The 113,241-nt window shown below is 67.9% G+C and carries 106 protein-coding genes and 1 tRNA gene (2 of these 107 running past the window's edge); 45 read left to right on the top strand and 62 right to left on the bottom strand.

The window, feature by feature from the left end:
• The 12 genes from ACSZL9_RS01345 to dop all read right to left on the bottom strand — a co-directional run.
• Window positions 1-316, bottom strand: partial view of a GlcG/HbpS family heme-binding protein gene (locus ACSZL9_RS01345; protein ID WP_446663659.1) — the 5' portion only. The gene continues 95 nt to the left of window position 1, outside the view; 316 of the gene's 411 nt are visible here — the first part of the coding sequence; it begins with the start codon at window positions 314-316; its stop codon lies beyond the left edge, outside the window.
• A gap of 172 nt (window positions 317-488) precedes the next feature.
• Entirely contained in the window at window positions 489-908 is a 420-nt protein-coding gene (locus tag ACSZL9_RS01340; RefSeq protein ID WP_446663658.1) for an FKBP-type peptidyl-prolyl cis-trans isomerase, read from the bottom strand.
• 29 nt (window positions 909-937) lie between these two features.
• A complete protein-coding gene (locus tag ACSZL9_RS01335; RefSeq protein WP_446663657.1) occupies window positions 938-1,984 on the bottom strand; it encodes an FKBP-type peptidyl-prolyl cis-trans isomerase in 1,047 nt (348 codons plus the stop codon).
• A gap of 126 nt (window positions 1,985-2,110) precedes the next feature.
• Entirely contained in the window at window positions 2,111-3,472 is a 1,362-nt protein-coding gene (gene pafA / locus ACSZL9_RS01330; protein WP_446663656.1) for a Pup--protein ligase, read from the bottom strand.
• A 9-nt stretch (window positions 3,473-3,481) separates the two neighbouring features.
• Window positions 3,482-4,102, bottom strand: coding sequence for an IMPACT family protein (locus tag ACSZL9_RS01325; RefSeq protein WP_446663655.1), 621 nt, complete (start codon window positions 4,100-4,102; stop codon window positions 3,482-3,484).
• Window positions 4,099-4,791: a DUF5701 family protein gene (locus ACSZL9_RS01320; protein WP_446663654.1), complete on the bottom strand. Its 693-nt coding sequence runs from the start codon at window positions 4,789-4,791 to the stop codon at window positions 4,099-4,101. The genes ACSZL9_RS01325 and ACSZL9_RS01320 overlap by 4 nt, the downstream gene beginning before the upstream one ends.
• Window positions 4,792-5,121: 330 nt before the next feature.
• Window positions 5,122-6,984, bottom strand: coding sequence for an ABC transporter ATP-binding protein (locus ACSZL9_RS01315; RefSeq protein ID WP_446663653.1), 1,863 nt, complete (start codon window positions 6,982-6,984; stop codon window positions 5,122-5,124).
• A complete protein-coding gene (locus ACSZL9_RS01310) occupies window positions 6,981-8,900 on the bottom strand; it encodes an ABC transporter ATP-binding protein (RefSeq protein ID WP_446663652.1) in 1,920 nt (639 codons plus the stop codon). Before ACSZL9_RS01310 ends, ACSZL9_RS01315 begins: the two co-directional genes overlap by 4 nt.
• 310 nt (window positions 8,901-9,210) lie before the next feature.
• Complete coding sequence (prcA, locus tag ACSZL9_RS01305; RefSeq protein ID WP_446663651.1) at window positions 9,211-9,957, bottom strand: proteasome subunit alpha; 747 nt, start codon at window positions 9,955-9,957, stop codon at window positions 9,211-9,213.
• On the bottom strand, window positions 9,957-10,772 hold the full coding sequence (prcB, locus tag ACSZL9_RS01300) for a proteasome subunit beta (protein WP_446663650.1): 816 nt from the start codon (window positions 10,770-10,772) through the stop codon (window positions 9,957-9,959). Before prcB ends, prcA begins: the two co-directional genes overlap by 1 nt.
• Before the next feature lie 76 nt (window positions 10,773-10,848).
• Window positions 10,849-11,049 carry a ubiquitin-like protein Pup gene (locus tag ACSZL9_RS01295; RefSeq protein ID WP_446663649.1) on the bottom strand — a complete coding sequence of 67 codons (201 nt, stop codon included), beginning with the start codon at window positions 11,047-11,049 and terminating at the stop codon, window positions 10,849-10,851.
• Window positions 11,050-11,136: 87 nt separating this feature from the next.
• Complete coding sequence (gene dop, locus ACSZL9_RS01290; RefSeq protein ID WP_446663648.1) at window positions 11,137-12,666, bottom strand: depupylase/deamidase Dop; 1,530 nt, start codon at window positions 12,664-12,666, stop codon at window positions 11,137-11,139.
• A 142-nt stretch (window positions 12,667-12,808) separates the two neighbouring features.
• Here dop and ACSZL9_RS01285 point away from each other — a divergent pair, with 142 nt between their 5' ends.
• From ACSZL9_RS01285 to ACSZL9_RS01265, 5 genes are all read left to right on the top strand, one after another.
• Window positions 12,809-13,831, top strand: a complete 1,023-nt coding sequence (locus ACSZL9_RS01285) for a Gfo/Idh/MocA family protein (protein WP_446663647.1) — start codon at window positions 12,809-12,811, stop codon at window positions 13,829-13,831.
• The gene (locus ACSZL9_RS01280) at window positions 13,828-14,211 is read left to right on the top strand and encodes a DUF3054 domain-containing protein (RefSeq protein ID WP_446663646.1); all 384 of its coding nucleotides are present in this window, start codon (window positions 13,828-13,830) and stop codon (window positions 14,209-14,211) included. The genes ACSZL9_RS01285 and ACSZL9_RS01280 overlap by 4 nt, the downstream gene beginning before the upstream one ends.
• The gene (locus tag ACSZL9_RS01275) at window positions 14,208-15,458 is read left to right on the top strand and encodes an FAD-binding protein (RefSeq protein ID WP_446663645.1); all 1,251 of its coding nucleotides are present in this window, start codon (window positions 14,208-14,210) and stop codon (window positions 15,456-15,458) included. The genes ACSZL9_RS01280 and ACSZL9_RS01275 overlap by 4 nt, the downstream gene beginning before the upstream one ends.
• Before the next feature lie 164 nt (window positions 15,459-15,622).
• The gene (locus ACSZL9_RS01270; RefSeq protein WP_446663644.1) at window positions 15,623-17,959 is read left to right on the top strand and encodes a molybdopterin cofactor-binding domain-containing protein; all 2,337 of its coding nucleotides are present in this window, start codon (window positions 15,623-15,625) and stop codon (window positions 17,957-17,959) included.
• Between the two features lie 12 nt (window positions 17,960-17,971).
• Complete coding sequence (locus tag ACSZL9_RS01265) at window positions 17,972-18,448, top strand: (2Fe-2S)-binding protein (protein WP_446663643.1); 477 nt, start codon at window positions 17,972-17,974, stop codon at window positions 18,446-18,448.
• A 46-nt stretch (window positions 18,449-18,494) separates the two neighbouring features.
• On the opposite strand, the gene ACSZL9_RS01260 is transcribed toward ACSZL9_RS01265, so the two are convergent.
• The 5 genes from ACSZL9_RS01260 to ACSZL9_RS01240 form a co-directional block, all read right to left on the bottom strand.
• The gene (locus ACSZL9_RS01260; RefSeq protein WP_446663642.1) at window positions 18,495-19,562 is read right to left on the bottom strand and encodes an MFS transporter; all 1,068 of its coding nucleotides are present in this window, start codon (window positions 19,560-19,562) and stop codon (window positions 18,495-18,497) included.
• Window positions 19,562-20,644 carry a DNA polymerase III subunit beta family protein gene (locus ACSZL9_RS01255; RefSeq protein WP_446663641.1) on the bottom strand — a complete coding sequence of 361 codons (1,083 nt, stop codon included), beginning with the start codon at window positions 20,642-20,644 and terminating at the stop codon, window positions 19,562-19,564. Before ACSZL9_RS01255 ends, ACSZL9_RS01260 begins: the two co-directional genes overlap by 1 nt.
• A 192-nt stretch (window positions 20,645-20,836) precedes the next feature.
• Complete coding sequence (gene arc / locus ACSZL9_RS01250) at window positions 20,837-22,459, bottom strand: proteasome ATPase (protein ID WP_446663640.1); 1,623 nt, start codon at window positions 22,457-22,459, stop codon at window positions 20,837-20,839.
• 209 nt (window positions 22,460-22,668) lie between these two features.
• The gene (locus ACSZL9_RS01245; protein ID WP_446663639.1) at window positions 22,669-23,691 is read right to left on the bottom strand and encodes a tRNA (adenine-N1)-methyltransferase; all 1,023 of its coding nucleotides are present in this window, start codon (window positions 23,689-23,691) and stop codon (window positions 22,669-22,671) included.
• Between the two features lie 11 nt (window positions 23,692-23,702).
• Window positions 23,703-24,842 carry a site-2 protease family protein gene (locus tag ACSZL9_RS01240; RefSeq protein ID WP_446663638.1) on the bottom strand — a complete coding sequence of 380 codons (1,140 nt, stop codon included), beginning with the start codon at window positions 24,840-24,842 and terminating at the stop codon, window positions 23,703-23,705.
• 90 nt (window positions 24,843-24,932) lie between these two features.
• Between ACSZL9_RS01240 and ACSZL9_RS01235 the strand changes: the two genes are divergently transcribed.
• Entirely contained in the window at window positions 24,933-25,877 is a 945-nt protein-coding gene (locus tag ACSZL9_RS01235; RefSeq protein WP_446663637.1) for a RecB family exonuclease, read from the top strand.
• Between the two features lie 14 nt (window positions 25,878-25,891).
• Here the strand turns inward: ACSZL9_RS01235 and ACSZL9_RS01230 are convergent, their stop codons facing one another.
• Window positions 25,892-27,316: an MFS transporter gene (locus ACSZL9_RS01230; protein ID WP_446663636.1), complete on the bottom strand. Its 1,425-nt coding sequence runs from the start codon at window positions 27,314-27,316 to the stop codon at window positions 25,892-25,894.
• Window positions 27,317-27,427: 111 nt separating this feature from the next.
• Here ACSZL9_RS01230 and ACSZL9_RS01225 point away from each other — a divergent pair, with 111 nt between their 5' ends.
• Window positions 27,428-28,303, top strand: a complete 876-nt coding sequence (locus tag ACSZL9_RS01225; RefSeq protein ID WP_446663635.1) for a helix-turn-helix transcriptional regulator — start codon at window positions 27,428-27,430, stop codon at window positions 28,301-28,303.
• A 20-nt stretch (window positions 28,304-28,323) separates the two neighbouring features.
• Here ACSZL9_RS01225 and ACSZL9_RS01220 read toward each other — a convergent pair whose 3' ends face one another.
• Window positions 28,324-29,007 (bottom strand): HAD family hydrolase, encoded by a 684-nt coding sequence (locus ACSZL9_RS01220; protein ID WP_446663634.1) that lies wholly within the window; start codon window positions 29,005-29,007, stop codon window positions 28,324-28,326.
• Window positions 29,008-29,009: 2 nt separating this feature from the next.
• Window positions 29,010-32,828, bottom strand: a complete 3,819-nt coding sequence (metH, locus tag ACSZL9_RS01215) for a methionine synthase (RefSeq protein ID WP_446663633.1) — start codon at window positions 32,826-32,828, stop codon at window positions 29,010-29,012.
• A gap of 190 nt (window positions 32,829-33,018) precedes the next feature.
• On the opposite strand from metH, the gene ACSZL9_RS01210 reads away from it, so the two are divergent.
• Window positions 33,019-33,864, top strand: coding sequence for a PAC2 family protein (locus ACSZL9_RS01210; protein ID WP_446665093.1), 846 nt, complete (start codon window positions 33,019-33,021; stop codon window positions 33,862-33,864).
• Between the two features lie 14 nt (window positions 33,865-33,878).
• Here the strand turns inward: ACSZL9_RS01210 and mshC are convergent, their stop codons facing one another.
• From mshC to ACSZL9_RS01185, 5 genes are read right to left on the bottom strand one after another with little or no spacing between them, the layout of a single operon-like run.
• A complete protein-coding gene (gene mshC / locus ACSZL9_RS01205; RefSeq protein WP_446665092.1) occupies window positions 33,879-35,132 on the bottom strand; it encodes a cysteine--1-D-myo-inosityl 2-amino-2-deoxy-alpha-D-glucopyranoside ligase in 1,254 nt (417 codons plus the stop codon).
• A 51-nt stretch (window positions 35,133-35,183) separates the two neighbouring features.
• Window positions 35,184-36,005 carry an SCO1664 family protein gene (locus ACSZL9_RS01200; protein ID WP_446663632.1) on the bottom strand — a complete coding sequence of 274 codons (822 nt, stop codon included), beginning with the start codon at window positions 36,003-36,005 and terminating at the stop codon, window positions 35,184-35,186.
• Window positions 35,983-36,522, bottom strand: a complete 540-nt coding sequence (locus ACSZL9_RS01195) for a DUF3090 domain-containing protein (protein WP_446663631.1) — start codon at window positions 36,520-36,522, stop codon at window positions 35,983-35,985. The genes ACSZL9_RS01200 and ACSZL9_RS01195 overlap by 23 nt, the downstream gene beginning before the upstream one ends.
• Before the next feature lie 9 nt (window positions 36,523-36,531).
• Complete coding sequence (locus ACSZL9_RS01190; RefSeq protein ID WP_446663630.1) at window positions 36,532-37,242, bottom strand: histidine phosphatase family protein; 711 nt, start codon at window positions 37,240-37,242, stop codon at window positions 36,532-36,534.
• A 3-nt stretch (window positions 37,243-37,245) separates the two neighbouring features.
• Entirely contained in the window at window positions 37,246-38,310 is a 1,065-nt protein-coding gene (locus tag ACSZL9_RS01185) for an LLM class F420-dependent oxidoreductase (RefSeq protein ID WP_446663629.1), read from the bottom strand.
• 60 nt (window positions 38,311-38,370) lie between these two features.
• Between ACSZL9_RS01185 and ACSZL9_RS01180 the strand changes: the two genes are divergently transcribed.
• The gene (locus ACSZL9_RS01180) at window positions 38,371-39,312 is read left to right on the top strand and encodes an aldo/keto reductase (RefSeq protein WP_446663628.1); all 942 of its coding nucleotides are present in this window, start codon (window positions 38,371-38,373) and stop codon (window positions 39,310-39,312) included.
• A gap of 4 nt (window positions 39,313-39,316) precedes the next feature.
• Here the strand turns inward: ACSZL9_RS01180 and ACSZL9_RS01175 are convergent, their stop codons facing one another.
• Window positions 39,317-39,700: a hypothetical protein gene (locus ACSZL9_RS01175; protein ID WP_446663627.1), complete on the bottom strand. Its 384-nt coding sequence runs from the start codon at window positions 39,698-39,700 to the stop codon at window positions 39,317-39,319.
• A gap of 94 nt (window positions 39,701-39,794) precedes the next feature.
• On the opposite strand from ACSZL9_RS01175, the gene ACSZL9_RS01170 reads away from it, so the two are divergent.
• The gene (locus tag ACSZL9_RS01170) at window positions 39,795-39,980 is read left to right on the top strand and encodes a DUF5703 family protein (protein WP_446663626.1); all 186 of its coding nucleotides are present in this window, start codon (window positions 39,795-39,797) and stop codon (window positions 39,978-39,980) included.
• A 136-nt stretch (window positions 39,981-40,116) separates the two neighbouring features.
• Here the strand turns inward: ACSZL9_RS01170 and ACSZL9_RS01165 are convergent, their stop codons facing one another.
• Together ACSZL9_RS01165 and ACSZL9_RS01160 are read right to left on the bottom strand one after the other, a co-directional pair.
• On the bottom strand, window positions 40,117-41,457 hold the full coding sequence (locus ACSZL9_RS01165) for a M20/M25/M40 family metallo-hydrolase (RefSeq protein ID WP_446663625.1): 1,341 nt from the start codon (window positions 41,455-41,457) through the stop codon (window positions 40,117-40,119).
• 91 nt (window positions 41,458-41,548) lie between these two features.
• Entirely contained in the window at window positions 41,549-43,078 is a 1,530-nt protein-coding gene (locus ACSZL9_RS01160; RefSeq protein ID WP_446663624.1) for an ATP-dependent DNA ligase, read from the bottom strand.
• Between the two features lie 94 nt (window positions 43,079-43,172).
• Between ACSZL9_RS01160 and ACSZL9_RS01155 the strand changes: the two genes are divergently transcribed.
• The gene (locus ACSZL9_RS01155; protein ID WP_446663623.1) at window positions 43,173-43,757 is read left to right on the top strand and encodes a TerD family protein; all 585 of its coding nucleotides are present in this window, start codon (window positions 43,173-43,175) and stop codon (window positions 43,755-43,757) included.
• A 147-nt stretch (window positions 43,758-43,904) separates the two neighbouring features.
• A tRNA-Leu gene (locus ACSZL9_RS01150) sits at window positions 43,905-43,987 on the top strand.
• Between the two features lie 132 nt (window positions 43,988-44,119).
• Here ACSZL9_RS01150 and ilvD read toward each other — a convergent pair.
• The gene (gene ilvD, locus ACSZL9_RS01145) at window positions 44,120-45,808 is read right to left on the bottom strand and encodes a dihydroxy-acid dehydratase (RefSeq protein ID WP_446663622.1); all 1,689 of its coding nucleotides are present in this window, start codon (window positions 45,806-45,808) and stop codon (window positions 44,120-44,122) included.
• Between the two features lie 169 nt (window positions 45,809-45,977).
• On the opposite strand from ilvD, the gene ACSZL9_RS01140 reads away from it, so the two are divergent.
• Window positions 45,978-46,577, top strand: coding sequence for a biotin transporter BioY (locus ACSZL9_RS01140; RefSeq protein WP_446663621.1), 600 nt, complete (start codon window positions 45,978-45,980; stop codon window positions 46,575-46,577).
• A 61-nt stretch (window positions 46,578-46,638) separates the two neighbouring features.
• Window positions 46,639-47,262 carry a class I SAM-dependent methyltransferase gene (locus ACSZL9_RS01135; protein ID WP_446663620.1) on the top strand — a complete coding sequence of 208 codons (624 nt, stop codon included), beginning with the start codon at window positions 46,639-46,641 and terminating at the stop codon, window positions 47,260-47,262.
• On the opposite strand, the gene ACSZL9_RS01130 is transcribed toward ACSZL9_RS01135, so the two are convergent.
• Together ACSZL9_RS01130 and ACSZL9_RS01125 are read right to left on the bottom strand one after the other, a co-directional pair.
• The gene (locus ACSZL9_RS01130) at window positions 47,250-48,569 is read right to left on the bottom strand and encodes an exo-beta-N-acetylmuramidase NamZ family protein (protein ID WP_446663619.1); all 1,320 of its coding nucleotides are present in this window, start codon (window positions 48,567-48,569) and stop codon (window positions 47,250-47,252) included. The two genes, ACSZL9_RS01135 and ACSZL9_RS01130, sit on opposite strands and share 13 nt — an antisense overlap.
• A gap of 89 nt (window positions 48,570-48,658) precedes the next feature.
• Window positions 48,659-50,422 carry a glycoside hydrolase family 15 protein gene (locus tag ACSZL9_RS01125; protein ID WP_446663618.1) on the bottom strand — a complete coding sequence of 588 codons (1,764 nt, stop codon included), beginning with the start codon at window positions 50,420-50,422 and terminating at the stop codon, window positions 48,659-48,661.
• Between the two features lie 92 nt (window positions 50,423-50,514).
• Here ACSZL9_RS01125 and ACSZL9_RS01120 point away from each other — a divergent pair, with 92 nt between their 5' ends.
• The 4 genes from ACSZL9_RS01120 to ACSZL9_RS01105 all read left to right on the top strand — a co-directional run bounded on the left by ACSZL9_RS01120 (window position 50,515) and on the right by ACSZL9_RS01105 (window position 52,681).
• Window positions 50,515-50,823 carry an enoyl-CoA hydratase-related protein gene (locus tag ACSZL9_RS01120; protein ID WP_446663617.1) on the top strand — a complete coding sequence of 103 codons (309 nt, stop codon included), beginning with the start codon at window positions 50,515-50,517 and terminating at the stop codon, window positions 50,821-50,823.
• Entirely contained in the window at window positions 50,823-51,119 is a 297-nt protein-coding gene (locus ACSZL9_RS01115; protein WP_446663616.1) for a hypothetical protein, read from the top strand. Before ACSZL9_RS01120 ends, ACSZL9_RS01115 begins: the two co-directional genes overlap by 1 nt.
• A 63-nt stretch (window positions 51,120-51,182) precedes the next feature.
• The gene (locus ACSZL9_RS01110) at window positions 51,183-52,064 is read left to right on the top strand and encodes a crotonase/enoyl-CoA hydratase family protein (protein ID WP_446663615.1); all 882 of its coding nucleotides are present in this window, start codon (window positions 51,183-51,185) and stop codon (window positions 52,062-52,064) included.
• Window positions 52,065-52,081: 17 nt separating this feature from the next.
• A complete protein-coding gene (locus ACSZL9_RS01105; RefSeq protein ID WP_446663614.1) occupies window positions 52,082-52,681 on the top strand; it encodes a peroxidase-related enzyme in 600 nt (199 codons plus the stop codon).
• On the opposite strand, the gene ACSZL9_RS01100 is transcribed toward ACSZL9_RS01105, so the two are convergent.
• Entirely contained in the window at window positions 52,678-53,451 is a 774-nt protein-coding gene (locus ACSZL9_RS01100) for a helix-turn-helix domain-containing protein (protein ID WP_446663613.1), read from the bottom strand. The two genes, ACSZL9_RS01105 and ACSZL9_RS01100, sit on opposite strands and share 4 nt — an antisense overlap.
• 119 nt (window positions 53,452-53,570) lie before the next feature.
• On the opposite strand from ACSZL9_RS01100, the gene ACSZL9_RS01095 reads away from it, so the two are divergent.
• A complete protein-coding gene (locus ACSZL9_RS01095) occupies window positions 53,571-53,939 on the top strand; it encodes a DUF1330 domain-containing protein (protein WP_446663612.1) in 369 nt (122 codons plus the stop codon).
• Window positions 53,940-54,067: 128 nt separating this feature from the next.
• Window positions 54,068-54,697, top strand: coding sequence for a superoxide dismutase (locus tag ACSZL9_RS01090; RefSeq protein ID WP_446663611.1), 630 nt, complete (start codon window positions 54,068-54,070; stop codon window positions 54,695-54,697).
• A gap of 27 nt (window positions 54,698-54,724) precedes the next feature.
• On the opposite strand, the gene ACSZL9_RS01085 is transcribed toward ACSZL9_RS01090, so the two are convergent.
• Window positions 54,725-55,318, bottom strand: coding sequence for a hypothetical protein (locus ACSZL9_RS01085; protein ID WP_446663610.1), 594 nt, complete (start codon window positions 55,316-55,318; stop codon window positions 54,725-54,727).
• 145 nt (window positions 55,319-55,463) lie between these two features.
• Here ACSZL9_RS01085 and ACSZL9_RS01080 point away from each other — a divergent pair, with 145 nt between their 5' ends.
• Complete coding sequence (locus ACSZL9_RS01080; protein WP_446663609.1) at window positions 55,464-57,899, top strand: tetratricopeptide repeat protein; 2,436 nt, start codon at window positions 55,464-55,466, stop codon at window positions 57,897-57,899.
• A gap of 29 nt (window positions 57,900-57,928) precedes the next feature.
• Here ACSZL9_RS01080 and ACSZL9_RS01075 read toward each other — a convergent pair whose 3' ends face one another.
• Both ACSZL9_RS01075 and ACSZL9_RS01070 read right to left on the bottom strand, forming a co-directional pair.
• Window positions 57,929-59,056, bottom strand: coding sequence for an aminotransferase class V-fold PLP-dependent enzyme (locus tag ACSZL9_RS01075; RefSeq protein ID WP_446663608.1), 1,128 nt, complete (start codon window positions 59,054-59,056; stop codon window positions 57,929-57,931).
• 58 nt (window positions 59,057-59,114) lie between these two features.
• A complete protein-coding gene (locus tag ACSZL9_RS01070) occupies window positions 59,115-59,957 on the bottom strand; it encodes a uracil-DNA glycosylase (protein WP_446663607.1) in 843 nt (280 codons plus the stop codon).
• Window positions 59,958-60,004: 47 nt separating this feature from the next.
• Here ACSZL9_RS01070 and ACSZL9_RS01065 point away from each other — a divergent pair, with 47 nt between their 5' ends.
• Both ACSZL9_RS01065 and ACSZL9_RS01060 read left to right on the top strand, forming a co-directional pair.
• Complete coding sequence (locus tag ACSZL9_RS01065; protein ID WP_446663606.1) at window positions 60,005-60,808, top strand: PIG-L family deacetylase; 804 nt, start codon at window positions 60,005-60,007, stop codon at window positions 60,806-60,808.
• Window positions 60,805-61,272 (top strand): MaoC/PaaZ C-terminal domain-containing protein, encoded by a 468-nt coding sequence (locus tag ACSZL9_RS01060; RefSeq protein ID WP_446663605.1) that lies wholly within the window; start codon window positions 60,805-60,807, stop codon window positions 61,270-61,272. The genes ACSZL9_RS01065 and ACSZL9_RS01060 overlap by 4 nt, the downstream gene beginning before the upstream one ends.
• A 14-nt stretch (window positions 61,273-61,286) precedes the next feature.
• On the opposite strand, the gene ACSZL9_RS01055 is transcribed toward ACSZL9_RS01060, so the two are convergent.
• The 5 genes from ACSZL9_RS01055 to ACSZL9_RS01035 form a co-directional block, all read right to left on the bottom strand.
• Window positions 61,287-62,045, bottom strand: a complete 759-nt coding sequence (locus ACSZL9_RS01055) for a class I SAM-dependent methyltransferase (RefSeq protein WP_446663604.1) — start codon at window positions 62,043-62,045, stop codon at window positions 61,287-61,289.
• A 31-nt stretch (window positions 62,046-62,076) separates the two neighbouring features.
• Complete coding sequence (locus tag ACSZL9_RS01050) at window positions 62,077-63,453, bottom strand: DNA polymerase IV (RefSeq protein ID WP_446663603.1); 1,377 nt, start codon at window positions 63,451-63,453, stop codon at window positions 62,077-62,079.
• A 111-nt stretch (window positions 63,454-63,564) separates the two neighbouring features.
• Window positions 63,565-64,611 carry a glucose 1-dehydrogenase gene (locus tag ACSZL9_RS01045; RefSeq protein ID WP_446663602.1) on the bottom strand — a complete coding sequence of 349 codons (1,047 nt, stop codon included), beginning with the start codon at window positions 64,609-64,611 and terminating at the stop codon, window positions 63,565-63,567.
• A gap of 62 nt (window positions 64,612-64,673) precedes the next feature.
• A complete protein-coding gene (locus tag ACSZL9_RS01040) occupies window positions 64,674-66,761 on the bottom strand; it encodes a RecQ family ATP-dependent DNA helicase (RefSeq protein WP_446663601.1) in 2,088 nt (695 codons plus the stop codon).
• Window positions 66,762-66,872: 111 nt separating this feature from the next.
• A complete protein-coding gene (locus ACSZL9_RS01035) occupies window positions 66,873-67,616 on the bottom strand; it encodes a lysophospholipid acyltransferase family protein (RefSeq protein WP_446663600.1) in 744 nt (247 codons plus the stop codon).
• A 100-nt stretch (window positions 67,617-67,716) separates the two neighbouring features.
• Between ACSZL9_RS01035 and ACSZL9_RS01030 the strand changes: the two genes are divergently transcribed.
• Together ACSZL9_RS01030 and ACSZL9_RS01025 are read left to right on the top strand one after the other, a co-directional pair.
• Window positions 67,717-68,742: an LLM class flavin-dependent oxidoreductase gene (locus tag ACSZL9_RS01030; protein ID WP_446663599.1), complete on the top strand. Its 1,026-nt coding sequence runs from the start codon at window positions 67,717-67,719 to the stop codon at window positions 68,740-68,742.
• 18 nt (window positions 68,743-68,760) lie between these two features.
• Window positions 68,761-69,300, top strand: coding sequence for a YbhB/YbcL family Raf kinase inhibitor-like protein (locus ACSZL9_RS01025; protein WP_446663598.1), 540 nt, complete (start codon window positions 68,761-68,763; stop codon window positions 69,298-69,300).
• 9 nt (window positions 69,301-69,309) lie between these two features.
• On the opposite strand, the gene ACSZL9_RS01020 is transcribed toward ACSZL9_RS01025, so the two are convergent.
• The 4 genes from ACSZL9_RS01020 to ACSZL9_RS01005 all read right to left on the bottom strand — a co-directional run bounded on the left by ACSZL9_RS01020 (window position 69,310) and on the right by ACSZL9_RS01005 (window position 72,468).
• Window positions 69,310-69,939 (bottom strand): hypothetical protein, encoded by a 630-nt coding sequence (locus ACSZL9_RS01020; protein WP_446663597.1) that lies wholly within the window; start codon window positions 69,937-69,939, stop codon window positions 69,310-69,312.
• A 63-nt stretch (window positions 69,940-70,002) separates the two neighbouring features.
• On the bottom strand, window positions 70,003-70,842 hold the full coding sequence (locus ACSZL9_RS01015) for a TrmH family RNA methyltransferase (protein WP_446663596.1): 840 nt from the start codon (window positions 70,840-70,842) through the stop codon (window positions 70,003-70,005).
• Between the two features lie 19 nt (window positions 70,843-70,861).
• The gene (locus ACSZL9_RS01010) at window positions 70,862-71,629 is read right to left on the bottom strand and encodes a sulfite exporter TauE/SafE family protein (RefSeq protein WP_446663595.1); all 768 of its coding nucleotides are present in this window, start codon (window positions 71,627-71,629) and stop codon (window positions 70,862-70,864) included.
• 26 nt (window positions 71,630-71,655) lie between these two features.
• Window positions 71,656-72,468, bottom strand: coding sequence for an ABC transporter ATP-binding protein (locus ACSZL9_RS01005; RefSeq protein ID WP_446663594.1), 813 nt, complete (start codon window positions 72,466-72,468; stop codon window positions 71,656-71,658).
• 84 nt (window positions 72,469-72,552) lie between these two features.
• Here ACSZL9_RS01005 and ACSZL9_RS01000 point away from each other — a divergent pair, with 84 nt between their 5' ends.
• Complete coding sequence (locus tag ACSZL9_RS01000; protein WP_446663593.1) at window positions 72,553-73,305, top strand: hypothetical protein; 753 nt, start codon at window positions 72,553-72,555, stop codon at window positions 73,303-73,305.
• A 42-nt stretch (window positions 73,306-73,347) separates the two neighbouring features.
• Here the strand turns inward: ACSZL9_RS01000 and glgA are convergent, their stop codons facing one another.
• Window positions 73,348-74,544: a glycogen synthase gene (glgA, locus tag ACSZL9_RS00995; RefSeq protein WP_446663592.1), complete on the bottom strand. Its 1,197-nt coding sequence runs from the start codon at window positions 74,542-74,544 to the stop codon at window positions 73,348-73,350.
• A 42-nt stretch (window positions 74,545-74,586) separates the two neighbouring features.
• Here glgA and glgC point away from each other — a divergent pair, with 42 nt between their 5' ends.
• The 5 genes from glgC to ACSZL9_RS00970 all read left to right on the top strand — a co-directional run bounded on the left by glgC (window position 74,587) and on the right by ACSZL9_RS00970 (window position 81,508).
• Window positions 74,587-75,837, top strand: coding sequence for a glucose-1-phosphate adenylyltransferase (gene glgC, locus ACSZL9_RS00990; protein WP_446663591.1), 1,251 nt, complete (start codon window positions 74,587-74,589; stop codon window positions 75,835-75,837).
• Between the two features lie 29 nt (window positions 75,838-75,866).
• The gene (serB, locus tag ACSZL9_RS00985; protein WP_446663590.1) at window positions 75,867-77,093 is read left to right on the top strand and encodes a phosphoserine phosphatase SerB; all 1,227 of its coding nucleotides are present in this window, start codon (window positions 75,867-75,869) and stop codon (window positions 77,091-77,093) included.
• Complete coding sequence (locus ACSZL9_RS00980) at window positions 77,086-77,970, top strand: cyanophycinase (protein WP_446663589.1); 885 nt, start codon at window positions 77,086-77,088, stop codon at window positions 77,968-77,970. The genes serB and ACSZL9_RS00980 overlap by 8 nt, the downstream gene beginning before the upstream one ends.
• A gap of 37 nt (window positions 77,971-78,007) precedes the next feature.
• The gene (gene cphA / locus ACSZL9_RS00975) at window positions 78,008-80,851 is read left to right on the top strand and encodes a cyanophycin synthetase (protein ID WP_446663588.1); all 2,844 of its coding nucleotides are present in this window, start codon (window positions 78,008-78,010) and stop codon (window positions 80,849-80,851) included.
• A 180-nt stretch (window positions 80,852-81,031) separates the two neighbouring features.
• Window positions 81,032-81,508, top strand: coding sequence for an HIT family protein (locus tag ACSZL9_RS00970; protein WP_446663587.1), 477 nt, complete (start codon window positions 81,032-81,034; stop codon window positions 81,506-81,508).
• A 246-nt stretch (window positions 81,509-81,754) separates the two neighbouring features.
• On the opposite strand, the gene ACSZL9_RS00965 is transcribed toward ACSZL9_RS00970, so the two are convergent.
• From ACSZL9_RS00965 to fabG, 4 genes are read right to left on the bottom strand one after another with little or no spacing between them, the layout of a single operon-like run.
• Window positions 81,755-82,213, bottom strand: coding sequence for a hypothetical protein (locus ACSZL9_RS00965; protein WP_446663586.1), 459 nt, complete (start codon window positions 82,211-82,213; stop codon window positions 81,755-81,757).
• Between the two features lie 22 nt (window positions 82,214-82,235).
• Window positions 82,236-84,428 carry a tetratricopeptide repeat protein gene (locus tag ACSZL9_RS00960; RefSeq protein WP_446663585.1) on the bottom strand — a complete coding sequence of 731 codons (2,193 nt, stop codon included), beginning with the start codon at window positions 84,426-84,428 and terminating at the stop codon, window positions 82,236-82,238.
• A 31-nt stretch (window positions 84,429-84,459) separates the two neighbouring features.
• A complete protein-coding gene (gene fabI, locus ACSZL9_RS00955) occupies window positions 84,460-85,227 on the bottom strand; it encodes an enoyl-ACP reductase FabI (protein WP_446663584.1) in 768 nt (255 codons plus the stop codon).
• 59 nt (window positions 85,228-85,286) lie between these two features.
• The gene (fabG, locus tag ACSZL9_RS00950; RefSeq protein WP_446663583.1) at window positions 85,287-85,997 is read right to left on the bottom strand and encodes a 3-oxoacyl-ACP reductase FabG; all 711 of its coding nucleotides are present in this window, start codon (window positions 85,995-85,997) and stop codon (window positions 85,287-85,289) included.
• A 168-nt stretch (window positions 85,998-86,165) separates the two neighbouring features.
• Between fabG and ACSZL9_RS00945 the strand changes: the two genes are divergently transcribed.
• Window positions 86,166-86,438, top strand: coding sequence for a DUF3099 domain-containing protein (locus ACSZL9_RS00945; RefSeq protein ID WP_446663582.1), 273 nt, complete (start codon window positions 86,166-86,168; stop codon window positions 86,436-86,438).
• Window positions 86,435-86,668, top strand: a complete 234-nt coding sequence (locus tag ACSZL9_RS00940; protein WP_446663581.1) for a hypothetical protein — start codon at window positions 86,435-86,437, stop codon at window positions 86,666-86,668. The genes ACSZL9_RS00945 and ACSZL9_RS00940 overlap by 4 nt, the downstream gene beginning before the upstream one ends.
• 48 nt (window positions 86,669-86,716) lie before the next feature.
• Here the strand turns inward: ACSZL9_RS00940 and moaA are convergent, their stop codons facing one another.
• On the bottom strand, window positions 86,717-87,733 hold the full coding sequence (gene moaA / locus ACSZL9_RS00935; protein WP_446663580.1) for a GTP 3',8-cyclase MoaA: 1,017 nt from the start codon (window positions 87,731-87,733) through the stop codon (window positions 86,717-86,719).
• Between the two features lie 33 nt (window positions 87,734-87,766).
• On the opposite strand from moaA, the gene ACSZL9_RS00930 reads away from it, so the two are divergent.
• Entirely contained in the window at window positions 87,767-88,567 is an 801-nt protein-coding gene (locus ACSZL9_RS00930; protein ID WP_446663579.1) for an SURF1 family cytochrome oxidase biogenesis protein, read from the top strand.
• Window positions 88,568-88,614: 47 nt separating this feature from the next.
• Here ACSZL9_RS00930 and ACSZL9_RS00925 read toward each other — a convergent pair whose 3' ends face one another.
• Entirely contained in the window at window positions 88,615-89,373 is a 759-nt protein-coding gene (locus tag ACSZL9_RS00925) for an enoyl-CoA hydratase family protein (protein WP_446663578.1), read from the bottom strand.
• 56 nt (window positions 89,374-89,429) lie between these two features.
• A complete protein-coding gene (locus ACSZL9_RS00920; RefSeq protein WP_446663577.1) occupies window positions 89,430-91,307 on the bottom strand; it encodes an ABC transporter ATP-binding protein in 1,878 nt (625 codons plus the stop codon).
• Between the two features lie 228 nt (window positions 91,308-91,535).
• Here ACSZL9_RS00920 and ACSZL9_RS00915 point away from each other — a divergent pair, with 228 nt between their 5' ends.
• On the top strand, window positions 91,536-92,357 hold the full coding sequence (locus tag ACSZL9_RS00915) for a hypothetical protein (RefSeq protein ID WP_446663576.1): 822 nt from the start codon (window positions 91,536-91,538) through the stop codon (window positions 92,355-92,357).
• A 39-nt stretch (window positions 92,358-92,396) separates the two neighbouring features.
• Here the strand turns inward: ACSZL9_RS00915 and ACSZL9_RS00910 are convergent, their stop codons facing one another.
• The gene (locus tag ACSZL9_RS00910) at window positions 92,397-93,995 is read right to left on the bottom strand and encodes an ABC-F family ATP-binding cassette domain-containing protein (RefSeq protein WP_446663575.1); all 1,599 of its coding nucleotides are present in this window, start codon (window positions 93,993-93,995) and stop codon (window positions 92,397-92,399) included.
• Window positions 93,996-94,179: 184 nt separating this feature from the next.
• Here ACSZL9_RS00910 and ypfJ point away from each other — a divergent pair, with 184 nt between their 5' ends.
• Window positions 94,180-95,157: a KPN_02809 family neutral zinc metallopeptidase gene (gene ypfJ, locus ACSZL9_RS00905; protein WP_446663574.1), complete on the top strand. Its 978-nt coding sequence runs from the start codon at window positions 94,180-94,182 to the stop codon at window positions 95,155-95,157.
• 155 nt (window positions 95,158-95,312) lie between these two features.
• On the top strand, window positions 95,313-95,885 hold the full coding sequence (locus ACSZL9_RS00900) for an AMIN-like domain-containing (lipo)protein (RefSeq protein ID WP_446663573.1): 573 nt from the start codon (window positions 95,313-95,315) through the stop codon (window positions 95,883-95,885).
• Window positions 95,886-95,985: 100 nt separating this feature from the next.
• On the opposite strand, the gene ACSZL9_RS00895 is transcribed toward ACSZL9_RS00900, so the two are convergent.
• The 8 genes from ACSZL9_RS00895 to ACSZL9_RS00860 all read right to left on the bottom strand — a co-directional run bounded on the left by ACSZL9_RS00895 (window position 95,986) and on the right by ACSZL9_RS00860 (window position 102,689).
• Entirely contained in the window at window positions 95,986-96,312 is a 327-nt protein-coding gene (locus ACSZL9_RS00895) for a metal-sulfur cluster assembly factor (RefSeq protein ID WP_446663572.1), read from the bottom strand.
• A 2-nt stretch (window positions 96,313-96,314) separates the two neighbouring features.
• Entirely contained in the window at window positions 96,315-96,785 is a 471-nt protein-coding gene (gene sufU / locus ACSZL9_RS00890) for a Fe-S cluster assembly sulfur transfer protein SufU (RefSeq protein WP_446663571.1), read from the bottom strand.
• Window positions 96,785-98,158 (bottom strand): aminotransferase class V-fold PLP-dependent enzyme, encoded by a 1,374-nt coding sequence (locus tag ACSZL9_RS00885; RefSeq protein ID WP_446663570.1) that lies wholly within the window; start codon window positions 98,156-98,158, stop codon window positions 96,785-96,787. The genes sufU and ACSZL9_RS00885 overlap by 1 nt, the downstream gene beginning before the upstream one ends.
• Before the next feature lie 64 nt (window positions 98,159-98,222).
• Window positions 98,223-98,984: a Fe-S cluster assembly ATPase SufC gene (gene sufC, locus ACSZL9_RS00880; RefSeq protein ID WP_446663569.1), complete on the bottom strand. Its 762-nt coding sequence runs from the start codon at window positions 98,982-98,984 to the stop codon at window positions 98,223-98,225.
• A 20-nt stretch (window positions 98,985-99,004) separates the two neighbouring features.
• On the bottom strand, window positions 99,005-99,349 hold the full coding sequence (locus ACSZL9_RS00875; RefSeq protein ID WP_446663568.1) for a non-heme iron oxygenase ferredoxin subunit: 345 nt from the start codon (window positions 99,347-99,349) through the stop codon (window positions 99,005-99,007).
• Entirely contained in the window at window positions 99,346-100,521 is a 1,176-nt protein-coding gene (gene sufD, locus ACSZL9_RS00870) for a Fe-S cluster assembly protein SufD (RefSeq protein WP_446663567.1), read from the bottom strand. Before sufD ends, ACSZL9_RS00875 begins: the two co-directional genes overlap by 4 nt.
• A gap of 60 nt (window positions 100,522-100,581) precedes the next feature.
• Window positions 100,582-102,000 (bottom strand): Fe-S cluster assembly protein SufB, encoded by a 1,419-nt coding sequence (gene sufB / locus ACSZL9_RS00865; RefSeq protein ID WP_446663566.1) that lies wholly within the window; start codon window positions 101,998-102,000, stop codon window positions 100,582-100,584.
• Window positions 102,000-102,689, bottom strand: a complete 690-nt coding sequence (locus ACSZL9_RS00860; RefSeq protein ID WP_446663565.1) for a helix-turn-helix transcriptional regulator — start codon at window positions 102,687-102,689, stop codon at window positions 102,000-102,002. Before ACSZL9_RS00860 ends, sufB begins: the two co-directional genes overlap by 1 nt.
• A gap of 204 nt (window positions 102,690-102,893) precedes the next feature.
• On the opposite strand from ACSZL9_RS00860, the gene ACSZL9_RS00855 reads away from it, so the two are divergent.
• Genes ACSZL9_RS00855 through ACSZL9_RS00845 form a run of 3 tightly spaced genes read left to right on the top strand, consistent with a single transcriptional unit; the run spans window position 102,894 to window position 105,282 of the window.
• Window positions 102,894-103,577 carry an ABC transporter ATP-binding protein gene (locus ACSZL9_RS00855; protein ID WP_446665091.1) on the top strand — a complete coding sequence of 228 codons (684 nt, stop codon included), beginning with the start codon at window positions 102,894-102,896 and terminating at the stop codon, window positions 103,575-103,577.
• Window positions 103,574-104,317: an ABC transporter permease gene (locus ACSZL9_RS00850; protein ID WP_446663564.1), complete on the top strand. Its 744-nt coding sequence runs from the start codon at window positions 103,574-103,576 to the stop codon at window positions 104,315-104,317. The genes ACSZL9_RS00855 and ACSZL9_RS00850 overlap by 4 nt, the downstream gene beginning before the upstream one ends.
• On the top strand, window positions 104,314-105,282 hold the full coding sequence (locus tag ACSZL9_RS00845) for a COX15/CtaA family protein (protein WP_446663563.1): 969 nt from the start codon (window positions 104,314-104,316) through the stop codon (window positions 105,280-105,282). Before ACSZL9_RS00850 ends, ACSZL9_RS00845 begins: the two co-directional genes overlap by 4 nt.
• 45 nt (window positions 105,283-105,327) lie before the next feature.
• On the opposite strand, the gene ACSZL9_RS00840 is transcribed toward ACSZL9_RS00845, so the two are convergent.
• The gene (locus ACSZL9_RS00840; RefSeq protein WP_446665090.1) at window positions 105,328-106,296 is read right to left on the bottom strand and encodes a heme o synthase; all 969 of its coding nucleotides are present in this window, start codon (window positions 106,294-106,296) and stop codon (window positions 105,328-105,330) included.
• 168 nt (window positions 106,297-106,464) lie between these two features.
• Here ACSZL9_RS00840 and tkt point away from each other — a divergent pair, with 168 nt between their 5' ends.
• From tkt to ACSZL9_RS00815, 5 genes are all read left to right on the top strand, one after another.
• A complete protein-coding gene (tkt, locus tag ACSZL9_RS00835; protein WP_446663562.1) occupies window positions 106,465-108,630 on the top strand; it encodes a transketolase in 2,166 nt (721 codons plus the stop codon).
• Window positions 108,631-108,632: 2 nt separating this feature from the next.
• Window positions 108,633-109,751 carry a transaldolase gene (gene tal, locus ACSZL9_RS00830; RefSeq protein WP_446663561.1) on the top strand — a complete coding sequence of 373 codons (1,119 nt, stop codon included), beginning with the start codon at window positions 108,633-108,635 and terminating at the stop codon, window positions 109,749-109,751.
• Window positions 109,748-111,364 carry a glucose-6-phosphate isomerase gene (locus ACSZL9_RS00825; protein WP_446663560.1) on the top strand — a complete coding sequence of 539 codons (1,617 nt, stop codon included), beginning with the start codon at window positions 109,748-109,750 and terminating at the stop codon, window positions 111,362-111,364. Before tal ends, ACSZL9_RS00825 begins: the two co-directional genes overlap by 4 nt.
• Before the next feature lie 64 nt (window positions 111,365-111,428).
• Window positions 111,429-112,973, top strand: a complete 1,545-nt coding sequence (zwf, locus tag ACSZL9_RS00820; protein ID WP_446663559.1) for a glucose-6-phosphate dehydrogenase — start codon at window positions 111,429-111,431, stop codon at window positions 112,971-112,973.
• A protein-coding gene (locus ACSZL9_RS00815) for a glucose-6-phosphate dehydrogenase assembly protein OpcA (protein ID WP_446663558.1) crosses the window boundary here: on the top strand, window positions 112,970-113,241 show its 5' portion. 667 nt of this gene lie beyond the right edge of the window; only the first 272 of its 939 coding nucleotides appear in the window; it begins with the start codon at window positions 112,970-112,972; its stop codon lies off the right edge, out of view. Before zwf ends, ACSZL9_RS00815 begins: the two co-directional genes overlap by 4 nt.

Raw genomic sequence — 113,241 nt, 5'->3', positions numbered from 1 at the left:
CCAGCGGGATCCCTCCGGCGAAGATCATCACCCGGCCGTTGTTCGACTGATCGATGCCGTAGAACTGGCTGCCGGGCTGGGCCTGCTTGGCCAGCTCGGCGGTGGGCAGATCGAACATGCGGGCGGTGAACGCCTTGTTGATCGCGATGTCGACGCTGCCGATCCACGCGGCGTCCATGCGGGCGTGCGCGATCAGGTTGCCGCCGACGTCGACCACGGCGATGTTCATCGGCTGCCCGATCTCGGTCGCCTTCTTCTCTCCGGCGTCGATCACTCGGCGCGCGTCGGCCAGCGATGTGTTGTGTTCATGGTTCATGGCTGAACTCCTGGTGCAACCTGGAAGGAACCGACGAAGTCCGGTTCGGACAAAGCCGGGTCCAACCGAACCTAGCGCTGCACCTGCGCCGGGCGCGATGCTGCGCACTCCGGCCTGTCAGCCGGTCCGTTCACCGGGCTCCACCGACCGCCCAGCCGCAAACGCCGGTGTGTCAGCCCAGGCCGAAGGCGCGTCCGGCGCCGGGCTTGTTGGTCGAAACCAGGTCCACGACGAAGATCAGCGTCTCGTTCGGGCCGATGGCACCGCCAGCGCCCTGCTCGCCGTATGCCAGGTGCGGCGGGATGGTCAGCTTGCGGCGGCCGCCGACCTTCATGCCGAGGATGCCCTGGTCCCAGCCAGGGATGACCTGTCCGACGCCGACCTGGAAGTCCAGCGGCGCACCGCGGTTCCAGGAGGCATCGAACTCCTCGCCGGTGGACCAGGCGACGCCGACGTAGTGCGCCTTGATCTGGTCGCCGGCCTGCGCCTCGGCGCCGTCGCCGACGCTGATGTCCTCGCTGACCAACTGGGTCGGCGGCTCCGAGCCCGGGAAGTCGATCTCCGGCTTGGTGGTGTTGGGGTCGAACGGCATGCTTCCTCGCTTCGTGTCTGGGGGTGCTGTTACTTGGCGCCGACGATGTCGACGACGAACACCAGTGTGTCGGTGCCCTTGATGCCACCCTGCGCATTCCCCTTCTTGCCGTAGCCGTCCGCGGGCGGGATGACGATCTCCACGCGGTCACCGACCTTCTTGCCAACCAGGGCCTTGTCCCAGCCCTTGATGACCTTGCCCTCACCGATCGGGAAGCTCGCCGGGACACCGTAGCGGCCCTCGTTGCCGGTCGAGTCGAAGACCTTCCCGGCCTTGCCCTTCTTCCAGATCACACCGGTGTAGAGGGCGGTGAGCGTCTGGCCCTTCTTCACGGTCGGACCGTCGCCGTTGATCAGGTTGGCCGACTGCAGCTTCTTCGGTGGCGCGGAGTTGGGCATCGTGATGGTGGCCGGCTTGGTGTTGCCGTTCCACTTCACCTTCGGCATGCCCGCCTTCGGCGCCACGGTGGTGCCGGTGGCGGAGTTGGGACGTGCGTCGTTGATCTTCAGGTAGAAGACGATGCTGTCTTTGCGGGTGACGCCGAGCTCCGAGTTGCCCTCGGCGCCGAAGGCTTCCTTCGGCGGCACGGCGATCGTCTCGGTGGTGCCGACCTTCTTACCCTTGATCGCCTTCACCAGGCCGGGGAACTGAGTCGGGTCCTTCAGATACATCGGACCTGCTGCGTTGGCGAACGTGTCGGCGAGCGTCTTGCCGGTGCGGCCGTCGACCGCGACGTAGCTCACGTCGGCCAGATCGGTGTCCTTGACCGTCGCACCGGAACCCTCGGACTTCACGTCGACCGTCGTCTTGTTGACCTGGAAAGGCTTCTTGTCCAACGAGATCGACGGGCTCTTGCCCTTCTTCGTGCTGACCTTCACCGCGCTGATCGGTGAGACGTCCTTGGCCGCGACGGTGTATGGCGGCTGCGACGTCGACTTGGACGCCTTAGCCGACTTCGAGGTCGACTTGCCGGCCTTCGACGAACTCGAGCCGTTGGAGGTGCTGCTGCCACACCCGGCGAGCAACAGGACAGGCAGCGTGCCGGCGGCGAGCAGGCGGAGCGGGATTCGGCGCACGTCGAAGAACCTCTTAGCGAAATGTCGGGATCAGCTGGACTGAATCTTGTCGAGCGGGCGCCACGATAACGACTCCCGCTGTGGGCAGCGCACCAGTGGGGTGCCCGATGTGCTCGTGGGGGATCTTCACATGCCCTTGATGAGCCTGTCGACGCGCTGGTCGCTGTTGGTGAAGGGATCCTTGACCAACACCGTCCGCTGCGCCTGATCGTTCAGCTTCAGGTGCACCCAGTCGACGGTGAAGTCGCGCCGGGCCGCCTGTGCTGCGCGGATGAAGTCGCCCCGCAGCTTGGCCCGAGTCGTCTGCGGCGGGTAGGTCTTGGCCTCGAAGATTTCGACGTCCGAGCAGACCCGAGCAGCCTTGCCGCGGCGCTGCAACAGGTAGAACAGTCCGCGCTCCCGGTTGATGTCGTGATAGGTCAGATCGAGCTGCAGCATCCGCGGATCGTCAAGCGCCAGACCGTGTTTCGCAGAGTATTGATCAAGCAGCTTGTGCTTGATGGCCCAGTCGATCTCGGTGTCGACCATGCCGAGATTCTGTGTCTCGACCGCGGTGAGTGTCCGCTCCCAGAGGTCCATGATCCGCTTGGTCAGGTCGTCGGTGAGGTTGTGCTCGTCGACATACGACCTGGCCCGCTCGAAGTATTCGGTCTGCATCTGCAGCGCGGACACCTCGCGGCCGTTGGCCAGCCGCACCACCGCGCGACCGGTGATGTCGTGGCTGATCTCGCGGATCGCCCGGATCGGGTTCTCCAGGCTGAGGTCGCGCATCGAGACGCCGTCCTCGATCATCCGCAGCACCAGGTGCGCCGACCCCAGCTTGAGCATGGTGGTCGTCTCGCTCATGTTGCTGTCGCCGACGATCACGTGCAGCCGGCGGAAGCGCTCGGCGTCGGCGTGCGGCTCGTCGCGGGTGTTGATGATCGGCCGGGATCGGGTGGTGGCGCTGCTGACGCCCTCCCAGATGTGGTCGGCACGCTGGCTGACGCAGTAGGTCGGCTTGTGGCCGAGCATCGCGATCTTGCCCGCGCCGCAGGTGATCTGGCGGCTGACCAGGAAGGGGATCAGGATGTCGGAGATCTGCTGGAACTCCCCCGCGCGGCGGATCAGGTAGTTCTCGTGGCAGCCGTAGGAGTTGCCCGCCGAGTCGGTGTTGTTCTTGAAGACGAAGATCTTGCCCTCGACGCCCTCGTCGGTCAGTCGGGCCTGTGCCTCCTCGACCAGGCCCTCGATGATCCGCTCCCCCGCCTTGTCGTGGATGACGGCCTCACGCACGTCGTCGCACTCGGGAGTCGCGTATTCGGGGTGGCTGCCGACGTCGAGGTAGAGCCGGGAGCCGTTGCCGAGGAAGACGTTGGACGAACGGCCCCAGGACACGACCTTGCGGAAGAGGTAGCGCGCGACCTCGTCCGGCGTCAGCCGACGCTGCCCGTCGAAGGTGCAGGTCACGCCGTATTCGTTCTCGATGCCGAAGATCCGCCGCTCCATACCTCGACCCTAACCGTCGATGTCCCGCCAGTGGGGACCGTTCCGTATGGCGTCGCCCGTGCCGCCGGTCAACTCCGCGATCAGTGCGTCCAGCGCGTCCGGGTCGGTGGTCGTCAGATGCAGCGTCGCGACCTCGGTGTAATCGGTCCCGGTGACGTCGACGCCGCGGGCCCGCAGCTCGGCCTCCACCCGGCCGGCGTCGGCATGCGGCACCGGCAGATCCATCGCTTCCCGCTCCTCCCGGATGACGAAACGGGCCGCCTCCAGGGCAGCGTCGACCGCACCGCCGTACGCCCTCGTCAGACCTCCCGTGCCCAGCAGGGTGCCGCCGAACCAACGCGTCACGACGGCCACCACGTCGGACAGACCCGCGCCGGTCAGCGCAGCCAGGATGGGTGCGCCGGCGGTGCCGGACGGCTCGCCGTCATCGTTGCTGCGCTGCAGCTGTGCCCGCGGACCGATGACGAAGGCGCTGCAGTGGTGCCGGGCGTCCCGGTGCGTGCCGCGGATCTCCGCCACGACGGCACGGGCCGCCTCCTCGCTGTCCACCCGGCGTATGTCGGCCAGGAAGCGCGAACGACTGATCTCGATCTCGCCGGTGCACTGCGCGGCGATGGTTCGGTAGCTCATGACTCTCCGAGCGCGGATCGACGTGTCGCAGAAGCGAATCCGAGCCAGGTGTGCCGGTTGCCGGCCCAACACCAGCCGACCTTCGGCGCGTTGCGACGTTCCCGTCCGTCTCGTCCGGTGCCGTTGCTGATCCAGATGGCCGGTGTCCGGGCATCGAGCCTGCCGCTCGGTTTGCGCAACCTGCTGCCGATCGTCATGAAGCAGTGGTTGCGCTCCAGCACATCGGGTTGCTGCAGCAGCCAGCAGATTCCTTCGGTGAGCGTCAACAGGGTGCGCCGGTGGTCACGCAGCCACGGCAGCGCTTCGTCCGGAGACCAGTTCGCCAGTTCGTCGCCGCGGTCGATGCCAGTGACCGCATAAACAGCGCCTTCCGGTGGGGTGCAGCCCTCGATCGGGGTGAACTCGTCCACGTCGGACATGTCGACCACGACGAACCCGGGCTTGCCGTCACGCCACAACAAGGGCGCGAGGCGTGACGCCGGTGCAACCGACGGCGAGAGCACAAGCAGGCTTCCGTCGGGAGTGCGAGCGGCTGCCGTCTGCAACTGTTCGTGTGTCACCCCGAAGAGTTCGGACACGCCGAGCTGCGCGAGACGGTCCACCTGCGCATCCGGAGACGGCATCGGCCACGGCTTGGTAGCGAGATGGGTGGTGGCGATGGGGGCGGTGGCAGGCAGCGGATCGGTCACGGCGTCTCCGTTCGGTGATGCGGGGCAACGAGGGCATGAACAACCTCTCGACCGGCGATCTTCCGGCTGCTCACAGCAGCGTCGGGTTGCCGGCGCCGATCGGGGCTGCTCGAGTTGGTGCATGCGACTTCTGGTGCTCGGTGGGACGGAGTGGCTCGGCGGCGAGATCGCATGTGCCGCAACGCCTGCCCACGGCACGCACCTCCTGCTGGTCCTTAACTCCGCCATTGCGAGTTCCGGGATCGCGTCCTGCAGATCGTGCGGAGCGTATGGCGCACCATCTGCAGGCGGGTCATGGAAGCGTTCGGCGAGGCAAGTCACCGAAGCCGGTCAGGCGAGCGACTCGACCCACGCGCGGTGCAGGGCGGCGTAGTGGCCGTCGTCGGCACCGACCAGCTCGTCCGGGCTGCCGTCCTCGAGGACCCGGCCGTGCTCCAGCACCAGCACCCGGTCGGCGACCTCCACCGTGGACAACCGGTGCGCGATGATCAAGGCGGTCCGGTCGGCCAGGATCGTCTCCAGGGCACGCTGCACGAGCCGCTCGCTGGGGATGTCCAGCGACGACGTCGCCTCGTCCAGGATCAGCACCGCCGGGTCCGCCAGGAACGCGCGGGCGAACGCCACCAGCTGCCGTTGTCCGGCCGACAACCGCCCGCCGCGCTTGGCCACGTCGGTGTCGTAGCCCTCGGGGAGCTTGTCGATGAACTGGTCGGCGCCGACCGCCTCGGCGGCAGCCCGGATCTCCGCGTCGGTGGCACTCGGCTTGCCGAAGCGGATGTTGTCGGCGACCGTGCCCTCGAACATGAAGTTCTCCTGGGTCACCATCACCACGTGCCGACGCAGCTGCGGCTGGTCGACCGCGCGCAGGTCGGTGCCGTCCAACCGGACGGCACCGGACGTCGGGTCGTAGAAACGGGCCATTAGCTTGGCGATGGTCGTCTTGCCGGCACCGGTCGTGCCCACCATCGCCACCGTCTGTCCGGCGGGTATGTCGAGCGTCAGCCCCGGCAGCACCGGACGTCCGGCGACGTATTCGAAGCGCACGTCGTCGAAGACGACCTCGCCGCGCACCTGCCCGAGTTGCACGGGCTCCTCGGGGTCCTTGATCCCCGGAGCCGTCGCCATCACGCCGGCGACCTTCTCCAGCGCCGACGTCGCGGACTGGAAGCTGTTGAAGAACTGCGTGATGTCCTGCATCGGCTCGAAGAACATCCGCAGGTAGAGCAGGAACGCCGTCAGCACCCCGACGGTCATGTGGCCGTGCAGCACGCGCCAGCCGCCATACAGCAGTACGACGCTGGTCATGACGTTGCCGACCAGCTTGACCGACGGCATGAAGATCGCCACCAGCTTGAAGGTGCGCTCGTTGATCGCGCGGTAGCGCTCGGCGACGCCCTCGAAGATCTCCTGGTTGCGCGGCTCCCGGCGGTAGGCCTGCACGGCCTTGATGCCGGTCATCGTCTCGACGAACTGCACGATCACCAGCGCCGCGCTCTCACGCACCTCGCGGTAGGTCTTGCTCGAGGCGCCGCGGAACCACGCGGACAGGGCAACCATCACCGGGAAGCAGACCAGGCAGATCAACCCGAGCTTGACGTCGAGCGTGACCAGCAGGATCGAGGTGCCGACCAGGGTGAGGACGGCCGTGACCAGGCTGTCGAAGCCGTTCTCCAGCATGTCCTGGATGGCTTCGACGTCGTTGGTCGAGCGGCTGACGACCCGGCCCGAGGTGTATTTGTCGTGGAACGTCACGTCGAGGCGCTGGAAGTGCCGGAAGAGCCGGCGCCGTAGCTCCAGCAGGGCCAGCTGCCCGATCGTGCCCGACTGGCGCAGGAACAGCATCCGGCTGACGGCCTGCGCCGCCACGATCACGCACAGCGCCCCGATCACCAGGAACAGCACGTGCATGTCGCCGTCTCGGGTGATCGGCGGGACGCCGTGGTCGATGCCGACCTGCACCATGCGCGGGACCGAGAGCCGGGCGAGGTTCTCGATGATCACCAGCACAATGAGGACGCCGACCATCTTCTTGTATGGCGCCAGCAGCGACCCGAGCAGCTGCCGCGCCTCACGACGCATCGGCTGCGACTCGTCGATCGGCAGGTCGTCGTAGTTGTCGGATGCCATCCGCCCGCGCCAGCTGTCCTCCGGCTTCACCGCTGCCTGATCACGGGACCGTGTGTCGGTGCTCATCGCTGCCCCTCCGGTGCCGGGGCGTGCAGCCCGTCGAATTCATCCGCGTGGGCGGCTCGTTCGCAGCCCTGCGCGATCTCGACGTCGTCGTCGGCGCGGCGGCGGTCGTCGTCGGAGCACCACGGCTCGTCGTGCTCCGCGCCGTCATCGATCTCGTCGTCGGCCGCGAGCAGGTAGCGGTAGGCGGGCACGCTGGCCAGCAGTTGCGAGTGCGTGCCGACGTGCGTGATCGTGCCGTGCTGCAGCAGCGCCACGCGATCGGCGAGCAGCACGGTCGACGCACGGTGCGCGACGACCAGACCGGTCACCTCGTGCAGCACCCGGCGCAATGCCTCTTCGACGAGCGCCTCGGTGTGCACGTCGAGCGCGGACAGCGTGTCGTCGAGCACGAGCACCTTGGGATGGGTGAGCACGGCCCGAGCCAGCGAAAGTCGTTGCCGCTGACCACCGGACAGGCTCATGCCCTGCTCGCCGATGCGCGTGTCGAGGCCGAACGGCAGGTCGTGGACGAACTGCGCCTGGGCGATGTCGATCGCCTCGGCGACCTCCTCCTCGGTGGCGTGCGGCCTGCCGAGGGTGAGGTTCTCGCGCACCGACAGGGAGAACAGTGTCGGGTCCTCGAATGCGGTCGCCACGGTCGCGCGGAGCGCAGGCAGGGTCAACTCGCGTATGTCGACACCGTCGATCTCGATGGCGCCCTCGCTGACGTCATACAGCCGCGGGATCAGCGAGGTGAGGACCGACTTGCCCGCGCCGGTCGCGCCGACCAGTGCGATCGTCTCCCCCGGGCGGATCTCCAGGTCGACGTGTCGCAGTGCCCAGTCGTCGTCGGCGGCGTCGGGGAACTTGAAGCCGACGTCCCGCAGCCGCACCAGACCTTGCTCGGCGCGCTCGTTGTTCGGCCCGTCGGTGATGTCGGGCTCGGTGTCGAAGATCTCCGCGACCCGGTCGGCAGCAGTCATCGCCTCCTGCGTCATCGACAGCAGGAAGCCCATCGCGGCGATCGGCCAGACCAGGGACAGCATCATGGTGATGAACGCGACGAGGGTGCCGAGTGTGATGCGGCCGTCGCCGGTCGCCGCCACGCCGAGGCCGAGCACGACGATCAACGTCAGGTTGGGGATGACCTCCAGCAGCGTCCAGAAGCTCGCCTGCAGGCGGACCTTGCGGACCTGGATGTCGAAGAGCTCGGTGGCCTCCTGGTCGAAGCGGTTGTAGACGTAGTCCTCCCGGCCGAAGGACTTGATCGCGCGCAGCCCGAGTGCGGACTCCTCGACGTTGGTGGCCACCACACCGACCTGGTCCTGCGCCATCCGCGACAACTTGGTGTATCGGCGCTCGTTGTGCAGCACCGTGGCAGCGATCGGCACGATGGACAGCACCACGACGACACCGAGCGGCCAGTAGAGCATCAGCAGGATGATCGTGACCACGGTGATCTGCAGCGTGTTGAGCACCAGCATGACGATGCCGAAGCTGAGCAACCGCCGAATCATGCTGAGGTCGTTCATGATCCGCGACAGCAGCTGCCCGGACTGCCACTTCCCGTGGAAGGACATCGGCAGGACCTGCAAGCGGGCGTACATCTCGTTGCGGATGTCGCGCTCGACGCCCATCGTCGCCCGGGCGACCAACCACCGGCGTCCGAACCACAGGATCGCCTCCGCCATACCGATCGCCAGGGCAGCCAGGCCCAGCGTCCACAGACCCTGTTGGTCATGGTGACTCACCGGGCCGTCGATGACAGCCTTGGTCATCAGCGGTATGACGATGGTCGCCGCCAGGCTGGCGAGGCCGAAGATCACCATGCCGATCCAGCGCGCGAGATAGGGCCGCACGTATGGCGCAAGCCGCAACAGGCTCGTGGTGCGGCGGATCCTGACCGGCGCCGGAGCGATGCTGGGTGTGGAGACCAAGCCCTCCGACCCGGACTGAGATGGACGGGAAGGAGTGGTTGCAGGCTGCGGCTGCTGGGTCATCGTGAGGCGAAATCTCCTGGGTGAATGGCGACGGGGCAACACACACCTCAGCCTCGGCGTTCAACCGCACTTGAAGTCAAGACGAGACCAAGGCGATGGGTCCCCCTGCAGCGTCGACCGCCGTGCGCGCACGCGAAGGCTGGGATGCCTATTGATCATGTCACGACGTGCTGACAATGGCATCTCGATTCCCCCGGGGAGACGCATGAACGGCGCCGGTGCCGTTGCCCGTTTCTGGGGGCGTCTCCTACTCCGCGGGAGTGTCCTCATCGGTGTGCGGCACGTCGGAGGTCGGGTCGTCGGTGCTCAGCAGCGCGTCCAGCAGGGAGTTCTCGATCCGGCGGAACTTGCGTCGCTCCCGTGCTCGGTCGAGCACGGCAACCTCGAGCTGATCGGACGTCAGCTCACGAGCGTCTCCGCCGGCCGGGTCCTCCCCCAGCAGGCCGACCGCCAGGCGCAGCGCCCGGCCGAGGTCCAAGCCCGGCTCCCAACGCTCCTGCAGCCCGCTGCTGACGTGCTCGGCGGCACCACCCATCGCCACGAAACCCTGCTCGTCACCGACCGAGCCGTCATAGGTCAGCCGGTAGATCTGGTCGTCCTCCGGCCGGTCGTCGACCTGTGCGACGACGATCTCGACCTCATAGGGCTTGGACTCCTGGGTGAACACCGTGCCGAGGGTCTGCGCGTAGGCGTTGGCCAAGCCCCGCGCGGTCACGTCCGAGCGGTCGTAGGAGTAGCCGCGCAGGTCGGCATAGCGGATGCCGGCGACGCGGAGGTTCTCGAACTCGTTGTACTTGCCGACCGCGGCGAACGCGATGCGGTCGTAGATCTCCGACACCTTGTGCAGCGCGCGGCTGGGGTTCTCGGCGACGAACGCGATGCCGCCTTCATAGGCGAGCACGACGACCGACCGACCACGGGCAATTCCCTTGCGCGCGTAGTCGGCCCGGTCCTTCATCAGCTGCTCGGGCGAGACGTAGAACGGCATCGACATCAGCGAGTACCTCCGATCTCACGGCGGCCCTCGAGGACCTCTTGGACCACCCCGGCCAGTTCGTCGTCAGTCACGAATCGGGTGCCCTCACCGTCGACGATCGCGACCGTCGGCCAGATCCGTCGCCCGAGGTCGGGGCCACCGGTCGCCGAGTCGTCGTCGGCGGCGTCATACAGCGCCTCGATGGTGACCCGCACCGCCTCGTCGCGGGACAGCCCGCGCCGCCACAGCTTCTTCAGCGCGCCGCGGGCGAAGAGCGACCCCGATCCGACGGAGTGGAAGTCGTGCTCCTCGTAGCAACCGCCGGTCACGTCGTAGGAGAAGATCCGGCCGGTGTCGCGGTCGAGGTCGAACCCGGCGAAGAGCGGCACGACGGACAAGCCCTGCATCGCCATACCGAGGTTGCCGCGGATCATCGTCGCCAGCCGATTTGCCTTGCCTACCAAGGAAAGTCGCGTGCCCTCGATCTTCTCGTAGTGCTCCAGCTCCACCTGGAACAGCCGCACCATCTCGATCGCGGTGCCGGCCGTCCCCGCAATGCCGACCGCTGAGTATTCGTCAGCCGCGAAGACCTTCAACATCTCGTTGTTGGCGATCAGGTTGCCCATGGTCGCCCGGCGGTCACCGGCAAGGAGGACGCCGTCGGCATACGCGATCGCGACGATGGTCGTGCCGTGCGGCACGTCAACCGCGGTCACCGGGATCGTGCGCGAACCGGGCACCAGCTCCGGTGCATGCCCGGCGAGGAACTCGGTGAACGACGACGAACCGGTCTGCAGGAAAGAAGCGGGGAGTTTGTTGGTATCAGCTGTCATTAACGGTCTCTCTGCACGACGATTGTGTGCCCCCGCGAAGTATTCGGAGGAGCGGACGGGGAGAAACTCCGCGGGTCTACTGCCCGCCCTTTTGGACGAAGCCGCGGACGAACTCCTCGGAGTTGGACTCGAGCACGCCGTCGATCTCGTCCAGCACGTCGTCGACGTCGTCGTCGAGCTCCTGCTTGGCCGGTGCTGCTGCGGGTGCCGGCTCCGGGGCGTCGTCAGCCGGATCCGGCTCGCGGCGCTGCGGATTCTTGTGTTCCTGCGTGGCCATGGCGCTGTCCTTTCGCGTTCTGCTGCTTGTCCCAACCCTACGTTGGGGGTCCGGTATGACGCGACGGCGCGCCATACCGATCGGGCATCAGGTGGTGGCGGGTCGGTCGTCGGCCAGCAGGCGCAGCAACTCGTCCGCGGAGGAGGCGCGCTCCAGCAACGGTCCGACGTGTGCCTTGGTGCCGCGTGCCGGCTCGAGCATCGGCACCCGCTGCAGGCTGGGCTGCGATCCGACGTCGAAGATGACCGAGTCCCACGAAGCGGCTGCGACCTCTTCGGGGAACTTCGCCAGGCAGGTGCCGCGGAAGAAGGCGCGGGTGTCGCTGGGCGGCTCGGTCACGGCGCGCCGCACGGCGTCGGCGTCGATGAGTTCCTCGAACCGTCCGGCAGCCGCGAGCTTGTTGAAGATGCCCTTCTCGGACCGCACGTCCGACCACTGGATGTCGATGGCGCGCAGGCGATGATCGGACCAGTCCAACCCGCCTCGCTCGCGATAGCTCTCCAGTGTCTTCAGCTTGGCGACCCAGTCGACCTCGCGGGCCGCCTCCATCGGGTCGCGTTCGAGCTTGGTCAGCACCTGCTCCCATCGCTGCATGACTTCAGCGGTGTCCGGGTCGAGCTCCCCGTCATACACCTGGGAGAGCCACTTGTCGGCGAGTTCGTAGTAGCTCCAGAGCAATTGGACTCCGGTCATCGTGCGGCCGCCGGCGACCTCCACTGTCTCGCGCAACGTCGGGTCGTGGGACAGCCGGTGCAGAGCCTCGACCGGTTTGTGCACCGTCAGGTCCTCGTTGATCGCACCGTCCTCGATCATGCCGAGCACCAGGCTGGTGGTGCCGAGCTTGAGCAGATTGGTCACATCGCAGTGATTGGCGTCGCCGAGGATGACGTGCAGTCGCCGGTAGCGGTCGGCCGCGGCGTGCGGCTCGTCGCGGGTGTTGATCAGCGGTCGCTTGAGTGTCGTCTCCAGGCCGACCTCGACCTCGAAGAAGTCCGAGCGCTGCGCGAGCTGGAAACCGGGCTCGCGCGACTCGACACCGAGGCCGACGCGACCGGACCCGCACATCACCTGCCGGGCGACGAAGAACGGGATGAGGTGCCGCACGATCTCGGAGAACTGTGTCGCCCGGTCCATCAGGTAGTTCTCGTGCGTGCCGTAGGACGCACCCTTGCCGTCGGTGTTGTTCTTGTAGAGGTTGACGCCGGGGATGTCCGGGCGCGCCAACAGGCGGACGGCCTCGCGCATCACCGACTCCCCCGCGCGGTCCCACGTGATCGCGTCGCGCGGTGTGGTGACCTCCGGCGAGCTGTATTCGGGGTGCGCGTGGTCGACATACAGCCGGGCGCCGTTGGTGAGCACCACGTTGGCGAGGGTCGGATCCTCCTCGTCGGTGAGCTGGCTGGGGTCGGCCGCGCCACGTGCCATGTCGAAGCCGCGCGCGTCACGCAGTGGCGCCTCGTCCTCGTAGTCCCACCCGGCGCGTGCGGCACGCATGCCGACCTGTGTCGCGTATGCCGTCACGACCCGCCCGGACTGGACCATCGGGTTGGCCGTCGGCTCTCCCGGCACGGAGATGCCATATTCGGTCTCGATGCCCATGATGCGACGCACAGTCATGCGGGGTCCCCGGGAAGTATTCGGCGGAGCGAAGCGGGGGAGAAACTTCGTGGGGTGCTCATGCAACGACCATAGGACGCATCTCAGCCAGGCACGAGAGCGGTTCGGTGGACGGACCCGCGGCTCTGCAAGGATGAGTGACGTGACCTCACTTCCCGCTCCGAGAACCCTCGACCCGATGGATGCGCCGACACTGCGCTGGGGCATCCTCGCCCCCGGCGGCATCGCGACGTCGTTCGCCGAGGCGATGCTGGCCGAGACAGGTCAGCAGATCGTCGCGTGCGGGTCACGAAGCATCGAGCGAGCTCGTGAATTCGCCTCTCGTTTCGGCGGGTTCACGGCATACGGCTCGTATGACGAGCTGGTCGCGGACCCGGACGTCGACGTCGTCTACGTCGCGTCCCCTCACTCGGCCCATCGCGAGCACGCCCTCCTCGCGCTGCGTGCGGGCAAACCGGTGCTGGTCGAGAAGGCGTTCGCACGCAACACCGCCGAGGCCACCGAGGTCATCGACGAGGCGCGCAGCCGCGGCCTGTTCTGCATGGAAGCCATGTGGTCCCGTTTCCTGCCGCGGTATGACGTCGTGCGGCAGGCCGTCGCCGACGGCCTGCTCGGCGACCTCCAGAGCATCGTGGCCGACCACGGGCAGCTGCTCTATCCCGACGGCCCGCAGCGGCTCGCCGACCCGGCGCTGGCCGGAGGGGCACTGCTCGACCTGGGCATCTATCCGATCTCGCTGGCGGCGATGCTGCTGCCCGGCGCTCTGCAGGTTGCGGCGACCGGAGTGCTCACGCCCGAGGGCGTCGACCGCACGGAGACGATCACGTTGACGGGTGACGAGGCTGTCGCCACGGGCGTCACGACAATGGCTGCACAGACTGCGAACACCGCTGTCATCGCTGGTGATTCATCACGTCTTGAGTTGCCGGGCTGGTTCTACCAGCCGGGCCCGGTGCACCTCGTCGGACCCGACGACCAGGTGCTCGACTCCTACACTCCAGCTTCGACGCAGCACGGGTTGCACTTCGAGGCGGTCGAAGCAGCCCGCCGGATCAGTGCCGGCGACGTGGAGTCGCCGCTGATGCCCTGGGACGAGACGCTGCGCATCATGCGGCTGATGGACGAGGTGCGCGCGCAACTCGGCGTGCACTACCCCGGCGAATGACGACCGACAGCACGCAACGTCGCGTGTTCGCAGCGATCCTCCTGGACGTCATCGTCGTGGTGGTCTTCGCCGCCATCGGGCGCGCATCTCACGACGAGGGCAGCCCGGTCGTCGACGCCTTGGCGACGGCCTGGCCGTTCCTGGCCGGCGCGACGGTCGGGTGGCTGCTCGTGCGCGGGATCAACCGCACCTGGCCGCTGTCGCTGCGCACCGGGTGGCCGGTCTGGCTCAGCACCATCGTGGTGGGCATGATCCTGCGCCAGGTGAGCGGGCGCGGCACGGCGGTGCCGTTCATCATCGTCGCGACGGTCTTCCTCGGTATCTTCTTGTTGGGCTGGCGGCTGGTCGCCGGGTTGGTCGCACGAAGGGCGCACGCATGACAACAAATTGGTCGGGCACTTACAACTACCGAGCTGCCCGACGGGAGCGGCCGACCAGCATCGAGCAGCTGCGGGAGCTCGTCGCGGCCGCATCTGCTGTGAAGGTCGCCGGCTCCGGGCACAGCTTCAACGCCATCGCCGACAGCGAATCCGGCTGGCAGTTGGACCTTTCCGGGCTCATCGAGCCGCCACGTGTCGACCTCGACACTGGTCTGGTCACGGTCAGCAGCGGCATGAAGTACGGCGAGCTCGTCCCCGCGCTCGCCGAGTCCGGTCGGGCGCTGGCCAACCTCGCCTCGCTCCCCCACATCACCGTCGCAGGCAGTGTCGCCACCGGCACGCACGGCTCCGGTGCCGACCAGCCCGGTCTGGCCTCCGCGGTGCGGGCTGTCGAGCTCCTGACTGCCGACGGCGAGCTCCGCTGGATCGACCACACGGACCGATACTTCGACGGAGTCGTCGTGTCGCTCGGCGCGCTCGGAGTCGTCACTCGCCTGCAGTTGGCGACGGTGCCGGACTTCGAGGTCCGGCAGGACGCGTTCCTCGGACTCGGCTGGGGTGAGATGGTCGGCCGGATCGGCGAGGTGCTCGGATCGGCATACAGCGTCAGCGTTTTCGGTCGCTGGATCGGACCCGGACCCGATCACGTGATCGTGAAGTCCGTGGTCGCGCCGGGCCGACAGGAGCCTGCGCTGCCCGGCGCGAGCCGGACCCCGGACACGTTGCACCCGTTGCAGGCCGCCGGTGCCACACCGGACGCGGTCACCGAGCAGGGCGGCGTCCCCGGGCCCTGGGCGGACCGACTGCCGCACTTCCGGCTCGGCTTCACGCCCAGTGCCGGCGCCGAGATCCAGTCCGAGTTCTTCGTCGCTGCCGAGGACGCCGGCCGCGGCATCGAGGCGCTCCTGGCGGTGGGCGAGGCCATCGCGCCATACCTCCTGGTGTCCGAGATCCGTGCAGTCGCAAGCGAATCCCAATGGTTGAGCCCCGCGCACGCACGTGACTCGGTGGCCTTCCACTTCACCTGGAAGCCGGACGTCGAGAGTGTTCGTCGCGCCGTCGGCATCGTCGAGCGCGCGCTGGCCGACCTCGCGCCGCGCCCGCACTGGGGCAAGGCATTCACCTACCCCGGGCGGCTCGACTTCGCCTACGACCGGCTGGACGACTTCGACGACCTGCGCAGGATGCTGGACCCGGGCGGCAAGTTCCGCAACGACTTCGTCGCACGACACGTCGCACACTCCTGAGCCGCTCCGGCGCGCCGTGCGCAATCTTGACGGACTTGACGAATTCCTGAAAGTTCAACAACTCTTCTGAGCGATCCGCTGTGCCAGCGTGGTCCACGGAGCCGACCACAACAGCCGCGGCATCACCCCGTGCGGGTGCTGTCGTCCGTCGGAAGGACGCCCGCGTGACGATCGACCCGCTTCCACCCGAGCCCGGAACGCCTCAGCCACCCGCGCGGGGAGGGCTCAGCCGCAGGAGATTCGTCGGCTACCTCGTCGCAGGTGCGACCCTGACCGTTGCCGCCGACCTGCGACTCGGCTCCCCCGCCGAGGCGTCGGTCCCCTCACCGCCGCAGATCGCTGCCATCTTCGACCTGGAGGATCTGGAGACCACCGCGGCGCTCCCCACCTCCGGGCTGATCAAGATCACGATCAACTCCGACGGCACGGCGAGCTTCGCCCTGCCGCGCGCCGAGGTCGGACAGGGCATCACCACCTCGACGGCGATGATCATCGCCGAGGAGCTCGACCTGCCGGTCGACAAGGTGCACGTGTCGCTGGCGCCGGCTCGGCCGGAGTTGGCCTTCAACCAGCTCACCGGCGGCTCGAACTCGACCGTGTCGACATACACCCCGATCCGGGTGGCGGCGACCATCGCCAAGGGCGCGTTGATCAAGGCCGCGGCGATCGAACTCGGTTACGCAGTCGACCAATTGACCGCCAAACTCGGCGTCGTGAGCGCGCCGAACGGCAAGACCGTGACGTATGGCGAGCTCGCGACCAAGGCCGCGAGTGCCAAGACCAAAGCCATGAAGACGGAGCTGAAGCCGCGGTCATCCTTCTCCGTCGTCGGCAAGCCGCACAACCGGCTGGATGCCCGGGACATCGTCACCGGCAAGAAGCAGTTCACGACCGACCTGCAGGTCCCGGAGGCGTTGCCGACCATGCTCTGCCGTGCTCCCGGGTTGAACGGCCGGCCCGCCGAGCTGAAGAACAAGGACGCCGTCCTCAAGATGCCCGGCGTCACGGATGTCGCGGTCGTCGAGACTGGGATTGCCGTGCGGGCCAAGACCTTCGGGCAGTGCATAGACGCCGTTCGTGTCGTCGAGGCGTCCTTCCACGACAGTGTGGTCGGCGACGCCGACGACGAGTCGATCCTGGCCGAGCTGCGCAGGGCAGAGATCCCGCTCGCCGTTCCGAAGATCCCGCTGCTCGGACTCCAGGTCGACACCGACTTCGAGTTCATGTTCCGCAGCAGTGCAGCGCTGGAACCCAACTGTGCCATCGCCGACGTCCGGCACGACCGCGCCACGGTCTGGGCCGGCCTGAAGTCGCCCATCGTCGCGCAAGGTGCCATCGCCAGGGCGGTCGGCCTCCCGCTGGACAAGGTGACGGTTCACGTTGTCACTGGCGGAGGTTCCTTCGGCCACAAGCTGTTTCACGATCCGGCGCTCGAAGCCGCGCGGGTCTCCAAGGCGACGGGCAAGCCGGTCAAACTGATGTGGCACCGGGTCGACGAGCCGCGCCAGGGCCGGATGCATCCGATGGCGACCTCGCGCTGTCGGGCAACGATGCTGGGCGATCAGGTGTTGACCTTCGAGCAGCGGCATACGAGTGTGACCACCGACTTCAGCCACGGACTCGGCGAGATGCTGACCGCGACTGCAGCCGAGCTGCCCGCCGGCCTCGGTGGCATGGCGCTCTCGCAGAGCATCTTCCTGCTGACGCAGGATCTGCCCTACAACTTCGGCGTCGTCACCCAGCTGCTGGACGAGACCGACAGCCGCTTCAACACCGGCTCGATGCGCTCGATCTACTCCCAGGACGTGGCGTGTGCCAGTGAACTCACCGTCGACCTGATGGCCCGCAAGGCCAAGAAGGATCCGTTGGCGTTCCGACTCGCGAACATCAAGTATCCGGAGGTCAAGGCCGTGCTGGAGAAGGTTGCCGACGTCGGCAACTGGGGTCGCAAGATGCCGAAGGGCACGGCGCAGGGCATCGCGGTGCATCGCGAATACAAAGGCGCGACAGCCTTTCTCGTCGAGATCGACTGTCGTCCCGAGACGGTCGACCGGAAGGTCCGCGATGGCGTGACCGGGCCACGTGTCACCAAGGTCGTCGTTGCGGTCGATGCCGGACTCGTCATCAACCCGCGCGGCATCGAGGCCCAGATGATGAGCGCCGCGTCCGACGGGATCGGCCTCGCACTCACCAACAGCGCGCACCTGAAGGACGGACACTTCCTGGAGGCCAGCTGGGACAACTACTTCTATACCCGCGAGTGGAACGCACCCTTCGAATTCGAGTGCGTGATCATGCCGTCGTCCTCGAACCAGCCGGGCGGTGTCGGTGAGGCAGGCGTGCCTGCGTCCTTCGCCGCCGTTGCCTGCGCCTACTCCCGAGCGACCGGCACCACGCCGAAACGGTTCCCGATCAACCACGGCACGTTGTCCTTCGAGGTCAAGCCCTACACGCCGTCCCTTCCCGAGTCACCGACCGACGGTCTCGACCACACCTACTGAGCGGAGATGTCAATGGCCACACACACTTTCAAGCTCAACGGCGAGCAGGTCACCGTCGAGGTCGAGGACGACGTGCGCCTGCTGTGGGTGCTGCGCGACGTGCTCAAGGTGACCGGCCCGAAGTACGGCTGCGGCATCAACGTCTGCAAGGCGTGCACGTCACACATCAACGGCAAGGCGTTCAACCCGTGCTCGGTCCAGGTCAAGGACATCAAGGCCGATGACGAGATCACCACCATCGAGGGCCTGCCCGGCGAGGTCGGCGCCGACCTGCACCCGATGCAGGAGGCCTGGCTCGAGGAGGACGTCGCACAGTGCGGCTACTGCCAGCCGGGGCAGATCATGGCCGCGGTCGCACTCGTCAACAAGGTCAAGGCTGAGGGCCGCGCGATCACCGACGATGACCTGGACAGCATCCGCAACGTATGTCGCTGCGGCACCTACGTGCGGATCCGCAAGGCGATCCGGGCCGGCGCCGCCAAGATGTGACAGGCCGGTCCTCACGCAACATCCCACAACCAGCGACCGTTGCCGGTTATGCACGATCGTTGGCGCGCCAGGTCCACCAGAGCAGCGTGCCGCCCATGCCGAGGGCGCACAGACCCAACGCCCACCGTGTGTCTGCTGCGCCCGCGACGGTCGTGAAGATGACGGTGGCGACGAGAAGCGTTGCCATCTGGACGAATACGAGCATCGACTGATACCTGCCCAGCTGATCCATCGGCGACGCCGCGAGGTATGCCGGGAAGAGGTGCGCGGTGGCCACTGACACCCCGACACCCATGAAGACAGCTGCCGCGAAGCCGACGACCGGAGTCGTGCCGAGCGCCATACCCAACAGACCGACGGTGACCATCCCAAGGCCGACGCCGACCGCCGGGCCCGGTCGATCAGTGACACCGCGTCGCGCCACGACCGCCGTCACGACGATGCCGCCGATGAGCCATCCCACTTCCATCAGACCGGAAGCCCCTGGGCCCCAACCGGATTGACGGGCGAGCAACGAGGGTCCGTAGATGACGGCCGGCAGCACGACCAGCACAACAGCGAAGGTCGCGGCGTCGACCGCTGCGACACCGCCGAACGCGATCGCGGCAACGGCGAGCGCGCCGCACGGCGGTCCCGCGATCCGCGCCAGCTGGGACAGCGTGCTGTTGAGCGCGGTGGCTCGCGGCAGCGCATCCCCGGTGGCGAAAAGTCTTGGCACCACACCGGATGCGGGCAGATAGAACGCCTCCTCGACTCCGGTCACGATGGCGACGAGGATCAGCAACCAGGCATGCACACCCGCGGTGTTCGCGATACTCACCACGGCCAGCGCGAGCACCAGCATGGATGCGTCGCCGATCAGCAGCATCCGTCGCACGCCGACCCGGTCCGCCACCGCTCCCCCGACGAGCAGCAGCGAGGCGGTCGGCAGGGTGATCAGCACCCCGACGAGACCCGTCAACCCGGCCGAGATGCCCGTGGCGTACCACGTGACCGCGAAACCGAACGCCACGCTGCCGGCCAGGCTGGTCGCGGACGCGACCGTCCACCAGATGTATGCCGCCGGCAACTTCGCGTGCTCGGCGGCCGGCGCCGCCACCGTCCGGGCGGTCATCACTGTGGCGGGTCCCTCCGGACCGGCATCACGACGGTGGTGAACGTGCCTTGGTCCGCGGAGCGGACGACCACGGGCCCGCCTACCTGCGCCGGGAGCTCGAGCAGCACCTCAGGGCCGATGCTGACTTCGAGTGCACCCAGGAGCAACGTCGGGCGGAACGCGGCAGCCAGTCGCTCTCCGGTGCAGATGGCGCTCAGGCGCACACCGTGCTGGTCGCCGTCGATGCGCACGTCCAGGTGTTCGGGTCCGGTCGAGAGCACGACGACCTCGGCGTCCCGCAGGTCCAACAGCTCCTCGGCCAGCCGTGCGCGATCGACGGTGACGCGTCCCGCGCTCGGCGGCAGAGAGCTGAGCACCGAGTGATACGAAGGGAATTGCGCGTCCACGAGATCGAGCACGAGCTCGTCGTCATCTGCTGTCAGAGTGGCGCCACCCACCGTGACACGAAGGCGGAGCCGGTCGTGCGCCGCTGCGAACGCCGCTGCCCGAGCCACCGACCCGGAAGCCACCACGATCGGCCGGTCGGCACCACCGGCCTCCTCGACCGGGAGCGTCCGCACGGCCATCCAGTAGCGGTCCGTTGCGACGACGGTGAGTTCGTCCGCATCGACCTGCACGAGCACTCCCTGCAGAGCAGGTATGTCGGGCAGCGCCGCCGCAGCCGGTGAGACCTGGCGCAGCGCGCTGGCCAGCTCCGGCCCACGGATGATCGCCGTCGTCGGCGTCGACGTGTCGCCCGAGGCGGGGAGCGCCGCAATGATGTCCTCGGCCGTCTCGCGTGCACGGCGCGCCATACCGGTGGCCTCGTCGGCATACGCCCGGAGGGCTGCGCGGGCCTGCTCCGCCGGGCCGTCGAGCACGGTCCGAATGTCCTGCAACGACAGGCCGATTCCCCGCAGTCGGCTGATCGTCGTGGCGCGTCGTTCCTGCTCGGTGGAGTAATAGCGGTAGCCGCTCGCAGCGTCGACCTGCTGGGGTTGCAGCAGGCCGCAGTCGTCGTAGAAGCGCAGCGCGCTCGCGCTGAGACCGACCAGTCGCGCGAATGCGCCGATCGTCAGGAGGGAATCGTGGTCAGGCACGGTCCAAGCTTGGTCCCTCAACCAACTCGAAGGTCAACTTTCATCACGTCGGTCGAGTAGAGCGTGGAGGAGTGCAGCGGGGGAACGCTCTTATCGAGACCACGTGGTCTCGATACACCTCCTCCGCTGCGCTCCCCCGGCACTCGACCGACGTGCTCGGATGTGCTCAGCCCCGGCACTCGACCGACGTGCTTACAGGTACTGGCCGGTGCCCTTGATGGAGTCGATCGAGCGGCCCGGCTCGGCGCCGTCCTTGCCGTCGATGAGCGTGCGGATGTAGACGATCCGCTCGCCCTTCTTGCCGGAGATGCGTGCCCAGTCGTCCGGGTTGGTGGTGTTGGGCAGGTCTTCGTTCTCCTTGAACTCATCGACACACGACCGCAGCAGGTGGTCGACCCGGATGCCCTTCTGACCGGTGGTCAGTTGGTCCTTGATCGCCATCTTCTTGGCGCGGTCGACGATGTTCTGGATCATCGCGCCGGAGTTGAAGTCCTTGAAGTAGAGGACCTCCTTGTCACCGCTGGCGTAGGTGACCTCCAGGAACTTGTTCTCGTCGATCTCGGTGTACATCCGCTCGACCGACGCCTGGATCATCGCCTCGACGGTCTCGGTCGCCGAGTTGTTGTGCTCGGCGAGATCGTCTGCGTGCAAAGGCAACTCGGGCACGAGGTATTTGCCGAAGATGTCCTTGGCACTCTCGGCGTCCGGACGTTCGATCTTGATCTTCACGTCCAGCCGGCCGGGCCGCAGGATCGCCGGGTCGATCATGTCCTCACGGTTGGAGGCGCCGATCACGATGACGTTCTGCAGCTGCTCGACACCGTCGATCTCGGCCAACAACTGCGGCACGATCGTGGTCTCCACGTCGGAGGAGACACCCGAGCCACGAGTGCGGAACAGCGACTCCATCTCGTCGAAGAACACCACGACGGGCGTGCCGTCAGACGACTTCTCCCGGGCCCGCTGGAAGATCAACCGGATGTGCCGCTCGGTCTCGCCGACATACTTGTTGAGCAGCTCGGGACCCTTGATGTTCAGGAAGTATGCCGTCTCGTCGCGCCCGGTCTTCTCGGCGACCTTGCGTGCCAGGTTGGCGGCAACTGCCTTGGCGATCAACGTCTTTCCGCATCCGGGAGGGCCGTAGAGCAGCACACCCTTGGGCGGCTGCAACGCGTGCTCCCGGAAGAGGTCGGCGTGCAGGTAGGGCAACTCGACGGCGTCGCGGATCTGCTCGATCTGTCCGGCCAGTCCGCCGATGTCCTCGTAGTGGATGTCCGGGACTTCCTCCAGCACCAGGTCGGCGACCTCGGCCTTCGGGATGATCTCGAAGACGAAGCCGCTGCGGCTGTCACACAGCAGCGAGTCGCCGGCACGGATGACCTGGCCGGCGAGGTTGGCGGAGATCCGGCAGATGCGCTCCTCGTCGGCGTGAGCCACGACCAGGACACGGTCCTCGCCGAGCATCTCCTTGGCCTGCACCAGCTCGCCGACTCGCTCGAAGCCCACTGCGGCAACGACGTTCAGCGCCTCGTTGAGCATCACCTCACGGCCCAGCGTCAGCTCGGACGGCTCGATGGACGGGCTCACTGCCACGCGCAGTTTGCGGCCGCTGGACAGGATGTCCGCCGTCGCGTCGTCGTGCGTCTCCAGGACCACGCCGTATGACGCGGGCGGTTGCGCGAGACGGTCGACCTCACCCTTGAGATTGACGATCTGCTCGCGGGCTTCCTTCAAGGTCCGCACGAGGCGTTCGTTCTGGGCACTCAGCGTGCCGACCGACGTCTGCAGCTGACGCACCTGGTGTTGCAACTCCACTGAGCCCGGCTGGCCGCCCGACTGACCCGGGTGGGAGGAGAACTCAAGTCGTTCGCGCAAAGTCCGGATCTCCCGCTGGAGTTCCTCGATGGATTGCTGGGGCGTACCTGACTCTGAGTGGTGGTCGTTCACGGTCGGCCTCCTTACGCGAGCGCGACGGCAGAAGTCGTCGCTAGCTGATGCCTTCCGACCCTAACCCGCGAACTTGCTCACTCCTGCGGTGGCTCGCCTGCCGAACGTTGCAATTTGCGCAGCTTCTTCTCCGACACCGGACGCTCCCCCAGATTCTCGGAGGTCCAGGACTCCTCGGACTGCCCGACCTCGAACGTGCTGGTCTCAGTATCTGGAGCATCCGGGTCCTGTGCCGCCTTCGCCGGGCGCCGCTTGCGGACCGGCGGCGTCACTCCCGGTGCCAGTCGCCGGGTGGAGATCAGGAACCCGGTGTGACCGTGCATCCGGTGCTGCGGTCGCACCGCCAGGCCCTCCAGATGCCAGCCGCGGACCATCGTCTCCCACGCCTCCGGCTCGGTGTAACCGCCGTGCGCCCGGGCGGCCTCGGCCACCCTGGACAGCTGGGTGACCGTGGCGACATACGCGATGAAGACCCCGCCGGGAGCCAGCGCTTCGCCGGCAGCGTCGAGGCATTCCCACGGCGCGAGCATGTCGAGCACCACCCGGTCGACGGTCCCGGGACTGGTGACGGTCGGAAGCACCTCGACGAAGTCACCGACCGTGATGGTCCAGGCCGGGTGGTCACCGCCGAAGAAGGTCCGCACGTTGCCCTTGGCGATGTCGGCGAACTCCGCGCGCCGCTCGATCGAGTGCAACTCGCCGGTGTCGCCGACAGCACGCAACAAGGACATGGACAACGCGCCGGAGCCGACGCCGGCCTCCACGACGCGCGCGCCGGGGAAGATGTCGGCCATCGCGACGATCTGTCCGGAGTCCTTCGGGTAGACAACGGCCGCCCCACGCGGCATCGACATGACGTAGTCGGACAACAGCGGCCGCAACACGAGATATTCGGTGCCGGCGGTGTTGGTGATGGTGCTGCCGTCCGGCAGGCCGATCAGGTCGTCGTGGTCGAGATGCCCGCGGTGGGTGTGGAACTGCTTGCCCGCGGTGAGCAGCAAGGTGTGCATCCGCCCCTTCGGGTCGGTCAGCTGCACGCGCTCTCCGGCAGCGAGCGGGCCGCGTCGAGCGGCGGATCCGGTGGGTTCGGGCGCAGTCACGGTCGCTCAGCCTAGACGGATGCTGCCGACGGTCGCTCGGCAGCCGCCAGTGCCTCACCCAGCAGCTGGATCGACACCAGCCCGGCCACCTGACCGCCGGACACCACCAATAACTCCTGTATGGCGCCGCCGACGTCCTGCGCCGCGCGCACCAGTGCGGTGACGTCCACGTCGACCGACGGGACCTGGGTGATCCAGCCGTCCGGCTGGACCTGTGCCAGAGCCGACACCGGGATGTCCTGCATGCCCGGCTGCCCGACGCGGGACAGGTCGGCCATGCCGATGACGCCCCACGGCACACCGCGCTGGTCGACCACGACGACATCGCTGTCGGCACGCACGCTCGCGGCAGGACTGCTGTCGGGCACGACGGTGGCCGGACGCAGCACGTCGCGCACCCGCACCCGGGCGAAGAGCCGGCCGGACCGTGCCCGCGCGATCGCGTTACTCGCCCCGAACCAGAGGAACCCTGCGATCAGCACCGACCACAGCACATAGAAGGTGCCCGGGGTGTCACCGCGCACCAGCGGCAGCACGACCGCCCAGCCGACGAGGAGCGCTGCGAGCACCCGGCCGCACCAACCGGCGACGAGCAGCCCTGCGGTACGCGAGCCGGTCAGGCGCCATACGAGGGCATCGACCAGGAAGCCGCCGTCGAGCGGCATCCCGGGCAGGAGGTTGAAGACCGCGACGAAACCGTTGGTGTAGATGAACGCACCGATCAGCAGCCGGGCCACGTCGCGGTCGTCGGCCACGATCTGCAGACCGAGCCAACCGACAAGTGCGAGAACGGCATTCGCGAGTGGACCGACGACGGCGACCAGGGCACTCGACATCGGCGAGGTGTCGTCGGTGTCGTATGCCGTGTGTCCGCCCCACAGGTCCGCGACGATGCGTCGCACCCGGTAACCGCGCCATTGCCCGACGAGCGCGTGTGCGGCCTCGTGCGCAACTACGGACAACAGCAGGAGCAACGTGTAGAGGAAGGCCACGAAGTAGGCGGTGCCGCCGAGATCCGGGTAGGCGTTGGACACCTGGGGTCCGAAGGTGACGATGATGATGACGGCGATCACCGGCCAGGTCCGGCCGATGTAGATCGGCACGCCGCGCAACGTGCCCAGTTGCCAGCCGGGCCGATCCGCGTTCGCCATGGTCCCAGGGTACGTGCCGGGTCTGCGTCGCCCGCGCCACAGTCCGGGCTCCGGCCGGACCTGTCCGACCTGCCGGTTAGCGTGGGCGGCGTGGCAGATCAGACTGAGGTGACCGGTCCGCAGACCGACGCCGGCAGTGCACCCGGCAGAGAACCCGGCACCGACCGGGCGCCGGCCGGCGAGCCGCGACCGGTCCGGCCCGCGCTCTCGCCCAGCCGGGCCGGCGACTTCATGCAGTGCCCGCTGCTCTATCGATTCCGCGTGGTCGACCGCCTGCCCGAGGAGCCGTCGCCCGCCGCGGCGCGCGGCACCCTGGTGCACGCGGTGCTGGAGCGACTCTTCGACCAGCCCGCCGCCGAGCGCACGATCGACGCGGCAGTTGCCCTGCTCGAGCCGCAGTGGGCGGCACTCGTCGACCGCGAGCCGGAGCTGGCCGAGCTGCTCGGCGACGATGGTCCCGACGAGCAGACGTGGCTCGCCGACGCCGCCGAGCTGGTCCGCCGGTGGTTCGCGTTGGAGGACCCGACGCGCCTGGAGCCGGCCGAGCGGGAGCTCTATGTCGAGGCGGAGGTCGACGGGCTGACGCTGCGCGGTTACATCGACCGCCTCGACGAGGCGCCCGGTGACCTGCTGCGCGTGGTCGACTACAAGACCGGGCGGTCGCCCTCGGAGCTCTTCGAGGCCAAGGCGCTCTTCCAGATGAAGTTCTACGCACTCGTCCTGTGGCGCACGCGAGGTGTGGTGCCGCGCATGCTGCAGTTGGTCTATCTCGGCAACAGCGAGATCGTGCGCTACGAGCCCGACGAGTCGGACCTGCTGGCCACCGAGCGCAAGGTGAAGGCGCTGTGGCAGGCCATCGAGCGCGCCGCCGTCTCGGGTGACTGGCGCCCGCACCGGACCAAGCTGTGCAACTGGTGCTCCTTCCAGTCGCTCTGCCCGGAGTTCGGCGGCACTCCCCCGGAGCTTCCGGCGCACGCCATCGGTCTCGCCCTGGATCCGGACCGCTCCGGTGAGGTGGGCCCAGCCGAAGACTGATCAGCGACGATTGCTCAGCGCGTGGCGACGAGCAGCCGGCGTGCGATGTAGGCACCTGCTGACAATGCGGCGGCGAGCAGCAGGCAGACCAGTCGAGCTGCCGCTGCGGTGCCGGCATCCGCTGCAGCACCCAGGAAGACCGATCCGAGTGCGGCGACGCCGATCACCTGGGCGATCTGGAACGCACACGACAGCACACCACTGGCCTCCCCCGCCCGCTCCGCAGGCACCTTCGTCAGCGCCAGGCCGATCACCGGCGTGACCGCGAATCCCTGTCCGACGCCGATGATCGCGAAGACCGCAGCCGACTCCGCTCCGGGTCGTTGCCCGTCGCCCATCACCATCCCGAGCGCAACGAATCCGGCAGCGCACACCAGCAGCCCCACCGGGATCAACGATCTGACGACGGCAACCGGCAGACGTGGGCAGCTCAGTGACGAGACCGCGAATCCGACGGCAAGCGGCAGGAAGGCCAGCCCGGTCGCCATCGGGCTCATCTGCAAGGTCGTCTGGAAATGCACTGCGAAGACGAAGAGTTCGGCGGCATACGCGGTAATCATCACCAGGATCACACCCACGCCGGCGAGCAGCCCGGGCGCACGCAGCACGTCACCAGGCAACACCGGCGAAGAGCTCGCCCGTTCGATCAGCACAAACACGGGAAGTATGCCGAGCACGATCCCCCACAGCACGAATCCCCATGTCGGCCAACCGGTTTCATGCCCGAGCACAAGAGGTATGACGACCAGCCCGACGATCGCTCCGAACACCGTGGTGCCGGCCACGTCGAGCTGACCGGCCGCCGTCCGGGTATGCCGCGGCAGTGCGTGGGCCGACAACCGGAGCAGCACCAGTCCGACCGGCACGTTGACGAGGAACACCGTCCGCCACCCCAGGCCTGCTGGGTCGAGGTCCAGCAGAACACCACCGAGCAGCTGGCCGCTGACGGTGCCCAATGCCAGCACCAGGCCGTACCACCCGAGTGCCCGCGTGCGGCGGCGGCCGGACGGGAAACAGATCTGGATCAGGCTCATCACCTGCGGCAGCAGGAGCGCGGCGGCGGCGCCCTGGGCCAGACGGCAGACGATGAGCGCGGTGGCCGTCGGGGCGAAGCCGCACGCTGCCGACGTCAGGACGAAGCCGAGCAGACCGCTCCGGATGACGGCTCGGTGACCGAGCCGACCACCGAGCCGCGCGCCGGTGATGAGCAGCACGGCATACGACATGACGTATCCCGAGACGATCAGTTGCAGCTGCGCTCCGGAGGTGTGCAGGCCGTGCCGCAACGAGCCGACCGCGACGTTGACGATCGAGGCGTCGAGGAGACTCATGAACAGTCCGCCGAGCAGGACGGTGAGCAGCAGCCCGGTGGGCGGCTCGCCCGGGGAATGCCATGTCGGCGACAGTGTGTCGGGTGTCCGAGCCCGTGTCGTTGTCATGCATCGAGCGTGCGGACCGCACGTCCTCGGCAACAGGAGTCGCCTCATCCTGGTATCAACAACACCAGCATCGGGGTCGTGTTTCGCGGCGGTCCATCGCAGAATCGAGTCATGGACTCCGGTGGCCAGCAGCAGACAGCCGAGCGGTCGTCGCGGCCGACTCATCGCCGGGAGCTCGCGCGTTTCCTACGTGCGCATCGCGAGCAGGTCAGCCCACACGAGGCAGGAGTGCCCGTCGGTCCGCGACGTCGCACACCCGGCCTGCGCCGCGAGGAGGTTGCGCAGCTCGCCGGGGTGGGACTGACCTGGTACACCTGGCTCGAACAAGGTCGACAGATCAACGTGAGCACCCAGGTGCTCGATGCGGTGTCGGGAGTGCTGCGACTGGGCTCGGCGGAGCGTTGGCACCTCTATCGATTGGCACAGGTGCCTGGTGTGCCGATGCCGCCGCAGATGCCCGAGGAAGTGCCGGCGGACGCGGTCCGGGTGCTCGACCAACTCGATCCCAACCCCGCTTGCATCTACAACGCGCGTTACGACCTGATCGCCAACAACGAGACGTACGCCTGCATGTTTCCGTGGGTCGTCTCCTCGGACGGCATCGAACGCAATCTGGTATGGCGGGTCGCGATGGCCGGTGAGGACGTGCGACCCATCAATCCCGAGTTGTTCGGGCGACTGGTGGCAAACCTTCGGGCGCGCTATGCCGAGCACATCGGTGAGCCGTCGTGGGAGTCGTTCATCGAGCAATTGTCCGGCACCAGTGAGCTGTTTCGACGGGCGTGGGCACGTCAGGAGGTCCGCGGGCCAGGGCCGCAGTTCAAGCAGTTCCGCTGTCCCCCGGTCGGACTCATCCGACTCAACACCCTCAGCTACTCCATCGATGCGACTGCCTCATTACGGATGATCGTGCACGTCCCGGAGACCTCTGCCGACGCCGAGCGGATGCACCAGCTACGGGAGATCGGCGGAGTGCAGCTCGACTGAGGGTGCTCAGGGCTCGTAGCTCAGTCCCCTGTCGCGATCCGGCGCAGATCTGCGGGCTGCAACCACTGCAGAGTCGGCACCTGGGTGGCACCGGGCATCTGGGGCACGTCGGTGACATGCGGCACCGCAATCGTGGGCACCCCGGCCGCGACGGCGGCACGGACGCCGGGGATCGAGTCCTCGATGGCCACACATTCGGCGGCGTCGACACCGAGCTCGGCCGCGGCGGTCAGATAGGCCTCCGGGTCGGGCTTGCCCTTGCTGACCCGGTCACCCGTGACCACCACGGAGAACGTCCCGCCGGGGACGGTGTCCACGAGCACGCGGGCGAACGACTCGTAGGACATCGTCACCAGGGCGTTCGGAACCCCTTCTGCCACCAGGCTTTTCAGCAGCTCCTCGGCCCCGGGACGCCATGGCACGTGCTCCCGCATCCCGGCGGTGACCCGCTGCAGCAGGAAGTCGACGATCTCGTCGACGGACAACGTCACCGGGCTGTTGTCCCGGATCAGCTGGCCCGAGACGTGCAGCGGGTTCCCGACGAGTTGGTGCGCCATCTCGTCGCTCCACTGTCCGCCGTATGACGTGACGAGCTCGGTCTCCGCGGCGATCCACAACGGCTCGGTGTCCACGATCGTGCCGTCCATGTCCCACAGGACGGCAGCAGGCAGTCCACGGTCCTCGCGACCGGCGTCTGTGCTCACCCTCAGTCCTCCGGCTCGTAGCCGAGATTTGACGACAACCAGCGCTCTGCCTGCTGCAGCGTCCAGCCCTTGCGCTCGGCATACGACTCGACCTGATCCTTGCCCAGTCGGCCGACGACGAAATACTGCGAGTCGGGATGCGAGAAATACCACCCGCTGACCGCGGCGCCCGGCCACATCGCCATGGAGTCGGTCAGCTCGATCCCGGTCTGATTGGTCGCATCGAGAAGGTCGAAAAGCGTTCTCTTCTCGGTGTGTTCGGGGCACGCCGGGTAACCCGGAGCGGGCCGGATGCCACGGTACTTCTCCGCGATCAGCTCGTCGTTGCTGAGCTTCTCGTCGGGTGCATAACCCCACAGGTCGTGCCGGACCACGTCGTGCATCCGCTCGGCGAACGCCTCCGCGAGCCGGTCGGCGAGCGACTCCAGCAGGATCGCGCTGTAGTCATCCAGCTCCTTCTTGAACTGCATGATGCGCTCCTGCGACCCCAGGCCGGCGGTGACCGCGAATCCACCGACGTAGTCGGCCAGCCCGGTGTCCTTGGGTGCGACGTAGTCCGCCAGCGACCGATTGGGCACGCCCTTGCGGTGATGCCCCTGCTGCCGCAGGTGGTGCAGGGTCGTGCGGACCTCGCTGCGAGTCTCGTCGGTGTAGAGCTCGATGTCGTCGTCGACGGCATTCGCCGGGAAGAATCCGACGACGGCGTTGGCCTGCAGCCAGTGCTCCGCGATGACCTTGTCGAGCATCTCCTGCGCGTCGTCCCACAGCCTGCGCGCGGCCTCGGTCGTCGCCGGATTGTTGAGGATGTCGGGGAACTTCCCCTTCATCTCCCACGCGTTGAAGAACGGCTGCCAGTCGATGTATTCGCGCAGCGTCTCCAGTGGGTAGTCCCGGAACGTGCGGGTGTATGACGCAACCGGCCCGACCTCACCGTCGTCGCCGACGTCCATGGCCTGCTGCAACAGCATGCGGGGCCGCTGCGGCTGGTAGTCGGTCCAGTCGATCGGGGTCCGCGCGGCGAGAGCCTCGTCATACGTCATCAACGGGCGGTCGGTCTTCTTCGCCGCGTGCCGCTTGCGAATCGAGTCGTAGTCGGCGTTGACCTCGGTCATGAAGGCGTCGTGGCGTTCGTCCGACAGCAGCGCGGACGCCGTCGGCACCGACCGGGACGCGTCCTTCACCCATACGACATCACCGTGGTATTTCGGGGTGATCTTGACCGCCGTGTGTGCCCGCGACGTCGTGGCGCCACCGATGAGCAGCGGCACCGACCAGCCCTGACGCTCCATCTCCGAGGCGACGTTGACCATCTCGTCCAGGGACGGGGTGATCAGGCCGGACAGACCGATCATGTCGGCGTTCTCGGCCTTCGCGGTGTCCAGGATCTTCTGGGCCGGGACCATCACGCCGAGGTCGACGACGTCGTAGTTGTTGCACTGCAACACGACCCCGACGATGTTCTTGCCGATGTCGTGGACGTCGCCCTTGACCGTGGCCATCACGATCTTGCCCTTGGCGCGCTCGGCGTCACCGGGCTTCTTCTCGGCCTCGATGAACGGGATCAGGTGTGCGACAGCCTTTTTCATCACCCGGGCCGACTTCACCACCTGCGGCAGGAACATCTTGCCCGCACCGAAGAGGTCACCGACGACACCCATGCCGTCCATCAGCGGACCTTCGATGACGTTCAGCGGGCGCTCGCCGGCCGCAGACAGTTCGAGCCGCATCTCCTCGGTGTCGGCGACGATGAACTCGTCGATGCCCTTCACCAGCGCGTGCGTGATGCGCTCGCGCACCGGCTCTTCACGCCACTTCAGCTTGTCGTCGGGGCTCTCCTCGACGCGGTCCTTGTTGTATTCCTCGGCGACCTCCAGCAGCCGCTCGGTGGCGTCCTCGCGTCGGTTGAGCACGACGTCCTCGATGCGATCGCGCAGCTTCGGGTCGAGTTCGTCATAGACACCGAGCTGACCGGCGTTGACGATGCCCATCGACAGGCCGGCCTGGATCGCGTGGTAGAGGAAGACCGCGTGGATCGCCTCACGGACCGGGTTGTTACCCCGGAAGGAGAACGACACGTTGGAGACGCCACCGGACGTCAGCACGCCCGGCAGGTTGTCGGTGATCCAGCGGGTCGCCTCGATGAAGTCCGTGCCGTAGGCCCGGTGCTCCTCGATGCCGGTCGCCAGAGCGAACATGTTGGCATCGAAGATGATGTCCTCGGCCGGGAAGCCGACCTCCTTGGTGAGGATGTCGTAGGCCCGCTGACACACCTCCTTGCGTCGCTCGAGGGTGTCGGCCTGGCCGGTTTCGTCGAAGGCCATCACCACGACTGCGGCGCCATACTTGCGACAGAGCCGGGCCTGCTCGACGAACTTGTCGACGCCCTCCTTCATCGAGATGGAGTTGACGATCGATTTGCCCTGGACACAACGCAGTCCGGCCTCGATGACCTCCCATTTGGAGGAGTCGATCATGACCGGCACCCGGCAGATGTCCGGCTCGGTCGCGATGAGCTTGCAGAAGCGGTCCATCGCGTCGACGCCGTCGATCATGCCCTCGTCCATGTTGACGTCGATGACCTGGGCGCCGGACTCGACCTGCTGCCGTGCGACGTTGAGGGCTGTGGGGTAGTCACCCTCCTTGATCAGCTTCCGGAAGCGCGCGGACCCGGTGATGTTGGTGCGCTCGCCGACGTTGACGAAGAGCGACTCGGAGGTGACGTTGAACGGCTCCAGTCCGGACAGTCGCAGTGCCGGCTCGACCTCGGCCGGCGTGCGCGGTTCGAGGCCCTCGATGCGCTCACCGATCTCGGCGATGTGCTCCGGTGTCGTGCCGCAGCAGCCGCCGAGCACGTTGACCAGGCCGTCCTTGGCGAATTCGCCCAGCACATCGGCCATCTCGGACGCGGTCTGGTCATATTCGCCGAAGGCGTTCGGCAGCCCGGCGTTGGGGTAGCAGAACGTGAAACAGTCTGCGAGGCGGGCGAGTTCAGCCGCATACGGGCGCATGTCGGCGGCGCCGAGCGCGCAGTTGAAACCGACTGCGAGCGGGCGCGCGTGCCGGATGCTGTTCCAGAACGCCTCGGTGACCTGCCCGGACAGGGTGCGCCCGGAGGCGTCGGTGATCGTGCCGGAGATGAAGACCGGCCAGCGACGGTCCCGCTCCTCGAAGAGCGTCTCCAGAGCGAAGACAGCCGCCTTGGCGTTCAGGGTGTCGAAGATCGTCTCGATCAGCAGCAGGTCGCTGCCGCCGTCGACCAGGCCCTCGGCCTGCTCGTGGTAGGCGTCCACCAACTGCTCGAAGGAGATGTTGCGTGCGCCCGGGTCGTTGACGTCCGGCGAGATGGACGCCGTCCGGTTGGTCGGGCCGAGGGCGCCGGCGACATACCGCGGACGCTCCTCGGTGCTCACCGCATCGCACGCGGTGCGTGCGAGCCGCGCCGACTCGTAGTTGAGCTCGTAGCTCAACTCCTCCATGCCGTAGTCGGCCATCGAAATGCGTTGGGCGCTGAAGGTATTGGTCTCGATGATGTCCGCGCCGGACTCCAGGTAGGCCTCGTGGATGCCGCTGATCACCGACGGGTTGGTGAGCGACAAGAGGTCGTTGTTGCCCTTGACGTCCTTGTCCCAGTCGGCGAAGCGCTCGCCGCGGAACTCCTCCTCACTCAGCTTGTGTCGCTGGATGAAGACACCCATCGAACCGTCGAGGAGGAGCACCCGCTGCGCCATGGCGCTGCTGAGGGCTTCGGTGGCATCTGGACGGACCAAGGACGTGTCGCGCGTCGACGAGGTGACACGCGCAATGTCGGAGCGGCTGCTCACTGTTGGAGATCCCTTCAGGGGGAAGTTTGCGCGGAACGCCTCGCAGTCTAACGAGGAGCGTCCGTCAGTTCAGTGCGACACCCGTCCCTTGCAAGGCACGGAGCCGGTCAGGTGCATAAGCTGATGCCCCGGACGTATGACGGGCGGGACGTATGACGGCGACACGCATGACGGCGACGAGGAGGACGCGGTGATCGATTTCGAGGACGTGCCACTGCTGCGCGACCCGATCATGATCGCGGCCTTCGAGGGATGGAACGACGCCGGCGAGACCGCATCGGCCACCGTGGCCCACCTCATCGAGACCTGGGGCGCAACTCCGCTCGCCGCACTCGACCCGGAGCTCTACTACGACTTCCAGGTCAACCGGCCGCGGATCACCAGTGACTCCGGGCGCCGCGAGATCGTCTGGCCGACGACGAAGATCTTCCTGGCGCAGGAAACTCCGCTGGACCGAGACGTCATCCTCGTGCAGGGCATCGAGCCGTCGATGAAGTGGCGCGCGTTCACCGAGGAGTTGATGGACTTCGCTGCCGACTGCGAGGTCGGCATGATCATCACGCTCGGCGGACTGCTCGCCGATGTGCCGCACACCCGGCCCATCCCGGTAACCGTGACCTCCGAGCACGAGGAGACCCGGCAGCGGTATGACGTCGAGCCCAACCGTTATGAAGGTCCGACCGGGATCGTCGGCGTCGTCAGCGATGCGGCACACCAGGCCGACATACCGACCCTGTCCTGCTGGGCGGCTGTCCCCCACTACGCGGGTGCCGGGCCCTCCCCGAAGGCGACGCTGGCCCTGCTGACCCGCCTCGAGGCGCTCTTCGACACCCTCATCGGGCACGCCGACCTGCAGGAGCAGGCCAGAGCGTGGGAGCACGGCGTGGACGAGCTGGCGGCGTCGGACGACGAGGTCGCCGACTACGTCCACTCCTTGGAGCAGACCCAGGACACGACGGAGTTGCCGGAGGCCAGTGGCGACGCCATCGCGCGGGAGTTCGAGAAATACCTGCGCCGCCGCGACACCGACGACTAAGTCGTTTTGCGCAACTACGCGCGCAGGCCGAGGAGAGCGTCGAGGGCGTCGGTGACGTGCGGGCTCGGCGCACCGAGGTCGGGGCCGGCTGCCCAGTCGTCGACCAGTTGCAGCGCGGTGGGGCTGTCCAGGTCGTTGGCGAGCGCCGCCCGTATGCCGTCGACAAGCTCCGCCGCACTGTCGTCGCCGCGGGTGGCGAGTGCCCGCGTCCAGCGGTCCCAGCGCTTGACCGCGGCGTCCAGCATCCCGTCGGTGTATTCCCACTCGGTCCGGTAGTGGTGGTCCAACAGCACCATCCGGATCGCCATCGGATCGACCCCGGCCCGGCACAGGTCCGAGACACGGACCAGGTTGCCCTTGGACTTGCTCATCTTCTCGCCGTCGTAGGCGACCATCGCCTGGTGCGCGTATGCCTTCGCGAACGGCGCCTCACCGGTGAGCGCAACGGCCTGCACCGCGGACATCTCGTGGTGCGGGAAGATCAGGTCGGTGCCGCCGCCCTGCAGGTCGAAACCCATCCCGAGGTGGTCCAGCGCGATGGTGGTGCACTCCAGGTGCCACCCGGGGCGACCGCGGTGCAGCTCGCCGGCGTCCCACGCCGGTTCACCGGCGCGCTCGACGCGCCACAGCAGCGGGTCCAGGGCGTCGCGTTTCCCGGCACGGTCGGGGTCACCGCCGCGGTCGGCGAAGACCTCGAGCATCTGCTCGCGACTCCAGCCGCTCTCGTCGCCGAAGGTCGGCTGGGTCGACAGGTCCAGGTAGATGTCCTGCGCGCCCGCCTCCACAGCATCGGGAGTCGGCACCGTGTAGGTGACACCCTTGGCCACCAGACCCCGGATGGTCGCGACGTGTCGGTCCATCGTCTCCACGACACCGACGTAGTGGTCCGGCGGCAGGACGCGCAGCGCAGCCATGTCGGAGTGGAAGAGCTCGATCTCGCTGGTCGCCAGGTCACGCCAGTCGACTCCGTCGCGCTCCGCCCGCTCCAGCAAGGGGTCGTCGATGTCGGTGACGTTCTGCACGTAGCGCACCTCGTGGCCGGCGTCGCGCAGCACGCGGTTGGCGAGGTCGAAGGTCAGGTAGGTGGCGGCGTGACCCATGTGGGTTGCGTCATACGGGGTGATGCCGCAGACGTACATTCCCGCGCTGCCGTCGACCTGCAGTGGCACGACGTCAGCAGCCCGCGATTGCCACAATGCGAGCGGGTGGCCTTTCCCTGGGAAAGTGCCTTGCAAACGGGGAAGATTCGGCGAGGCCCACGGGGTGATCGTCACGACATCCACAATAGGCCGGGCGCCGATCCGATCACGCTGCCGCCCTCACCACAGCGGCCACGGCAGCGGGTGCCGGTCGTCCGGTGGCGTCGGGAACTCGCCGGTCTCCAGCAGGTCGTCGACGCGGTCCCGCAAGGCGGTCACCTCAGCCTCGTGTATGACGCCGCGCAGCGTCTCCCACAGCGTGCCTGCCGACTCCGCACGGAGCGCGTCGAGCAACGCCTCGAGCCGGCGCGTCTCCGACGCCGTCAGCTCCTGCCCGGCGAATCCCCACAGCACGGTCCGCAGCTTCTCCTCCGCGTGCAGCGTCAACCCGTGGTCGATGGCGTAGAGGTGGCCGTCATCGACGATCAGCGCGGACCCCTTGCGGTCGGCGTTGTTGAGCACGACGTCCAGCAGTGCGACGTCGCGCAACTGCTCGCCGGAAGCGTGCGAGACGACGAGGGGCTGGTCGTGCTCGTCGTGGACACCCAGCACGGGCAGGTAGTCCTCCGGCACAGCACCGACGGGGTCGATCCGCAGTAGGTCGTTCTCCCCGACCGGATCCAGCGGTCCCACCCATTGCTGCACCGACCCGGCGCCGAGCGGGCCATCGGGCCGCACGGCGGTCACCGGCACACAGTCCCAACCACCGGCGCAGGCGATCAGGTAGGCGGCATACTCGCGGCTCGCCAGGGTGCCCTCCGGGAAGTCCCACAGTGGCTGCTCGCCTCGAATCGGCTTGTAAACAGCCGGGATTCGCTCTTCGTCGTCCTCGACCCAGACTCGCAGCACGAAGTTGGAGGCTTCGACGAGGCGACCTTCGACCTCCAGCGGCCCGTCACGCAACAGCCGCTGCAGTCGCTCAGCGTCGATAGCCGTTGGCACGGGGACAGATGTGTCCGCTCGGGTCGAGCGGGCCACCGCAGAACGGACAGGACGGGCGCCCGTCCTCGACGGCTGCGAGGCCGCGTCGGGCGAACTCCCTGGCTTCGGCAGGTCCGATCATGACCCGCACGAGCTGGTCGTCGGGGTCGGTCACCTCACGCAGTTCCTCACCGTCGTCGGTGGGCTCCAGCTCGACCTGTTTGTCGTGGGCTTCGATGACCAGCACCTGCCGCTCGGGCTCCCACGCGAGGCTGAGAGTGCTGACGCGGAACTCGTCCTCGATCGGCGGCGTCAGCGGATCGTTGTCCTCCTTGGCCACCGGCAGGTCCTCGTCCACCGCCAGCTCGTCGAGCAGATCGTTGACCCGCTCGGCGAGCACTGCGACCTGCTCCTTCTCCAACGACACGGAGACGACGCGACGGCCCTGCACGACCTGCAGGAAGAAGGTGCGGGAGCCCGGTGGACCCACCGTGCCGGCGATGAACCGGTCGGGACGATCGAACTCGATGGTCGGCATACGGGCAGCCTAATCGCCTGAGCCGGTGCCGGTTTCACCACCGGGTGTCGCGTCCCCGGTCGGCTCCGCCTTGTCAGGTATGTCGCTGAGGTCTCCCGTCGAGTCATTCACTCGCAGGACGAAGGGACGCCGCGCGGTGTAGCGGATGGCGCTGACCGAGGCCGGCCCGACGACGATGCGCTGGAACTGGTCGAGGTGACTGCCGAGCGCGTCGGCCAGCACCGCCTTGATGACGTCGCCGTGTGACACGGCAACCCAGATCGCCTTCGGTCCGTGCGCGGCCTCGACCGCCGCGTCGATCTCCCGGACAGCTGCGACAGTGCGCGCGGACATCTGGGCCAACGACTCGTGCTCGAAGTCGGGCGACGGCGGGAAGACGGCTGCGGCCGGATGGTCCTGCACGGTGCGCCACAGGTCGTCCTTGACCAGCTCGCTGATCTTGCGGCCGGTCCACGCGCCGTAGTGGCACTCGCCCAGGCGCTCGTCGGTGTCGATCGACAGGTCGGACAGTCCAGCGGCGACGGCCGCCGCCGTCTGCTGACAGCGCTGCAGCGGACTGCTGACGATCCGGGCGACCGGCAGTTGCTCCAGACGTATGCCCAGGTCCGCCACCTGTTGCTCACCCGTCGCATCGAGCTCCACACCGGGGGTCCACCCGGCCAGCAGGCCGGAGGTGTTCGAGGTGCTGCGACCGTGCCGCACGAGCAGGACAGTTGCCATGCGTCAGCGCAGCCCTTCCTCGTCCATGATCTCCGCGACCGTGTGGAGCGCGGCGATGCGGTCCGGCAGGCTGTCGCCCACGGGGCTGACGCTCACCGTGGTCACGCCGGCGTCGGCATACGCATGCAGGCGCTCGGCGATGTGCTCGCGCGGGCCGATGAGCGACGTGCGGTCGATGAAGTCGCGGGGCACCGCCATCGCGGCCTCCCGGTGCTTGCGGTCCAGGAAGAGGTCCTGCACCTGCTGCGCCTCCGCCTCGAAGCCCATCCGCCGGGCCAGCGCGTTGTAGAAGTTCTTCTTCCGGGAGCCCATGCCACCGACGTAGAGGGCGGCATTGCCGCGCAGCCGGTTCGCGGCGGTGTCCAGGTCGTCGGCGATGCTCAGGCCGGCGTTGGCCACGATGTCGAAACCCTCGAGCGAGCCGCCCGCGTGGCCGGACTTCTCGCGTCCGGCACGAAGCTGCTTCAGCTGCTCGGGCAGATACTCGGGGCTGACGAAGATCCCCAGCCAGCCGTCGGCGATCTCGCCGGTCAGCTCCATGTTCTTGGGACCGATGGCGGCCAGGTAGATCGGCACCTGCGCACGCTCGGGCAGGAGCAACAGCCGCAGGGCCTTGCCCGGGCCGTCGGGAAGCGGCAATTCGAAGTGTTCGCCGTGGTATTCGACGTTCTTGCGGCCGAACGCCAGGCGGATGATGTCGACATACTCACGGGTGCGCTCCAGCGGCTTGTCGAAGCGCACGCCGTGCCAACCCTCGCTGACCTGCGGCCCGGACACGCCGAGCCCGAGCCGGAACCGCCCACCGGTGATCTTGTCCAGGGTCGCTGCCGTCATCGCGGTCATCGCCGGCGTGCGGGCCGGGATCTGGAAGACGGCGCTGCCCCACTCGAGGTTCGTCGTGAAGGCGCTGAGGTATGCCGCCAGGGACGGCACGTCGGAGCCGTATGCCTCCGCCAGCCAGGCGATCCGATATCCGGCGTTGTCGGCCGCCTGGGTGAGTTCCTTCATCACCGTGAGGTCGTCGGTGCCCGCTGTGCCCCAATAGCCGAGGTTGATGCCCAGATCCATGACGCCGACGATATAACCCGCCTGCGCGAACGAGCGTCACGTGCCCACTACGGTTGTGGCGTGCAATCGGTGAATGTGGGCAGGTCGGGGCTGCGGGTCAGTGATCTCACGCTCGGCACGATGAATTGGGGAGACAGTGTCGACGAGGTCTTCGCCGAGGAGATCCTGCGTGACTTCCGTGACGCCGGCGGCACGACGATCGACACGGCATACGGGTATGGCGACGGCGCCGCCGAGCAGATCCTCGGCGGACTCATCACGGCCGGCGATCGCGACGAGCTGGTGCTCGTGGGCAAGGCCGGCATCTCCCGGACCACCGGGTCACGGGTCGTCGACGCGTCCCGCGGGACACTGCTGACCCAGCTGGACGCGACGTTGCGCCGGCTCGACACCGACCACCTCGACCTCTGGCTGGTGCACACCTGGGACGAGCAGATCCCGCTCGCAGAGACGATATCCGCGTTGGAGCACGCACTCGCAGCCGGCAAGACCCGGTATGTCGGGGTGTCCAACTACTCCGGCTGGCAACTGGTGGCGGCTGCAAGCCTGCTGCAACAGGCGCGAATCCCGTTGACCGCGAACGAAATCGAATACAGCTTGGTGGAGCGCGGCGCAGACGCGGAGATCCTCCCGGCAGCCAGGCACGTCGGTGCTGGTCTGCTCGCGTGGGCCCCGCTGGGTGGTGGAGTGCTGACCGGGAAGTATCGCCGCGGAGTGCCCGCCGACTCCCGTGCGGCGACCGGGCGGCATGCCGGCTGGGCGGCGCGCCGACTCGGGGGCAACTCCGACTCGGTCGTCGACGCCGTCGCGACGGCAGCCGACGGCCTGGGCGCGAGCCCGGCACAGATCGCGTTGAGCTGGGCACGCACCCGGCCGGGCATCAGCTCACTGGTCGTCGGCGTGCGCAACCGCACTCAGTTGCGCACCGTGCTGGCCAGTGCCGAGACGCAGCTGCCGCCGCAGATCGCGCAGGCGTTGGACGACGTGTCGCGGGTGAACTAGTGCGCTAGCGACGTTCGTCGGCGTCCTCGAAGTCGAGGTCGTCGGTGTCGTCGCCGGACAGACCGATGTAGCGGTCGCTCTCGTCGTCCTCGTCGAGTTCGTCGTCGGTGTCCACTTCGAGGTCGTCGTCCTCGTCGGCGTCATCTTCGTCATCGTCGACGTCATCTTCTTCGTCATCTTCGTCGTCGCCGACGTAGACCTCGAGCGGGGTGACCTCGCCATACGTGTCCATGAGGGCGTCGTCGTAGTCCTCGAACGCGTCAGCCAGATCACGGTATGCGGCAACCACCGAGGGGTCGTTCTCGGTGCGGCGTGATGCCGCGGCCTCCAAGTGGCGTTCCAATGCACTTACCAATGCGGACAAGGCAGCACGCGGCTCAGCGGTCATGGGTTGACCGTACCCGGTGACCGGTGATTGACGACAGAGCAACGCTCCGTCCGAATGCGTCCGAAGGGTTGTGGCCTGGGTGATAATGGCGGCGATGACCGAGTACGAATTCCGCGTGCTGACCTTCGCGCGTGACACCAGCCGCTCCGATGTGCGCCAGGTGATCGCCGACCATGCCGAATACGGGCACTGGGAGCTGTCGCGCACCCGCATCTACCTCGGCGGCGCACGTCGCGTCTGGTTGCGCCGCCGCATCATCCGGGTCCGCCGCACGGCCTGAGCGCCGGTCGAGTAGCGGTCAGGTAACACAAGCTGGTCGAGTAGCGGCGAGGAACGAGCCGCGTATCGAGACCAACCGTTCAGACGAAGCACTTGATCTCGATACGCTCCTTCGTCGCTACTCGATCAGCGTGTGGTCAGCAGTGCTGCAGGAACTCCCGTAGCACCCGCGCACCGAACTTCAGCGACTCCACCGGCACCCGCTCGTCGATGCCGTGGAACATCGGCGCGAAGTCCAGGTCGGCGGGCAACTGCAGCGGAGCGAAGCCGTAACCGGTGATGCCGAGCTTCTTGAGCGCCTTGTTGTCGGTGCCGCCGGACAGGCAGTAGGGCAGGATCGCGGCCTGCGGATCCTGTGACAGCAGAGCACGTTTCATCGCGTCGACCAGTGGCGCGTCGAAGGGCGCCTCGAGGGCGATGTCGTGGTGCAGCACCTCGACCTCCACGTGCTCCCCTGCGAGCTCACGGATGGTCGCCATCAGGTCGTCCTCGTGGCCGGGCAGGAAGCGGCAGTCCAGCGACGCCGAGGCCGACTGCGGGATGACGTTGTGCTTGTAGCCGGCGTCCAGCATCGTGAAGTTGGAAGTGTCCCGCAGGGTGCCTTCGACGAAGCCGCGGGCACCGCCAAGATGCCGCAGCACCCCGTCCAGGTCGTCCGGTGTGTATGCCGTGCCGGAAAGGTCACTCACGCCGTCGAGCAACTGCTGCACGGAAGCGATGTATTCGCCGGGCCAGGTGTGCGCGTCGATGCGCGCGATCGCCTCCGCGAGACGCACGACGGCGTTGTCGTCGTTGGGCACCGAACCGTGTCCCGCGCGACCGCGCGCATGCAGCCGGAGCCACGCGATGCCCTTCTCTGCGGTCTGCAGCAGATAGGCGCGCTGCTGGTCGCCGGACTTGTTGTCGAAGGTGACCGAATAGCCGCCGACCTCACTGATGGCCTCGGTGACACCTTCGAAGAGCTCCGGGTGGTTGTCGACCAGCCAATGGCTGCCCTTCACCCCACCGGCCTCCTCGTCGGCGAAGAAGCCGACGACCAGGTCACGGGCGGGCTTGGCGCCGGTGCGCGCGAACTCGCGCACACAGGACAGGATCATCGCGTCCATGTCCTTCATGTCCACCGCGCCGCGACCCCAAACGCAGCCGTCCTTGATCTCAGCGGCGAACGGATCCACCTGCCAGTCCTCGGCATTCGCCGGGACCACGTCCAGATGTCCGTGCACGGCCAGCGCGCCCCGATCGGAGTCCTCGCCCTCGATCCGGACCACCACCGACGCGCGGCCCGGCTCGCTCTCGAGGAGCACCGGGTCCAGGCCGACCTCGGTCAGCTCCTGCATGACGTATTCGGCGGCCTTGCGCTCACCCGGGCCGCTGCCGTCGCCGTAGTTGCTGGTGTCGATGCCGATCAGTTCCTGCGTGATCCGCACGACCTCTGCTTCGGCCGTCAGGGTGCTGTCGTCGGTCTCATGGGAGGTCATGTATCAAGCCTGTCACAACGACTGTCGAGGCCTCCACGACGTCGGATGTGGTTTCGACGAGCTCAACCAGCTTGGGGTGGTTTCGACGAGCTCAACCACCTTGGGTATCCACCGCGCGGACGGTGTCGATGGTGTCGGCTTCGTCGGCAGTCTTGTCGTCGCGATAGCGGATGACGCGGGCGAAGCGCAGCGCGAGTCCGCCCGGGTAGCGACGGGAGCGTTGCAACCCGTCGAACGCGATCTCGACGACCTGCTCCGGTCTCACCTGCACCACCCAGTCACCGGTGTCGGTGGCGAGCTCGGTGAAGCGCTCGGTCTGCCAGCGGAGCATCTCGTCCGTCATACCTTTGAAAGTCTTTCCGAGCATGATCCAACCGCCGGACTCCGGGTCGCGGGCACCGAGGTGGATGTTGGACAGCAGCCCCTTGCGGCGCCCGCTCCCCCACTCGACAGCGAGCACCACCAGGTCGAGCGTGTGCCGTGGCTTCACCTTCACCCAGCCGGCGCCGCGTCGGCCGGCGGCATACGGCGCGTCGAGGTCCTTGACGACGACGCCCTCGTCACCCGCGGCCACCCGGTCGCGGAAGAAGTCCGCTGCGCCGACTGCGTCGACGATCGGAGCCGACCGCACCAGCCAGCGATCGGGCACGAGCTGGTGCAGCAAACGCGTGCGTTCGTGCAGGGATTCGTCGTTCAGGTCGCGTCCATCGACGTGCAGCAGGTCGAAGAACTGCGGCGTCACCGGGGTCTCGTCACGCAACCGCTGTGGGTCGGCACTGCTCGCCGTGCGTGCGCCGGTGACCTGGAACGGCAGCGGGCGTCCGTCATCGTCGAGGGCGATCGCTTCGCCGTCGAGCACCAGCTGCCGCGCCGGTAGCTCGCGCACGATCTCCACGACCTCCGGCAACCGGTCGGTGATCTCCTCCAGGCTCCGGGTGAACAGCCGGACGTCGTCGCCCTCCTTGTGCGCCTGCACGCGTATGCCGTCGAGCTTCGTCTCGATCTGCTGCTGCAACTCCGGGTCGACGGCGTCAGCTACCTCGGGCGCGCTGCCGGCCAGCATCGGCCGCACCGGTCGCCCGACGACTAGCCCGATCTGTGCCACCGCATCGACACCACCGTGCATCGCCGCGGCCGCCACGGGCGCGGCGAAGCCGGCGAGCATCACCGCACGCCGGACCTGCTGCTCCGGGACGCCGCTCGCCTGGGCGATGGCGGTCAGCATCACTCCGTCGCCGGCACCTTGACGCAGCTCGCCCTGGACGAGACCGGACACGAAGCGCTGCTCGGGCGCGGTCAACCGCCCGAACAGTCCGGCCAGCAACTCCTTGCGCTGCCGGGCCGAGCCCGCGCCACTCGCGCTGCCGACTGCGGCAAGTGTGTCGTCGAGCTCACGCACCGTGACCGAGGCGTCGTCGCTCGGAGCGGGGGCGTCCCGCAGGCCACGCCAGCCGACGCCGATCCGGCGTTGCGGCAACACTCCCGCGAGGTATGCCGCCACCAGCGGAACCTCCTCCGGCGCTGCGTCGCGCAGCAGCTGCGCGACGGCGTCCCGCTTGGCCAGCCGGGACCGTGTCGCACGCACTGCCTCGGACACCGCGATGACCTGCTCCAACAGCATTGCTGCAGTCTGCCTCTCCCCTCCGACATACGGGAACCGTCGGGAGGCGCTAGCGTCATACCTGAAATCAGCCAGAGATACGAAGGGACAGCACATGCCGGTCAACCTGAGCAAGGGCGCGAACATCTCGCTGGAGAAGGCAGCGCCCGGTATGACGACAGCAATCGTCGGCCTGGGCTGGAACCCCCGCACCACCGACGGCGCACAGTTCGACCTCGACGCGTCGGTCCTGCTGCTGGCCGAGAACGGCAAGGTCCGCAATCAGTCCGATTTCGTCTTCTACAACAACCTCACCGGCGACAACGGCGCCGTGCAGCACCTCGGTGACAACCGCACCGGTGAGGGCGAGGGCGACGACGAGCAGATCAAGGTCTCGCTCGGACAGGTCTCCCCCGACGTCCAGCGGATCACCTTCGTCGCGTCCATCGACCAGGCCGACGCTCGCGGGCAGAACTTCGGGCAGGTCTCCGACGCGTTCATCCGGGTCTTCGACGCCGACGACCCGACCAACGCCGACAAGGGCGCTCGCTTCGACCTCGGCGAGGACGCCGCGACCGAGTCCGCGCTGGTCTTCGGCGAGCTCTACCGCAACAACGGCGAGTGGAAGTTCCGCGCCGTCGGCCAGGGCTACTCCAGCGGTCTCGCCGGTGTCATCAAGGACTTCGGCCTCGACGTCTGAGCCGCAGCAGCGGTCCGTCCACGGCCCGTGACGTGTATGGCGAATGCCGCATGTCACGGGCCGTGGCACGATTGAGGAAAATCGGCCACTGCGTGCTAGTGTTTCCGCTCGTTGGCCGGGCCGTGAGCACGGTTGACACACCCATTTGTCCGGGTGGCGGAATGGCAGACGCGCTAGCTTGAGGTGCTAGTCCCTTAACGGGGGTGGGGGTTCAAGTCCCCCTCCGGACACATATTTGCTCGACCAGTTTCCTGTGGTCGGGTTCGACGAAGGCCAGAGACGTTTCGACGCGTCTCTGGTCTTCGTCGTCCTGCCGGAGTCGGCGGCGGGGCGAGGCCGGGCTCAGCGGCTCACGCTGACTCTCAGCCGGTGATCGCTCCGTGGGAGGCGGACTGGGCCTGCTTGGCGTATTTGGCCAACACTCCCCTGGTGTACGTCGGTGCCGGTGGCTCCCAACCGTCGGCACGTCGCGCCAACTCGTCGTCATCGACGAGCAGGTCGAGCAACCGGCCCGCGACGTCGAGCCGGATCGGGTCCCCGTCCCGCACGAACGCGATCGGACCGGCGTCGACCGCCTCAGGCGCAACGTGCCCGACGCATGCGCCGGTGGTGCCACCGGAGAAGCGTCCGTCGGTCAGCAGCAGGACGTCCTTGCCGAGCCCGGCACCCTTGATGGCTCCGGTGATGGCGAGCATCTCCCGCATGCCGGGTCCGCCCTTCGGGCCCTCATAACGTATGACGACGACGTCGCCCGCCACGATCGTGCCGTCCTCCAGGGCGTGCATCGCGGCCTGTTCGCCGTCGAAGACTCGGGCGGGACCTTCGAAGACGTCGTCGTCGAAGCCGGCGCTCTTGATCACGGCGCCCTCCGGTGCCAGGGAGCCCTTCAGGATGGTGAGGCCGCCGGTCGGGTGGATCGGGTGCCCGACCGCACGGATGATGTCGCCGTCCACGGCGGGCGGCGCGATGTCGTCGAGGTTCTCCGCGACGGTCTTGCCGGTCACGGTCAGGCAGTCGCCGTGGATCAGGCCCGCCTCCAGCAGCGCCCGCATCACGACAGGTATGCCGCCGACCTTGTCCACGTCGTTCATGACGTAGCGTCCGAACGGCTTGAGGTCCCCCAGATGCGGCACCTTGTCGCCGATCCGGTTGAAGTCGTCGATGGTCAGGTCGACGTCGGCCTCGCGTGCCATCGCCAGCAGGTGCAGCACCGCGTTGGTGGATCCGCCCAGCGCCATCAGGACCGTGATGGCGTTCTCGAAGGCGTCCATCGTCATGATCTGCCGAGCGGTGATCCCCCGTCGCAGCATCTCGACCGCCGCCGCGCCGGAGCGGTGTGCGAAGCCGTCCCGTCTCCGATCGACCGCCGGCGGAGCGGCTGAGCCCGGGATCGACATACCCATCGCCTCGGCGATCGACGCCATCGTGTTCGCGGTGTACATGCCTCCGCAGGCGCCCTCGCCCGGGCAGATGGCACGCTCGATGCGGTCGACCTCGTCGCGGGTGATCAGGCCCTTCATGCACGCACCGACGGCCTCGAAGGCATCGATGATCGTCACGTCCTTGCCGTCCACCTGACCGGGCATGGTCGAGCCGGCATACAGGAAGACCGACGCGAGATCGAGGCGCGCCGCAGCCATCAGCATGCCGGGCAGGCTCTTGTCGCACCCCGCGAGCAGAACGGAGCCGTCCATGCGCTCGGCCATCATCACGCATTCGACCGAATCCGCAATGATCTCACGGGAAACCAGCGAGAAGTGCATGCCCTCGTGGCCCATCGAGATGCCGTCGGAGACCGAGATGGTGCCGAACTCCAGCGGGTAACCACCGGCCGCATGCACGCCGTTCTTCACCGCCTGGGCGAGGCGGTCGAGCGAAAGGTTGCAGGGCGTGATCTCGTTCCAGCTCGAGGCCACCCCGATCTGGGGTTTGGCGAAGTCCTCGTCGCCCATCCCCACCGCGCGCAACATCCCGCGAGACGCCGTGCGCTCCAAACCGTCGGTGACCTCGCGACTGCGAGGCTTGATGTCGATCTCCGGAGAATCACTCATCTTTGCGAACCTAGCAGCGTATGACGCCGGCAGCACGAGGCCGAAGCGCTCGGCGCGATGGGGAGTGTGGCGACGTCCCCTCGCGGTCGAACTGCTCTAATGAACCGATGGTCGGCCCGGCCAGGACACCGGGCAACGGCCCACGACGTGACATCACGGAGGTTTCACCATGACCCACAGCATGGCCCACAGTCCGGCGCTGGAGTCCCGGCCGACTCTCGTTCTCGCGGACCTGTTCGCCGACACACGCCTGCGCAGTGCGCTGCTCGTCGCCGGAGGCGCCGCGCTCACGGGCCTGGCGGCACAGGTCGCGTTCCCGGTCCCCGGCTCGCCCGTGCCTGTCACTGGCCAGACCTTCGCGGCGTTGGTCGTCGGATCCAGCCTCGGCATGCGCCGCGGTGTGTTGTCCATGCTGCTCTACCTGGCTGCCGGCATGGTCGGAGTGCCGTGGTTTGCCGAAGGTTCCTCCGGGGCCGGTATGCCTACCCTCGGCTACATCATCGGTTTCGTCGTTGCGGCTGCCGCTGTCGGCGCGCTCGCCCGTCGCGGTGCGGACCGTTCACCGCTCACGATGGCCGGTGCCATGCTCGTCGGCAGTCTGCTGATCTACGCCGTGGCGCTGCCCTACCTCGCCTTCTCGCTGCACATCGGACTGTCGCAGGCCTTCGATATCGGCATGCGCGACTACCTGCTCGGTGACGTGCTCAAGGTGGCGATTGCGGCCGGCTGCATGCCCGCGATCTGGCAGCTGATCCAGCGTAAGCACTGAGGACGACTGCTACCGCATCCATGGCGCATGCATTGTCAAACCTCGTGATTCACTGATCCGTATGCCGCACGAGTCACGGTTCGATACCGAAGCCGCCACCTGGGACGACAACCCCGAGCACGAGAAGCGGCAGGTCGCCGTCGCACGGTCGATCGAGCAGGCCGTCCAGCTCCGGACCAGCATGCGCGCCCTCGACGTCGGCGGCGGCACCGGACGCCTGAGCATCCTGCTCGCGCACAACGTCGGCTCGGTGGTCGTCACCGACCCGTCCGCCGGCATGGTGGAAGTGGCCCGTCAGCGCATCCTTGCCGCCGGACTCGACGACAAGGTGCACGCGGTGCGCGCCGACCTGACCACCGACCAGCTGGACGGCCAGTTCGACGTCGCGTGGAGCTCACTCGCCCTGCACCACGTGCACGACGTGGACGCGTTGTTGCGCCGGCTGGCAAGCCTGCTCACGCCGGGCGGGCGTCTCGCGATCGCCGATCTCGACGAGGACCCCGACGGTGCCTTTCACGCCGGCAAGCCGGACTTCGACGGGCACCACGGCTTCAACCGTGAGCGCCTCGCCGATCAGCTCGCTGCAGCCGGCTTCTCCGACATCACCTTCGGCGACGCCACGACCGTCGTGCGGGACGACCGGGAGTTCGGCCTGTTCCTGTGCACGGCGACTCAGCGGCGATAGAGCAGGTACTGCTTCCTGGTGCGGTCGAAAGCCTTCAGCTCCGGCTGCCACGCCGCCACGATCTGTGCAGCACTGTCACCCGCGGAGAACATCGTCAGGAACCGGTCCGATCCGGTCAGCAGGTTGATCCACCGGCCGCCGTCACCGCGCCAGTCGAACTCGTCGTAGAGGTCACGCAGGGTGGTCATCATCGTGGTCGCCGTGCGTATGGCGTCGACCCGACCGGGGTCGGTGATGTGCACCTGCACCCCACCGCACACCTCCCCTTCGTTCTTGGAGAACGTCGGGTTGAAGTAGGCCTCGCGGAACTCCACACCGTGCAGGTGTTCCTTCGAAAGCCGCTGTGCCCACTTGTAATCCACGTATGGCGCACCGATCAACTCGAAGGGCCTGGTGGTCCCCCGGCCCTCGGAGAGGTTGGTCGCCTCGAACATGCACAGACCCGGATAGAGCAGCGCCGTGTCGGTCGTCGGCATGTTCGGTGACGGCATGATCCACGGGGCGCCGGTGTCGGCATACAACTCGCGGGGCGACCAGCCCTGCACCTGCACGACCTCGAGGTCCGTGATGGACTTCCCGGCCACCCTCGGCATGAACTCGCCGTTGTAGAACCGCGCGAGCTCGCCGGCACTCATGCCGTGCTGCTGGGCGATCTTGTCCAGTCCGACACCGGAGGTGAAGCCGTCGTGCAGGACCGGGCCCTTCGCCTCTCCCCCAACAGGATTCGGACGATCCAGGACGACAAACCGACGGCCCGTTTTGGCCGCCGCCGCCATCGCGTTGTAGAGCGTCCAGGGGTAGGTGTAGAACCGTGCGCCGACGTCCTGTATGTCGAAGACGATCGTGTCGACCTTCGCCTGACCGTAGTAGTCGACGAACTTGTCGATGTTTGCGCCGTATGCGTCGTAGACGGTGACCCCCGTCCGTTCGTCGACATAGGTGTCCTCCGACTCACCGGCCTGCGCGGTGCCGCGGAAGCCGTGCTCGGGGCCGAAGACGCCACCGATCTCGACCTTCCCGGACTCGACCATCACGTCGACGATGCTGCGCAACCCGTCCCGCACCACACCGGTCGGGTTGGTGACGACTCCGATGCGCTGACCCGAGAACACCTTCCACCGGTCGGCCGCGGCGACGTCCGCGCCGGCCCGGAAACGCTTGTGGCCGTGTCCGTTCCCGCGGTTTGTCGCGGCATCGGCTCCGGCTGCGCCCGCAACGGTCAACGCTCCGACACCGCTGACGGCCGCAGCCCCCAGGAAGCCGCGTCGACCCATCCGACCCTTGCTGTAGTCACTCGAGTTGTCCATGCCCACGAGCATGGCGCACCCGGATCGCCGAATGTGCCAACCAGGTCAACAATTCACCCAGCGTGTCGCATCGAGGTAATCATTGGTCATCAGCCCGCCTGCAACTGCAGCGCACTGGTCACCAGCGCGAAGTGGCTGAACGCCTGTGGCGTGTTGCCCAGTTGGCGCTGCCCGCTCGGGTCCCACTCCTCGCTCAGCAGACCGACGTCGTTGCGCAGGTCCAGCAGTCGCTCGAAGAGCGCCGTGGCGTCACGCTGTCGACCCGCGGCGTGCAGGGCGTCGACCATCCAGAACGAGCACGCGAGGAACACCCCTTCACCCCCGGGCAACCCGTCGTCGGAGGCGGAGTTCTGATACCGCAGCACCAACCCGTCCTGGGTCAACTCACGGTTGATCGCGTCGATCGTGCCCAGCATGCGCGGGTCGTCGCCGGGCAGGAACCCCACCCGCGGAATGATCAGCACACTGGCGTCCAGTGCCGTTGCGCCATACGACTGCACGAAGGAGTTGCGCTCCTGGTCGAAGCCGTGCGCGAGCACGTCGGCGTGGATGGTGTCGCGCAGCGCCTCCCACCGGTCGACGGGGCCGTCCAGCGTGGGGTGCCGGCGCACCGCCTTCGACATCCGGTCCGCAGCCACCCATGCCATCACCTTCGAGTGCGTGAAGTGACGGCGTGGGCCGCGAACCTCCCACAGTCCGTTGTCGGTCTGGTCCCAAATGCCCTCGAGGTGCTCCATCAGCGCCATCTGCAGGTCCCAGGCGTCCTCGGTGGCCGCCAGACCCTCTTCGCGCGCCCACGCAATCCCGTTGAGCGTCTCACCCCACACGTCGAGTTGGAACTGATCGGCGGCGGCGTTGCCGACCCGCACCGGCGACGAATCCTCATAGCCACGAAGCCATTTCAGCTCGCTCTCCGGCAGTCGCCGGGCGCCGTCCAGGCCGTACATGATCTGCAGGTCAGCCGGGTCCCCAGCAACTGCTCGCAGCAACCACTCACGCCAGGCCTTGGCCTCGTCGAGATAACCTCCCGCGATCAACGCCTGCAACGTGTATGTCGCGTCCCGCAACCAGCAGTAGCGGTAGTCCCAGTTGCGCGGGCCGCCGAGCTGCTCCGGCAGCGACGTCGTCGCCGCTGCAACGATCCCGCCGGTCGGCTGGTAGGTCAGTGCCTTCAGCGTCAACAATGATCGCTTGACGGCATCGGCGTAGGGACCGTCGAGATCGTTGCCCCTCGCGCACCATTCCTGCCAAAAGCTGAGGGTGCCCGCCAGCGCACGCTCCGGGTCGACCGGCTCAGGATGACCCCGGTAGCTCGGTGACCAGGTCAGCACGAACGGGACGCGGTCGCCCGCCGACACGGTGAAGTCCGAAACCGTCGACCACTCATGGCCTTTCGTCGGTGCCGGTGTCCGCAGCCGTACGGCGTCAGGACCGGCCACCGCGAGCAACTGGTCGCCGTCGTGGTGGACCCACGGGCGCACGCTGCCGTAATCGAAGCGCAGCGTGAGCTCGCCGTGCATCTGCACGGTCCCGCTGACACCCTCGACGATCCGCACGATGTCCGGCGCGTGGTCGCGTGGAGGCATGAAGTCGATGACGCGGACGGTGCCCGACTCCAGCTCCCACTCGGTCTCGAGCACGAGCGTCTGGCCGACATACCGGCGCCGGGTGCAGGCACCGCCACCCGCCGGCGCCAGGATCCAGCGCCCTGCGTGCGGGCCGTCCAGCAGGGCGGCGAAACATGCGGGCGAGTCGAATCTCGGCAGGCACATCCAGTCCACGGAGCCTTCGTTGCTGATCAGCGCGGCCGTCTGCAGGTCGCCGACAATTGCGTAGTCCTCGATCCGAGCCATATTTCCGCATGGTGCCACAGCATTCGGGGAGATCGCAGGCGAACCGGTCTAGGGTCGGATCGACCAGTTCTTCGTTGCCGGAAGGAAATCGGATGAGTTGCGAGACCCTGGAGCAGGCGGTCGATGACGGCATCCTGACCATCACGCTGCACCGTCCGGAACAGTTGAATGCCTTCACGGTCACCATGGCTGACGAGCTGGAGGCGGCGTTCCGCACGGTGAACGACGACGACTCGGTGCGCGCCGTGATCGTCACCAACATCGGCGCCAACACCTTGGACGCCGGGGAGTCTTTCGTCGTGAGCATCAACTACGGGGAGGCCGACGTGCTGGATGTCGATGCGCTGAACAATATCGACAATGTAAACGTCCTGACGGACGGCACGGCAATGTCGACCTGATGATCACGGCGGCGACGCCCATCCCGGCGGGAGATCAGGTGGTCGACATCCCATTGAGCTACAACCCGATCACCGTCGAGATCGACCTCGCCGCCTTGCAGAACACCGCGCCGGGAACCATGTCGGGAATCCTCACCGGAGACAGATCGACGAATCAAAATGATGCCTCCTCGAACTACGGCCTGAGTGTCAGCCTGTTGTCCGGGTTCTCCACAGCACTGGGGGCGCTGACAGAGGCCCTGGGCAAGCTCGGGATCGCCATCCCGACAGTCACCTTGAACGTGCTGACCGACTGAACTCGCCGCGACCCCACGGCTAAGGTCGGCTCCGTCACATCGCTGTGTTGGAAGGAGCCCCGGATGGCCTTCGAGACCATCGCGCACCACGTCGATGACGGAGTCCTCACAGTCACGTTGCGCAGGCCGGAGCAGCTGAACGCGTTCACCGTGACGATGGCCGACGAGCTGGAGGCGACGTTCCGCACGGTGAACGACGACGACTCGGTGCGCGCCGTGATCGTCACCGGAGCCGGGCGTGCTTTCTGTGCCGGTATGGCGCTCTCCACCGATGGCAACGTCTTCGGGCTGGACGAGAGCTGCGAGCCGACGCTCGCGGACATGCAGGACCTGTCCGATCCTTCGCTGGCGCGGGTTCGTGACACCGGCGGGCGAGTGACACTCGCGATCCATGACTGCAAGAAGCCGGTCGTCGCAGCGATCAACGGTCCCGCGGTCGGGATCGGAGCGACGATGACGCTGGCGATGGATGCGCGCCTCGTGTCGACGAAGGCGCGTTTCGGCCTGGTCTTCGGCCGCCTCGGCATCGTGCCGGAGGCAGCATCATCGTGGTTCCTGCCGCGCATCGTCGGGCTGCCTCGAGCACTGGACCTGGCGTTGTCCGCCGACGTCCTGGACGCCGATGCCACGGTCGAGAACGGTTTGGCGACAGCGTCATACGAGCCTGATCAGCTTCTGCCGGCAGCTCGGGAGCTCGCCGACCGGTGGACCAAGGGCCGCTCCCCGGTCGCCGTGGCGCTGGCCCGCCAGATGCTGCGTCGCAACTCGTCATACGACCATCCCGCGGACGCCCACCGGGTGGACTCGCTCGCGATGTTCTGGACCAGCGTCGGCGACGGCAAGGAGGGTGTTGCCGCGTTCCTCGAGAAGCGTTCACCCGAGTTCACCGGCCGGGCATCCGCCATGCCCGACTTCTACGACGACTGGATCGACGAAGCCCGTTGAAGGACAAGGAGACCGATATGACTGGCCGGCTGGACCCCGAGATCATGAAACGCTTCCCGGTCGTCGACGTCGACGACCTGCCACCGGACCTACAGGAGCGCATCGCCGCGGTCAGCGAGAAGTCCGGCTTCATCCCCAACGTGTTCATCGGCATCGCGCAACGACCCGAAGAGATGCGCGCGTTCTTCGACTTCCACGACTCACTGATGGACCGCGAAACCCCGGGGCTGAGCAAGGCAGACCGGGAGATGATCGTGGTCGCCACGAGCGCCGAGAACGACTGCCTCTATTGCGTCGTCGCGCACGGGGCGATCGCCCGCATCCGGTCCAAGAACCCTTACATCTCAGACCAATTGGCGACGGACTGGCGCAAGGCCGATCTCGACGAGCGGCAGCACACAATCATCTCGGTCGCCGTCAAGCTGGCCTCCCGTCCCTCGGAGATCGTCGACGACGACCTGGATCTGCTGCGCGCACAAGGGCTTTCGGAGGAAGACGTCTATGACGTCGGTGCGATCACGGCGTTCTTCTCGATGAGCAACCGGCTGGTCCATTGGACTGGACTGATGCCCAACAAGGAGTTCTACCTGATGGGTCGCGTGCCGCGCAGCTCCTAGGTCCCGTATGCCGCCCGCGTGTGCTCGTCGGCCGGGAGGAAGGTCTCCAGGTGCAGGCCCTCGAGTGCCGCGTCGGTCGCGGTCGTGAGGCGGGCGGCGGTGCTGAAGAACCGCAGCGGGCCCGAATCCGACTCGAGCTCGAGGACGACCACCGGGCCACCGACCGCCGGAGTGGTGTCCGCCTCGACCAGCTCCGCAACCTCACGAGCCAAGGCGGAATGCCGCGGGTCGCGCGTCTGCGCGGCTCGGTGTCGCAGCTGCTGCCCGAGGTGCGCGGCCCAGACCGGCAGATTCCGGATCCGCGGGGCCAGCCCGTCCGGGTGCACGCACAGCCGGATGACGTTGATCGGCGGCTCGAGCAGTGCGGCCGAGCAGCCTGCCATCAGCGCGTCGACCGCGGAGTTCGCGTCGACAACCTCCCAGTAGTCATCGAGCAGCAGCGCCGGGTAGGGCAGGTGCGCGTCCAGGAGGTCACGCAACCCGCTCATCACGCTCAAGAGGGAAGCGTCGTCCAGGGCGCTGTCGGCGTACTGCGGTGCGTATCCGCCGGCGAGCAGGATCCGATTTCGTTCTCGCAGCGGGATTTCCAGATGCTCCGACAGGTGCACGATCATCTGTGGCGTCGGCTTGGCCCGGCCGGTCTCGACCCGGCTGAGGTGTCGGGTCGACACCGTCGACAGATCGGACAACGCCTGCTGGCTCAGCGACCGACTCTCCCGCCATTCGCGCAGCAACTCTCCGACGGCGGGCTCTTCGGCGATTGCAGTCATGTGCGCCAGCGTAGGCGCGCGCATCTCGTGGACCATGACCTGCGAGGTCATGGCCGGCGAGCACTCACAGGTCGCAGTCTTGTGTCGTTCACGAAGCGCACACCGAGGAGAGAACGACCATGAACACCACCGACACCGTGCCGGCCGGATACGCCATCGGCTACCTCGAGAACGTCGACATGGGGCCGCACATCGTCGAATACCTCGAACGGATCGAGGGAACGTTCGAGCCGTACGGCGGCCGCTGGCTCGTGCACACCACTCGCCACCAGACACATGAGGGCAAGCTGCCGGGCGACGTGATCATCATCGGGTTCCCGTCGGTCGACGCCGCTCGCGAGTGGTTCGCGTCCGAGCCCTACCAGCAGATCGCACCCTTGCGAGCAGATCACGCGGACTCGATCGTCATCACGATCGAAGGAGTGCCGGAGGGATACCGAGCCACCGACACCGCGGCGAAGATGCGAAAGCAACTGAAAGCCGGGTGAATTGGGCCGGAATCGCGACGGTCCCAATCGTTGACCGTGCCGTGCCCGCCGGTCGGAGTCGGGTTAGTGTGGCCATATGCGACTAATTCGCATATGGCCACACGCACACTCTCGCGAAAGGTGATCCCGTGTCCGACTACGACCTTCCTGACCTCCCCTACGACTATTCCGCCCTCGAGCCGCACATCTCCGGCGCCATCATGGAGCTGCACCACGACAAGCACCACGCGGCATACGTCAAGGGCGCCAACACCGCCATCGAGCAGATGGCCGAGGCGCGTGAGACCGAGAAGCTCGGCCCGGTCAACCTGCTGGAGAAGAACCTCGCCTTCAACCTGGCCGGGCACGTCAACCACTCGGTGTTCTGGCCCAACATGAGCCCGGACGGCGGCGACAAGCCGGACGGCGAGTTGGGTCAGGCGATCGACGAGTTCTTCGGCTCCTTCGACGCGTTCCGCGCGCACTTCACCGCGAACGCACTGGGCATCCAGGGCTCCGGCTGGTCGATCCTGGCCTGGGACAGCCTCGGCGCCCGCCTGGTGATCTGCCAGCTCTACGACCACCAGGGCAACCTGCCAGTGGGCCTGACTCCCCTGCTGATGCTCGACATGTGGGAGCACGCGTTCTACCTGCAGTACCGCAACGTCAAGAACGAATACGTCGATGCCTGGTGGAACATCGCCAACTGGGCGGACGTGCAGGAGCGGTTCGCCCGCGCCCGCACCCAGACCGCCGGGCTGATCGTGCCGCAGGCCTGAGCCGATCACCCCGCTGGTTGGTCACGGTCACGACACGGTGACCGTGACCAACCCGCTGTTGCCCTCCCAGTTGCCGTATTCGTCGGGGCCGAACGTGTAGTCCAGCCGGATCGCGCCGGGGCACGTCACGTCGACCGACCCGGCACTGTTGGTCAGTCGCGGGTTGACCGTCACCGACGCCGTTGTGACGTGATGTTGCGGCGTCGACCCGATCTCCCAGTCCGCGGAGTCGAAGTGCAGGTCCGTCGGAGTCGGCAGACCCTTGATGACCCGGGCACCGAGCATGTCGTTCCAATTCACCTCCAGCGGCCCTTCGGTCGTCTGCACACTGAGCTGCGACACGGTGAAGCCGAGGTATGCCGGTCCGTGTTGCTGCTCGAAGACGTCGAGGGCCGGGCACGGGGGCATCGTCAGGTCGGCATACACGTGCCAGCTGACTCCCATCGGCACCAGCGAGCTGACCCACCTGCCCTCGAGCAGTTGCAGTCCGGCCGGCAGGAAACATCCGCAGTAGTCGACGTTCTCGCTCGCCGCCGCAGCAGGCGCAGCACTCGCCACCGCGACGACGGGCAGCACCCACGCGGCTCCCTTGCTCACCTGGCGTCTCGTCAGTTCGGTCATTTTCGGCTTCCCTCCCATGGGCACAACGGTTTTCGGGCAGAATCGGGGCCAGCTGCGACCGTCCGCCCACGCTGATGCTCACACCGTTGTGCCTCGTTGTCGGCAGCCTCCGAACACGTCCGAACAAACACGATCGAGGAACCGCGTGGGACAGGCAGAGGCAGGTGCGCACTCCCCCGGACCCGCGCCGGCGCCCGGCGTCATCACCGGACCCGACGATGTCGTGACTGCGCTGCGGGAGCTCCGCCGTTGGGCGCAGCACCCGTCATACGCAGACATTGCGCGCATCGTCCGCGACATCCGCACGGCGCGGGGCGTCCCCGCTGAACGCGCTCGGCCCGCGCGCACGACCATCTACGACTGCTTCCGGGAGGGACGCACCCGCTTCGACCCCGACCTGATCGCCGACATCGCGGAGGCGCTGACCGGTGACCAGAACGTCCGCACCGTATGGCGCCACGCGGCACGGGCTGCCACTCCGGCCCCGGATCATCGCGGCGTCGTCCCCCAGGTCATGTCGCTGCCCGCCCGGCCCGAACCGTTCGTCGGACGCGACGACGCACTGCGTCCACTGCTCGATCCGGGCGGACCCCGGGTGCACGTGATCCGCGGCCTCGCCGGAGTGGGCAAGACCGCCCTGGCCGTGACCGCGGCGCACGAGTTGCTGCGCCGCGGCACGGTCGACACCGTGGTGCACGTCCAACTGGCCGGCTTCGACACAGCCGGGCATCCGGCCGATCCCTTCGACGTCATGAGCGGTGTCCTGCGCGTGCATCTGCCGGCAGCCACCGCAGCACCGGCGGCGGAGACGCTGCGCACCCGATATCTCGGCCTATTGAGTGCCCGGCGCAGCCTCCTGCTGCTCGACGACGCCGCATCCTGGCGGCAGACCGAGGCGTTGCTCCCGCGCGACTCCACCACGCGGGTCATCGTCACCAGCCGGTGGAACGAGCCACTGCCGGACGCTGTCGGCTGCACCACGCTGGACGTGCTGGACGAGAGCGCCGCCCATCGGTTGCTCGACCTGCCCGACAGCGGTCCCGCGCGCGAGCTCTGCGACCTCACCGGGCGGCTGCCCTTGGCGCTGACACTCGCGCGGGCGCAGCTGGCCGGGCGCCCCGACTGGACACAGCAGGATCACGCCGACGCCTACCGTGACCGGCTCCGGTCCCTGCAGGTCGGCCACGAGGTGGAGGCGACGCTCGGGGTCACCTACACGGCGCTGTCCGACGCCGGTCGTCACGTGTTGCGCATGACGTCGCTGCATCCGACCACGACGATCGGGCTGGACGCCGTGGCAGCGCTCACCGACCTACCGGAAGCCACCTGTCGGACCGTGCTGCGCGACCTCGAAGACGCGCACCTGGTGCGGTCGACCACACCCGATCGTGCGACCGACCAGTGGGAAATGCACTCTCTGGTCAAGGTTTTCGGCGAGCAAATGGCGGTCCGCGACGAGCGGCCGCAGCAGCGCAAGGCCGCCGTGCGACGGCTGATGGATCACTACCTCCGCACTGCTGCCGCAGCTATCGCCGCGACCCAGCCGGGCGCGACGAAGGACTGGTACTGGATGGACACCAGCTCCCTGCCGGCCGTGCCGCCGCCCGAGGCCGCGACCTGGCTTCGGCGCGAGCACAGCAACCTGCTGACGGTGGCGTTCTGGGCAGCCGAGCAGCACCAGACGGACGCATCCGCGAAACTCGCCGCGGTGCTCTCGCCGCACCTGTGGGAGGGCGGGCAGTTGACCGAGGCCGTCACGCTCAACCGCACGGCGCAGGCGGCGGCCGTCATACAGCAGGACAGTGCGGGGGCAGCTCTTGCCGAGCGCAACCTCGGCATGGCCCATCTCCGACTGAGCCGATATGACCGCGCCGCAACCTATCTCGAGCGCGCCGAGACGCTCTTCCGCGGACTCGACGACGGTGACGGTGCCGCCTCGGCGAGCAACAACCTGGCGATCATCGCCACCATGACCGGGCGGTATGACGAGGCGCTCGAGCGCATGGAGGCGGTCTGCGCGCATTACCGCCGCACCGGTGACGACGAGCACCTCGTGGGCGCGCTGACCAACATCGGGGTGATCCGCGCCCGGACGGGCGATGTCACCGGATCGGTCGAAATCCAACAGGAGGCAGCGGATCTCGCCCGCCGGCACGGTTGGGAGAAGCGCGAACAATTGGCACGCAGCAATGTGGCGGGACTGCTGGCCGACACCGGCGATCCGGCACTCGCGGACCAGGCCGTGACCTCCGGGCGGCGTGCGGTCCTGCTCGCACGGCGGCGCGGCGACGAGTCGGGACAGGCGTTCGCCGAGGCGAACCTCGGCATGTCGCTGCATCTGGCGGGTTACGTCGCAGAGGGGCGCCGGCTGGTCGAGCACGCGTTGCACCTCGCAACAACACTCACCATCCAGGAACTGGTCACGTCCGCTCACAACAACCTCGGCGAGATGCTGCTTCGCGAGGGCGAAAACGACGCCGCGCGAACGCATTTCGAGCAGGCGCACGAGATCGCCGAGCAGATCGGTGAGGCCTACGAACTCGAACGCGCGCGGGACCACCTCGATCGGCTGCCCCGCTGACGCGTGCTCCGCCAGTCTCCGGCGAGACGTCAGCCGAGCTTGGCCAGGGCGTCCTTGAAGCGCTCCACCGTGCCGTCGACGTCGCCGAGCTTGTCCAGGCCGAAGAGGCCCAGCCGGAAGGTCGCGAAGTCGTCCGGCTCGCCGCACTGCAGCGGCACGCCAGCGGCGACCTGCAGACCGACCTGCTTGAACTTCGCGCCGGTCTTCAGCTCCGGGTCGTCGGTGTGGACGACAACCACTGTGGGAGAGGCGAATTCGTCCGCGGCGACGGACTTGAATCCTGCGTCGGCCAGCACGGAGCGGATCTTCGCGCCGAGGTCGACCTGCGCGGCACGCAACGTGTCCGGGCCGGCATCCCGCGCCTCGAGCATCAGCTCCGCGTTGTGCGCCAGACCGTCGGTCGGCATCGTGGCGTGGTAGGGAGTCTGCCCGTCGACATACGCGTCGGTGATCGCCAGCCACTTCTTCAGGTCCATCGCGAAGCTGGTCGACGTCGATGCCTCGATCGCCGACCGCGCGGCGTCGTTCAGCATCACGTAACCCGCGCAGGGGGTGCCGCTCCAGCCCTTCTGCGGCGCGGTCAGCAGCACGTCGACCCCGAGGTCGCGCATGTCGACCCAGAGCGCACCGGACGCCACGCAGTCGAGCACGAAGAGTCCGCCCACCTCGTGGACCGCTGCCGAGACGGCCCGCACATACTCATCCGGGAGCAGGATGCCCGAGGCGGTCTCGACGTGCGGCGCGAAGACGACCTCCGGCCGCTTCTCGCGGATCGCCGCGACGACCTCGTCGACGGAGGCCGGCTGCCAGGCTGCCTGGTGCTCGTCGCTCACCGGCGCGGCAGGCCAGACGGTCGACTCGCTCGGGATGTCGCCTGCCTCGAAGATCTGCGACCAGCGGTAGGAGAACGCACCGTTGCGCACGACAAGGGTGCGCTTGCCGGTCGCCAGCTGGCGGGCGATGGCCTCCATGCCGTAGGAGCCGCCGCCCGGGACGATCGCGACGCTGTCGGCGGCATACGTGCTGCGCAACACGTCGAGGATGTCCTGCATGACGCGCACGAAGCGCTGCGACATGTGGTTCAGGGAGCGGTCGGTGAAGACGACCGAGTATTCCAGCAGGCCGTCCGGGTCGATGTCATCATGTGGCAGGTTCACGATCGCACCGTGCCACACATGCTTGCTCGAGCGGTAGGCAGGTCCGGTTGCCGGGACCTCAGCCCAGTTCGCGCACCGTGCGTAGGACGTCGTCCAGCATCGCTTGGGTCAGCCGGCCGGTGAAGGTGTTCTGCTGGCTCACGTGGTAGCAACCGACCAGCTCCACCGGCCCTGCCGGGCTGTGCAGGGCCGCCCTCGCCCCGTGGCCGAACTTCGGCTTCGGCCGCGGGACCTCCCAGCCGATCGCGCGTGCGGTGGAAATCGTCGCGTCCCAGCCGATCCCGCCGAGCACGAGTATGACGCGCAGCTTGTCCTGCGAGAGTTGCAGCTCCTGCTCCAGCCAGGGACGACAGGTCGCCTTCTCCGGGGTCGTGGGCTTGTTGGCGGGCGGTGCGCAGTGCACCGGTGCCGTCATCCGGATGCCGTGCAACTCCAGCCCGTCCCCCGCAGCGACCGACGACTCCTGGGTGGCGAAACCGGCGCGATACAGGGCGGCGAAGATCCAGTCCCCCGACCGGTCGCCGGTGAACATCCGGCCGGACCGGTTCGCGCCGTTGGCCGCGGGCGCGAGGCCGACGATCAGCCGAGTCGCCTCCGGGTCGCCGAAAGCCGGAGCGGGCCGTCCCCAGTAGGGCTCATCCGCGAAGGAGCGGCGGCGGCCGGTCGTCGCCACTTCTTCGCGCCAGCTGACCAGTCGCGGGCACGCGCGACATACGGAGACCTGCGCATTGAGCTCCTCGAGCGTTGTCGCGGCCTTGGCCAGTCGGCGCACGCCGGCAGCCGTCTTCGCCACCGGGGTCTGCTCGGTGGCAGTGTCGCCGGGCCAGCCGGTCCCTGGCCGCACCGGTGACTCGAAGAGCCGGCCGGTGACCGGGTGGGGATCGCGTCGCGCAGAGGTCATGCTCCCGGTTCTATCCGGTGTCGGTCGTGCGTGCAAAGATTCTTCGGGTGTCGACGATCGTGTTCTTCCACGCCCACCCGGACGACGAGAGCTCACAGACCGCGGGTTCCATGTCTCGAGCCTCCGACGAGGGCCACCGTGTGGTGGTGGTCTATGCCACAGGTGGCGAGCACGGCGAGGTGCCGGACGACCTGGCGCCGAGCGAGACACTCGCGCAGCGTCGCAGGACCGAGGCCGAGGCATCGGCGCGGGTGACGGGCACCGCCAGGGTCGCCTGGCTCGGCTACCACGACTCGGGGATGACCGGGTGGGAGCAGAACTCCGACCCCAAGTCGTTCCATCAGGCGCCGGTCGCGGAAGCAGCCGAGCGGCTCGCAGCGATCCTCGACGAGGAGGACGCCGCCGTGCTCGTCGGTTACGACTGGCACGGCAGCTACGGCCACCCCGACCATGTGAAGGTCCACGCCGTCACCTACGCCGCGGCGGAGCTGGCCAAGCGCTCACCACGGGTGCTCGAAGAGACGATGAATCGCGACGTGATGCGCGCATCCATGCAGGCAGCTCGTGACGCCGGCATGGAGGTGCCGTTCGATCCGGACGGGCCGATGGACGACGGCAACCCGATGGGCCTGCCCGAGGCCGAACTCCACTGGGCCGTGGACGTTTCGGCATACCTGGACCGCATCCGCGGCGCGATGCGGGCACACCGCAGTCAGGTGTCGGACATCGGCACGTTCATGGCGATGCCCGATCAGGTCTTCGCGGCCGGCTTCGGCACCGAATACTTCCGGGAGCGAGGTCGTCCGGACGGCATGGTGCACGGCTGGTTCATGGACGCCGCAACCCGATGACCGACGTCCCGAAGCTGTTGCCCGCCGAGGCCCTGCCGATCGGCCGCGAGATCGACTGCGGCAGCTACGAAGTCACCGAGAGTGCCATCCGCGACTTCGCCACCGAGTGGGACCCCCAGTACTTCCACGTCGACCCTGCACGCGCCGCAGACAGTGACTTCGGCGGCCTGATCGCCAGCGGGCTGCACACCATGTCGATCTATCAGCGGCTCGTCGTCACGGCGGTCTATCAGCGATATGACGTCGTCGCCGGTCGCAACTTCCGGCAGGTCCGCTTCCTGCGGCCGGTGCGTGCCGGGGACGTGCTGACCTGCACCGCGATCGTGCGATCCGTCGAGCCCGACAAGCCCGGCCGCTGCACTGTCATCGTCGAAGGTCGCCTGCACAATCAGCACGAAAAGTCGGTGCTGGAGCTTGAGCTGGACTGCGTGGTCCGTTCAGAACACACCGCTGCGCCGGAGTGACCCCTCCGCCACGGTCACCTCGGCAGTTGCGCCCGCACCAGCAACCGAGTGGAGTGCGCGACGAATGATCCGTCCCGCCGGATCGCAGTGTCCAGGTCGCGCAGCCGGGCGGCATACCGCCCGACAGTGAAGTCCGGCACCCACCACACGCATTTGCGCAGGATGTAGACCACTGCCCCGATGTCGAAGAACTCCATCCGGCATCGCGCGCTGCGGATCTCGTCGACGACCAGGCCGGCCGCAGTCGCGCCCGCCCGATCGTGGCGTGAGTGGCGCCCGTCCCGGACTTCGTCGGACAGCGGGCCCAGGAACCATTCGATCAGCTCGAAGGCCGACTCCGGCCCGACGTGTTGCGCGAGGTAACGGCCGCCGGGCCGTAGCACCCGCGCGATCTCCGGCCAGTCGGAAGCCACCGGATGACGGGCGGTGACGAGTTCGAAGGTCTGGTCGGGGAACGGCAGCGCGGCACCCTCGTCGACGGCAACGACGCGAACACCACGCGGTCCCAGTCGTTTTCGCGCGGCCGTGACATTGGGCGGCCAGCCTTCGGTCACGACCAGGTGCGGTGGCAACACCGGTGCCGAGTCCACCACTTCTCCCCCGCCGGTCTGCAGGTCCAGCGCACTGTCGACCCCGCGCAGCGCATCCGCCAGCAGCCCGGAGTAGCCCCAACCGGGGCGCTCCTCGGTGGCTCGCCCGTCGAGCCAGGAGAAGTCCCAGCCGGACACGTCGACCTGCGATGCCTCCCGGATCAGTTCGTCATACGACCGCATCCGACCATCCTGACAACGCAGTCAACCGGATTCACCACTGCGGCGGATCTGCCTTGCTCAGCTCCGGGTCGTCGGACGCGAACGTCCGCACCCGGCCCGGGCCGGTGGTCGGCCCCTCGAAGCGCACCGTCACGCGGCCGAGACCACTGCCCCAGACCCAACCCGCGCCGTGCTCGGTATGCGCGATGTCCTCCCCCGGCCACCACGCCGGCGGCGCTTCCCCGTTGTATGCCGCCGGCCCGGGAGTGCGTCGGACGTCGCCCGCAGGGGTTGCCGGCACGTCAGCCTCTGGAGTGTCCGTGCCGTCGAACGGCAATTGCACCTCCTCGGGGTCGCCGAAACGCAGCTGCTCCTGTGCGTGTGTGCCGAGCCCCGAGACGCCAACACCCAACAACCGCAGGCCGTCCGACACGTCAATGCCAGCGAGCAACCGACGCGCGACGTCAAGGATCACGCCCGCATCACCGGTCGGATGCAGCAGCGTCTCGGAGCGGGTGGCGGTCGAGAAGTCGTGCTGCCGAGCCTTGATCGTGACCGTCCGTGCGAAAGCGGCCGACTTGCCGAGCCGGGCGGCGGTGCGCCGGGCCAGGCTGACCAGCTCGGCGTCGAGGATCTCGCGGTCCACCACGTCGTGCTCGAAGGTCTCCTCCGCCGAGACGCTTTTGGCCTCCCGCTCCACGACGACCTCGCGATCGTCGCGCGCCCTGGCGAGTTCGTGCAGGCTGCCGCCGTGGGCGGCGCCGAAGATGCTGACCAGGTCGGTGCGTTCCATCCGCTGCAGGTCGGCCACCGTCTCGACGCCGAAGGAGCGCAGTCGTGCCTCCGTCGCCGGGCCGATGCCACTGACGACGCGCACCGACAGCGGTGCGAGCACCTGCAGCTCGCGGCCGGGCGGCACCACCACCAGGCCGGCGGGCTTCTCCAGGTCGGACCCGATCTTGGCCAGCATCTTGGAGCTGGCGATGCCCGCCGATGCGGTCAATCCGCCTGTGGCGGAGGAGATTTCGGCGATGATCTGCTGTGCGACAGCACGCACACCGTCCGGGCTGAGGTCCAACCCGCTCCCGGCTGCCAGGTCGACATACGCCTCGTCGACACTGACCTGCTCCACCACCGGCGACACCTCCCGCAGGATGCCCATGACGACGCGGCTGGAGGCGCGGTAGGCGTCACCCCGCGGGTGCAGGAAGGCAGTGCCGGGCGGGCACCGGCGGCGGGCCTCGGCTGTCGGCATCGCCGACCGGGCGCCGAATTTGCGCGCCTCGTAGGATGCGGTGGCCACGACACCGCGTGCCCCGACCCCGCCCACGCAGACCGGTTTGCCCCGCAACGACGGCTTGTCGCGCTGCTCGACCGCTGCGAAGAACGCGTCCAGGTCCAGATGCATGATGCTGGCCACGGAACGCACGGCAGGCCTACGCTCCGTCGGCGTTGTGGATCGCAGGCTCCCTCCAACGCCAGCGCATCGCAGACCTTCTGTGCCCGTGCTGCATGAACTTCACCGGACCATTGTCACCGATCAGATCGTCAGCACGATCTTGACGTCGTCGGGCTGCGGTGTGAACGCGTCCGCGAACTGCTCCAGCGGCACCCGCCGGGTGACCAGTCGCTCCAGCCACTGCAGATCGGCGGCCGCCAGTGCCTTCGCGGCCGCCTCGTAGTGGCGCAGGTTGGCGTTGACCGACCCGACGATCGCGGCGTTGCCGAGCACCGCCGAACGGTTGACGGTCCCGAGGTCGACGGTCTCGGTCTCCCCGGGGTCCGAGATGCCGGTCAGCACGGTGATCGCGTAGGGCTTGGGGTTGGCCAGCGCAGCGTTGACGACGGGCGTCGCGCCGGTGCCCTCGATGATCACGTCCGGCTCGACCTGCTCGATGACCTTGTCGACCGCGTCGGTGTGATAGGTGCCGCCGAGGTCTTTGACCAACTGCGGCTTGGGCCCGTCGGTCACGCGGTCGAGCACGTGCACGTCGAGTCCGCGGGCAGCACCGATCATGGCCGCCAGCAACCCGATCGGGCCGGCACCGGTGATGAGCACCGACTCCGGCTCGAACCACGCACGGCCACCGATGTGGTCGACCTGCTCCCACGCCTTGGCCACGATCGTCGTCGGCTCCATCAGCATGCCGACCGACTCCAGTGCCGGGTCGAGCTTGACCGCGTGCTCGGCGTGCACCCGCCACTGCTCGGCGGCGAAACCGTGCAGCGACTTGATGCCGTGCTCGGTGTATTCGCCGTTGCGGCACATGTCCCACTCGCCGTGCGCGCAGGCACCGCAGGGCTGCGGATCGGGCATCCGGACAACGCCGACGATCAGATCGCCGGCAGCGAACCCGCTCCCCTCGGGTGCCTCCAGGACGCGGCCCAGTGACTCGTGCCCGAGGATCAGTCGCTGCGAGCCCTCCGGCGCCCAGCCGTAGTCGCCGTCGGCCAGCTCGTGGTCGGTGCCGCACACGCCCACCGCGAGCCCGTCGACCAGGACGTCACCGAGCGCGGGATCCGGGTCCGGCATGTCCTGCACCGCCAGGCTGCCGGATTCTCCAGGGATGACTGTGAGTGCTCGCATGATTGCGAAGTTACCCGACCCGCCTGGCCGGCCGGGTCAACCCCCGAGCAACGTCCGGTGGGTCAGCCGACGGTGCGGTGCAGCAACAGCGGGAGTATGGCGCGAGCCCCCGCCATACGCAGTTGTGCCGCAGCCACCGTGACGACCCAGCCGGATGACGATGCGTCGACGATCAGCAGCACGACCTGTCCAGCGACGTCGGGCAGCGCACCGGCCTCCAATGCCTCGCGCCAGAAGGTGGCTTCATCCACCGAGGTCGCGTCGGCCGGCGGTGTGCCATCGACCGCCCAGCGCTGCACCGGCAACCGACCGGCGGCACCGAGCGCATCGGCCACCCCGCCGACAAGCTGCGGATGTCCGGCTGCGCTCAGCGCCACGACCGTCTCGGGGCGCTCGGCCCAGCCCCACTGCGCCAGCGTCCGGACACACGCCTCGACCAGGTCGGGCGGCGGCGGACCGTCGGTGCGCAGTGCGCCGGCGAGCAGCTCGCCCCACTCTGCGGCGTCGGCGTGCACGATGACCCGCCCCTCCTCGGCCGCTTCCGCAGCAGGGATCCGGCCGCGTCGGCCGAAGGAGCCGCCGGGCCACATCTTGCGCGGCTCGAGCAACTGCTGGCCCTCACGCAACAACTGCCGCACCCGAGCGACCGTCTCCGGATCGGCGTCTGGCCGCAGCGGCTCCGGCAGCCGACCCAGGCAGACCGAGCAGCGCCCGCACGGCTCCGCCTCCGGGTCGTCGAGCGACTGCTGCAGCAACTGCATCAGGCACTGATCGCCACGGATGTAGCTGCGCATGATGTCCGCCTCCCGGCGGCGGACCGCGAGCACCCCGTCGTAGTGCTCCTGGTCGTAGCTCCACGGCTTCCCCGTCGACACCCAGCCGTCGGCGGTCCGCTCGGTGATGCCGTCGACGGCGAGCTGCTTGAGCAGCAGGTCGACCTTGCTGCGTCGCAGGCCGCTCTCGGCCTCCAATTGCGGCACCGACATGGCGTCACCGGTCGCGCCCAACGCCTCCAGCAGACGCCGGACCTGCGGCTCCTTGGGGATCGTCGCTGTCGCGAAGTAGTCCCAGACGCCGTCGTCGCCGGCCGACGGCAGCAACGCAACCAGCGCGTGATCGATCGCGCGCCCCGCACGGCCGACCTGCTGGTAGTAGGAGACCGGCGAGGGCGGGGCCCCCACGTGGATGACGAACCCGAGATCCGGCTTGTCATAACCCATGCCGAGCGCTGAGGTCGCGATGAGCGCCTTGACGCGGTTGGCGCGCAGGTCCTCCTCGAGCCGCTCGCGCGTGTCAGAGTCCAGCTGGCCGGTGTAGGCCGCAACCGGCGCGTCTGCGCCATACCGATGACGAACGGCCTCGGTCAGCCGCTCTGCGTCGGCGACGGTCAACGTGTAGACGATGCCCGACCCGGGCAACTGCGGAAGGTGATCGACCACCCAGGCGAAGCGCTGCAGCGGATCCAGCTGCGGCAGCACGGCCAACTGCAGGCTGGCACGGGCGAGCGGCCCGCGCAGGACCACGGTGTCGTCGCCGAACTGGGCGGCGATGTCGTCGACCACGCGCCCGTTGGCGGTGGCCGTCGTCGCCAGGACCGGCGTCTCGGGGTTGAGCCGGCGCAGCACGTCGGTCACCCGGCGGTAGTCGGGCCGGAAGTCGTGACCCCAGTCGGACACCGAGTGGGCTTCGTCGACGACCACGAGGCCGAGCGAGCCGGTCAGCGACTTCATCACGCGCGCGCCGAACGTCGGGTTGGCCAGTCGCTCCGGTGAGACCAGCAGGACGTCAATCTGTCCGGTCGCCAGATCGGCCTCGATGCCTTGCCACTGGCCGATATTGGAGCTGTTGAGGGTCGCAGCGCGCAGCCCGGCCCGCTCGGCAGCGGCGACCTGGTCGCGCATCAACGACAGCAGCGGCGAGATGACCAGCGTCGGTCCGCGGCCATGTGCGCGCAGCCAGGACGTCGCGATCCAGTAGACCGCGGACTTGCCCCATCCGGTCGCCTGCACGACCAGCACCCGGGCACCGTGTTCGGTCAGTGCCTGCAGCGCCTCCAGCTGCCCGTCGCGCAGTCGCGCGCCCGGGCCGGCCAGCACTGCCAGGGTGTCGTCGGCGACGGTCTCGATGGTCGGGGAAGTCACGGTGGTCATGGTGGCAGTCTGCGTGCGGCCACCGACAACCGGCGCTCGGCCGCGCTCCGGGTCAGCCGTTCGCAGCTCGTCGCGCTGCCTTCACTTCGATACGCCGCTCGTACCTCGCGGCTACTCAGTACGCCGCTCCTCGGCTTCCTTCGCGTCGAGGGCGTTGGCCTCCTCCAGCGTCGGTGCGGTGCCACCGAGGCGCGCCGGGAGGTATTTCAGGTCGTCACCGGTCAGCGGCTCGTAGGACTCCTGCACCGCGTGCAGCATGCTCGTCATCCGCTCACGCAGTGCGGCGGTCTCGGCGTCGGGGTCGGCATCGGCCGGGATGGTGATCGGCGCGCCGACCTCGATGCGGATCGGCACCTTCGGCCGCCACATCTGCCGCGGCAGGCCCTTGGTCCAGACGCGCTGCGAACCCCACAGGATCATCGGTATGACGGGCACGCCCGCCTCTTGCGCCATACGCACCGCGCCGGACTTGAAGTCGCGCAACTCGAACGACCGGGAGATCGTCGTCTCCGGGAAGACACCGATCAGCTCTCCCCGCTGCAACGCCTCGACCGCGGCGCGATAGGCATCGGCGCCGGCCGCCCGGTCGACCGGGATGTGCCTCATGCCGCGCATCAGCGGGCCCGAGACGGGGTGGTCGAAGACATCCTTCTTCGCCATGAACCGGACCTTGCGGCCGACGTCCAGTGCCGGGTAACCCGCATAGGAGAAGTCGAAGTAGCCGATGTGATTCATCGCGATCACCGCGCCACCGGTGCGCGGGAGGTGCTCCGCCCCGGATCGCTTGAATTTCAGGCCCTGCACGGCAAACACACCGCGTGCGAAGGAGATCACGCCGGAGTAGATCGGTTCCATGGCGAGAACCCTACCGGTCAGTAGGGCACTCGTGACCTCGACAGGCTCGGCCACCGCGAGCCGTGGAATGCCGCGTGGGCCCCGCGACGTTGCACCGATCGTGACCGACACCGCCATCCCGCTGTCCGTGCTGGACCTGTCCCCGATCTCCACCGGCCGCACCGCATCAGACGCCCTGCTGGAGACCATCACCCTCGCGCAACACACCGAATCCCTTGGTTACGAGCGGTTTTGGGTCGCCGAGCACCACAACATCCCAAGCGTGGCCAGCTCCTCGCCAGTCGTGATGATCGCCACGCTCGCCGCTGCGACCAGCACCATCCGGGTCGGTGCCGGCGGCATCATGCTGCCCAACCACGCGCCGTTGCAGGTCGCCGAGACGTTCCGGGTGCTGGAAGCCCTGCACCCCGGGCGCATCGACCTCGGGCTCGGCCGCGCACCGGGCACCGACCAGCTGACGGCCCTCGCACTGCGGCGCAGCAAGGAAGCGCTGACGGCCAACGACTTCCCGCAGCAGTTCGCCGAATTGCGTGCGTATGTCGACGGATTCCCCGACGATCACCCCTTCGCACCGATCAGTGCGCAGCCCACCGACGTCCCGCTTCCACCGGTCTGGATCCTCGGCTCCAGCATGTATGGCGCCCAGGCTGCGGGTCTGCTCGGCACCAACTTCGCCTTCGCCGGGCATTTCGGCAGTGTGGACCCACGCGAGGCGTTCGACGCCTACCGCAGCTCCTTCACGCCCAACGGTCGTGCGGACTGCCCGCAGGAGCCGCACAGCATGCTCGCCGTGTCCGCGATCGCCGCCGAATCCACCGAGCGCGCAAGCGAACTCGAGCGCGCTGCCGCACTGTCGACGGTCCGGCTGCGCCAGAACAACCCCGGCCCGTTGCCCTCGCCGGAGGAGGCGGCCGCACACGAGTGGACCGAGGTCGAGCAGCACCTTGTCGACAGCCTCGGTCGCTTCGTCACCGCTGGGACGGCTGAGGCGGTCTACGACGGCATCACGGCCCGCGCACGCTCCTGCGGCGCCGACGAGCTGATGATCACCACCAACGTGCACGACGCCGCCGAGCGGCGGGCGTCATACACGTTGATCGCGGAGGCCGCTCGCGCTGCGCACTGAGCCGAGTACGTTGGGGACATGGATCTGGAACGCCCTGAAGCCCCTGACCCCTACTCCCTGCTGCCGCAGACCGCGTCGCTCACGGTGACCAGTGAGACGTTCGCCGACGGTGACACCCTCCCTGACGAACAGGTCTACAACGACTGGGGATTCAGCGGTGGCAACACCTCGCCGCAGTTGTCCTGGTCGGGTGCGCCCGAGGGCACGAAGGGTTACGTCGTGACCTGCTTCGACCCAGATGCACCGACACCGTGCGGGTTCTGGCACTGGTTGCTGCTCGGCATCCCCGCAGACGTGACCTCGCTCGACCTCGGCGCGGGCGACGGCAAGAACCTTCCCGCCGGTGCCTTCCACGCGCGCAACGACTTCGGTGACAAGGCGTATGACGGCGCCGCCCCGCCCGTCGGCGACCGGCCGCACCGCTACATGTTCGCGGTGCACGCGGTCGGCGACGACCTCGGCCTCGACGACTCGGTCAGCGGCGCCGTCGCGATGTTCACCACGGGCGGCAACCTGCTCGCCCGCGGCGTCATCACAGCGACATACCAGGCGAAATAGCCTCTCCCGTCAGGGTTTCGGGCTCTCGGGGCCGTCGCCGGGCTTCTCGGCCACTCCCTTGAAACGGCCCCACGTGTCGCCGGAGTCGTCGGCCGTCCCGGAAGCCGCCTCGGGGGCGTCGTCGACCTTGTCCGGCAGCTCGCCGCCGTCCTCGGCCGCGGGCTGCTCGTCGTAGTCGCGTCCTCGTCCTGCTGCTTCCTCGACCGGCCGGTCGGTGTGCGGGTCGATGCGGCTCTCCCCGTCGCCGTCCCCGGACCCGGTGCCCTGGACCCGGTTGCCGTGCCGATCGGTCGGGGTGTCCGGGTCGAGGCGGTCGGCCTTGCGCAGGGTCTCCTGGTGATCACGTTCGACGGCCTCAGCGGCCTTCTGCTCGTGCCGCGCCTCGGCTTCGAGCTGGTCTGCCTGCCGCTGCTTCTCCTCCGCCTCGACCCGAGCACGTTCGGCCTGCTCGGTCGCTGACTCAGCGCGCTGCCGGGTCTCGGCGACCGTGCTTTCGTTCTCCTTGGCGCGGCCCCGCAACTGCTGCGCTTCCTCCCGCTTGGCCTTCGTACGCCGCTTGCCCTGCACCACTGCGATGAGAATCAAGATGGCGATCACCACGATGATGGCGATGATGATCCACCAGGTCTTGCTGTCCATGACGAGCCCTCCGGACGGTCCGACGTGCGGCTGTTCCCGCAACTATTGATCCGAAACTACTGGTCAGCGGTGCTGCGTGCGGCTGTTGGACACGCTGGGGCGTGTCGCCCAGAGCACGACCGCGCTGGCCGCCGCGACATTGAGGGAGTCGACACCACCCGCCATCGGGATGCGCACGACCAGGTCGCTCGCGTCGACCGTGTGGCGCCCGAGGCCGTCACCCTCGGTGCCGAGCACCATCGCGAGACGGTCGGGCGGCTCGGCCGCCAACTCGTCCAGGCTGATCGCGTCGTCCCGCAACGCCAGCGACGCGACCGAGAAGCCTTGTGCCTGAAGATCGTTCACCGCTGCGGGCCATGGCTCGATCCGGGTCCACGGCACCTGGAAGACCGTGCCCATCGACACGCGCACACTGCGGCGGTAGAGCGGGTCGGCGCAGCGCGGGGTGATCAGCACGGAGTCGACACCCAACGCGGCCGCTGACCGGAAGATGGCGCCGACGTTCGTGTGGTCGACGATGTCCTCCAGCACCAGCACCCGCTGCGCGTCCCGCACCAGGTCGGCGTATGCCGGCAGCACCGGCCGATGCATCGACGCGAGTGCGCCACGATGCAGGTGGAAGCCGGTCATCTCCTCGATGACGTCGTCGCTGCCGACATACACGGGCACGTCGTCGGCCTCGGCCCGCTCGACCAGATCTGCCAGGTCGGTCAGCCACCGCCGGCCCATCAGGTAGGACCGCGGACGGTGCCCGGCGCCGAGGGCCCGGCGGATGACCTTCTCGCTCTCGGCGAGGTAGAGCCCGTGCTCCGGCTCCAGCCGCCGGCGCAACGCGACATCGGTGAGCCGGAAGTAGTCGCGCACCCGCTCGTCGGCGGGATCGGTGATCTCGATGACCGCCATCGTCAGCTGACCTCCGGCATCAGACCAGCGTCACGATCGCGATGACGCCGACCAGCACGATGAAGGCGCGAAGCAACCACGGCGGCAGCTTGCGTCCGACCTTGGCGCCGATGAGTCCGCCGAGGACCGAGCCGATGGCGATCAGCAGGGACACCTCCCAGCGCACGCTGTGGAAGGAGACGATGACGAAGGTCAGCGCCGCGACGGAGTTGACGATCGTGCTCAGGATGTTCTTGATGCCGTTGAGCCGCTGCAGCGAGTCGGGCAGGATCGCGCTCATCAGGCCCATCAGCAGCACGCCCTGTGCGGCGCCGAAGTAGCCGCCGTAGACACCGCAGACGAAGACCCCGCCGATCAGCATGGCACGACGCCCCTGCGACATCGTCGGGCCCTGGCCCTCGTGCCGCACCGCGGCGCGCTTCTGCAACCAGGGACCGATGAGCACCAGCACGATCCCGAGCAGGATCAGCGTCGGAACGATCGCGTCGAATGCCGAGGCGGGCAACCAGATCAGCAGCAGCGCACCGACCGCCGCACCCAGCAGCGACATCGGGCCGAGCTGTCGCAGTCTCGGCCCTGCGCCGACGACCTCCTTGCGGTATCCCCAGGAGCCGGAGACACCGCCGGCGACCAGACCGACCGAGTTGGAGATGTTCGCCGGCACCGCCGGATAGCCGAAGGCCAGCAGGGTGGGGAACGTCACCAGCGTGCCGGACCCGACCACGGTGTTGATCGTCCCGGCCGCGACTCCGGCGAGGGTGATCAGCAGGATCTCGGTCAGCGACATGGCGGCGCCATGGTTTCAGACACCGCTCAGCGTGCGGCGTGCCGGGCGCGGGGCTGCTGCACCGCACGGGCGGCCCAGCGGTCCCCGACCCGCTCCAGCGTCAGGTCCAGGCCGAAGGTGGCGCTGAGGTTCTCCGCGGTCAACGTCGCTTCGATCGGACCAGCCGCCACGACCTTGCCGTCGCGTAGCAGCAGCACGTCGGTGAAGCCCGGCGGGATCTCCTCGACGTGGTGGGTCACCAGCACCAGTGCCGGTGCCTCGATGTCCTGCGCGATCTCACCCAGCCGACTGACCAGGTCCTCGCGGCCTCCGAGGTCGAGTCCGGCCGCGGGCTCGTCCAGCAGCATCAGCTCGGGGTCGGTCATCAACGCGCGGGCGATCTGCACCCGCTTGCGCTCTCCCTCGCTCAACGTGCCGAAGCGTCGGTCGACCAGGTGGCCGGCTCCGAGCGCGTCGAGCAACTCCGTGGCGCGCCCGTGGTCGAGGTCGTCGTAGACCTCGCGCCACCGGCCGACCATGCCGTATGCCGCCGTGACGACCACGTCACCGACACGCTCGCCGTTCGGGATGCGATCGGCAATCGTGGCCGATGCCAGGCCGATCCGCGGACGCAACTCGAAGACGTCGACCGTGCCGAGGACCTCTGACAACACGCCGGCGACTCCGGCCGACGGATGCATCCGGGCAGCCGCGACCTGCAGCAGGGTCGTCTTCCCGGCACCGTTCGGCCCGAGCACGACCCAGCGCTCGCCCTCCTCGACCTCCCAGTCGACGCCGTCGAGCAGGTGCTTGTTACCCCGGACCACGCTCACACCGGCGAGTGCCAACACATCTGACATGTGAGGCACCTTACGACCTGGCCGCGTCCCTGCGGGCACCGGCCGACGGGCGCCCGTCGGCCCGCGTTCTACCCTGGTGCGGCCATGTCCGACCTGCCTGCCGCCGTACGACTCAGCCTGTGGGTCACCGCTGCCTGGGCGGGCCACCTGGACCTGGAGGAAGCACTGCGGCACGCATTGCCCGACGCCGACCACATCGCCGGGGACATCGGGCACCTGGCAACCTGGCAGGACTTCGGCGAGCGGGTGCTGGCCTGCGCTCTCCCCCGCGCCGGCGACATCTCCGGCATGCCCCGCGGCAACCCCGAACTCAACGCCGCCGCAACCGAATCCGGTGAGTGCGTCTATGTCCCCGCGATAGGCGGCGCTCTCGTGCCGTCCGTGGAGATCTTCGGGCCCGAGGGCGACGAGGGTATGACGGTGCGCCTGACGGCATACGACTGCGCGCCGACACCGGCACATCGTCTGGAGGAGTTGCACGAGTCGCAGATCGAGCGCGAGCTGCGCACCCGGCTGGCACATGCGACCGCGGCGCTGGAAGGTCTCGACATCCAGCCGTTCGCCGGGTCATCCCTGCGGGCACAGGCCGACGAGGTCGCCACGTTGCGCGAGTGGGGCCTGCCGTCCGGCCTGCCCGGGCGCGCCATACGCATCCTGCAGACCGCCGGAACAGTCGGCGCCGCAGTGGATTTCGCGCTCGATCACCCAACGGCAGTCGATCTGGCGTCCGATGTGGAGCGTCAGCAGGCGCTGCGCGGGCTGCAGGCCGCAACCGACCGAGCGCTGGCGCATGCGACGACGGCGGCCGCGTTGCACCTCGCGGGCATGCGCGCCTGACACCGGCACTCGATCTCGATACGCGGCCTCGTCCCTCGGCCGCTACTCGATCAGCGTGGCGTAAACCTTCTGGGTGCGCTGCGCGATGGTCTCCCAGCCGAATTCGCGCACCGCTCGGTCCCGGCCCGCGACACCGCGCCGACGTGCCTCGCCAGCATCACCGACGGCTACGGTCAGCGTGCGCGCCAGGTCCGCGACGAAGCGATCCGGGTCCTTCGGCGTGCCGGTCCCGTCGGTGAGCTGATCGATCGGCACCAGCCAACCGGTCTCGCCGTCGGCCACCACCTCGGGAATGCCACCCGTCGCGGTGCCCACCACCGGGCAGCCGCACGCCATCGCCTCCAGGTTGACGATGCCGAGCGGCTCGTAGACCGACGGGCACACGAAAACCGTTGCGGCTGAGAGCAATGCGATCACCTCGGCACGCGGCAGCATGTCCGCGATCCAGACGACTCCGTCACGCGACCCGCGCAGCCCGGCCACCAGATCCTCGACCTCACGCAGGATCTCCGGGGTGTCCGGGGCACCCGCGCACAGCACGAGCTGCACCTCCGGCGGCAGCTCCGCCGCCGCGCGCAGCAGGTAGGGCAAGCCCTTCTGCCGGGTGATCCGTCCGACGAAGATCACGCTCGGGCGATCCGGGTCCACCCCGTGGCCCCGCACCGTTGCCGTCGCCGCGTCACTGGTGTCGCGGTGCCACAGCTGCGAGTCGATGCCGTTGTGCACCACGTGCACCTTCGCCGGGTCCAGGTCGGGATAGCTGGCGAGGACGTCCTTGCGCATGCCGTGGCTGACGGCGATGACCGCGGCAGCGGCGTCATACGCCGTGCGTTCGATGTATGACGACAGGCGGTAACCGCCGCCCAGCTGCTCGGCTTTCCATGGCCGCATCGGCTCCAGGCTGTGCGCTGTCACCACGTGCGGGACGCCGTGCAGCAGCGACGCGACATGGCCGGCGAAGTTGGCGTACCAGGTGTGCGAGTGCACCACGTCCGCGCCGGCACAGTCGTTCGCGATCCGCAGGTCGACACCCATGGTCTGCAGGGCCGCGTTCGCCTCGTCCAGCTCGGGCAGGTCGGCATACCCGAAGGTGTCCGTCTCATCCTCCGGACTCCCGAATGCGCGCACCTTCACGGTGTCGCCCAGACCTCGTAAAGCCCGCACCAGCTCGGCAACATGGACGCCGGCACCGCCGTAGATGTTGGGCGGATACTCCTTGGTCAGCAGATCGACTCTCACGGGGACTGACGCTATCCCGCGCGGCACCGTAAGTTAAGCCTCATGGCTAGACGAGGTGGACCTTCTGTTCTCGCGATCGTCCTCGCCGGCGGCGAGGGCAAGCGACTCATGCCGCTGACCGCGGATCGCGCCAAACCTGCTGTGCCGTTCGGCGGCATCTACCGGCTGATCGACTTCGCGCTGTCCAATCTTGCCAACAGCGGCTACTACCGCATGGTCGTGCTCACGCAATACAAGTCGCACAGTCTCGACCGGCACATCTCCAAGGCGTGGCGGATGTCGACGATGTTGGGCAACTACGTCGCTCCGGTCCCGGCGCAGCAGCGTCGCGGGAAGCAGTGGTTCGCAGGCTCCGCGGACGCGATCTACCAGAGTCTCAACCTGATTCACGACGAGAAGCCGGACATCGTCGTGGTGGTGGGCGCCGACCACGTCTACCGGATGGACTTCGAGCAGATGGTCCAGCAGCACATCGAGTCGGGCGCACGCGCGAGCGTTGCGGCGATCCGGCAGCCGATCGAGCTGGCGGACCAGTTCGGCGTGATCGAGCTGGCCGAGGGCAGCGGGCAGCAGATCAGTGCATTCCGCGAAAAGCCTTCCGATCCGGTCGGTCTCGCGGATGCGCCGCACGAAGTGCTCGCTTCGATGGGCAACTACGTCTTCGACACCGACGCGCTCATGGAGGCCGTGACGGCCGACTCCGAGGACCTCAACAGCAAGCACGACATGGGCGGCAACATCATCCCGGCGTTCGTCGAGCGGGGCGAGGCCTATGCCTACGACTTCCGCGACAACGAGATCCCCGGTGCGACCGATCGGGACTTCGGCTACTGGCGCGACGTCGGGACCATCGACTCGTTCTACGACTCGCACATGGACCTGGTCTCGATCCACCCGATCTTCAACCTCTACAACTACGACTGGCCGATCCTGACCAATGACACCGGTTACCCGCCGGCGAAGTTCGTCCACGGAGCGTCCGATCGCAGCGGTATGGCGACCGGGTCGATGATCTCCCCCGGGTGCATCGTCAGCGGGTCGGTCATCGGCAATTCGGTGCTGTCGACCAACGTCAAGGTGCACTCCTTCGCGCAGGTCGACGACGCGATCCTGATGGACAACGTGGTCATCGGTCGCCACTGCCGGATCCAGCGGACAATCATCGACAAGGACGTCGTGGTGCCGGAGGGCGCCAGCATCGGTCTCAACCCCGATGACGATCGGGCGCGCGGCTTCACCGTCACCGATTCCGGCATCACGGTCGTCGGCAAGGGCACCGTCTTCGAGACGTGAATCCACCTGTGCCAGAATCAAATCCACACATGGACACACTTCTCGTCACGCTCACCGGCCAGGACCGCCCCGCGGTGTCCGCACGCCTGCTCGGTGTCGCGGCCGAGGCCGGTGCCGACGTGCTCGACCTGGAGCAGGCGGTGGTGCGTGGCCGCTTGCTGCTCACTGCGCTGCTGCAGCCGCACGAGGACACCGCGGAGCTGACCAGCGCCATACAACGAGTCGGGCAGTCACTGGGCCTCACCGTCACCGTCGAGCACGGACGGGGCGACAACCCGGCACGGCGCACCGGCCGTGCGTCCGTGGCCGTCCTCGGCGCACCGCTGCGTGCGACCGGGCTGGCTGCGATCACCGAGACGATCGGTCGGCAGGGCGCCAACATCGACCGCATCCGCCGGCTGTCCCGCGACCCGGTGACCACACTGGAGCTGGATCTGTCCGGTGCCGACGTGCCGGCGTTGCGCAGGGAGCTGGCTCTGTTGGCCACCGAGCACGGGGTCGATCTCGCGGTGTCCCCCGGCGGACTCGCACGACGTGGCCGGCGACTGCTGGTGATGGACGTCGACAGCACGCTCATCCGCGACGAGGTGATCGAGCTGCTCGCCGCGCACGCCGGACGCGAGGCGGAGGTCGCAGCGGTCACCGAGCGCGCAATGCGCGGTGATCTCGACTTCGAGCAGAGCCTGCACGAGCGGGTGCGCTGCCTCGCCGGCCTGGACGCCGGTGTCTTCGACGAGGTACGCCGCGCCATACGCCTGACTCCCGGCGCGCGAACCCTGGTGCGCACCGTGCGCCGGCTGGGCTTCTCGGTCGCCGTGGTCTCCGGCGGATTCATCGAGGTCGTGCAGCCGCTGGCTGCCGAGTTGGGCATCGACCGGGCACACGCCAACAAGCTGCAAATTCGGGACGGAAAGCTGACCGGCCGCGTCGAGGGGCCGGTCGTCGACCGGGCAGAGAAAGCTCGCGCATTGCGCCGGTTCGCCGCCGCGGAGGGTCTTCCCCTCTCCCGCACCGTCGCCATCGGGGACGGCGCCAACGACCTCGACATGCTGGCCACGGCCGGGCTCGGCATCGCATTCAACGCAAAACCGGTCGTCCGCGAGCAGGCGGACGCCAGCGTCAACGTGCCCTATCTGGACACGGTGCTGTTCATGCTGGGTCTGTCGCGTGACGACATCGAGGAAGCTGACCGACTCACTTCGGCGGACGATCCGGCCGCCGAGCGCGGGGCGTGCTTAAACTCGCCCCATGTCTGATCCAGCCACACGGTCCCTGCTGATCATCGGTGGCGCCGAGGACAAGGTCGGCCGCGTGACGATCCTGCGCCGATTCGTCGCACTGGCCGGTGGCCGCAAGGCACGCATCGTGATCATTCCGACGGCTTCCTCGGTGCCGGACGAGGTGGTGGAGGTCTACTCGACCGTCTTCTCCCGCCTCGGCGCACCGCAGATCGACGCCGTCGATCCGTCCGACCGCGCACACAGCAGCGACGCGGACCTGCAGGACCTGGTCGACAACGCCACCGGCATCTTCCTGTCCGGCGGCAACCAGCTCAAGCTCAGCCAGTTGATCGTCGGCACGCCGCTCGGCGGCGCCATACTCCGTGCCTACGAGCGGGGCGCGGTCGTCGCCGGCACCTCCGCGGGTGCGTCGATCATGAGCCAATTCATGATCTCGATGGGCGAGGAGGGCGTGACCCCGCGCCAGCGGTCGAGCCAGCTGACGGCGGGACTCGGGTTGCTACCCGGGGTCATCGTCGATCAGCACTTCGACCAGCGGGCGCGCTACGGCCGGTTGTTGTCCCTGGTCGCCACGTCGCCGAGCCTGCTCGGCATGGGGATCGACGAGGACACCGCCGCCGAGATCTCCGACGGCAAGGAGCTGACGGTGGTCGGTTCGGGTGCGGTGTTCGTCGTCGACGCACGCACCGCGGTCACCGATGCCCACCAGGCCGAGCGCGACGCACCGCTGCTGGTGACCGGCGCCATCGTCCACACGCTGCCGTATGGCGCGACATTCGACCTCGAGTCCGCGACGTTGACCGACTTCGACGAGAAGTATGCCGACATCGCGGTCTCGACCAGCAGGGATCGACACGACACCGCCACAGCGGCAGCCGCACTGCGGCGCTAGTCGTTTCGTCCGTTCATCTCGAGAGGAGCAGTCACCCATGCAGTCGCCGACATCCGGGCAGTTGGAGGTTCTGCGGACGCGGGTCTACCGCGGACCGAATATCTGGGCCTACGACCAGGCCATCCACCTGCTGGTGGATCTCGGCGAGCTGGAGGACTTCCCCACCGACAAGCTGCCCGGCTTCACCGACCGACTGCTGGAGTGGTTGCCCGGTCTGGACGCCCACACCTGCTCCCGAGGCCACCGCGGCGGGTTCGTCGAGCGGTTGCGTGAGGGCACCTGGCTCGGGCACGTGGCCGAGCACATCGCACTGCAGTTGCAGCAGGAGGCCGGCCACGACATGCGCCGCGGCAAGACCCGCGGTGAGAAGGGCCGTCCCGGCGTCTACAACGTGATCTTCGGCTACTTCGACGAGCGTGTCGGTGTCGCGGCCGGTGAGCTCGCGGTCCGCATCGTCAACGAACTGGTCGTACCGACCGCTGATTTCGACTTCACCGAGGAGTTGGACGCCTTCATCCGCGTTGCAGCGCGCAAGGCCTTCGGGCCGTCGACGTCGGCGATCATCGACGAGGCCGTCAGCCGCGACATACCGTGGCACCGGCTCAACCAATACTCCCTGGTCCAGCTCGGCCAGGGAGTGCACGCCCAACGCATCCGGGCGACCATGACGTCGCGGACCTCGGCGCTGGCGGTCGACATCGCGGGCGACAAGAACCTCACGGCGACACTGCTGGGCTCGGCCGGTCTGCCGGTCCCGAAGGCGCTCACCGTGCGCACTGCGGAGGGTGCCGCCGAGGCGGCGGCGAAGATCGGTTTCCCGGTGGTCATCAAGCCGTTGGACGGCAATCACGGACGCGGGGTGATCCTCGATCTGGGGTCGGCGGACGAGGTGCGCGAGGCGTTCCCGCTGGCCGCCGAGCAGAGCCGTCGCGGTGTGGTCCAGGTCGAGTCGTTCATCACCGGCAAGGACTATCGCTGCCTGATCATCGGTGGCCGGATGGCTGCCATCGCGGAGCGGGTGCCCGCGCACGTGGTCGGTGACGGGGAGCACACCGTGGCCGAGCTGGTCGAGATCACCAACGCGGACCCGCGGCGCGGTGTCGGCCACGAGAAGGTCCTGACCCGGGTCGTCGTCGACGATGCTGCGGTCGAGTTGGTCCACGAGCAGGGCTACGCGATGGACGATGTTCCGGCGCAGGACGAGATGGTCAAGCTGGCGCTGACCGGCAACATGTCGACGGGCGGCATCTCGATCGACCGCACCTTCGACGCGCACCCGGACAACGTCGAGATCGCAGAGGAGGCAGCGCAACTCATCGGCTTGGACGTTGCGGGCATCGACTTCATCTGTCCCGACATCACGGCACCGGTGCGCGAGACCGGTGGCGCGATCTGCGAGGTCAACGCGGCGCCCGGTTTCCGGATGCACACGCACCCGACTGTCGGCGAGCCGCAGTTCATCGCCAAGCCGGTCGTCGATCTGCTCTTCCCACCGGGCTCGCCGTCGCGTGTGCCGGTGGTGGCCGTGACCGGCACCAACGGCAAGACGACCACGTCGCGGATGCTGTCGCACATCATGAAGGGCCTCGGGCACAAGGTCGGTATGACGTCGACCGACGGCGTCGTGATCGACGAGCGCCTGCTGATCCGGGCGGACGCGTCCGGGCCGCGGTCGGCACGGATGGTGCTGCAGAACCCGCGGGTCGATTTCGCGGTGCTGGAGGTCGCACGCGGTGGCATCCTGCGTGAGGGACTGGGTTATGACCGCAACGACATCGCGATCGTCACCAACGTGCAGCCGGATCACCTGGGCATGCACGGCATCGACACGTTGGAGCAACTGGCGCGGGTGAAATCCGTTGTGGTGGAAGCAGTTCCGCGCGACGGCTATGCAGTCCTGAATGCCGACGACCCGCTGGTGCGCGCGATGCGCCGCCGGTGCTCGGGCACCATCGTCTGGTTCTCGATGGAGCCGCCGGGCAGCCGGGTGCGTGACTTCATCGACGAGAAGTGCCGCCGCGGTGCGCGTGCCGTCGTGCTGGAGCCGTCGGATCGCGGCGAGATGATCGTGTTGAAGCAGGGACGTCGCTCGATGCCGCTGGCTTGGACGCACCTACTGCCGTCGACGTTCGGTGGCACGGCCCGGATGAATGTCGCCAACGCACTCGCTGCGGCCGGCGCGGCGTTCGCGGCCGGTGCGCCGTTGCACGACATACGGCAGGGGCTGCGGACCTTCACGACCACCTATTACCTGTCCCCCGGGCGGCTCAACCGCGTCGAGGTCAACCACGCCGAGGTCTTCGTCGACTACTGCCACAACCCGCCCGGCATGCACCGGCTCGGCGAGTTCGTGCAGGGTTATGTCGATCAACGGCAGGGTGCCGCCGAGCACCGCATCTCGCGGATCGCCATGGTCGGTGCGGCGGGCGACCGGCGGGATGACGACATCCGCGAACTCGGCCGGGTCGCGGCGCAGTATTTCGACGTGCTCGTGGTGCGGGAGGACGACAACCTGCGTCGTCGCGAGCCGGGTCGGGCGGCCGCACTGGTCGAGGAAGGCGCGCGGGAGTCCATGGCCGACGGCGCACGGTGCCGGCAGGTGCTCACCGTGCTCGACGAACTGGAGGCCACCCGCTATGCCGTGCATCTGGCCAACCCCGGCGACCTGGTGATGTTGTGCGCCGACCAGCACCCGACGGTGCTGGCCGAGCTGGAGGCGTTCACACACCAGGCGAACGCCGGTGCGCGCACCGATGATGAGCAGCCCGGAGACCCGGATCTGGATCCGCAGCAGCTCGCGACCGAGGCGACCGAGGCGTCCGCAGCGGAGGACGCCGAGTGGCGCGGGGCCGTGGACGCCCAACCCGTCATCGAGCAGTGACGTTGGTCGAGCCGCTAGGCGACACTCGCCCAAGCTGGTCGAGTAGGTCGAGCCGCTGGGCGAAACCGTATCGAGACCCTGTGCCAACGTGCCTCGAGGACGGCTACCGCTCGTACGACCCACCCACGGCGCCGGCGTAATCCACTGTCCGCACGTGCGGCGAGGTGACAGGCTGCAGGGATGAGTGAGACCTGCCTGATCTGTGATGAGCTGAACGGTGCCGTGTCCGTTCCTGGCGGACATCTCGAGTCCACCAACCTCCTGGCGGTCTTCCAGTGCCCGATCCTCTCGCCGGTCACCGACGTATTCCCGGGGTACTTGTTCGTCGTCCCGCAACGCCACGTACCCGGATTCGCCGACCTCGACGACACTGAGGCGGCCGCGATCGGCGTCGCCATCACGCGCTGGTCGCGAGCCCTCGAGGCGGCCGGCGCGGAGCACGTGTATGTCGCTCGCATCGGCCACGGCGTCCCGCACCTGCACGTCCATCTCGTGCCCCGCTGGCCGGGCACCCCGGACGATGTGTCGTGGACGGACGTCGATGAGTGGCCGGGCGCCCGGCGCGTCGGTGCAGCGGCCGCCGCGGACTTCGTCGAAGAGCTCCGGCATGCCGTAGCCGACTCGAGTGTCAACCGGTCATCTGACGGCGCAGACTAGCGTGCGGCGCGACCCAGCCGCGAGATCTTCGCGCCGGGCAGCACTCTTGAAATCGTCGACACCTGGCGCGGCGCCATCTGGGCATCTGACGAATCTGCCAACAGCACCCCAGAGCGCCTGCATCGTTGACCCGCTGAACGGGTCAACGATGCAGGCAGCTGGAAGAGATCATGCGGAGCCGCTGAGCGTCGAGCAAACTCGCCCGACCCAGCCGTCAACTCCGCCCGATCGTATCGGTGAAGCGGGTCAGCAAGCCCAGGTCACATGCAACTCGTCTGCCTCGGACAGCACGACTACTGTCGACGGGCCGAATGTCAGTCGGACCCCGACCAGCTTGCCCATGAACATCCACATCGGCTCGACGCGATCGAGGGAGCGACCGATGAGCTGACCGAGGTCATCTTCAGCATCGATGTCGAATGCAGTCCACTTACCCGAGGTCCGAACGAATTCACGATTCTCTGCAGACAGCGGCTCGGCAAATGGGTCGATCCATCGCCCCCGGCAGACCCGAAGCTTCTCACCGTCGTGACCTGAATCCATCCAGAGCGATGTGCGCCGGCCGAAAGACAGCTCCAGGATGCCGTGCTCGCTGAAGACGGCCCCTTGATACATGTACCGCACGCGACGCATCGCGCTCACCCGTTGACCGACACACTCATCCACGACCGCCAACGCTGTTGCCGTGCCGTCCTGCTCGATCATGTGCGTGGCCCCCCATCGCCTGTCATTCACCGATGGCGTCCGTGAACCTCGTCAGTGCGCCCAGGTAACGCTGCACATCCGGCTCGGCGCTAACGGCCACCAATTGCCTTGCCACCGAACGCAATCCGTCCACATCTCGGCCCATGTCATGCAGCGTCAGCGCCCGGAAGAGCACGACGGCAGTGTTGTCCGGATAGTCACCCACCAGCTCATCGAGTATGGCGAGGGACTCCTCCAACCGCCCGAGATGCCGCAACGTGGAGGCCTTCTGCAGCAACGCGCGATGCCGGTAGGGCTCGTCGATCCGCAGCCGCAACGCCCGGTCGTACCACTCCAGCGCCTCGGCCTCGAGACCCGCGGAATCGTGCGTCCCGGCCAACTCGTAGAGGACCCGGCCATCTTTCGGAAACCGTTGCTGCAGAGCGAAAGCCGCGTCGATCCGCGCCGCGTTGCCGTCGAGTGACCACACGGCAGCGATGTCACTCTCGGCCTCGTGCTCGCCCCGCGCGGCCACGGCCTTGCGACGAATCATCCGGGCGTCGTCGGACGTCCCGCCGTGCGACATCAACCACTGGTGCAGCTTCGCCCAGTGCGAGTGGGTCATCAGCGCCAGCACGTCACCGTCGTGCGCGGCCGCGAGCAGTCCGGTCAGGCCACTGAATTCATCCGGCCAGGACGCTGTCGGCAGCACACCCACATGCGAAAGGCCCTCTCGCAAAAAGCTTTCCAGCTCCTCCATGGACCGCCCACGTAGGTAGTGCTCCTTGTGCTGGATCTGCACCCGATCGGCGCCCAGACCGGCCATCTCCCCCAACCGCACCAAGATCTCGTCCGTGCGATCTCCCCCGGTCCCGAGCCCGAGCTGCAGCTGCGACCCGGGTCGCACCAACCCGCGACCGACCCGGAGCAACGCCTCGAGTCCGGCCTCGTTGTGTGCCATGTCGAGCACCACGGTCGCCATACCACCCTGCGGCAGCGTGACCGAATAGATATTCATCCGACCGGGATTCAGCCGATGATCCGGTGTGAACGTCCGCAGTCCCTCGACCACCGCATCCCGCGGCAACCCGGCACCCAGCCCGGCCGCAGCACCCGCGAGAGCATTCGCGATGTTGTGCTCGGACAATCCCGACATCGTCATCGGCACGTCGACCAGGCTGACCAACCGGTCGACCGACCCACCGCGCTCGAGCACGGCGATGTCCCCGTCCAGCACCGTGATCCCGCGACCGTGAGCGTCCAATGCCTCACGCAACGACGGCGACTCCGGGTCAAGGCTGAAACACCACGGCTTGCCGCGCGCTGTGCCCCGCATCGCCCACACCCGCGGGTCATCACCGTTGAGGACGACCCACCCCTCGGGCTTGGTCACCTTGGTGATGATCGCCTTCACCTCGGCAAGTTGGTCGAGAGTGTCAATCCCGTCCATTCCCAGGTGATCTGCGCTGACGTTGGTCACGACGCTCACGTCGTTGTATGCCGTGCCCAGCCCGCGCCACAACATGCCGCCGCGGGCCGTCTCCAGCACACCGAACTCCACACCCGGAGCACCCAACACGGCACGAGCACCACCCGGGCCGGAGTAGTCACCCGACTCGACGACCTCGCCGTCGACCAGGACTCCGTCGGTCGAGCTCCACCCGGTGCGTCGCCCGGCCGACATACCGAGGTGCGCGATCAGCCGCGTGGTCGTGGTCTTCCCGTTGGTGCCGGTGACCGCCACCACGGGCACCTTCGGTCGGACGGCCCGCACGCGCTCACCGGGTGCTTCGGCGCGGACCCGCTCACCGGCTTCGGTGAACACCTCGCCGACCGGCCGTCCACGCAGCAGGTCACCGAGCACGGGACCGAAGATCTCGGCGATCGCGCGGGCACGGCCGGCGTTCTTCAGCGCGAAGACCACCACGACCTCGTCGAGCGTCTCCCCGGGGCGCACACGCACGCCGACACGCACCGCGCCGGCCTCGCGCATCAGCAGGCGCAATGCCCGCTCGACGACGCGCAGCACGAAGCCGCGGCGCGTCTCGCTGTCCGGCTGTCCTGCGTCTCGCGCACGCACGGCCAGTTCGCGGGCAAGAGCGGTCAGCGCTTCCGGATCCGCGCCAAGATATCCCGGCACTCGCAGCGTCAGTTTCGCTGCCGGCCGGGTGAAGTAGAGGTTGGGACCACGCAGGATCCGTGCCCCGACGACTCGGGCGGTGTCCGAGGAACTCATGCCCGAATGCTAATCACTGCGACGACGTCGGCTACTGGCCCATCGCGTGGACGCCACCGTCCACGTGCACGATCTCGCCGGTCGTCGCCGGGAACCAGTCCGACAGCAGCGCCACGCAGGCCTGCGCAGCGGGCCCGGGGTCGGTGATGTCCCAGCCCAGCGGCGCGCGGTCACCCCACACCTGCTCGAACTGCTCGAAGCCCGGGATCGACTTCGCAGCAGTTGTGCGCAGCGGCCCCGCCGACACCAGGTTGGACCGCACCTGCTTCGGGCCCAGGTCGCGCGCGAGATAGCGGTTCGTCGACTCGAAGGCCGCCTTCGCGACGCCCATCCAGTCGTAGACCGGCCAGGCGAACTTCGCGTCGAAGGTCAAACCCACGAGCGACGAACCCTGGGTCATCAACGGAAGTGCAGCAACCGCAAGAGATTTCAGCGAGTATGCCGAAGCCTGCAACGCGACCGCCGCGTCCTCCCAGGTGCCTCCCATGAAGTCGAACGCCCCGGGCGGCGCGAAACCGATGGAGTGCAGCACGCCGTCCAGGGAGTCGAACCCGGCGTCCTTGAGCCGGTCGGCCAGGCTGTCCAGATCGTCCTGCTTGGTCACGTCCAACTCGAGCAACTCCGGCGTCGTCGGCAGGCGCTTGCTGATGGTCTGGGTGATCCGCAGGACCCGCCCGAACGACGTCAGCACCACCTCCGCGCCCTGCTCCTGGGCGATCTTCGCGACATGGAACGCGATGGAGGACTCCATCGTGATCCCGGTGATCAACAGTCGCTTGCCTTCGACGATGCCTGCCACGTCGACTCCTCGATTTCGTTGTTGTGCGGTCTGTTTCGTCCGTGCGGGTGGTGTGCCGCTCAGTGCCCCATGCCCAGCCCACCGTCGACGGGGATCACGGCGCCGTTGATGTATGCCGCGGCGTCGCTGGCGATGAACCGCACGACCTGTGCGACTTCCTCGGGCTCCGCGAGCCGGGCTGCCGGGATCGCGTCGACATACGCCTTGCGCTGTGCCTCCGGCAGAGCGCGCGTCATGTCCGTGTCGATGAATCCGGGAGCGACCACGTTGGCGGTGATCGCCTTCTTGCCGAGCTCACGTGCGATGGAGCGCGCCATACCGACCAGACCAGCCTTGGACGCGGCGTAGTTGACCTGACCGGGGCCACCGAACAGCCCGATCACACTGGAAACAAAGATGATCCGGCCGCCCTTGCGACGGATCATGCCCTTGGTGGCGCGTCGTGCGCAGCGGAAGGCACCGGTCAGGTTGGTCTCCAGGACGCTGTCGAAATCGTCGTCCGACATCCGCATCAGCAGGGTGTCCTGGGTGATGCCCGCGTTGGCGACGACCACCTCCACCGGGCCGCCGAAGTGCTCCTCGGCGGCAGTGAACGCCGCGTCGACCGAGTCGGAGTCGGTGACGTCGCAGGCGACCGTCGTCGCGCCCTCAGGACCGTCACTGCCGCTGCGGGAGGTCACCACGACGTCGTCGCCGGCGGCGATGAACGCCTCCGCGATCGCCCTGCCGATGCCTCGGTTGCCCCCGGTGATCAACACGCACTGCGGCATCTGACGTTCGCTCCTTCGATGGTCCTGATGATGGTTCTGACACGATCGCGCGTGACCTCGACGGCCACGACTGCACAGGCTATTGGACTACCGGGCGGTAGCCCGCACGGAGCCACCAGGCGCGGCGCCTACACTGGAAGTGTGCCGCGCCGGAATGAACGTCCCTCAGTGCAGTCGGCAACCGATCTGCCGCTGCCGGGCAAGCACGATCTCGACAACCGGATGCGCAACTACGCGATCGCGATGGGCATCCGCACCGCTGCGTTCGTGCTCGCCTACCTCCTCGACGGCCCGGCCCGCTGGGTGTGCGTTGCACTCGCCGTCCTGCTGCCGGAGATCGCGGTGATCGGCGCCAACGCTGCCAACCAGAAGCGTCAGGACGTGCGCGGCCGCAGCGCGGTCACCGACCAGCGCCGCCAGTTGCACGGCCACAGTTCATGAGACTCCCCGGGCCGGTCCCCGACCAGCAGACCCAGTGCAGCGCCAAGGGGTGCCGCCGCGATGCGACATACGCGCTCGTATGGCGCAACCCGAAGATCCACTCGGAGGACCGGCACAAGACGTGGCTGGCGTGCGATGAGCACCGGATCACGCTGTCGGATTTCCTGAGCTTCCGCGGTTTCCCGTTGGAGATCAAGACGATCGACGAACTCGACGACGAGAAACACTGATCCTCGATCGGACCCCCGCGAGGTCTCGGAGGAGAACTTCGTGGGGTTCTACCCGCCAATCGCGGACATGGGGCGATCGGGCTGCTTGAAGTCCGGCTCACCGATCCCGTGACCACGTCGCTTGGCCAGCATGTTGGCGCGTATGACGTCAGCCAGCTCCTCGTCGGTCGCGCCCGCCCGCAGCGGACCGCGCAGGTCGTTCTCGTCGCGGGCGAACAGGCAGTTGCGCACCTGACCATCGGCGGTCAGCCGCACTCGATCACACGCGGCACAGAAGGGCGCGGTGACACTGGCGATCAGGCCGACCGTCGCGGGCCCGCCATCGACGAGGAACAACTCCGCAGGCGCACTGCCACGTGCCTCGTCGGGCATCGGGCTGAGTGAGAACCGCTCCCCCAGCAGCTCCTGGAGCTCGCGGCCCGTGAACATCTTCTGCCGCTCCCAGGTGTGTCCCGCGTCCAGCGGCATCTGCTCGATGAAGCGCAGCTCGAGCCCGCGATCGAGGCACCACTGCAGCAGCTCGGCCGGGTTGTCCTTGCCGTGCGGGTCGTGCATCGCCACGGCGTTGATCTTGACCGGCTTGAGGCCGGCGTCCTGGGCCGCCTTGATGCCTCGCTCGACGTCGGCGAAGCGGTCGCGTCGGGTCAGCTCCTTGAATCGCTCCGGGTCGATGGTGTCCAACGACACGTTGATCCGTTCCAAGCCCGCATCCGCAAGCGGCCCGGCCAACCGATCGAGCCCGATCCCGTTGGTGGTCATAGCGATTCGCGGTGCGTGCTCCAGCTCGGCGAAGCGGCGCACGATGTCCGGGAGGCCGCGTCTCAGCAACGGCTCCCCACCGGTCAGTCGCACGGAGTGCACGCCGAGCTGGGTGAAGATGTCGACGACGCGCACCAGCTCGTCGTCGGTGAGCATCTCCGGCCGGGGCAACCAGTCCAGTCCCTCGGCGGGCATGCAGTAGGTGCATCGCAGATTGCAGCGATCGGTCAGTGATACGCGCAGGTCTTTCGCCACCCGACCGAAGGTGTCGGGCAGCCCCGCGCCGGTCTCGTCAAGCCTGCTCATAGGACTCCAGGATAGGCCAGCTACCGTCAGGGTGTGCTACGCAGGCTCCTCACCCGACGTTGGCTGACGTGGTTGCTCGTCGCGATCATCTGGGCGGCCGCTTGTGTGTTCCTCGGTCGGTGGCAGTGGCACCGCTACGAAGGCAAGAAGTTGTCCCAGCACCAGGTCTCCGACAACTACGACGCCGACCCGGTGTCGATCACCTCGATCCTGCCCAGCAAGGACGCCACGCTCTCCCCGGAGGACGAGTGGACCCAGATCAAATTGGTGGGCCACTACGAGCCGTCGAAGAAGCTGCTGGTGCGTAATCGTCCCAACGACGGCTATTTCGGCTACGAGCTCGTCATACCGTTCCGCCAGGCGCACGGGCCGACTGTGCTGGTCGATCGCGGCTGGATCGAGAACGGCCGCACGGCAGCCGCGCCCAAGACGGTGCCGCCGACACCCGGCGGGACCGTCACCGTCATCGGCTGGCTGAAGCCTGGCGAGCAGGCGAAGAACGCCAAGAAGGTGCCCGGCCAGATCGCGTCCATCAACCTCGACACCATCAACCGGCTCACCGGTGCCGACGTGGTCACCGGCGGCTACCTGCTGATGCGCTCGGAGAAGCCCGCAGCCCCGGCGACCCAGAAGGGCCTGGCCTCGCTGCCCAAGCCCACGCCGGGCACATATGCCGGCATCAACCTCAGCTACGCGCTGCAGTGGTGGGCCGCGGCGATCGGCGGTGTCCTCTTCATGCTCTACCGCTGCTGGAAGGAGGAGCAGGAAGCCGTGCACGGGCCAAAACCCAAGAAGCCCAAGAAGGTTCGCATCTGGGACGAGGAAGACGAATAGCCCGCCGCGACTCCCCCTCGCGAACCCTCGATGACCCCTCTCGGTCTTTACGACTTCTTCTTGCGGGCGAGGAACGCCTGCATCGCAGCCTTGGCCTCATCGGACGCGAAGAGTCGTGCGGACAGTGCCGCCATGTCGTCGCCGTGCGCGTCGAGATTGGCCAGCAGCGGCGCCGCGACGAGCGCCTTGCTCTCCTTCAGCCCCTGCGGACTTGCCTGCGCAAGCTGCTCCAACACCTGTCCGACGGCAGCGTCCAGCTCCTCCGCCGGCACGGCCTCGGTGATCAGCCCCATCTGCGCGGCTGTCGCGGCGTCGAAGGTCTGCGCGGTCAGGAAGGTCCGCGCCGCAGCCCGGCTGGTCATCCGCGGCAACGTGGTCAGTGAGATCAACGCCGGCGCCAAGCCGAGCCGTGCCTCGGTGAACGCGAAAGTGACTGAGTCTGCTGCGATCACGATGTCCGCTGCACCGACCAGGCCCAGGCCACCGGCACGCACCGGCCCGTGCAGCCGTATGACGACAGGCTTGCCCGAGGCGACGATCTGCCGCTGCAGCCCGATCAGGTCGTGCGCACCCTGCTCCATGCCGCCGTCCTTCGCCTCGGACAGGTCTGCCCCGGAGCAGAAGACCGACCCTGCAGCCTGCAGCAGCACGGCCCGGACCGACTCGTCACCATCTGCCGCTGCCAACGCCGCGGTCAGCTCGGTGACGAGTTGTTTGCTCAGTGCGTTGCGGTTGTGCTGACTGTCGAGGGTGATGGTCGTGATCCCACGGTCGACCTGCGAGTGCACCAGCTGCGTTGTCGTCATACCGGCGACGGTAGTTCACCGCCCGACACCGATGGTCGGCTGCTCGCGAGCTCGATTCAGTCGATCGGTGTCGGTGACGTGTCGAGCTGGTCGCGGAACTGCGTGTGGTAGAGGCCCGCGTACGTCCCGCCTGCGGCGAGCAGCTCCTCGTGCGAGCCGCGCTGCACGATCCGACCCTCCTCCATCACCAGGATGAGATCGGCGTCCCTGATGGTGGACAACCGGTGCGCGATGACGATCGAGGTGCGGCCGGCGAGCGCCGAGTCGAGGGCTCGCGAGACGGCGGCCTCGGACTCGGAGTCCAGGTGCGCCGTCGCCTCGTCGAGGACCACCACGGACGGGGCCTTCAGCAGCAACCGTGCGATGGCGAAACGTTGCTTCTCGCCGCCGGACAGGCGGTGGCCGCGGTCACCGACCATCGTGTCCAGGCCGTAGGGCAGCCGGCTGACCAGCTCCCACACCTGCGCCTCACGCAGCACGCGCTCGAGGTCGGCGTCGGTCGCGTCGGGTTTTGCGTAGAGCAGGTTGGCGCGGATGGTGTCGTGGAACATGTGCGCCTCCTGCGTCACGACGCCGACCTTGTCACGCAACGCGTCGGCGGACACCTTGCGCAGATCCTGTCCACCGATGCGCACCGCACCACTCGTCGGGTCGTAGAGACGCGACACCAGCCCGATGGTGGTGCTCTTGCCGGCGCCCGACGGACCGACCAGCGCGATCATCCGGCCGGGCTCAGCGCGGAACGAAATGTCTTGCAGCACAGTCGATCCGTCGCCCTTGTCGCGGGTCAGCACCGTTTGCAGCGACTCGATCGACACCTGCTCGGCGGTCGGGTAGGCGAAGCTGACGTCGTCGAACTCCACACCGATCGGGCCGGCAGGCAGCCCGACCGGTTCCGGATCCTCGGCGACCAGTGGTTCAAGATCCAGGACCTCGAAGACCCGCTCGAAGGAGATCAGCGCCGTGAGCACGTCGACCCGGACGCTGGACAGTTGGGTGAGTGGGGCGTAGAGCCGGCCGAGCAGCGCAGCCAGTGCCAGCAGCGTTCCGATGGTCATCGCCCCGTGCACGGCCATCACTCCCCCAATGCCGTAGACGATCGCGGTGGCCAGTGATGCCAGCAGGGTCAAGCCGACCAGGAAGATCGCCCGCTGGACGGCAATGCTGATGCCGTAGTCGCGCACCTTGGCAGCGCGCTCGGCATACTCCTGATCCTCCTGCGCGGGACGACCGAAGAGCTTGACCAACAGCGCACCTGCGACGTTGAAGCGCTCAGTCATCCGCGCCCCGAGGTCCGCGTTCTCGGTCATCTGGCCTCGGGTCAGGCCCGCGAGCCGCCGGCCGATGATCCGGGTCGGGATGAGGAAGAACGGCACCAGGAGCAGCGCGGCGAGGGTGATCTGCCAGGACAGGGCAGCCATCGCGGCGACGATGACGACCACGCTGACCAGGTTGGACACGACGTTGGACATGACCGACGTGAACGCCTGTTGGGCACCGATCACGTCCGAGTTGAGCCGGGTCACCAGTGCCCCGGTCTGCGCACGGGTGAAGAACGCGATGGGCTGGCGCAGCACGTGTCCGAACACTTCGCGGCGCAGGTCGTAGATCAGCCCTTCACCCAGGCCCGCCGACAGCCAGCGTTCGACCACACCGAGGACCGCGTCGACGACGGCGACGATCGCCGCTGCGACGGCCAGCCAGACGACCAGCGAGGTGTCTTGCTCACCGACGCCCTTGTCGACGATCTCCTTGAGGATCAACGGTGTTGCGATCACCAGCAGTGCGTCGATGACGACCAGGATGAGGAACGTGATGATCTGCCGCCGGTAGGGCCGGGCGTAGCCCAGCACGCGCCGTGACGTGCCGGGCTTCAGCTTCGACATGTCGGTGGACTCGCGGGTCAGCGAGTGCATCACCTGCCAGTTGCTCATCGTCCTCCTCGACCCGTGGTGGTGGTTGAGCTTGTCCCGTGGTGGTTGAGCTTGTCGAAGCCACCGGCGTGACCTCGTCAGTCGCCAACAACACCGACAGGCAATGTATGCCGGAGGTACGACCCGACGCGCCCGCCTGAGACCGCCGCCCACCGCGCTCGGAACAAATAGGGAACCGCGACCCACCCGGCATACTCAGAGCAGGAGGCGAGGGCAGGAGGGGGACCCATGGAATCCGGCAGCGACGACGATCTCGTGCTCCGTGCGATCGCACCGCCGCCGGTCAGCGACCGGCGGCGACGGTGGCGCACCCGTGTCGTGCTGGCCGCCACTGTCGTGCTCACCGTGATGATCGGGATCAGCTGCGCACTCGCCCTTGCCGACGCCGACGCCGCGGGTCCGGTCGTCGTAGGGGCGATGGCAGGCGTGCCGGCGTTGCTGGGCGCCGTGCTCGCGAGCGACATGGTTCTCGACGACTGGTTGACGCCCGAGAAGAACCGCGAGGGGCGCGCATACATGCTGCACGTGTTCGAGACGTTCGGCGGCTGCAGTAAGCGCGCGTGGATCGCCTGGGCAGTCGTCGATCTGCTCGTCTGGGCTGCGGGCGGAGCGCTCGTCGGCGGTCCGGTGGGTGTGATCCTCGGTGTCGCGATCGGCATCCTGTGGTGCGGCGGCTGCCTCCTGCTCGGCGTGCTCATCGGTTGGCTCGCGATCGTGCCCGTCGGGCTGATCACCAGCCTCGCCGTGCGACGCCGGCGCACCGTGCAGTCCCTTCGGCTGGCACTCATCTCCCTGCTGCTCATCGGTCTGCTCGTGACAACTGTCCCCGCCGGGTGGTCAGACGTCGGCTCAGACGGCGCCGGCACCTACCTGCGGGCGGTACTCGGCCTGCCGGTCGACGAAGCCATCGAGTCGACGCTGCTGTCGATCTCGCGGATCGGCGTCGCCCTGCTGTGCCTCGCAGTGCCGGCACTTCTCGCGGCCCTGCGCTCGATGCCGGAGCAACATGCTGCCGGACACTTCCTTCGAAGCGAAATGTTCGAGCCGTAAGAGTGGTGCGGCCCGCTACCGGAGCGGACGAGTCCGAGCTCAGGCCAACTCGACGAGGTCCTGGTAGTCCGGACCCCACAGGTCCTCGACACCGTCCGGGAGCAGCAGGACCCGCTCCGGCTCGAGTGCCTCAACGGCACCCGGGTCGTGGGTGACGAGCACGACGGCGCCCTCGAAGGCACGCAACGCACCCAGGATCTCCTCGCGGGATGCCGGATCGAGGTTGTTTGTCGGCTCGTCGAGCAGCAGCACGTTGGCAGCCGAAACCACAAGCAACGCAAGGGAAAGCCGCGTCTTCTCACCGCCGGACAGCACGCGCGCGGGCTTCTCCACGTCGTCGCCGCTGAAGAGGAACGACCCGAGCACCTTGCGTGTCTCGGTCTCGTCCAGGTCCGGCGCGGCAGACTTCATATTGTCCAACACGCTGCGGTTGACGTCGAGGTTCTCGTGCTCCTGCGCGTAGTAGCCCAGCTTCAGCCCATGACCTGGTTGCACCTCGCCGGTGTCCGGCTGGTCGACGCCGGCCAGGATCCGCAACAGCGTCGTCTTGCCCGCGCCGTTGAGTCCCAGTACGACAACCTTCGAGCCGCGGTCGATGGCCAGGTCGACATCGGTGAAGATCTCCAGCGACCCGTATGACCGCGACAGCCCCTCGGCCATCAGCGGCGTCTTGCCCGACGCAGCCGGTGTGGGGAAGCGCAGTTTGGCGACCTTGTCCTGCTGGCGCGTGCCTTCCGCGCCCTGCAGCATCCGCTCCGCACGCCGGATCATGTTCTGGGCGGCCGTCGCCTTGGTCGCCTTGTAGCGCATCTTCTCGGCCTGCGCGAGCAGTGCCGTCGCCTTCTTCTCGGCGTTCTGCCGCTCCCGGCGGCGCCTGCGCTCGTCGGTCTCGCGTTGCTTCAGGTAGGTCTGCCAGCCGACGTTGTACTGGTCGATCTCGCCGCGATTGGCATCGAGGTGGAAGACCCGGTTGACGACCTGGTCGAGCAGCTCCACGTCGTGGCTGATGATGATCAGACCGCCGGAGTAGGTCTTCAGGTAGTCGCGCAGCCAGTGGATCGAGTCGGCGTCCAGGTGGTTGGTCGGCTCGTCGAGCAGCAACGACTCGGCTCCGGAGAAGAGGATCCGGGCCAGCTCGACGCGGCGGCGCTGTCCTCCGGAGAGCGTCTGCAGCGGCTGGTCCAGGATGCGACCGGGCAATCCGAGCGACGATGCCAGCGAAGCAGCCTCGGACTCGGCGGCATACCCGCCCTTGCCGAGGAACTCGGCGTCCAGCCGGGCATACCGACGCATCGCGCGCTCACGCCTGTCGTCGTCCTCGTCGGCCATCGCCTTCTCGGCCGCACGCAGGTCGCGGAGCACGACGTCCAGTCCACGCGCGGACAGGATGCGGTCCCGGGCCACCATCGTCAGGTCACCGGTGCGCGGATCCTGCGGCAGGTAGCCGATCTCACCGGACGACGTCACCGTGCCGGCCACAGGTTGTCCCTCGCCCGCGAGCACCTTGGTCAACGTCGTCTTGCCGGCGCCGTTGCGGCCGACCAGGCCGACCCGATCACCGGGTGCCACCCGAAAGGTGGCTTCCTCCAGGAGGATCCGTGATCCCGCGCGCAGCTCGATCCCCTGTGCGGTGATCACGTTGTTCCTCTCCTGGCAGCGGCGGCCGTGCCGCCATACCTGCCGACATACATGACAGAGCGCCTGCCGCGTTCGCCGTCGCCAGCGTTGCTTCAGGCGCCTGAGCCCTTCACTCGCTAGTGTACGTCCAGGGTCAGCGACGCCCCAATCCGTTTTCGGCGTCGACGCAGCGAAGGGAACGGCCGTGACGTTCAACGACAACGCCAATATCGGCACCGGTGACGTCTCCAGTGGAGGCAGCGGCGGTGGAGGTGGCGGCCTCGGCGGGATGATGCCCGGCGGCATGGCAGTCGGCGGCGTCGGCGGTGTGATCCTGATGATCGTCATGGTGCTCTTCGGCGGCGACCTCACCGGTGGTGGCGGGGGCGGCGGGTATGCCGGCCAGCTGAACGGCAACCAGGCCAACCCCTACGGCCAGGACCAGATCGACACCGGCGGAGACGCGATCCAGCAGCAACTCGACGAGTGCAAGACCGGCGCGGACGCCAACCGCAACGACCTGTGCCTGATCAAGGGCACCGTCGCGAGTGTCGAGGGCTTCTGGAAGGTCTATCTGCCCAAGGCGGCCGGCAAGGACTACTCACCGGCGATCACCAAGGTCTTCTCGGGGCAGATGCAGTCCGGCTGCGGCACCGCGACCACCGAGATGGGCCCGTTCTACTGCCCGCTGGACAAGCAGGTCTACATCGACGCCGGGTTCTTCCAGGAGTTGCAGAGCCAATACGGCTCCGACGGCGGCCAGCTGGCCAAGGAATACGTCCTGGCCCACGAATACGGCCACCACATCCAGGACATCCTCGGACTGCTCGGCCGCGCCCAGCAGGACCCGAAGGGTGCCGAGTCGGCCTCAGTGCGCACCGAGCTGCAGGCCGACTGCTTCGCCGGCATCTGGGTCTCGTATGCCGACGGTTCCCGCAACGGCCAGGACGGTGTCACGATCGACCCGCTGCTGAAGAAGATCGAGCCGTCCGACATCGACTCGGCGCTGTCCGCCGCGGCTGCCGTCGGCGACGACCGCATCCAGCAGAAGGCGCAGGGCCGGGTCACGCCGGAGACCTGGACGCACGGCTCGTCCGCAGCCCGGCAGAAGTGGTTCAAGATCGGCTACGACAAGGGCAGTCTCAACGCGTGCAACACCTTCGACGCGGCCAGCGTCGAGTGAACGAGCGTGGAATGAGCTCAAGGTAGCCGATTCCCGCAGGTCACAAATGTGACACGGCTCACATTTGTACGTCTGCACCGCGCAACCTCCGGTATGACGAAGGCGTCCTCTCCTCACACCACACCTCGTGGTCGCTTGGAAGGAAGGAACACGTCATGTCTCACACCAATATTCGGGGCATGCGCAGCAAGGCTGCGCTCGCGGTGTGCGGTCTGACTGCAGCCACCGTCATACCCCTCGCCACGTCCGGCCCCGCGCAAGCGGCGCCATACTGCGGCATCACCTGGGGCTCGACCGGCAAGGTCGCGGCTGCACTCACGTCGGACACCGTGCGCGGTGTCCGCTCCGGTCGGCACACGTGCTACGACCGGCTCGTCATCGATCTGTCCGGCTACGGCCACAGCACGGGATACACCGTGCGCTACGTCAGCTCCGTGCACGGCCCGTCCGGCGCGCCGGTGTCGCTGGCAGGCGGGGCACGGATCCAGATCGACGTCAATGCGGCGGCGTCGGACGCTCAGGGACGTCCGACCTACCGACCCGCTGATCCGCGACACGTGGTCAACGTCGCCGGATATCGCACGTTCCGTCAGGTGGCGTATGTCGCGTCGTTCGAAGGCCGGAGCACGCTCGGCCTCGGCGTGCGGGCCCGGCTGCCGATGCGAGCGTTCGTCATACAGGATCCGGGCGGGCAGCGCCTGGTGATCGACGTCGCCCACCGTTGGTGATTTGGCGATTGCCGAGAAGACGACCACGACTGAGGGCCAGGTTCCCGAGCGCGCTCGGTGAGCCTGGCCCTCAGTCCTGCGAGGAGTCGAAGCAGAGAACTCAGATGTTGAAGCCGAGGGCGCGCAGCTGCTCGCGGCCGTCCTCGGTGATCTTCTCCGGGCCCCACGGCGGCATCCACACCCAGTTGATGCGGTGATCCGCCACGAGTCCCTCGAGCACGCCGGCGATCTGATCGGCGATCACGTCGGTCAGCGGACAGGCCGCCGAGGTCAGCGTCATGTCGATGACCGCGTTGTTGTCGGCGTCGACGGTGAGGCCGTAGACCAGTCCGAGGTCCACGACGTTGATGCCGAGTTCGGGGTCGACGACGTCACGCAGCGCCTCCTCGACATCCGCGACATTCGGCGGGGTGGCTACGTCAGCCATGATTACGCTCCCGTTCTGGTGGTTACGGAACTGATGTCCACGCCGGCCTGCGCCAGCGCGTCGGTGTATGCCGCCCACGGCAGCAGTGCGCACTTCACGCGCGCGGGATATTTTGACACTCCGGAGAACGCCACACCGTCGCCGAGGATTTCCTCGTCGCCGGGGTCCTGCCCCTTGGAGGTCAACATGTGGCGCATCGCCTCGAAGGTCTGCAGGCTCTCGCCGACCGAATGGCCGATGACCTCCTCGGCCAGCACCGACGCCGAAGCGACCGAGATCGAGCAGCCGATCGAGTCGTAGGAGACGTCCTCGACAGTTGCACTCTCCCCCGCGCCGGTGACGTGCACGCGCAGCGTCACCTCGTCGCCGCAGGTGGTGTTGACGTGGTGCGTCTGGGCGTCATACGGCTCGCGCAGGCCGGCGTGCGCCGGATGCTTGGAGTGATCCAGGATCAACTCTTGGTAGAGATCCATCAGACCGCCACCCCGAAGATGTCCGGGACACGGTCAAGCGCCTCGAGAAGGGCGTCGACCTCTTCCAGCGTCGTGTAGGGACCGAAACTGGCGCGGGTGGTCGAGGTGATCCGCTCAGCCCGGTGCAGCGGCCACGCGCAGTGGTGCCCGGTCCGCACGGCGACTCCCGAGTCGTCCAGCACCTGACCGACATCGTGCGGGTGCACGCCGTCGATGACGAAAGCCACTGCGCCCGTGCGCTTCTCGACGTCCGCCGGGCCGAGCACACGCACCCACGGACGCTTGGCCAGACCGTCCAGGACGGCCTGGGTGATCGTGCGGTCGTGTGCGGCCACCGCGTCCATGCCGAGCGCGGACAGGTAGTCACACGCCGCAGCAAGTCCCACCGCCTGCGACTCGTTGGGCACGCCGGCCTCGAAGCGCTGCGGCGGCGGCGCGTAGGTCGAGCCCTCCATCGTGACCAGCTCGATCATCGACCCGCCGTAAAGGAAGGGCGGCATCGAGTCCAGCAGCTCCCGCCGCCCGACGAGGACACCCACGCCATACGGACCGAGCATCTTGTGCCCGCTGAACGCGAGGAAGTCGACGCCGAGCTCCGCGAAGTCGACCGGCAGGTGCGGCACCGACTGGCATGCGTCCAGCACCGTCAGCACGTTGAGCCCCCGTGCGATCGCTGCGAGTTCACGCACCGGGTTGATGGTGCCGAGCACGTTGGACACGTGCGCGAAGGCAAACACCTTGGTCTCCGGCCGAGCGAGCATCTTCCGTGCGGCAGCCACGTCGAGCTCGCCCTGCTCGGACACCTCGAGCCACCGCAACGTCGCACCGGTGCGCCGCGCCAGCTCCTGCCACGGCACGAGGTTGGCGTGATGTTCCATCACGGTGATCAGGATCTCGTCCCCGGGTCCGATGCGGAACCGGTCGGTCACCGCCGGGTCGGCACCGGAGATGCCCAGCTCACCTGATGCGTCGAAGGTTCGTTCCTCACCTTCGAGCGCATCTTGTATCTGACTGCCGTCCTCCGGCCGGACCGCCGATGCGTTGCTGAACGCGTAGGCGACCAGGTTGAGCGACTCGGTCGCACTCTTGGTGAAGACGACCTCACCGGCATCGGCACCGACGAAACGCGCCACCGTCTCCCGGGCACCCTCGAAGGCCTCGGTCGCTTCCTCGGCGAGCTGATGAGCTCCGCGGTGTGCCGCGGCGTTGTGCTGCTCGTAGAAGTCGCGCTCGGCGTCGAGCACCTGACGCGGCTTCTGCGAGGTTGCACCGGAGTCGAGGTAAACCAGCGGCCTGCCGTCGCGCACTGTGCGCGCCAGGATCGGGAAGTCGTCGCGCACCTTCTCGACGTCGAACCCGCTCACGTCGCCCATCTCCTTACCTACGCTCCCACCGTGTATGTCGCCTGTATGCCGATCCGTGAGCCGCTCGCCTCGCTCAGGCCGAAGCCGGGGCGAGGAAGCGGTCGTAGCCCTCGGCCTCGAGACGGTCGGCCAGCTCCGGGCCACCCTCCTCGGCGACCCGGCCGTTGACGAAGACGTGCACGAAGTCGGGCTTGATGTAGCGCAGGATCCGCGTGTAGTGGGTGATCAGCATGATGCCGAGGTCGCTGGAGTCCTTGGCGCGGTTGACGCCCTCGGACACGATCCGCAGCGCGTCGACGTCCAGACCCGAGTCGGTCTCGTCGAGGATCGCCATCTTCGGCTTCAGCAGCTCCAGCTGCAGGATCTCGTGACGCTTCTTCTCACCACCGGAGAAGCCCTCGTTGACACCGCGCTCGGCGAACCCGTCGTCCATGCGCAGGGCGGTCATCGACTGCTTCACGTCCTTGACCCAGTGGCGCAGCTTCGGTGCCTCGCCGTCCAGGGCCGTCTTGGCGGTCCGCAGGAAGTTGGAGACCGTCACACCCGGCACCTCGACGGGGTACTGCATGGCCAGGAAGAGACCTGCGCGGGCGCGCTCGTCGACCTTCATCGCCAGCACGTCCTCACCGTCGAGGGTGACGGTGCCGCTGGTCACGATGTACTTGGGGTGACCGGCGACGCTGTAGGCCAGGGTCGACTTGCCCGAGCCGTTCGGGCCCATGATCGCGTGGGTCTCCCCCGACTTCACGGTCAGGTTGACGCCCTTGAGGATCTCCTTGGCGCCCTTGTCGGTCTCGACGGACACGTGCAGGTCGCGAATCTCAAGCGTTGACATGTATTTTCAGCTCTTTCTTATCAGCTCGCGGGAACGGAGACGTAGACGTCACCGTCCTCGATGCGTACGGGGTAGACGGCAATGGGCACGGTCGCCGGCGGGCCGGTGGGCACTCCGGTGTTGAGGTCGAAGCGTGAGCCGTGCAGCCAGCACTCGATGGTGCAGCCGTCGACTTCGCCTTCGGACAGCGAGACGTTGGCGTGGCTGCAGGTGTCGTTGACCGCGTGCACGACACCTTCGACGTCGAGCACCATCGCGACCCGGACACCGTTGATCTCGGCCAGAGCGGGCTCGCCCTTGGGGAGTTCGTCCAAGGCGCAGACGCGAACGAAGTCGTCGTCAGCCACCTGCTCGGGTTGGCTCATACGTTGGCGCCCCTGGCCAGTTCCTCGTCGATCGCGTCCATCAACGGGTCGACCACCGCGGGGACACCGATCTTGTTGACGACGTCGGCGAAGAACCCGCGCACCACGAGGCGACGGGCCTCGTGCTCGGGTATGCCGCGGGCCTGCAGGTAGAACAACTGCTCGTCGTCGAAGCGTCCGGTCGAGCTCGCGTGACCGGCACCGGCGATCTCACCGGTCTCGATCTCCAGGTTGGGCACCGAGTCGGCGCGCGCGCCGTCGGTGAGCACCAGGTTGCGGTTCAGCTCGTAGGTCTCGATGCCTTCCGCCTCGGCGCGGATCAAGACGTCGCCCACCCACACCGAGTGCGCCGAATCGCCTTGCAGCGCACCCTTGTAGGTGACCAGCGAGTTGGTGTGCGGCGCGTTGTGGTCGATGAAGGTCCGGTGCTCCAGGTGCTGTCCGGCGTCGGCGAAGTAGACGCCGAGCAACGTCGCGTCGCCGCCGGGACCGTCGTACTTGACGTTGGAGTTGATCCGCACGATCGCGCCACCCAGGGTGACCGCAATGTGCCGGTAGTGCGCGTCGCGACCGACCAGCGCTTCGTGCTGGGCGAGGTGCAGCGCGTCGTCGTCCCACTGCTGCACGCTGACGACGGTCAGGTTCGCGCCGTCGCCGACGACGACCTCGACGTTGGCCGTGTGCTCACCGGATCCGGTGTGCTCCAGGATCACCAAGCCCTTGGCGTTCGCTCCCGCCTCGACCACAACGTGCCCGTTGGACCGCTTGCCGGTCGCGCCGTGCACCTGCACGCGCACCGGCTCGTCGTACTCGGTGTCGGCGGCGAGCTTGAGGTGCAGTGCCTTGGCGCTGCCGGTGTGCGCCAGCACCGACGCACGGTCACCCGGCTTCAGCGCGGTGCCGCGGACGCCTTCGCCGGCTGCCAGCGGCTCGCCGACGACGGACTCGTCGGACACGGTCACGGTGACCGCGCCCTCCTGGGTCGGTTCTTCGGCCAGCAGGCCGGTCAGTCGGTCGACCGGCGTGAAGCGCCAGTCCTCCTCGCGACCGTGCGGCACCGGGAAGTCGGCGACGTCGAAGGACGTCGTGCGCTCGGCGCGTGACTTCTCCGGTGTCGAGGCCTGCGCGGCAGGGTCGACATGGGTTTTCGCATCAGGTGTCAACAGGGACATCGGGGGGTCAATTGTTCCTTCCAGGAATGAGCTTGTGGGAGCGCTGTCGTCGGAGCAGTGCTAGCCGACTGCGCCTTCCATCTGCAGCTCGATCAGCCGGTTGAGCTCGAGGGCGTACTCCATCGGGAGCTCACGCGCGATCGGCTCGACGAAGCCGCGGACGATGGTCGCCATGGCTTCCTCCTCGGTCAGGCCACGGGACATCAGATAGAACATCTGGTCCTCGCTGACCTTGGAAACCGTTGCCTCGTGACCCATTTGGACGTCGTCCTCACGCACGTCGACATACGGGTAGGTGTCCGAGCGGCTGATCTGGTCGACCAGCAGCGCGTCACAGACCACCGAGCTCTTGGAGTGCTCGGCGCCCTCGAGCACCTGCACCAAGCCGCGGTATGACGTGCGGCCGCCGCCGCGCGCCACCGACTTGGAGACGATGGTCGAGCTGGTGTTGGGGGCGGCGTGCACCATCTTGGCGCCCGCGTCCTGGTGCTGGTCCTCACCCGCGAAGGCGATGGACAGGGTCTCGCCCTTGGCGTGCTCACCCATCAGGAAGCAGGCGGGGTACTTCATCGTCACCTTGGAGCCGATGTTGCCGTCGACCCACTCCATGGTGCCGCCCTCTTCAACCATGGTGCGCTTGGTCACCAGGTTGTAGACGTTGTTGGACCAGTTCTGGATCGTCGTGTAGCGAACACGCGCGTTCTTCTTGACGATGATCTCCACGACCGCGCTGTGCAGCGAGGCGGTGGTGTAGATCGGCGCCGTGCAGCCCTCCACGTAGTGCACCGAGGAGCCCTCCTCGGCGATGATCAGGGTCCGCTCGAACTGGCCCATGTTCTCGGTGTTGATCCGGAAGTAGGCCTGCAGCGGGATCTCCACGTGGACGCCCTTGGGGACGTAGACGAACGAGCCGCCCGACCACACCGCGGTGTTGAGCGAGGCGAACTTGTTGTCACCGGCAGGGATGACCGAGCCGAAGTACTCCTTGAAGATGTCCTCGTGCTCGCGCAGGCCGGTGTCGGTGTCGACGAAGATGACGCCCTGCGCCTCCAGGTCCTCACGGATCTGGTGGTAGACGACCTCGGACTCGTACTGCGCGGTGACGCCGGCAACCAGGCGCTGCTTCTCGGCCTCCGGGATGCCGAGCCGGTCGTAGGTGTTGCGGATGTCCTCCGGCAGGTCCTCCCAGGTCTCGGCCTGCTGCTCGGTCGACTTCACGAAGTACTTGATGTTCTGGAAGTCGATCCCGCTCAGGTCCGAACCCCACCAGGGCATCGGCTTCTTGTCGAAGAGCTTGAGTGCCTTCATCCGACGCTGCAGCATCCAGTCGGGCTCGTTCTTGCGCTTCGAGATGTCGGCGACGACCTCGGGCGAGAGCCCGCGTCGGGCGCTCGCACCCGCGGCGTCACTGTCGGCCCAGCCGTATTCATAGTGGCCGATGCCCTTCAGTCCCGGGTTGAGCTCCTCGATAGTGCTCATCACGAATCCCTTTCTGTCGCTGACGAATTCGGGGTAGGAACGAACGTGGTGCACACGTGGTCGCCGTGTGCGAGCGAGGACAGCCGCTGGACGTGGACACCGAGTGTCCGGGAGAACGCCTTTGCTTCTTCCTCGCAGAACTGGGGAAACTCCGTGGCGACGTGCTGCACAGGGCAATGTCCCTGACACAGTTGAACCCCCGCCAACGGTGTGTCATTCCCGACAGGGCGGGTTGTCGCCGCGAAACCCTGATCGGTCAATGCCTCGGCGAGCGCCTGGGTGCGGTCGTCGATGTCGCGGCCGGCCGACTCCACAACTGGAGCCGCCTGCTCGGCAATCGCCTCGGCCTGCCGCCGGGCGAACTCGGTGACGGCCTCCTCGCCGGCATTCTCGCGCAGGAAGCGCAACACGGACCCGGCGAGCGAGTCGTAGTCACCGCGCAACCGCGCATGTCCTGCCGGCGACAGCACGAAGGCCCGCGCAGGACGGCCACGCTTGCGCTCGGTCACGCCGGTCGGCTGGTGCTCGTCGACCAGCTCGTACTGCGCCAGGCAATCCAGGTGGCGGCGCACCGCAGCCGGTGTGAGGCCAAGCGAATCCGCGAGCTCGGCCGCTGTCACGGGGCCTTGCTCGGAGATCGTTCGCAGCACGCGCTCACGCGTGCCGGTCTCACCGGCCGGGAAAAACACAACATCAGTGTGACGTAATTACCTGTGCCTCTTCCAGCCAGGCTTGCCTAACCTGGCGATTACCTCGTGACTTCGCCCGCCACAGGCCAGCGGAAGTGGCACCAGCTTCACGACCTACACTCGTCCGTCGTGAGTGTTTCCGTTCCGCAGGTCGTCGTCGACCGCGTGACGCACCACTACGGAAGCAAGCTTGCCCTCGACGAGATGAGCTGGCAGGCCCCGGAGGGCGCGATCACCTGTGTCCTCGGACCCAACGGCGCCGGCAAGACCTCCGTCATGGAGATGGCCGAGGGCCTGCGCCGCCCGGAGTCCGGCACCATCCGTGTGCTGGGCACCGACCCCTGGGGCGCCGGGGCCGCACACCGCAGTCGCGTCGGCGTGATGCTGCAGGACGGCGGCCTGCCCGGCTCGGTCAAGCCGCTGCGACTCCTGCAGCACATCGCCAGGCTGTATGACGCGACCGACGAATTCCCCGCCCTGGTGGACGAACTCGGGATCAACGAGTTCGGCGGCACGTCCGTGCGCCGCCTCTCCGGCGGGCAACGGCAGCGCGTGGCACTCGCGGCCGCACTGATCGGCCGGCCCGAGGTGGTCTTCCTCGACGAGCCGAGCGCTGGGCTGGATCCGCATGCTCGCCTCGACGTCTGGGACCTGGTCCGACGCACCCGCGACCGCGGTTGCTGCGTCGTGGTGACCACACACTCCTTCGAGGAGGCGGACCGACTCGCCGACCGCGTGATCATCGTCGCCGCCGGGACGGTGGCGGCCGAGGGAACCGTCGCCGAGGTCAGCGGGCCCGGCGGACTCGAAGACACCTACTTCTCGTTGACGCGGGCGACCCCGAAGTCGACGTCCCCGAAGAAATCCCCGAAGAAGACGACGACATGACCTCACCCGCCCTGCGCGCGCGGAGCCAGGCGGGCTTCGAGGTCCGCACGCTGCTGTCCAACGGCGAGCAACTGCTGGTCTCGCTCCTGCTGCCGGCCATCGCTCTCGTCGCGCTCGCGATCGGCACCGCCCCCGACCTCGGTCCCGGGCGCCGCATCGACATCGTGGTGCCCAGTGTCCTGGCGCTCGCCGTGGTGTCCACGGCGTTCACCGGGCAGGCCATATCCACCGGCTTCGACCGCAGGTATGGCGTGCTGCGTCTGCTCGGAGTCACCCCACTCGGCCGCTCCGGCCTGCTGGCCGGCAAGGCCATCGCCGTCGTCGCGGTCGTCGCGCTGCAGACCGTCGTCCTGGGCATCCTCGGTGCGTGCTTCGGCTGGCAGCCCGACGTGCCGGGCCTGCTGGTCGGGCTGCTGATCATGCTGCTCGGCACGTGGACCTGGGTCGCGCTCGCGTTGCTGATCTCCGGCGTGCTGCGGGCCGAGGCCGTGCTCGCCGTCGCCAACCTGCTGTGGGTGCTCTTCGCGGGGGTCGGTGGCCTGTTGCTGCCGACCCAGCAGTTCCCGGACGCCGTGGGCACGATCATCCGTCTGCTTCCGTCCGGATCACTGGGTGACGGCCTCCGTGACGCCATGACCGGCCAGTTCGACTCGCTGCTCGAGCCGGTGCTGGTGTTACTCCTGTGGGGAGCCGCCGCGACCGCAGCCACAGCCGCCACCTTCCGATGGGACGACCGATGATCACCGACTCCGCACCGCGCACCGACTCCGAGGGGACCCGCGGGACCTGGTCGCCGCTGCCGCCCGCGCCGTCGGGGAGCTCGCTCGCCGAGTGGCTGCGCCGACTCTTCTGGCTCAACCTCGTCGTCGAGGTGCTGATCGTCGCGACCGGCGGGCTGGTCCGCCTGACGGCTAGCGGTCTGGGCTGCCCGGACTGGCCGCAGTGCGTGCCCGGTTCGCTCACACCGGTCGAGCACCAGGAGCAGTCCTGGCACAAATACATCGAGTTCGGCAACCGCACGATGACCAGCGTCGTCAGCATCGTCGCAGTGGCACTGCTCGTCGCACTCATCGTCGACCAGCGCAAGGGATCCGGCCGGCGTGGCCTCTGGCCGCCGGTCGCGTGGATCCTCTTCGGCATCGCGGTGCAGGCCGTCGTCGGCGGCATCTCGGTGCGCACCGGGCTGAACCCCGCGATCGTCGCCGGGCACTTCCTCGCCTCGATGGTGCTGGTCGCTGCCTCGGCCTGGCTGGTCTACCGGTCGCGGGAGACCGACGCCGCACCACGCTCGCTGGTGCCGCGCGAGGTGCGCTGGCTCGCCGCACTGACCGCTGTCGTCGTCGCGGTGGTGTTGTTCCTCGGCACCCTGGTCACCGGCGCCGGACCGCATTCCGGTGACGACGCGGAGCACCCGGCTCGGCTGGGCATCGACGTGCGCACCGTCGCCTGGCTGCACGCCGACACCGTCATGTTGCTGACCGGGCTCGTCGTGGCCATGCTCGTCGCGACGCTGCTGGTCGCCCGTCATACCAGGGCACCACGGGCCTGGGGCTGGGTGCTCGGCGTGATCGTGCTGCAGGGCATCGTCGGCTACACGCAGTACTTCCTGGAGGTCCCTGCCGGCCTGGTGGAGATCCACATGATCCTGGCCAGCCTGCTGGTCGTCGCCACGACCTGGGCGGTCCTCAGCCTGCGCGAACGCTGAGCGGCGCCGGGCCGGCAACGCGGCCGCGCGGGCCAAGCGGACAGGTCAGAAGACGATGTGCACCAGCGGGTCGACCGCGACGCCGACGAAGACGAGCGTCAGGTAGCTGATCGAGTAGTGGAACAACCGCATCGGCTTCAGCACCTTGTATGACGCGCCGGTGCGCGCCCGATGCAGCAGCACGTGCGCCTCGCGCAGGAAGACCACACCGGAGACGAGCGCGATGACGGTGTAGATCACGCCCATGTCGCCGACCGGCACCAGCGCGAGCGTGGACAGCACGGTCACCCAGGTGTAGGCGACGATCTGCTTGGCCACCGCGACGTCCTCGGCGACCACCGGCAGCATCGGCACGCCGGCGTTGGCGTAGTCGTCACGGAAGCGCATCGACAACGGCCAGTAGTGCGGCGGCGTCCAGAAGAACACCACCAGGAAGAGGATCAGCGCGGACCAGCTCAGCGAGCCCGTGACCGCGGACCAGCCGATCAGGGTCGGCATACAGCCGGCGATGCCGCCCCACACGATGTTCTGCGACGTCCGCCGCTTCAGCAGCAGGGTGTAGAAGCCGACGTAGAGCACGATGGCCCCGAACGACAACGCCGCCGACAGCCAGTTGACCAGGAGTCCGAGCCACAGCACCGAGATGACTCCGAGCGTCACGCCGAAGATCAGGCCGGCACGCGGAGTGATCGCACCGGTCGCCAGTGGGCGGCCCTCGGTGCGGTGCATCAGCCGGTCGATGTCGCGGTCGAGATAGCAGTTGAGCGAGTTCGCGGAGCCGGCCGACAGCGAGCCGCCGATCAGGGTGGCCAGGATGAGCCACGCCGACGGGACCCCGCGATCGGCGAGGAACATCACCGGGAACGTCGTGACGAGCAGTAGCTCGATGATGCGTGGCTTGGTCAGCGCGAGGTAGTCGCGCGCGACGGCACCGAACGATCGGCGAGGAGCATCACCCGGAGAGCGGTCGGTGGCGGCCTGGCCGTCCGCGGAGCGCGGCTCGATCGCAGTCACTCTCGTCACTTCCGTTGCCTGTGGGGGTTGGTGTCCGGTGGGCACGTCACCACCTGGACGCTTCGCAGTCTATCCCGCCGAAGGACGTTGCCCGTCGTGTGGGTGCCGGGGCTAGGCTCGGTCGGGAAAGTACGCCAATGTTCGTTCAATCCGTGGGAGTAATCTGCCGTGACCCAGGACACCACAGCCACCTCAGGACGCCGCGACTCCTCGCTCGCGGACCCGATCGCCACGAACGCCGGCTGGACCCCGGTCGACGTCCGCGCGGTCGACACCGTCCGGGTGCTCGCCGCCGACGCCGTGCAGAAGAAGGGCAACGGCCACCCGGGCACCGCGATGAGCCTCGCCCCGCTGGCCTATCTGCTCTACCAGAACGTCATGCGCATCGACCCCAGTGATCCGCACTGGATCGGCCGGGACCGTTTCGTGCTGTCGTGCGGACACTCCAGCCTCACCCAGTACATCCAGCTCTACCTGTCCGGTTACGGGCTGGAGCTGGCCGACCTCGAGGCACTGCGCACCTGGGAGTCGCTCACCCCCGGGCACCCGGAGTACGGCCACACCGACGGCGTCGACATCACCACCGGACCGCTCGGCTCCGGCATCGCCTCCGCGACCGGTATGGCGATGGCGCAGCGCCGCCAGCGCGGCCTGCTCGACCCGGACGCGGCCCCCGGCGAGAGCCCGTTCGACCACCACGTCTGGGTCATCGCGTCCGACGGTGACCTGATGGAAGGCGTTTCGGCAGAGGCAGCTTCGCTCGCCGGTCACCAGCAGCTGGGCAACCTCATCGCCTTCTACGACCAGAACCAGATCTCCATCGAGGACGACACCGACGTGTCGTTCACCGAGGACGTCGCAGGACGCTACGCGGCATACGGCTGGCACGTGCAGACCGTCGACTGGCGCCCGGGCGCCAAGCCGGACAGCGACCGCGACAGCTACACCGAGAACGTCGACGACCTGCTGGCCGCGATCGAGCAGGCCAAGTCGGTCACCGACAAGCCGTCGATGATCTGCCTGCGCACCATCCTGGCCTGGCCGGCACCGACCAAGCAGGGCACCGGCAAGGCACACGGCAGCGCGCTCGGCGATGACGAGGTCGCCGGCACCAAGAAGCTCCTCCGCTTCGACCCGGACAAGAGCTTCCAGGTCGAGGACGAGGTCATCGAGCACACCCGCAAGGTCAAGGACCGCGGGCAGCAGGCGCACGCCGAGTGGGACAAGGCATACAACGCCTGGCGCGACGCCAACCCCGACGGCGCGAAGCTGCTGGACCGCCTCGTCGGGCGAGAGCTGCCCGCAGACTTCGCAGCCGCGATCCCCACCTTCGAGGCCGACGCCAAGGGCATCGCCACCCGCGCCGCGTCCGGCAAGGTCCTCACCGCACTCGCGCCGGTGCTGCCGGAGCTGTGGGGCGGCTCGGCCGACCTGGCCGGCTCCAACAACACCACGATGGACGGCGAGCCGAGCTTCGTGCCCGAGGAGTGGCAGACCGACGAGTGGAAGGGCGGTCCCTACGGCCGCACGCTGCACTTCGGCATCCGGGAGAACGCCATGGGTATGGCGCTCAACGGCATCGCGCTCGAAGGCCTGACCCGCCCCTACGGCGGCACCTTCCTGGTCTTCTCCGACTACATGCGCCCGGCCGTCCGGCTAGCTGCCATCCAGCGCATCCCGGTCACGTTCGTGTGGACGCACGACTCGATCGGTCTCGGTGAGGACGGCCCGACGCACCAGCCGATCGAGCACCTGGCGGCGCTGCGCGCCATACCGGACCTGGACGTCGTGCGGCCTGCGGACGCCAACGAGACCGCCGTCGCATGGCGCACCATCCTGGAGCACACCGACCGCCCCGCCGGACTCATCCTGTCGCGGCAGGCGCTGCCGACGCTGGACCGCACCGAATACGCCTCGGCCGAAGGCGTTGCGCGTGGCGCCTACGTCCTGGCCGACACCGACGGCACACCGGACGTCATCCTGGTGGCGACGGGTTCGGAGGTCAGCCTCGCGCTGGAGGCCCGGAAGGCTTTGGGCGAAAAGAACGTTGAAGCTCGTGTGGTGTCCATGCCGAGCCGCGAGTGGTTCGCGGCCCAGGACGCCACCTACCGCGAGCAAGTGCTCCCGGCATCAGTGAAGGCGCGAGTCAGCATCGAGGCCGCGACCACGTTCGGCTGGCGCGACATCGTCGGCGACGCCGGACGGATGGTCGGCATCGACCACTTCGGCGCCAGCGCCGACGGCGCCGAGCTGATGGAGAAATTCGGCTTCACCGTGGACGCCGTGGTGTCCGCGGCGCAGGAGTCCGTTCAGGCAGCTACAGGAGGCAACTGAAGATGGCAAACACGAACACACAGGCACTGAGTGACCTCGGCGTCTCGATCTGGCTGGACGACCTGAGCCGCGCGCTGATCGCCGACGGCGACCTGGCGAAGCTCGCCGAGGACAAGAACGTCGTCGGCGTCACGACCAACCCGACGATCTTCGCGTCCGCGCTGTCGGACGGCTCGGCATACAACGATCAGGTGGCGCAGCTCGCGTCGGCGGGCACCTCCGTCAACGACGCCGTCTTCGAGATCACCACCGAGGACGTTCGCACCGCGTGTGACGTGCTGCGCCCGGTCTACGACGCGACCGACGGTCGCGACGGCCGCGTGTCCATCGAGGTGGAGCCGGGTCTGGCCCGTGACACCGAGGGCACCATCGCCCAGGCGAAGCAGCTGTGGGCCAAGGTCGACCGCCCCAACGTGATGATCAAGATCCCGGCGACCGCCGAGGGCCTGCCGGCGATCGCCGCCGCGACCGCCGAGGGCATCAACGTCAACATCACGCTGATCTTCTCGCTGGAGCGCTACCGCGGTGTGATGAACGCCTTCCTCACCGGCCTCGAGCAGGCGAAGGAGGCCGGCAAGGACCTGTCGCAGATCCGCTCGGTCGCATCGTTCTTCGTCTCCCGGGTCGACTCCGAGATCGACAAGCGCCTGGACGCGATCGGCAGCGAGGAGGCCACGGCGCTCAAGGGCAAGGCGGGTGTCGCCAACGCCCGGCTCGCCTACCAGGCGTTCGAGGAAGTCTTCAGCACCCCGCGCTGGCAGAGCCTGGCGGACGCCGGCGCGCACCTGCAGCGCCCGCTGTGGGCGTCCACCGGCGTCAAGGACCCGGCATACCCCGACACCATGTATGTCGTGGACCTCGCGGTGAAGGACACGGTCAACACCATGCCGCCGAAAACCCTTGATGCGCTTGCCGATAACGGTGGCGTGCAGGGCGACCAGGTCACCGGCAACTACGCCGACGCGGCCGCCGTGCTCGACGCGCTGGAGAAGCTGGGCATCTCCTACAACGAGGTGGTGCAGCTGCTCGAGGACGAGGGGTTGAGCAAGTTCGACAAGTCCTGGGAGGAGTTGCTCGGCTCGATCAAGAGCGAGCTGGACAAGGCCGGAGCGTCGGCGTGACCGGGCTTGTCGTGACCGCTGTCGGCGGGGCGGCGGATGCCATCGCCGCCCACGTCCCGCAGCTGGTGTCCGACGGTTTCGCCGGCAAGCTCTTCGCGCAGGACGCCACCCTGTGGGGTCCTGCGGCGGAGTCGGAGGCCGGCAAGCGCCTGTCCTGGGTGGGTCTCGCGTCGTCCTCGCGGCCGATGGTCGCCGAGATCGAAGCATTGCGAGCCAAATTCGCGCAGCAGGGTCTTGACCGTGTCGTGCTCTGCGGCATGGGCGGCTCGTCGCTCGCGCCGGAGGTCATCTGTGCGTCCGACGGAGTCGCCCTCACCGTCCTGGACTCCTCGCAACCGGACATGGTCCGGGCTGCCGTGGAGGACCGGCTGCAGGAGACCGTCATCGTGGTCTCGTCCAAGTCCGGTTCGACGGTCGAGACCGACTCCCAGCGGCGTGCCTACGAGAAGGCCTTCCAGGACGCCGGGATCGACCCGGCCGAGCGCATCGTGGTCGTGACCGATCCCGGGAGCCCGCTGGACAAGCAGGCCCGCGAGTCCGGCTACGCCGTCTTCAACGCCGACCCGGGTGTCGGCGGTCGCTACTCGGCGCTGACCGCTTTCGGGCTGGTGCCCAGCGGCTTGGCCGGCGCAGACATCGGCCGGTTGCTGGACGAGGCGGCGGCGGTGACCGACGTGTTGTCCGCCGACGACGAGAGCAACCCGGGTTTGCGTCTGGGCGCCGCGCTCGGCGGCACCCGCCCGGTCCGGGACAAGGTCGTGCTGATCGACGCCGGCACCGCCGCCGTCGGTTTCGGCGACTGGACCGAGCAACTGATCGCCGAGAGCACCGGCAAGGACGGCAAGGGTCTGCTGCCCGTCGTCGTCGGCGACTCCCCCAGCGGCGACCAGCTCTCGGACGAGCTCTATGTGCGGCTGGTGGCTGCCGACGACGAGTCGCAGCCGTCCGGTGACGCCGTGGTCAACGTCGGCGGCTCGCTCGGCGGCGCGATGCTGCTGTGGGAGACCGCGGTTGCGACCGCCGGTCGGTTGATCGGGATCAACCCGTTCGACCAGCCCGACGTCGAGAGCGCCAAGGCTGCGGCCCGGGATCTGCTCGATGCCGGCACCGGCTCGGTCGCCGCACCGGCATACACCGATGGTGCGATCGAGGTGCGCAGCGCCGGACCGGACTTCCTCGGCGACGCGAGCACGACCGGCGAGGCACTGCAGGCGCTGTTCGCGCAGTTGCCCGACGACGGCTACCTGGCCGTGATGGCCTACGTCGACCGGGTCGCCGATCAGTCCCTGGCTGACGTGCGAGTCCCGTTGGCGCGCAAGCTGTCTCGTCCGGTGACGTTCGGCTTCGGGCCGCGTTTCCTGCACTCCACGGGGCAATACCACAAGGGCGGACCGGCCGACGGGATCTACTTGCAGATCACCACGGCCGCCAACCAGGACCTGTCGATCCCGGGACGTGAGTTCACCTTCGGTGACTTCATCGACTCCCAGTCCGGCGGGGACGCCAAGGTGCTGGCCGAGCACGGTCGCCCGGTGCTGCGGCTCAACCTCACCGATCACGAGGCCGGCCTGGCACAACTGCAGCAGGCGATTGCGGAGGTCACGTCCTCATGAGTGAGCGCAGCGAAGGAACAACAACTCAGTCGAATGGCAGGACCCGACGTAGTCGGGACCTGCCATGAGTCCTGCCCGCGTCACTCGCGGCAGCAACCCGTTGCGGCAGGCCGACGACCGTCGGCTCCCCCAGATCGCCGGTCCGTGTGCCCTGGTGATGTTCGGCGTGACCGGCGATCTGGCCCGCAAGAAGCTGCTGCCCGCGATCTACGACCTGACCAACCGGGGCCTGCTGCCGCCCGGTTTCGCGCTGGTCGGTTTCGCCCGCCGCGACTGGGATGACGCGGAATTCGCCCGGGTGGTCGAGGAGGCCGTGCGTGCGGGGGCGCGCACGCCGTTCCGTGCCGAGACCTGGCGCAACTTCTGTGAGGGCCTGCGTTTCGTCCGCGGCAGTTTCGACGACGACGACGCGTTCGACCAGCTGTCCCGGACGCTGCAGGCGCTCGACGAGGAACGCGGCACCGGCGGCAACACCGCGTTCTACCTGTCGATCCCGCCGGGAGCTTTCGACCAGGTCTGCTCCCAGCTGGACCGGTCCGGCTTGGCGCGACCACGCAACGGCTCCTGGAGCCGCGTTGTCATCGAGAAGCCGTTCGGGCACGACCTGACCAGCGCCCGCGAGCTGAACGCCACTCTGGAGCGGGTGTTTCCGGCCGATGCGATCTTCCGCATCGACCACTACCTCGGCAAGGAGACCGTCCAGAACCTGCTGGCGCTGCGTTTCGCGAACCAGCTCTTCGAGCCGGTCTGGAACTCCCACTACGTGGACCACGTGCAGATCACGATGGCCGAGGACATCGGCATCGCAGGTCGTGCGGGTTACTACGACGGCATCGGAGCGGCGCGCGACGTCATACAGAACCACCTGCTGCAGTTGCTCGCGCTGACCGCGATGGAGCAGCCGAATTCCTTCGGTGCCAACGAGTTGCGCGCCGAGAAGGAGAAGGTGCTGGCCGCCGTCCGGTTGCCCGACGACCTGTCGACAGCGACGGCGCGCGGGCGTTACACCGCCGGCTGGCAGGGCAGCGAGAAGGTCGTCGGCTACCTCGACGAGGACGGCATCGACCCCGAGTCGACCACCGAGACGTATGCCGCGCTCAAGCTCGACGTGCGCACCCGGCGATGGGCCGGAGTGCCGTTCTACCTGCGCACCGGCAAACGCCTGGGCAAGCGCGTCACCGAGATCGCCGTGATCTTCAAGCGCGCACCGCACCTGCCCTTCACCGACACGGCCACCGAGGAGCTCGGACAGAACGCCATCGTCATCCGGGTGCAGCCCGACGAGGGCACCACCATCCGCTTCGGTTCCAAGGTCCCTGGGGCGGGATCGATGGAAGTCCGTGACGTGACAATGGATTTCGGCTACGGCAGTGCCTTCACCGAGTCCAGTCCGGAGGCCTACGAACGCCTCATCCTGGATGTGCTGCTCGGCGAGCCGCCGTTGTTCCCGCGGCACGAGGAGGTCGAGTCGTCCTGGCGCATCCTCGACCCGGTCGAACGCTTCTGGGCACGCAAGGGTGTGCCGGAGAGCTACGAGTCGGGCAGTTGGGGGCCGCAGAGCGCAGATGACCTGCTCGCCCGCGACGGACGTGTGTGGAGGCTGCCGTGATCAACGAACTGTCCGACACGACGACGAAGGCCATCAGCAAGCAGCTGGTCAAGCTGCGCAACGAGAGCGGCACGATGACGCTCGGTCGGGTGATGACCCTGATCATCGTGGTCGACGAGGCCGACGCGGACGAAGCGATCGACGCGGCGATCCACGCCACGCGCCAGCATCCCAGCCGCATCATCGCCCTGGTCTCCGGCAGCGCCCGTGGCGCGAGTCGGCTCGACGCACAGGTGTGCGTCGGCACCGACGCCGGTGGCAGCGAGAT

Source organism: Flexivirga sp. B27, from assembly GCF_052905685.1.
This window is presented reverse-complemented; position numbering and strand designations above follow the sequence as displayed.

What these genes read in the sequence shown, in the direction of transcription:
- ACSZL9_RS01110 (WP_446663615.1), top strand. Translation starts at nt 51,183, where the DNA reads ATGGCCTTCGAGACCATCGCGCACCACGTCGATGACGGAGTCCTCACA.
- ACSZL9_RS01120 (WP_446663617.1), top strand. Translation starts at nt 50,515, where the DNA reads ATGAGTTGCGAGACCCTGGAGCAGGCGGTCGATGACGGCATCCTGACC.
- tal (WP_446663561.1), top strand. Translation starts at nt 108,633, where the DNA reads ATGGCAAACACGAACACACAGGCACTGAGTGACCTCGGCGTCTCGATC.
- ACSZL9_RS00845 (WP_446663563.1), top strand. Translation starts at nt 104,314, where the DNA reads ATGATCACCGACTCCGCACCGCGCACCGACTCCGAGGGGACCCGCGGG.
- serB (WP_446663590.1), top strand. Translation starts at nt 75,867, where the DNA reads ATGGACACACTTCTCGTCACGCTCACCGGCCAGGACCGCCCCGCGGTG.
- ACSZL9_RS01155 (WP_446663623.1), top strand. Translation starts at nt 43,173, where the DNA reads ATGCCGGTCAACCTGAGCAAGGGCGCGAACATCTCGCTGGAGAAGGCA.
- ACSZL9_RS00980 (WP_446663589.1), top strand. Translation starts at nt 77,086, where the DNA reads ATGTCTGATCCAGCCACACGGTCCCTGCTGATCATCGGTGGCGCCGAG.
- ACSZL9_RS01230 (WP_446663636.1), bottom strand. Translation starts at nt 27,316, where the DNA reads ATGACAACGACACGGGCTCGGACACCCGACACACTGTCGCCGACATGG.
- ACSZL9_RS00940 (WP_446663581.1), top strand. Translation starts at nt 86,435, where the DNA reads ATGAGACTCCCCGGGCCGGTCCCCGACCAGCAGACCCAGTGCAGCGCC.
- sufU (WP_446663571.1), bottom strand. Translation starts at nt 96,785, where the DNA reads ATGGATCTCTACCAAGAGTTGATCCTGGATCACTCCAAGCATCCGGCG.
- ACSZL9_RS00965 (WP_446663586.1), bottom strand. Translation starts at nt 82,213, where the DNA reads ATGATCGAGCAGGACGGCACGGCAACAGCGTTGGCGGTCGTGGATGAG.
- ACSZL9_RS00915 (WP_446663576.1), top strand. Translation starts at nt 91,536, where the DNA reads ATGGAATCCGGCAGCGACGACGATCTCGTGCTCCGTGCGATCGCACCG.
- pafA (WP_446663656.1), bottom strand. Translation starts at nt 3,472, where the DNA reads ATGGAGCGGCGGATCTTCGGCATCGAGAACGAATACGGCGTGACCTGC.
- ACSZL9_RS01045 (WP_446663602.1), bottom strand. Translation starts at nt 64,611, where the DNA reads ATGCGAGCACTCACAGTCATCCCTGGAGAATCCGGCAGCCTGGCGGTG.
- ACSZL9_RS01315 (WP_446663653.1), bottom strand. Translation starts at nt 6,984, where the DNA reads ATGAGCACCGACACACGGTCCCGTGATCAGGCAGCGGTGAAGCCGGAG.
- ACSZL9_RS01115 (WP_446663616.1), top strand. Translation starts at nt 50,823, where the DNA reads ATGATCACGGCGGCGACGCCCATCCCGGCGGGAGATCAGGTGGTCGAC.
- cphA (WP_446663588.1), top strand. Translation starts at nt 78,008, where the DNA reads ATGCAGTCGCCGACATCCGGGCAGTTGGAGGTTCTGCGGACGCGGGTC.
- ACSZL9_RS01175 (WP_446663627.1), bottom strand. Translation starts at nt 39,700, where the DNA reads ATGACCGCTGAGCCGCGTGCTGCCTTGTCCGCATTGGTAAGTGCATTG.
- ACSZL9_RS01295 (WP_446663649.1), bottom strand. Translation starts at nt 11,049, where the DNA reads ATGGCCACGCAGGAACACAAGAATCCGCAGCGCCGCGAGCCGGATCCG.
- ACSZL9_RS01035 (WP_446663600.1), bottom strand. Translation starts at nt 67,616, where the DNA reads ATGGAACCGATCTACTCCGGCGTGATCTCCTTCGCACGCGGTGTGTTT.
- ACSZL9_RS01280 (WP_446663646.1), top strand. Translation starts at nt 13,828, where the DNA reads ATGACGACCGACAGCACGCAACGTCGCGTGTTCGCAGCGATCCTCCTG.
- ACSZL9_RS00895 (WP_446663572.1), bottom strand. Translation starts at nt 96,312, where the DNA reads ATGGCTGACGTAGCCACCCCGCCGAATGTCGCGGATGTCGAGGAGGCG.
- ACSZL9_RS00960 (WP_446663585.1), bottom strand. Translation starts at nt 84,428, where the DNA reads ATGAGTTCCTCGGACACCGCCCGAGTCGTCGGGGCACGGATCCTGCGT.
- ACSZL9_RS01170 (WP_446663626.1), top strand. Translation starts at nt 39,795, where the DNA reads ATGACCGAGTACGAATTCCGCGTGCTGACCTTCGCGCGTGACACCAGC.
- ACSZL9_RS01105 (WP_446663614.1), top strand. Translation starts at nt 52,082, where the DNA reads ATGACTGGCCGGCTGGACCCCGAGATCATGAAACGCTTCCCGGTCGTC.
- sufD (WP_446663567.1), bottom strand. Translation starts at nt 100,521, where the DNA reads ATGTCCCTGTTGACACCTGATGCGAAAACCCATGTCGACCCTGCCGCG.
- ACSZL9_RS01085 (WP_446663610.1), bottom strand. Translation starts at nt 55,318, where the DNA reads ATGACCGAACTGACGAGACGCCAGGTGAGCAAGGGAGCCGCGTGGGTG.
- ACSZL9_RS01165 (WP_446663625.1), bottom strand. Translation starts at nt 41,457, where the DNA reads ATGACCTCCCATGAGACCGACGACAGCACCCTGACGGCCGAAGCAGAG.
- ACSZL9_RS01070 (WP_446663607.1), bottom strand. Translation starts at nt 59,957, where the DNA reads ATGACCTCTGCGCGACGCGATCCCCACCCGGTCACCGGCCGGCTCTTC.
- ACSZL9_RS01015 (WP_446663596.1), bottom strand. Translation starts at nt 70,842, where the DNA reads ATGGCGGTCATCGAGATCACCGATCCCGCCGACGAGCGGGTGCGCGAC.
- ACSZL9_RS01135 (WP_446663620.1), top strand. Translation starts at nt 46,639, where the DNA reads ATGCCGCACGAGTCACGGTTCGATACCGAAGCCGCCACCTGGGACGAC.
- ACSZL9_RS01100 (WP_446663613.1), bottom strand. Translation starts at nt 53,451, where the DNA reads ATGACTGCAATCGCCGAAGAGCCCGCCGTCGGAGAGTTGCTGCGCGAA.
- ACSZL9_RS01340 (WP_446663658.1), bottom strand. Translation starts at nt 908, where the DNA reads ATGCCGTTCGACCCCAACACCACCAAGCCGGAGATCGACTTCCCGGGC.
- ACSZL9_RS01000 (WP_446663593.1), top strand. Translation starts at nt 72,553, where the DNA reads ATGTCCGACCTGCCTGCCGCCGTACGACTCAGCCTGTGGGTCACCGCT.
- moaA (WP_446663580.1), bottom strand. Translation starts at nt 87,733, where the DNA reads ATGAGCAGGCTTGACGAGACCGGCGCGGGGCTGCCCGACACCTTCGGT.
- ACSZL9_RS01005 (WP_446663594.1), bottom strand. Translation starts at nt 72,468, where the DNA reads ATGTCAGATGTGTTGGCACTCGCCGGTGTGAGCGTGGTCCGGGGTAAC.
- ACSZL9_RS01240 (WP_446663638.1), bottom strand. Translation starts at nt 24,842, where the DNA reads ATGGCGAACGCGGATCGGCCCGGCTGGCAACTGGGCACGTTGCGCGGC.
- ACSZL9_RS00850 (WP_446663564.1), top strand. Translation starts at nt 103,574, where the DNA reads ATGACCTCACCCGCCCTGCGCGCGCGGAGCCAGGCGGGCTTCGAGGTC.
- ACSZL9_RS01140 (WP_446663621.1), top strand. Translation starts at nt 45,978, where the DNA reads ATGACCCACAGCATGGCCCACAGTCCGGCGCTGGAGTCCCGGCCGACT.
- ACSZL9_RS01225 (WP_446663635.1), top strand. Translation starts at nt 27,428, where the DNA reads ATGGACTCCGGTGGCCAGCAGCAGACAGCCGAGCGGTCGTCGCGGCCG.
- ACSZL9_RS01190 (WP_446663630.1), bottom strand. Translation starts at nt 37,242, where the DNA reads ATGGCAACTGTCCTGCTCGTGCGGCACGGTCGCAGCACCTCGAACACC.
- ACSZL9_RS01125 (WP_446663618.1), bottom strand. Translation starts at nt 50,422, where the DNA reads ATGGCTCGGATCGAGGACTACGCAATTGTCGGCGACCTGCAGACGGCC.
- ACSZL9_RS01275 (WP_446663645.1), top strand. Translation starts at nt 14,208, where the DNA reads ATGACAACAAATTGGTCGGGCACTTACAACTACCGAGCTGCCCGACGG.
- ACSZL9_RS01325 (WP_446663655.1), bottom strand. Translation starts at nt 4,102, where the DNA reads ATGAGCTACCGAACCATCGCCGCGCAGTGCACCGGCGAGATCGAGATC.
- ACSZL9_RS01040 (WP_446663601.1), bottom strand. Translation starts at nt 66,761, where the DNA reads ATGACCACCGTGACTTCCCCGACCATCGAGACCGTCGCCGACGACACC.
- ACSZL9_RS01260 (WP_446663642.1), bottom strand. Translation starts at nt 19,562, where the DNA reads ATGACCGCCCGGACGGTGGCGGCGCCGGCCGCCGAGCACGCGAAGTTG.
- ACSZL9_RS01095 (WP_446663612.1), top strand. Translation starts at nt 53,571, where the DNA reads ATGAACACCACCGACACCGTGCCGGCCGGATACGCCATCGGCTACCTC.
- ACSZL9_RS01060 (WP_446663605.1), top strand. Translation starts at nt 60,805, where the DNA reads ATGACCGACGTCCCGAAGCTGTTGCCCGCCGAGGCCCTGCCGATCGGC.
- ACSZL9_RS00875 (WP_446663568.1), bottom strand. Translation starts at nt 99,349, where the DNA reads ATGAGCCAACCCGAGCAGGTGGCTGACGACGACTTCGTTCGCGTCTGC.
- ilvD (WP_446663622.1), bottom strand. Translation starts at nt 45,808, where the DNA reads ATGAGTGATTCTCCGGAGATCGACATCAAGCCTCGCAGTCGCGAGGTC.
- ACSZL9_RS00885 (WP_446663570.1), bottom strand. Translation starts at nt 98,158, where the DNA reads ATGGGCGACGTGAGCGGGTTCGACGTCGAGAAGGTGCGCGACGACTTC.
- zwf (WP_446663559.1), top strand. Translation starts at nt 111,429, where the DNA reads ATGAGTCCTGCCCGCGTCACTCGCGGCAGCAACCCGTTGCGGCAGGCC.
- ACSZL9_RS00900 (WP_446663573.1), top strand. Translation starts at nt 95,313, where the DNA reads ATGTCTCACACCAATATTCGGGGCATGCGCAGCAAGGCTGCGCTCGCG.
- ACSZL9_RS01055 (WP_446663604.1), bottom strand. Translation starts at nt 62,045, where the DNA reads ATGCGGTCGTATGACGAACTGATCCGGGAGGCATCGCAGGTCGACGTG.
- glgC (WP_446663591.1), top strand. Translation starts at nt 74,587, where the DNA reads ATGGCTAGACGAGGTGGACCTTCTGTTCTCGCGATCGTCCTCGCCGGC.
- sufB (WP_446663566.1), bottom strand. Translation starts at nt 102,000, where the DNA reads ATGAGCACTATCGAGGAGCTCAACCCGGGACTGAAGGGCATCGGCCAC.
- ACSZL9_RS01185 (WP_446663629.1), bottom strand. Translation starts at nt 38,310, where the DNA reads ATGGATCTGGGCATCAACCTCGGCTATTGGGGCACAGCGGGCACCGAC.
- prcA (WP_446663651.1), bottom strand. Translation starts at nt 9,957, where the DNA reads ATGTCGATGCCGTTCTACGTCTCGCCCGAGCAGCTGATGAAGGACCGG.
- ACSZL9_RS01265 (WP_446663643.1), top strand. Translation starts at nt 17,972, where the DNA reads ATGGCCACACACACTTTCAAGCTCAACGGCGAGCAGGTCACCGTCGAG.
- ACSZL9_RS01130 (WP_446663619.1), bottom strand. Translation starts at nt 48,569, where the DNA reads ATGGACAACTCGAGTGACTACAGCAAGGGTCGGATGGGTCGACGCGGC.
- ACSZL9_RS01195 (WP_446663631.1), bottom strand. Translation starts at nt 36,522, where the DNA reads ATGCCGACCATCGAGTTCGATCGTCCCGACCGGTTCATCGCCGGCACG.
- ACSZL9_RS00920 (WP_446663577.1), bottom strand. Translation starts at nt 91,307, where the DNA reads ATGAGCAACTGGCAGGTGATGCACTCGCTGACCCGCGAGTCCACCGAC.
- ACSZL9_RS01020 (WP_446663597.1), bottom strand. Translation starts at nt 69,939, where the DNA reads ATGGACAGCAAGACCTGGTGGATCATCATCGCCATCATCGTGGTGATC.
- ACSZL9_RS01010 (WP_446663595.1), bottom strand. Translation starts at nt 71,629, where the DNA reads ATGTCGCTGACCGAGATCCTGCTGATCACCCTCGCCGGAGTCGCGGCC.
- ACSZL9_RS01025 (WP_446663598.1), top strand. Translation starts at nt 68,761, where the DNA reads ATGGATCTGGAACGCCCTGAAGCCCCTGACCCCTACTCCCTGCTGCCG.
- sufC (WP_446663569.1), bottom strand. Translation starts at nt 98,984, where the DNA reads ATGTCAACGCTTGAGATTCGCGACCTGCACGTGTCCGTCGAGACCGAC.
- prcB (WP_446663650.1), bottom strand. Translation starts at nt 10,772, where the DNA reads ATGACAGCTGATACCAACAAACTCCCCGCTTCTTTCCTGCAGACCGGT.
- ACSZL9_RS00855 (WP_446665091.1), top strand. Translation starts at nt 102,894, where the DNA reads ATGAGCTGGCAGGCCCCGGAGGGCGCGATCACCTGTGTCCTCGGACCC.
- ACSZL9_RS00925 (WP_446663578.1), bottom strand. Translation starts at nt 89,373, where the DNA reads ATGACGACAACGCAGCTGGTGCACTCGCAGGTCGACCGTGGGATCACG.
- ACSZL9_RS00970 (WP_446663587.1), top strand. Translation starts at nt 81,032, where the DNA reads ATGAGTGAGACCTGCCTGATCTGTGATGAGCTGAACGGTGCCGTGTCC.
- ACSZL9_RS01160 (WP_446663624.1), bottom strand. Translation starts at nt 43,078, where the DNA reads ATGCTGTTGGAGCAGGTCATCGCGGTGTCCGAGGCAGTGCGTGCGACA.
- dop (WP_446663648.1), bottom strand. Translation starts at nt 12,666, where the DNA reads ATGACTGTGCGTCGCATCATGGGCATCGAGACCGAATATGGCATCTCC.
- fabG (WP_446663583.1), bottom strand. Translation starts at nt 85,997, where the DNA reads ATGCCGCAGTGCGTGTTGATCACCGGGGGCAACCGAGGCATCGGCAGG.